92 protein-coding genes, 1 other RNA gene, 1 pseudogene and 1 other annotated feature (1 of these 95 cut by a window edge) are annotated in these 88,644 nt (G+C 52.3%); of the genes and pseudogenes, 21 read left to right on the top strand and 73 right to left on the bottom strand.

Annotated features, from left to right (window positions below; genetic code table 11):
* Nucleotides 1-512, top strand: a 512-nt coding sequence (locus tag RT52_RS14170) for an MFS transporter (protein ID WP_034818025.1), incomplete at its 5' end; no start/stop codon positions are given.
* A gap of 376 nt (nucleotides 513-888) precedes the next feature.
* Here the strand turns inward: RT52_RS14170 and RT52_RS14165 are convergent.
* Together RT52_RS14165 and RT52_RS14160 are read right to left on the bottom strand one after the other, a co-directional pair.
* Nucleotides 889-2,205, bottom strand: a complete 1,317-nt coding sequence (locus tag RT52_RS14165; protein WP_034805711.1) for a PhoH family protein — start codon at nucleotides 2,203-2,205, stop codon at nucleotides 889-891.
* A gap of 32 nt (nucleotides 2,206-2,237) precedes the next feature.
* On the bottom strand, nucleotides 2,238-2,687 hold the full coding sequence (locus RT52_RS14160; RefSeq protein ID WP_034818024.1) for a PNPOx family protein: 450 nt from the start codon (nucleotides 2,685-2,687) through the stop codon (nucleotides 2,238-2,240).
* Between the two features lie 109 nt (nucleotides 2,688-2,796).
* Here RT52_RS14160 and RT52_RS14155 point away from each other — a divergent pair, with 109 nt between their 5' ends.
* Nucleotides 2,797-2,997, top strand: a complete 201-nt coding sequence (locus RT52_RS14155) for a YlaI family protein (protein ID WP_024369989.1) — start codon at nucleotides 2,797-2,799, stop codon at nucleotides 2,995-2,997.
* A 39-nt stretch (nucleotides 2,998-3,036) separates the two neighbouring features.
* Here the strand turns inward: RT52_RS14155 and RT52_RS14150 are convergent, their stop codons facing one another.
* Both RT52_RS14150 and typA read right to left on the bottom strand, forming a co-directional pair.
* Nucleotides 3,037-3,381 carry a YlaH-like family protein gene (locus tag RT52_RS14150; RefSeq protein ID WP_235193430.1) on the bottom strand — a complete coding sequence of 115 codons (345 nt, stop codon included), beginning with the start codon at nucleotides 3,379-3,381 and terminating at the stop codon, nucleotides 3,037-3,039.
* Nucleotides 3,382-3,462: 81 nt separating this feature from the next.
* Entirely contained in the window at nucleotides 3,463-5,307 is a 1,845-nt protein-coding gene (gene typA, locus RT52_RS14145; RefSeq protein ID WP_034818023.1) for a translational GTPase TypA, read from the bottom strand.
* A gap of 163 nt (nucleotides 5,308-5,470) precedes the next feature.
* Here typA and RT52_RS16425 point away from each other — a divergent pair, with 163 nt between their 5' ends.
* Entirely contained in the window at nucleotides 5,471-5,647 is a 177-nt protein-coding gene (locus tag RT52_RS16425) for a DUF5325 family protein (RefSeq protein WP_034807540.1), read from the top strand.
* 39 nt (nucleotides 5,648-5,686) lie between these two features.
* Here RT52_RS16425 and RT52_RS14135 read toward each other — a convergent pair whose 3' ends face one another.
* The 3 genes from RT52_RS14135 to RT52_RS14125 form a co-directional block, all read right to left on the bottom strand.
* Complete coding sequence (locus RT52_RS14135) at nucleotides 5,687-6,940, bottom strand: inositol monophosphatase family protein (RefSeq protein ID WP_034818022.1); 1,254 nt, start codon at nucleotides 6,938-6,940, stop codon at nucleotides 5,687-5,689.
* Nucleotides 6,941-7,018: 78 nt separating this feature from the next.
* Complete coding sequence (locus tag RT52_RS14130; RefSeq protein WP_015881266.1) at nucleotides 7,019-7,207, bottom strand: hypothetical protein; 189 nt, start codon at nucleotides 7,205-7,207, stop codon at nucleotides 7,019-7,021.
* Between the two features lie 245 nt (nucleotides 7,208-7,452).
* Entirely contained in the window at nucleotides 7,453-7,719 is a 267-nt protein-coding gene (locus tag RT52_RS14125; protein WP_034807542.1) for a UPF0223 family protein, read from the bottom strand.
* A gap of 183 nt (nucleotides 7,720-7,902) precedes the next feature.
* Here RT52_RS14125 and RT52_RS14120 point away from each other — a divergent pair, with 183 nt between their 5' ends.
* The gene (locus tag RT52_RS14120) at nucleotides 7,903-9,384 is read left to right on the top strand and encodes an aminotransferase class I/II-fold pyridoxal phosphate-dependent enzyme (RefSeq protein WP_034807544.1); all 1,482 of its coding nucleotides are present in this window, start codon (nucleotides 7,903-7,905) and stop codon (nucleotides 9,382-9,384) included.
* 106 nt (nucleotides 9,385-9,490) lie between these two features.
* Here RT52_RS14120 and RT52_RS14115 read toward each other — a convergent pair whose 3' ends face one another.
* Entirely contained in the window at nucleotides 9,491-9,808 is a 318-nt protein-coding gene (locus tag RT52_RS14115; protein ID WP_034807546.1) for a DUF3055 domain-containing protein, read from the bottom strand.
* Between the two features lie 76 nt (nucleotides 9,809-9,884).
* On the opposite strand from RT52_RS14115, the gene aac(6') reads away from it, so the two are divergent.
* A complete protein-coding gene (gene aac(6') / locus RT52_RS14110; protein WP_034818021.1) occupies nucleotides 9,885-10,331 on the top strand; it encodes an aminoglycoside 6'-N-acetyltransferase in 447 nt (148 codons plus the stop codon).
* 17 nt (nucleotides 10,332-10,348) lie between these two features.
* On the opposite strand, the gene lpdA is transcribed toward aac(6'), so the two are convergent.
* The 4 genes from lpdA to pdhA form a co-directional block, all read right to left on the bottom strand.
* Complete coding sequence (gene lpdA, locus RT52_RS14105; protein WP_034808641.1) at nucleotides 10,349-11,761, bottom strand: dihydrolipoyl dehydrogenase; 1,413 nt, start codon at nucleotides 11,759-11,761, stop codon at nucleotides 10,349-10,351.
* A 4-nt stretch (nucleotides 11,762-11,765) separates the two neighbouring features.
* Nucleotides 11,766-13,061 (bottom strand): dihydrolipoamide acetyltransferase family protein, encoded by a 1,296-nt coding sequence (locus RT52_RS14100; protein WP_034808640.1) that lies wholly within the window; start codon nucleotides 13,059-13,061, stop codon nucleotides 11,766-11,768.
* Between the two features lie 76 nt (nucleotides 13,062-13,137).
* Complete coding sequence (locus tag RT52_RS14095) at nucleotides 13,138-14,115, bottom strand: alpha-ketoacid dehydrogenase subunit beta (RefSeq protein ID WP_034808639.1); 978 nt, start codon at nucleotides 14,113-14,115, stop codon at nucleotides 13,138-13,140.
* 3 nt (nucleotides 14,116-14,118) lie between these two features.
* Nucleotides 14,119-15,204, bottom strand: a complete 1,086-nt coding sequence (gene pdhA / locus RT52_RS14090) for a pyruvate dehydrogenase (acetyl-transferring) E1 component subunit alpha (RefSeq protein WP_034808637.1) — start codon at nucleotides 15,202-15,204, stop codon at nucleotides 14,119-14,121.
* 330 nt (nucleotides 15,205-15,534) lie between these two features.
* Here pdhA and def point away from each other — a divergent pair, with 330 nt between their 5' ends.
* Together def and RT52_RS14080 are read left to right on the top strand one after the other, a co-directional pair.
* Nucleotides 15,535-16,074 (top strand): peptide deformylase, encoded by a 540-nt coding sequence (def, locus tag RT52_RS14085; protein WP_034808635.1) that lies wholly within the window; start codon nucleotides 15,535-15,537, stop codon nucleotides 16,072-16,074.
* Nucleotide 16,075: 1 nt separating this feature from the next.
* Nucleotides 16,076-17,701 carry an alpha/beta hydrolase gene (locus RT52_RS14080; RefSeq protein ID WP_034818020.1) on the top strand — a complete coding sequence of 542 codons (1,626 nt, stop codon included), beginning with the start codon at nucleotides 16,076-16,078 and terminating at the stop codon, nucleotides 17,699-17,701.
* Between the two features lie 268 nt (nucleotides 17,702-17,969).
* On the opposite strand, the gene RT52_RS14075 is transcribed toward RT52_RS14080, so the two are convergent.
* Both RT52_RS14075 and rnjA read right to left on the bottom strand, forming a co-directional pair.
* Nucleotides 17,970-19,427, bottom strand: coding sequence for a phospholipase D family protein (locus RT52_RS14075; protein ID WP_034818019.1), 1,458 nt, complete (start codon nucleotides 19,425-19,427; stop codon nucleotides 17,970-17,972).
* Between the two features lie 62 nt (nucleotides 19,428-19,489).
* Nucleotides 19,490-21,157: a ribonuclease J1 gene (gene rnjA / locus RT52_RS14070; RefSeq protein WP_034807611.1), complete on the bottom strand. Its 1,668-nt coding sequence runs from the start codon at nucleotides 21,155-21,157 to the stop codon at nucleotides 19,490-19,492.
* Between the two features lie 216 nt (nucleotides 21,158-21,373).
* On the opposite strand from rnjA, the gene RT52_RS14065 reads away from it, so the two are divergent.
* On the top strand, nucleotides 21,374-22,150 hold the full coding sequence (locus RT52_RS14065; protein WP_034818018.1) for a Cof-type HAD-IIB family hydrolase: 777 nt from the start codon (nucleotides 21,374-21,376) through the stop codon (nucleotides 22,148-22,150).
* Nucleotides 22,151-22,180: 30 nt separating this feature from the next.
* Here RT52_RS14065 and RT52_RS14060 read toward each other — a convergent pair whose 3' ends face one another.
* From RT52_RS14060 to RT52_RS14040, 5 genes are all read right to left on the bottom strand, one after another.
* Nucleotides 22,181-22,843, bottom strand: a complete 663-nt coding sequence (locus RT52_RS14060) for a potassium channel family protein (protein WP_034818017.1) — start codon at nucleotides 22,841-22,843, stop codon at nucleotides 22,181-22,183.
* Between the two features lie 107 nt (nucleotides 22,844-22,950).
* A complete protein-coding gene (locus RT52_RS14055; protein WP_034818016.1) occupies nucleotides 22,951-23,982 on the bottom strand; it encodes a cytochrome d ubiquinol oxidase subunit II in 1,032 nt (343 codons plus the stop codon).
* Between the two features lie 14 nt (nucleotides 23,983-23,996).
* Nucleotides 23,997-25,385, bottom strand: coding sequence for a cytochrome ubiquinol oxidase subunit I (locus RT52_RS14050; RefSeq protein ID WP_034818015.1), 1,389 nt, complete (start codon nucleotides 25,383-25,385; stop codon nucleotides 23,997-23,999).
* A gap of 306 nt (nucleotides 25,386-25,691) precedes the next feature.
* Nucleotides 25,692-26,813 carry an N-acetyldiaminopimelate deacetylase gene (locus tag RT52_RS14045; RefSeq protein ID WP_034818014.1) on the bottom strand — a complete coding sequence of 374 codons (1,122 nt, stop codon included), beginning with the start codon at nucleotides 26,811-26,813 and terminating at the stop codon, nucleotides 25,692-25,694.
* Nucleotides 26,810-27,688: a LysR family transcriptional regulator gene (locus tag RT52_RS14040; protein WP_034818013.1), complete on the bottom strand. Its 879-nt coding sequence runs from the start codon at nucleotides 27,686-27,688 to the stop codon at nucleotides 26,810-26,812. The genes RT52_RS14045 and RT52_RS14040 overlap by 4 nt, the downstream gene beginning before the upstream one ends.
* A 109-nt stretch (nucleotides 27,689-27,797) precedes the next feature.
* Here RT52_RS14040 and RT52_RS14035 point away from each other — a divergent pair, with 109 nt between their 5' ends.
* Nucleotides 27,798-28,184, top strand: a complete 387-nt coding sequence (locus RT52_RS14035; protein WP_034818012.1) for a disulfide bond formation protein B — start codon at nucleotides 27,798-27,800, stop codon at nucleotides 28,182-28,184.
* Nucleotides 28,185-28,231: 47 nt separating this feature from the next.
* On the opposite strand, the gene nadE is transcribed toward RT52_RS14035, so the two are convergent.
* From nadE to RT52_RS13995, 8 genes are all read right to left on the bottom strand, one after another.
* A complete protein-coding gene (gene nadE / locus RT52_RS14030) occupies nucleotides 28,232-29,044 on the bottom strand; it encodes an ammonia-dependent NAD(+) synthetase (RefSeq protein ID WP_034807626.1) in 813 nt (270 codons plus the stop codon).
* Nucleotides 29,045-29,166: 122 nt separating this feature from the next.
* Entirely contained in the window at nucleotides 29,167-29,982 is an 816-nt protein-coding gene (locus RT52_RS14025; protein ID WP_034818011.1) for a BsuPI-related putative proteinase inhibitor, read from the bottom strand.
* A gap of 100 nt (nucleotides 29,983-30,082) precedes the next feature.
* The gene (locus RT52_RS14020) at nucleotides 30,083-30,277 is read right to left on the bottom strand and encodes a hypothetical protein (RefSeq protein ID WP_034818010.1); all 195 of its coding nucleotides are present in this window, start codon (nucleotides 30,275-30,277) and stop codon (nucleotides 30,083-30,085) included.
* A 241-nt stretch (nucleotides 30,278-30,518) separates the two neighbouring features.
* A complete protein-coding gene (locus RT52_RS14015) occupies nucleotides 30,519-31,610 on the bottom strand; it encodes a virulence factor (protein WP_034807637.1) in 1,092 nt (363 codons plus the stop codon).
* Between the two features lie 72 nt (nucleotides 31,611-31,682).
* A complete protein-coding gene (locus RT52_RS14010; RefSeq protein WP_034809525.1) occupies nucleotides 31,683-31,922 on the bottom strand; it encodes a hypothetical protein in 240 nt (79 codons plus the stop codon).
* Between the two features lie 68 nt (nucleotides 31,923-31,990).
* Nucleotides 31,991-32,551 carry an NADPH-dependent FMN reductase gene (locus tag RT52_RS14005; RefSeq protein WP_034818009.1) on the bottom strand — a complete coding sequence of 187 codons (561 nt, stop codon included), beginning with the start codon at nucleotides 32,549-32,551 and terminating at the stop codon, nucleotides 31,991-31,993.
* Nucleotides 32,538-33,254, bottom strand: a complete 717-nt coding sequence (locus tag RT52_RS14000; protein ID WP_051690377.1) for an alpha/beta fold hydrolase — start codon at nucleotides 33,252-33,254, stop codon at nucleotides 32,538-32,540. Before RT52_RS14000 ends, RT52_RS14005 begins: the two co-directional genes overlap by 14 nt.
* Nucleotides 33,251-33,823 carry a GNAT family N-acetyltransferase gene (locus tag RT52_RS13995; RefSeq protein ID WP_034809529.1) on the bottom strand — a complete coding sequence of 191 codons (573 nt, stop codon included), beginning with the start codon at nucleotides 33,821-33,823 and terminating at the stop codon, nucleotides 33,251-33,253. Before RT52_RS13995 ends, RT52_RS14000 begins: the two co-directional genes overlap by 4 nt.
* A gap of 141 nt (nucleotides 33,824-33,964) precedes the next feature.
* Between RT52_RS13995 and RT52_RS13990 the strand changes: the two genes are divergently transcribed.
* Together RT52_RS13990 and RT52_RS13985 are read left to right on the top strand one after the other, a co-directional pair.
* Entirely contained in the window at nucleotides 33,965-34,696 is a 732-nt protein-coding gene (locus tag RT52_RS13990; protein WP_034809531.1) for a hypothetical protein, read from the top strand.
* Between the two features lie 333 nt (nucleotides 34,697-35,029).
* Complete coding sequence (locus RT52_RS13985; RefSeq protein ID WP_245175556.1) at nucleotides 35,030-35,257, top strand: FHA domain-containing protein; 228 nt, start codon at nucleotides 35,030-35,032, stop codon at nucleotides 35,255-35,257.
* 44 nt (nucleotides 35,258-35,301) lie between these two features.
* Here RT52_RS13985 and RT52_RS13980 read toward each other — a convergent pair.
* From RT52_RS13980 to RT52_RS13950, 7 genes and pseudogenes are all read right to left on the bottom strand, one after another.
* A pseudogene (locus tag RT52_RS13980) lies at nucleotides 35,302-36,563 on the bottom strand (PTS ascorbate transporter subunit IIC).
* Between the two features lie 34 nt (nucleotides 36,564-36,597).
* Nucleotides 36,598-36,864 carry a PTS sugar transporter subunit IIB gene (locus RT52_RS13975; RefSeq protein ID WP_034809562.1) on the bottom strand — a complete coding sequence of 89 codons (267 nt, stop codon included), beginning with the start codon at nucleotides 36,862-36,864 and terminating at the stop codon, nucleotides 36,598-36,600.
* A gap of 3 nt (nucleotides 36,865-36,867) precedes the next feature.
* Nucleotides 36,868-38,886, bottom strand: a complete 2,019-nt coding sequence (locus RT52_RS13970) for a BglG family transcription antiterminator (protein ID WP_034818008.1) — start codon at nucleotides 38,884-38,886, stop codon at nucleotides 36,868-36,870.
* 148 nt (nucleotides 38,887-39,034) lie between these two features.
* Nucleotides 39,035-39,229 carry a hypothetical protein gene (locus RT52_RS13965; RefSeq protein ID WP_034818007.1) on the bottom strand — a complete coding sequence of 65 codons (195 nt, stop codon included), beginning with the start codon at nucleotides 39,227-39,229 and terminating at the stop codon, nucleotides 39,035-39,037.
* 1 nt (nucleotide 39,230) lies between these two features.
* Nucleotides 39,231-39,755: a hypothetical protein gene (locus tag RT52_RS13960; RefSeq protein ID WP_034809567.1), complete on the bottom strand. Its 525-nt coding sequence runs from the start codon at nucleotides 39,753-39,755 to the stop codon at nucleotides 39,231-39,233.
* Entirely contained in the window at nucleotides 39,752-40,339 is a 588-nt protein-coding gene (locus tag RT52_RS13955; RefSeq protein WP_034809568.1) for a phosphatase PAP2 family protein, read from the bottom strand. The genes RT52_RS13960 and RT52_RS13955 overlap by 4 nt, the downstream gene beginning before the upstream one ends.
* The gene (locus RT52_RS13950; protein WP_034818033.1) at nucleotides 40,339-40,884 is read right to left on the bottom strand and encodes a phosphatidylglycerophosphatase A family protein; all 546 of its coding nucleotides are present in this window, start codon (nucleotides 40,882-40,884) and stop codon (nucleotides 40,339-40,341) included. Before RT52_RS13950 ends, RT52_RS13955 begins: the two co-directional genes overlap by 1 nt.
* Nucleotides 40,885-41,060: 176 nt before the next feature.
* Here RT52_RS13950 and RT52_RS13945 point away from each other — a divergent pair, with 176 nt between their 5' ends.
* Complete coding sequence (locus RT52_RS13945) at nucleotides 41,061-41,570, top strand: YjcG family protein (RefSeq protein ID WP_034818006.1); 510 nt, start codon at nucleotides 41,061-41,063, stop codon at nucleotides 41,568-41,570.
* Nucleotides 41,571-41,572: 2 nt separating this feature from the next.
* Here RT52_RS13945 and RT52_RS13940 read toward each other — a convergent pair whose 3' ends face one another.
* Nucleotides 41,573-41,761 carry a hypothetical protein gene (locus tag RT52_RS13940; protein WP_034809572.1) on the bottom strand — a complete coding sequence of 63 codons (189 nt, stop codon included), beginning with the start codon at nucleotides 41,759-41,761 and terminating at the stop codon, nucleotides 41,573-41,575.
* 84 nt (nucleotides 41,762-41,845) lie between these two features.
* Nucleotides 41,846-42,619: an enoyl-ACP reductase FabI gene (fabI, locus tag RT52_RS13935; protein ID WP_034809575.1), complete on the bottom strand. Its 774-nt coding sequence runs from the start codon at nucleotides 42,617-42,619 to the stop codon at nucleotides 41,846-41,848.
* Nucleotides 42,620-42,768: 149 nt separating this feature from the next.
* On the opposite strand from fabI, the gene RT52_RS13930 reads away from it, so the two are divergent.
* Nucleotides 42,769-43,935, top strand: a complete 1,167-nt coding sequence (locus RT52_RS13930) for an FtsW/RodA/SpoVE family cell cycle protein (protein WP_034818005.1) — start codon at nucleotides 42,769-42,771, stop codon at nucleotides 43,933-43,935.
* A gap of 37 nt (nucleotides 43,936-43,972) precedes the next feature.
* Here RT52_RS13930 and RT52_RS13925 read toward each other — a convergent pair whose 3' ends face one another.
* From RT52_RS13925 to yjbM, 3 genes are read right to left on the bottom strand one after another with little or no spacing between them, the layout of a single operon-like run.
* Complete coding sequence (locus RT52_RS13925) at nucleotides 43,973-44,842, bottom strand: RluA family pseudouridine synthase (protein ID WP_051622737.1); 870 nt, start codon at nucleotides 44,840-44,842, stop codon at nucleotides 43,973-43,975.
* A 3-nt stretch (nucleotides 44,843-44,845) separates the two neighbouring features.
* Nucleotides 44,846-45,643 carry an NAD kinase gene (locus tag RT52_RS13920; RefSeq protein ID WP_034809580.1) on the bottom strand — a complete coding sequence of 266 codons (798 nt, stop codon included), beginning with the start codon at nucleotides 45,641-45,643 and terminating at the stop codon, nucleotides 44,846-44,848.
* Nucleotides 45,644-45,655: 12 nt separating this feature from the next.
* Nucleotides 45,656-46,300 (bottom strand): GTP diphosphokinase, encoded by a 645-nt coding sequence (gene yjbM / locus RT52_RS13915; RefSeq protein ID WP_034809583.1) that lies wholly within the window; start codon nucleotides 46,298-46,300, stop codon nucleotides 45,656-45,658.
* Nucleotides 46,301-46,408: 108 nt separating this feature from the next.
* Between yjbM and RT52_RS13910 the strand changes: the two genes are divergently transcribed.
* Nucleotides 46,409-46,990: a CYTH domain-containing protein gene (locus tag RT52_RS13910; protein WP_034818004.1), complete on the top strand. Its 582-nt coding sequence runs from the start codon at nucleotides 46,409-46,411 to the stop codon at nucleotides 46,988-46,990.
* Between the two features lie 322 nt (nucleotides 46,991-47,312).
* Entirely contained in the window at nucleotides 47,313-47,855 is a 543-nt protein-coding gene (locus RT52_RS13905; RefSeq protein WP_245175555.1) for a DsbA family protein, read from the top strand.
* Nucleotides 47,856-48,071: 216 nt separating this feature from the next.
* On the opposite strand, the gene pepF is transcribed toward RT52_RS13905, so the two are convergent.
* The 3 genes from pepF to cls are packed head-to-tail and all read right to left on the bottom strand — an operon-like array spanning nucleotide 48,072 to nucleotide 52,477.
* On the bottom strand, nucleotides 48,072-49,874 hold the full coding sequence (gene pepF / locus RT52_RS13900) for an oligoendopeptidase F (RefSeq protein ID WP_034818003.1): 1,803 nt from the start codon (nucleotides 49,872-49,874) through the stop codon (nucleotides 48,072-48,074).
* Nucleotides 49,875-49,891: 17 nt separating this feature from the next.
* Nucleotides 49,892-50,953: a competence protein CoiA gene (locus tag RT52_RS13895; RefSeq protein ID WP_034809593.1), complete on the bottom strand. Its 1,062-nt coding sequence runs from the start codon at nucleotides 50,951-50,953 to the stop codon at nucleotides 49,892-49,894.
* A gap of 12 nt (nucleotides 50,954-50,965) precedes the next feature.
* Nucleotides 50,966-52,477 carry a cardiolipin synthase gene (gene cls, locus RT52_RS13890; protein WP_034818002.1) on the bottom strand — a complete coding sequence of 504 codons (1,512 nt, stop codon included), beginning with the start codon at nucleotides 52,475-52,477 and terminating at the stop codon, nucleotides 50,966-50,968.
* Nucleotides 52,478-52,560: 83 nt separating this feature from the next.
* Between cls and RT52_RS13885 the strand changes: the two genes are divergently transcribed.
* Nucleotides 52,561-53,283 carry an SDR family NAD(P)-dependent oxidoreductase gene (locus RT52_RS13885; protein WP_034818001.1) on the top strand — a complete coding sequence of 241 codons (723 nt, stop codon included), beginning with the start codon at nucleotides 52,561-52,563 and terminating at the stop codon, nucleotides 53,281-53,283.
* 27 nt (nucleotides 53,284-53,310) lie between these two features.
* Here the strand turns inward: RT52_RS13885 and RT52_RS13880 are convergent, their stop codons facing one another.
* The 4 genes from RT52_RS13880 to RT52_RS16495 form a co-directional block, all read right to left on the bottom strand.
* The gene (locus RT52_RS13880) at nucleotides 53,311-54,546 is read right to left on the bottom strand and encodes a DUF2254 domain-containing protein (RefSeq protein ID WP_034818000.1); all 1,236 of its coding nucleotides are present in this window, start codon (nucleotides 54,544-54,546) and stop codon (nucleotides 53,311-53,313) included.
* 65 nt (nucleotides 54,547-54,611) lie between these two features.
* Entirely contained in the window at nucleotides 54,612-55,268 is a 657-nt protein-coding gene (gene mecA, locus RT52_RS13875) for an adaptor protein MecA (RefSeq protein ID WP_034809600.1), read from the bottom strand.
* 180 nt (nucleotides 55,269-55,448) lie between these two features.
* Nucleotides 55,449-55,847 (bottom strand): transcriptional regulator SpxA, encoded by a 399-nt coding sequence (gene spxA, locus RT52_RS13870; protein WP_015881217.1) that lies wholly within the window; start codon nucleotides 55,845-55,847, stop codon nucleotides 55,449-55,451.
* A gap of 180 nt (nucleotides 55,848-56,027) precedes the next feature.
* The gene (locus RT52_RS16495) at nucleotides 56,028-56,165 is read right to left on the bottom strand and encodes a hypothetical protein (protein ID WP_167331259.1); all 138 of its coding nucleotides are present in this window, start codon (nucleotides 56,163-56,165) and stop codon (nucleotides 56,028-56,030) included.
* A gap of 220 nt (nucleotides 56,166-56,385) precedes the next feature.
* Here RT52_RS16495 and RT52_RS13865 point away from each other — a divergent pair, with 220 nt between their 5' ends.
* Complete coding sequence (locus tag RT52_RS13865) at nucleotides 56,386-56,919, top strand: HD domain-containing protein (protein ID WP_200871125.1); 534 nt, start codon at nucleotides 56,386-56,388, stop codon at nucleotides 56,917-56,919.
* A gap of 71 nt (nucleotides 56,920-56,990) precedes the next feature.
* Here the strand turns inward: RT52_RS13865 and RT52_RS13860 are convergent, their stop codons facing one another.
* The 5 genes from RT52_RS13860 to RT52_RS13840 all read right to left on the bottom strand — a co-directional run bounded on the left by RT52_RS13860 (nucleotide 56,991) and on the right by RT52_RS13840 (nucleotide 62,910).
* Nucleotides 56,991-57,941 carry an ABC transporter ATP-binding protein gene (locus RT52_RS13860; RefSeq protein ID WP_034817999.1) on the bottom strand — a complete coding sequence of 317 codons (951 nt, stop codon included), beginning with the start codon at nucleotides 57,939-57,941 and terminating at the stop codon, nucleotides 56,991-56,993.
* Nucleotides 57,941-59,014, bottom strand: a complete 1,074-nt coding sequence (locus tag RT52_RS13855; protein ID WP_034809605.1) for an ABC transporter ATP-binding protein — start codon at nucleotides 59,012-59,014, stop codon at nucleotides 57,941-57,943. Before RT52_RS13855 ends, RT52_RS13860 begins: the two co-directional genes overlap by 1 nt.
* Nucleotides 59,015-59,037: 23 nt before the next feature.
* Nucleotides 59,038-60,063 carry an oligopeptide ABC transporter permease gene (opp3C, locus tag RT52_RS13850; RefSeq protein WP_034817998.1) on the bottom strand — a complete coding sequence of 342 codons (1,026 nt, stop codon included), beginning with the start codon at nucleotides 60,061-60,063 and terminating at the stop codon, nucleotides 59,038-59,040.
* The gene (opp3b, locus tag RT52_RS13845) at nucleotides 60,063-60,989 is read right to left on the bottom strand and encodes an oligopeptide ABC transporter permease (protein WP_034817997.1); all 927 of its coding nucleotides are present in this window, start codon (nucleotides 60,987-60,989) and stop codon (nucleotides 60,063-60,065) included. Before opp3b ends, opp3C begins: the two co-directional genes overlap by 1 nt.
* Before the next feature lie 304 nt (nucleotides 60,990-61,293).
* Nucleotides 61,294-62,910, bottom strand: coding sequence for a peptide ABC transporter substrate-binding protein (locus RT52_RS13840; RefSeq protein ID WP_034817996.1), 1,617 nt, complete (start codon nucleotides 62,908-62,910; stop codon nucleotides 61,294-61,296).
* Between the two features lie 271 nt (nucleotides 62,911-63,181).
* Between RT52_RS13840 and RT52_RS13835 the strand changes: the two genes are divergently transcribed.
* Entirely contained in the window at nucleotides 63,182-63,550 is a 369-nt protein-coding gene (locus RT52_RS13835; RefSeq protein WP_034809609.1) for a DUF3899 domain-containing protein, read from the top strand.
* A 46-nt stretch (nucleotides 63,551-63,596) separates the two neighbouring features.
* Nucleotides 63,597-63,805 (top strand) — a binding site (T-box leader).
* A gap of 47 nt (nucleotides 63,806-63,852) precedes the next feature.
* Nucleotides 63,853-64,851, top strand: a complete 999-nt coding sequence (gene trpS, locus RT52_RS13830; protein WP_034817995.1) for a tryptophan--tRNA ligase — start codon at nucleotides 63,853-63,855, stop codon at nucleotides 64,849-64,851.
* Between the two features lie 90 nt (nucleotides 64,852-64,941).
* On the opposite strand, the gene RT52_RS13825 is transcribed toward trpS, so the two are convergent.
* The 15 genes from RT52_RS13825 to RT52_RS13755 all read right to left on the bottom strand — a co-directional run bounded on the left by RT52_RS13825 (nucleotide 64,942) and on the right by RT52_RS13755 (nucleotide 81,535).
* On the bottom strand, nucleotides 64,942-66,606 hold the full coding sequence (locus RT52_RS13825; protein ID WP_034817994.1) for a peptide ABC transporter substrate-binding protein: 1,665 nt from the start codon (nucleotides 66,604-66,606) through the stop codon (nucleotides 64,942-64,944).
* A gap of 206 nt (nucleotides 66,607-66,812) precedes the next feature.
* Nucleotides 66,813-68,345, bottom strand: coding sequence for a peptide ABC transporter substrate-binding protein (locus tag RT52_RS13820; RefSeq protein WP_034817993.1), 1,533 nt, complete (start codon nucleotides 68,343-68,345; stop codon nucleotides 66,813-66,815).
* Nucleotides 68,346-68,411: 66 nt separating this feature from the next.
* Complete coding sequence (fabF, locus tag RT52_RS13815) at nucleotides 68,412-69,644, bottom strand: beta-ketoacyl-ACP synthase II (protein WP_034817992.1); 1,233 nt, start codon at nucleotides 69,642-69,644, stop codon at nucleotides 68,412-68,414.
* A complete protein-coding gene (locus RT52_RS13810) occupies nucleotides 69,641-70,600 on the bottom strand; it encodes a beta-ketoacyl-ACP synthase III (RefSeq protein WP_034817991.1) in 960 nt (319 codons plus the stop codon). The genes fabF and RT52_RS13810 overlap by 4 nt, the downstream gene beginning before the upstream one ends.
* A gap of 75 nt (nucleotides 70,601-70,675) precedes the next feature.
* Entirely contained in the window at nucleotides 70,676-71,380 is a 705-nt protein-coding gene (mtnN, locus tag RT52_RS13805) for a 5'-methylthioadenosine/S-adenosylhomocysteine nucleosidase (RefSeq protein ID WP_034817990.1), read from the bottom strand.
* 54 nt (nucleotides 71,381-71,434) lie between these two features.
* On the bottom strand, nucleotides 71,435-71,908 hold the full coding sequence (gene greA, locus RT52_RS13800; protein ID WP_034817989.1) for a transcription elongation factor GreA: 474 nt from the start codon (nucleotides 71,906-71,908) through the stop codon (nucleotides 71,435-71,437).
* A 66-nt stretch (nucleotides 71,909-71,974) separates the two neighbouring features.
* On the bottom strand, nucleotides 71,975-72,610 hold the full coding sequence (gene udk, locus RT52_RS13795; protein ID WP_034817988.1) for a uridine kinase: 636 nt from the start codon (nucleotides 72,608-72,610) through the stop codon (nucleotides 71,975-71,977).
* Between the two features lie 16 nt (nucleotides 72,611-72,626).
* Entirely contained in the window at nucleotides 72,627-73,268 is a 642-nt protein-coding gene (locus tag RT52_RS13790) for an O-methyltransferase (protein ID WP_034817987.1), read from the bottom strand.
* A 65-nt stretch (nucleotides 73,269-73,333) separates the two neighbouring features.
* Nucleotides 73,334-74,476 (bottom strand): endolytic transglycosylase MltG, encoded by a 1,143-nt coding sequence (mltG, locus tag RT52_RS13785; RefSeq protein WP_034817986.1) that lies wholly within the window; start codon nucleotides 74,474-74,476, stop codon nucleotides 73,334-73,336.
* 70 nt (nucleotides 74,477-74,546) lie between these two features.
* Complete coding sequence (locus RT52_RS13780; RefSeq protein WP_024369916.1) at nucleotides 74,547-74,843, bottom strand: DUF1292 domain-containing protein; 297 nt, start codon at nucleotides 74,841-74,843, stop codon at nucleotides 74,547-74,549.
* 13 nt (nucleotides 74,844-74,856) lie between these two features.
* Nucleotides 74,857-75,279 carry a Holliday junction resolvase RuvX gene (ruvX, locus tag RT52_RS13775; RefSeq protein WP_034817985.1) on the bottom strand — a complete coding sequence of 141 codons (423 nt, stop codon included), beginning with the start codon at nucleotides 75,277-75,279 and terminating at the stop codon, nucleotides 74,857-74,859.
* A gap of 1 nt (nucleotide 75,280) precedes the next feature.
* Nucleotides 75,281-75,547, bottom strand: a complete 267-nt coding sequence (locus RT52_RS13770; protein WP_024369914.1) for an IreB family regulatory phosphoprotein — start codon at nucleotides 75,545-75,547, stop codon at nucleotides 75,281-75,283.
* Between the two features lie 37 nt (nucleotides 75,548-75,584).
* Nucleotides 75,585-78,224: an alanine--tRNA ligase gene (gene alaS, locus RT52_RS13765; RefSeq protein WP_034817984.1), complete on the bottom strand. Its 2,640-nt coding sequence runs from the start codon at nucleotides 78,222-78,224 to the stop codon at nucleotides 75,585-75,587.
* A gap of 310 nt (nucleotides 78,225-78,534) precedes the next feature.
* Nucleotides 78,535-80,745, bottom strand: coding sequence for an SF1B family DNA helicase RecD2 (gene recD2, locus RT52_RS13760; protein ID WP_209325647.1), 2,211 nt, complete (start codon nucleotides 80,743-80,745; stop codon nucleotides 78,535-78,537).
* A 67-nt stretch (nucleotides 80,746-80,812) separates the two neighbouring features.
* Nucleotides 80,813-81,535, bottom strand: coding sequence for a membrane protein (locus RT52_RS13755; RefSeq protein ID WP_034817983.1), 723 nt, complete (start codon nucleotides 81,533-81,535; stop codon nucleotides 80,813-80,815).
* 119 nt (nucleotides 81,536-81,654) lie between these two features.
* Here RT52_RS13755 and RT52_RS13750 point away from each other — a divergent pair, with 119 nt between their 5' ends.
* Nucleotides 81,655-82,203 (top strand): VOC family protein, encoded by a 549-nt coding sequence (locus tag RT52_RS13750; protein ID WP_034809622.1) that lies wholly within the window; start codon nucleotides 81,655-81,657, stop codon nucleotides 82,201-82,203.
* 53 nt (nucleotides 82,204-82,256) lie between these two features.
* Here the strand turns inward: RT52_RS13750 and RT52_RS13745 are convergent, their stop codons facing one another.
* From RT52_RS13745 to cymR, 4 genes are read right to left on the bottom strand one after another with little or no spacing between them, the layout of a single operon-like run.
* Nucleotides 82,257-82,916 (bottom strand): tetratricopeptide repeat protein, encoded by a 660-nt coding sequence (locus tag RT52_RS13745; protein ID WP_034817982.1) that lies wholly within the window; start codon nucleotides 82,914-82,916, stop codon nucleotides 82,257-82,259.
* A 10-nt stretch (nucleotides 82,917-82,926) separates the two neighbouring features.
* Nucleotides 82,927-84,048, bottom strand: coding sequence for a tRNA 2-thiouridine(34) synthase MnmA (gene mnmA, locus RT52_RS13740; protein ID WP_034817981.1), 1,122 nt, complete (start codon nucleotides 84,046-84,048; stop codon nucleotides 82,927-82,929).
* Nucleotides 84,045-85,184, bottom strand: a complete 1,140-nt coding sequence (locus RT52_RS13735) for a cysteine desulfurase family protein (RefSeq protein WP_034817980.1) — start codon at nucleotides 85,182-85,184, stop codon at nucleotides 84,045-84,047. The genes mnmA and RT52_RS13735 overlap by 4 nt, the downstream gene beginning before the upstream one ends.
* A gap of 16 nt (nucleotides 85,185-85,200) precedes the next feature.
* Complete coding sequence (gene cymR, locus RT52_RS13730) at nucleotides 85,201-85,608, bottom strand: cysteine metabolism transcriptional regulator CymR (protein ID WP_034817979.1); 408 nt, start codon at nucleotides 85,606-85,608, stop codon at nucleotides 85,201-85,203.
* A gap of 60 nt (nucleotides 85,609-85,668) precedes the next feature.
* On the opposite strand from cymR, the gene RT52_RS13725 reads away from it, so the two are divergent.
* Nucleotides 85,669-86,976 carry a replication-associated recombination protein A gene (locus RT52_RS13725; protein WP_034809637.1) on the top strand — a complete coding sequence of 436 codons (1,308 nt, stop codon included), beginning with the start codon at nucleotides 85,669-85,671 and terminating at the stop codon, nucleotides 86,974-86,976.
* A gap of 24 nt (nucleotides 86,977-87,000) precedes the next feature.
* Here the strand turns inward: RT52_RS13725 and RT52_RS13720 are convergent, their stop codons facing one another.
* The 3 genes from RT52_RS13720 to RT52_RS13715 all read right to left on the bottom strand — a co-directional run.
* Nucleotides 87,001-87,768 (bottom strand): tRNA threonylcarbamoyladenosine dehydratase, encoded by a 768-nt coding sequence (locus tag RT52_RS13720; RefSeq protein ID WP_034817978.1) that lies wholly within the window; start codon nucleotides 87,766-87,768, stop codon nucleotides 87,001-87,003.
* A 94-nt stretch (nucleotides 87,769-87,862) separates the two neighbouring features.
* A non-coding RNA gene (gene ssrS, locus RT52_RS16250) (6S RNA) lies at nucleotides 87,863-88,049 on the bottom strand.
* Nucleotides 88,050-88,123: 74 nt separating this feature from the next.
* A protein-coding gene (locus RT52_RS13715; protein ID WP_034817977.1) for a DASH family cryptochrome crosses the window boundary here: on the bottom strand, nucleotides 88,124-88,644 show its end. The gene runs 694 nt beyond the window's last position; 521 of the gene's 1,215 nt are visible here — the last part of the coding sequence; the start codon falls outside the window, past its right edge; its stop codon occupies nucleotides 88,124-88,126.

The following is an 88,644-nucleotide window of genomic DNA, read 5'->3' as shown; positions in this document are numbered from 1 at the left end:
CGATCGGTCCGTTGTTGACGCTATACGTCCGCGAGTTGAACCCATACACGACGTCGCTCGCATTTCTTGCTGGAATCGTCGCCTCGGCCCCGGGAGTCGCCGCCCTGATTTCGGCGCCGCGGCTCGGCCAATGGTCGGACCGATTCGGCGCGGAACGCATCTTGTTTTGGGCGCTCATCGTCTATAGCGCGCTCCTCATCCCACAGGCGTTCGTCACATCGACAACACAGCTCGTCTTCTTGCGCTTCGGTCTCGGGTTCGCGACAGCGGCGCTCCTGCCGTCCGTACAGTCGTTGCTGCGGCAACATACGCCGAGCTTCGCCACAGGTCGAATCTTCTCATACAATCAGTCCGCCCAGTTTATGGGGAACTTGCTCGGTCCGTTGTTCGGATCTCAAATCGTCGTCCATTTTGGATTTTCGGCTTTGTTCGTCGTCACCGGGCTCATCATGTTGATGAACGCATTTTTAGAGAAATCAAACGTTCGTTCACTTGTTGCAAAGCCAAAATAAAACGCCGAACGTTAACTCGGCGCAGGATGTTGACGAACCAAATCGCCCCTTGCGATTTGATTCGTCTTTTTTGTGTTCAACGAGTTCAATCTACTCACCCCGACACGGAATGGATGACGTACGATGTCGACGTTCGTTTCGGCTATCATGGCGACAGAAATAGAAAAACGGCCGTCAGATGGCGACCGTTTGAGTTGCTCGTCCGACGGCGCCCCGACTCCTGCAGGAGAGCAATCCGACGGAGACCCAGCAGCGACGCGAGTCGCAATGCGGCTCCGGGATTGCCTGCGGAAAGCGTGGACGCCGGAAGGACGAGCGATTCGATTGATGTTAGTCAACAAGCTGAAAACGCCGAGCGCGCGCTCGGCGTTTTTTGTTATAGCAAGTCGGCGGCCAACCGGGCGAGCGACGAACGCTCCCCTTTGACGAGTTGGACGTGACCGAACACGTTTTGTCCTTTGAATCGTTCGACCGCATACGTCAACCCGTTCGAATACTCATCCAAGTACGGATGGTCGATTTGATACGGATCGCCGACGAGGACGATTTTCGAGTTTTCGCCGACACGGGTTAAAATCGTCTTAATCTCATGCTTCGTCAAGTTCTGCGCCTCATCGATGATGATGAACTGGTCCGGCATGCTGCGTCCGCGAATATACGTGAGCGCCTCGAGTTGAATCGATTTGATGCCGGCCAAGATATTGCCGAGTTCGTCTTTTGAATTGGCGTTGAATAAAAATTCCAAGTTATCATAAATCGGTTGCATCCACGGACGGAGTTTCTCTTCCATCTCGCCCGGTAGATACCCGATATCGTTCCCCATCGGGACGACCGGCCGCGCGACGACGAGCTTGTTGAAGCGATGTTCGTCCTCGACGAGGGAGAGGCCCGCCGCGAGCGCGAGCAACGTCTTCCCGGTCCCGGCTTTACCGAGCAGCGTGACGAACGGGATGTCATCACGGAGTAGTAAATCGAGTGCCATCCGTTGTTGGACGTTACGCGGGTGGATGCCCCAAACATGGTCGGCATCGAGCGATAAAGGCCGGATGATCGGTTGCAACGCGTCGACGACGGCGAGAACGCTCGCTTTCGAGACGTTGCTTTTCAAGACGACGAACGAGTTCGGATACAGCTGATTTTTCGAAATGGCCGACACAGGCAATTGACGCACTTTATAGAATTCGTCGATGAGCGTTTGGTCGACCTCAAATTCGCGGTACCCGGCATACAGGTTCGTCGTATCGACGATATGGTCCGTCAAATAGTCCTCGGCTTCGATGCCGATGGCGTCCGCTTTGACACGGACGAGTATATCTTTCGACACGACCACGACTTTTCGGTTCGGGTCGTGCTCGTATTGTTTCATAAGTCCTAATGCGACGGTCAAGATCCGGTTGTCATTCGTCATGACGTCGAACGGAAAATCGACCGAATGTTCATGGCCGATCTCGACGAACAACCGGCCTCCGTTTTCGAGCGGCACCCCGTCGTGCAGTTTCGCGGTCGTCCGAAGTTGGTCGAGGACACGCGCCGTCTCTCGGGCGTTGCGACCGACCTCATCCATGTTTCGCTTCTTCCCATCGAGTTCCTCTAAGACGATCGCCGGGATGACGACATCGTGCTCATCAAATTGAAATAAAGAGAGTGGATCGTGTAAGAGTACGTTCGTATCGAGCACATATGTTTTTTTCATAGACTTTGCCGCCCCTCGCAAATTGTTGGTGATCAGGAGTTCAAGCTTTCCTTGACTTCACGGTCCAACTTTTCTGCTGCTTCCACATCGTACGTCTTGATGATTTCCGGTTGCCCGAACATGGCGCCGTAAAACGAGATGTTTCGAACTTCCTCGATCCGCCCTTCGAAAAAGCGAAGGTGTAGCGCCGGAACGATACTAGGTTCAAACTCCGCGACCGGAGATAACGTCGCGTTGTACGCCGAGCCGTCTTCGATAAAGACGAGGCTCGCTGTTCTCTCTTGCTGTAATAGCGTGATTAAATGTGAGTTTTTCGTCAGGGCGAACCGAATCGTCTGTCGCGTCGGGGCTTGCACCCAACTGATGGCATGTGTCGTCGGCCATCGCTTCGCTTCGTCGAACGCGACTAATATCGATAACGGCATGTCGTTCAACGCACCCTGTTGCGCGTCAGACAACTCAAACATCGCTTTACTTGCCATACACTCCCCTCCTCCACGGGTATATGAATTGCTTTCGCCCTTACCTCATTCATTCCCTGCTTTTCTATTGTGAAATCATGCTATAATCAAGAAAGAGGAAGGTGAGACCATGCGCGTAAAGTGCTCTCTTTGTGATAAAGTCGAAACGATTGACTCGTGGTCGTTTGAAGCGAAACGGCTTCGCAACAAACCCGCCAAAACGTATATGTGCCAAACGTGCCAAGAACGTATTTCCGAACGAACGGCAGAGCGGAATGCGACCGGTCACTTCAACTTATATCCGTCGTTCCGCCAAAAGCGGAGATGGTAATCAAAAATGACGCCCCGCATAGTGCGGGACGTCATTTTTTTAGTGGGATTCGATCCCTTGGCGGCGGTTCCACCAAAGGCGTCCTCGATAAATCGCCAAGACGATCGCCATGACGAGAAGCACTTCGGGAATCGGCCACGTGAAGAAGACGAGCGCCATCGTACCGGCACCGAGTGACAAGAGAATGTAGACGACGAGTGATTTCCACCACGTCAACTGTTTGGCAAAACCTAGTTTGAACACGAGAATCGTAAGTAAGATGACCGTGATAATCAACGCGTTAAACCCGACCGAAAAGTCGTTCGCGTCACTGCCGACGCCGAGGAGCGAGGCAATCCACGGCACATCGATTTGTGTGATGTCCATCGTTTGAGAAGCTTTCAAGCTGATAATCCCCCTTTACTTCATACACATCCATTCTACACTATCCAAAACAAAAGGGAACGCCGAGGCGCTCCCATTTCATTATTCTTTACCAAGTTTACGACGCTTGTCAGCTTTCTCGCGTTCGTTCTTGTTCAAGACTTTCTTACGGAGACGAATTGACTCCGGCGTGATTTCGCAGTACTCGTCGTCGTTCAAGAATGTGAGCGACTCTTCGAGTGAGAAGACGCGTGGACGCTTCAAGACTTGTGTCGAGTCTTTTGATGACGCACGCATGTTCGTTAACTGCTTCCCTTTGACGGCGTTGATGGCGAGGTCGACGTCACGGTTACATTCACCGATGATCATTCCCTCGTACACATCCGTACCTGGCTCGATGAAGATCGTTCCACGGTCTTCAAGCGCACCGATTGAGTAAGCCGTCGACTTACCAGGTTCGATACAAACCATGACACCGCTACGGCGGCCGCCGATGTCAGCAGAGATGAACGGACGGTACTCTTCGAACGTGTGGTTCAAGATTCCGTATCCGCGTGTCGCAGACAAGAACTCGTTACGGTATCCGATGAGACCACGTGACGGAACGATGAATTCCATACGCGTCTGACCGTTGTCGTTCGTGTTCATGTTCGCAAGTTCACCTTTACGGAGACCGATCGACTCCATGACTGAACCTGTATACTCTTCTGGCACGTCGATGATGACGCGCTCGAACGGCTCGATTTTCGAACCATCTTCGTCTTCACGGATGATAACTTGTGGTTTCGAAACTTGAAGCTCATAGCCTTCACGACGCATGTTCTCGATCAAGATTCCGAGGTGAAGTTCACCGCGTCCTGAAACGATCCATTGGTCAGGTGAGTCTGTGTTTTCGACACGGAGTGAAACGTCCGTCTCGAGTTGTTTCATCAAACGCTCTTCGATTTTACGTGCTGTCACGAAATCGCCTTCGCGTCCTGCGAACGGTGAGTTGTTTGTCATGAAGCGCATTTGAAGCGTCGGCTCATCGATGCGGAGGAGCGGAAGCGGCTCTTCTTTTCCGACCGGTGTGACCGTCTCCCCGACGTTGATGTCTTCCATCCCGGCGATGGCAATCAAGTCACCGGCTTTCGCTTCGTCGATTTCAACGCGCTTGAGGCCGAAGTAACCGAACAATTTCGTTACACGAAGTTGCTTGATTGAACCGTCTGTTTTGCAAAGTGACACAGACTCGCCGACTTTGATTTTTCCACGGAAGACGCGACCGACACCGATCCGGCCGAGGTAGTTATCGTAGTCGAGCATCGTGACTTGGAACTGAAGCGGCTCATCCGAGTTGTCGATTGGCGCTGGCGTGTTCTCAAGGATTGTGTCGAGCACGTACGTGATTGTATCTTCTTGCTTCTCTGGATCAGGATCGAACGAACTTGAACCGCTGACTGCAGACGTATAGACGACAGGGAATTCAAGTTGATCTTCATCTGCTCCAAGGTCAATCAACAAGTCGACAACTTCGTCGACGACGTCGAGTGGACGTACCATCGGCTTGTCAATCTTGTTGACGACGACGATTGGACGGAGACCTTGGTCGAGTGCTTTCTTCAATACGAAACGCGTTTGCGGCATGCAGCCTTCACGCGCGTCGACGACGAGGATAACGCCGTCAACCATACGCATGATTCGCTCAACTTCTCCACCGAAATCGGCGTGACCTGGCGTATCTACGATGTTGATGCGTGTGTCTTTATAATCGATTGCCGTGTTTTTCGCGAGAATCGTGATTCCGCGCTCACGTTCGATATCGTTCGAGTCCATGGCGCGCTCAGCGACCATTTCATTTGTCCGGAATGTCCCAGACTGTTTCAACAATTCATCGACTAGCGTTGTTTTACCGTGGTCAACGTGGGCGATGATGGCTACGTTCCGAAGGTTTGTTCTTACGTTCATGTAGTTAGTCCTCTCTTATTTAAAAAAGTTTCATCTTTTATTCAACTTTAAGAGTATAGCACACGTCCCACTACCTTTGTCGAGTGTTATCGACTGTTACCGTTTCCATTTATCATCTTTTTTGCATACAATAGAGGAGATTAGACAATAAGGGGGAATCTCCATGCAAAAGCTGTTCGTGCTCATCGCCATCGCCGTCGTTGCCGGGTTTGTCGGTATCGGGGTCGGCGTCGCCGAAAGAAGTGCCGCCATCATCATCGGTAGCCTCGCGTTAAGCGCGGTCGCCACGTATTTCGGAATCAACTTACGCCGTCGCGTCCTCTCGAACCAACAATCATGACAAAAGCCCGGGTACAGTCGATGCCCGGGCTTTTCCAATTCATAAATCTCGCGTCAAACAGATTCGGTCGAGAAGTGGGAGACCGTCTTCTTCAATCGCCGCGTACCCATGGTTCGGGAAGTAATCGCGTTCGACCGATTCGAAACGAAAACCGGCTTGTTGATAGAAACGGAGCTGGACGACACTCGAGTTGCCCGTGCAGACGAGCATCCGCTTCGCACCGCTCCCCTTCGATCGCCGAATCGCATCTTGGAGCAATCGTTGGCCAATCGTCTGATTTTGGCGTTCCGGCTTGACGGCGATGTTGACGAGCTCAATCAACTCGTCGCTGCGCCGAACGAGCATGTATGCCCCGACGAGTTCGCCTCCGAGCATCGCGACATACGTCTCCCCCGCTTTGAACTGTTCTTGAATCATCGCTTCCTGCGGGTTTGCCAAAAGCAGTAACGTCTCGACATCTTTGTAAGACGCCTGTGGCTGAATCTCTAAGTCAGGCCGTACTTCCGGCGTCGCGCCTTTGGCGATGACGTAATGCTTGACGACATCGTTGACGAACGTCTCGCTTCCGGCGAGGACCGACGTCTTGCCATCGTAACGAATCGGCTCCCCATATAAGGAAGCGACCCGTCCACCTACTTCCTCGACAAGCAACTTACCGGCCGCATAATCCCAGGGCATGTTGCGCATTGTGATATAGCCGTCGACGCGACCTGCCGCAAGCCACGCCAGTTCGAGCGAGGCGGCACCGTGCGCACGTGTCCCGACTGAATCTTTGACGATCGGCGCCAACACTTCCGGTGCGATTTGTCGGTTCGGCGTCACCCACGTCGCGTTCATGCTGAGGAATGCATCTCTTACGTAATGCTCTCTGATGGCAGGCAAGATCCTACCGTTTAACGTCGCCCCCTGATTTCGACGCGCGACGAACAGTTCGTCCGCCATCACATCGTAGACGAACCCATATTCGACGACCTCGTCAATCATGATAGCGACCGAGATGGCGAACATCCGCTTTTGATGGATAAAGTTCAGCGTGCCGTCAATCGGGTCGACGAACCAAACCGTCCCCGTCAAGTCGGCCGGTCCGGTTGAGATGCCCTCTTCGCCTACAATATGATGGTTCGGATAGGCGTCTTGGATCCGGTCGACAATCAGCTGTTCGACGGCCCGGTCGATCTCCGTTACCAAGTCGCCTTTCCCTGTCTTCCGCTCAATCTCGTACCGCTCGTCAATCTGTTGCCGAATATATTCCCCCGCTTGCTTGATTAAGTCGATTGCAAACCATTCCAACATGTATATCACCTCTATCTGCATTGTACCAAACAAAAACCAGTATCCGCTTGGAATACTGGTTGAATGGGTGGTTGTGGGTCAGGCTTCGAGACGCAAAAGTTCTTGGCGGTATTTCTCTAACCGATGCTTGCTAGCCTGGACAGTGGCATCATCTTGTGACGCCATTGCATCGAAGAGCGTTGCCAATTCATAATCAATCTCTAAGCGCAGCACCGGAATCCGTTTTTCTGCGTCTTTTCTTTTGAATGCCTCGATCACTTGTTTCATGAGATGCCACACTCCTTTAGTTGGGCTACAAGTTACGGTTTAGTGAGTTGAATTGAGTATATCAGATGAGATTCAAAAAAGAAAGAGAATTGTCTGACTATTTTGAATTTTTTATCTTAGAGAGTATATTCCCACTTCAACCGGTCCTAAACCTGATTTAACTGTTAGTGATATGTACCCTATTTCTGCAGGAATTAACAAAAAAAGCATGAGAAAACGGTTGCGTCTCCTCACACTTTCTACACTCACACTTTTAAAATCTTCGTATTTGATTTTAATGCCGCTTGGACCGTACGATAGGTGGAGTATCCGGTCTGTTCATCGTGGACGGCACTCAATTGTTTTTCCTCGGACTTCGACGTCACGATTCGTTTGAACGTCCGATACGCGTCTAAAAATGCCTCCCGTTCGACGCCACCTTCGTTCGCGAGTGCGACTTGGTTATAGAACTCGACGACGTCGATTAACTCCTCGGTCGTCCAGTCCGGATTGATTGGATAGTTGATTTGCATATTGTTCACCTCGTCACTCATTGTATCAACAAAAAAAACTATTGCAAGTTGGGTTGGAAATCTCTATAGTTTTTTTGTTGCATCATTTTTACTGATATTTCTTAAACGCCAATTGGGGAAAGACATATAGTTTGATTTATTGACCGACCTCACCTACAAACTGATTCCAAGGAGGGCTCACTATTGAAATTGAAAGCTGCCACACAGCTCGAGACACCGCTTTTTGACACGTTGCTCAAACACGTCGACACGAATCCAATCGCATTCCACATTCCTGGCCATAAAGGCGGAAAAGGAATGGATCCTGCGTTTCGCGACTTCATCGGCGAGAACGCACTCAAAATCGATTTAATCAACATCGCACCGCTCGATGACTTGCATCACCCGAAAGCAGCTATCGCTGAAGCGGAACGACTTGCCGCCGACGCGTTCCGTGCCGACGAGACATTCTTCTCGGTGCAAGGGACGTCAAGCGCCATCATGGCGATGATCATGGGTGTCGTCGGACCGAACGAAAAGATTATCGTCCCGCGCAACGTGCATAAGTCTGTCATGTCGGCGCTCGTTTTGACAGGAGCCCACCCGGTCTTCATCCATCCGGAGTTTGACGAGACGTACGGCATCGCCCACGGCATCACGGCGAGCGCTGTCGAACGTGCGCTCGAGTTGCACCCGGACACGAAAGCCGTCCTCGTCATCAACCCGACATACTTCGGGGTGGCCGGTGACTTAGAGCGCATCGTCGCGGTCGCGCACGCTCAGGACGTGCCTGTCCTCGTCGATGAGGCGCACGGCGTCCACTTGCCGTTCCATGACGAATTGCCGCTCTCGGCCATGCAAGCTGGGGCTGACGTCGCGGCGACGAGCGTGCATAAGCTCGGCGGTTCGATGACGGGAAGCTCAATTTTGAACGTCCGTCGGGGCCTCGTCTCACCTGAGCGAATTCACGCGATGTTGTCGATGATCACGACGACATCGACGTCTTATTTGTTGCTCGCCTCGCTCGACGCGGCCCGGCGACAACTCGCGACGAAAGGTGAGGCGATGAACAACCGTGCCCTCTCGCTCGCTCGTACAGCGCGTTCGGCCATCAATAACATGCCGCACCTATCCGTATACGGCCACGCCGAACTGCATTCTGAGTCGACGTACGCCCTTGACGAGACGAAAGTGCTCGTCTCGGTCAGAGAGCTCGGAATCACCGGCTTCGAGATTGAGAAGTATTTACGTGAGAAGCATCAGATTGAAGTCGAGATGTCCGATTTATTGAACGTCCTCTTCATCGTGACGAGCGCGGACGACGAATCGACGATCCAAGCATTGATTGACGCGATGCGCGACGTCGTTTCGGTGTATAACACGTCTGACAACGATTCGTTGTCCATCATGCTCCCGGAGATTCCACCGCTCGCGCTCAGCCCGCGTGACGCGTTCTACGAAGAGACGGAGACGATTCCGCTCGAGAACGCCGTCGGGCGCATCTCGGCCGAGTTTATCATGGTCTACCCGCCGGGAATCCCAATCATCATCCCGGGCGAGCTCATCACCGCATCGACGCTCGAGTATATCATGGCGAACATCGAGGCAGGCCTTCCGGTCCAAGGACTCGAGGACGAGTCGCTGCAAATGATTAAAGTGATTCAACAGACGAAAGCCATCCGTTAACACGAAAGCGCACCGGTCGATTGACCGGTGCGCTTTGTTGTCATCAAAAGAAAAGGTGGCTTATGATGATCGAATTGCTTCCCCTTCACCCATTATAAGAAAACGCTTACATTTTTTCAAGAGAAGATTCTTCCGAGTCTATTTCTTTTTCTTCTAAACATAACCGCAAAAACTCAGCGACATGATCCGTATCTCGTAATGCAATCCCGAGCATCGGGTACAACTGTCTCGGCTCTTCTAATGCATGTTGATCGAGAAGCGCGGACTGGCCGGTCTGCATGCAGACGACGAGTACCTTGCCCATGAATTGATGCGTATAGACGAAACCGAAATCGTAGCGGGCCCTCTCCGTCTCGATGCCCGTGAAACGGACGCGGCTCGTCTCAGAGACCGTATATAAGAGTTCTTCATCGAACGCCATCATGGAGTCCCTCCTTTCTAACATCTCTATATATTTTTCCTTTATACTTGATGTATGAAACCTAAAAGGAGGTGGCGCGATGCAGATCAAAAAGGCGACGTCACGTGACGTACACACCCTAGTCCGTTTGATGCATCAGCTTTGGCCGGATGCGCCAGTCGCCGAGCTGTCGGCCGAAGTCCGACTTGGCCTTCGTTCCGACAAGATGCATTACTTCCTCGCCATCACGGAGGAACCGATCGGATTTTGCCAACTGAGCTTTCGATATGACTACGTCCCTGGAGCCACGGAAGAACCGACGGCATTCATCGAAGGGATTTACGTCATCGGTCCGGAACGAGGCAACGACGTGGCGACGCAACTGATCGAGACGGCTACAAAGTTTGCCCGCTCGAACGGTTGCTATGAGCTCGCCTCGGATACCGAGATTGACAATACAGGTAGCCAACAGTTTCACAAGCGTCTCGGCTTTGAAGAGGTCGAGCGGACGGTCCATTACATTAAAAAAATCTCTCGCTACGAATAGCGAGAGATTTTTTGTCGTTACTTGACGACGTGGATTGGCATACCGATTGCGATTTCTGCAGCTTCCATTGCCATCTCACCGAGTGATGGGTGAGCGTGGATTGTAAGTGCGATATCTTCAGCCGTCATACCTGCTTCGATGGCGAGGCCGAGCTCGGCGATCATATCAGAAGCGCCTGTACCCGCGATTTGAGCACCGATCAAGAGACCGTCCTCTTTACGCGTGATGAGCTTCATGAAGCCGTCTGGCTCGTCGAGAGCGAGGGCACGACCGTTTGCAGCGAATGGGAATTTCGACACTGTGATGTCGAGTCCTTCTTCTTTTGCGAGCGGCTCTGTGTAACCGACTGTCGCGAGCTCAGGGTCAGTGAAGACGACCGCTGGGATTGCTGAGTAGTCGAGGTACGCAGGCTTGCCTGCAGCTGCTTCTGCCGCGATTTTCGCTTCATACGAAGCTTTGTGCGCGAGCGGTGGTCCCGGTACGATGTCACCGATCGCGTAGATGTTTTCATTCGACGTCTTGCACTGGTCGTCGATTTCGATGATGCCGCGGTCGCTGACTTTCACTTCCGCGTTCTCAAGACCGATATCACCAGTGTTTGGACGACGGCCGACTGTGACGAGGACGTAGTCCGCTTCCACAGATTGCTCTTCGCCGTTCACTTCAAACTTAACGGTTACGCCGTCTTCTGTCTCTTCGACGCCTTTTGCAAGCGCGTTCGTGTGAATCGTGACGTTCCCTTTTTGTTTGAGCTTCTTCTTGACGATTTGCGTCATTTGCGGCTCGAAGCCAGACAAGATGTCGCTAGCGCCTTCAACGACGACGACTTCTGTATCGAAGTTCGCGTACGCTGTTCCAAGCTCCATACCGATGTATCCGCCGCCGATGACGACGAGCTTTTTCGGTACTTCTGGAAGCGCCAATGCGCCAGTTGAAGAAAGGACGCGTTTTGACCATTTGAACGATGGAATCTCGATTGGTGTCGAACCAGTCGCGATGATCGCTTTTTTGAACTTGTAAGGAGTCGAGCTGTCTTCTGTGATGACACGGACTGTGTCTTCAGATGCGAAGAACGCTTCCCCTTGAACGATTTCAATCTTGTTGCCTTTCAAGAGGCCTTTAACGCCGCCAGTCAACTTGTTGACGACCGACTGTTTCCAGTCTTGGACTTTCGTGAAGTCGACAGCAACGTTATCCGACGTGATCCCCATTGATGAGTGACCTTTCGCGTGCTGGAAGTTGTGACCAGCCGTGATTAACGCTTTTGACGGGATACATCCGACGTTCAAGCAGACGCCGCCGAAGTTACCTTTCTCGACGATCGTCACTTTGAGGCCGAGTTGCGCGCCACGGATGGCTGCGACGTATCCGCCAGGACCGGCACCGATGACGATTAAATCAGTTTCTTGTGCGAATTCTCCTACTACCATGTTCTTATCCCTCCATCATTAGAAGTGCTGGATCTTGAAGCAAACGTTTCACCATGTTGAGTGCGTTTTGAGCAGTCGCACCGTCGATGAGGCGGTGGTCAAAGCTGAATGAAAGCGCGAGCACTGGTGCTGCAACGATTTCGCCGTCTTTGACGACAGCTTTTTCAGCGATGCGGCCGATACCGAGAATCGCAACTTCTGGGTGGTTGATGACAGGTGTGAACCATTGTCCACCAGCAGAACCGATGTTCGTGATTGTGATCGATCCGCCTTTCATGTCGTCCCCAGCGAGTTTACCTTCACGTGCTTTACCGGCAAGCTCATTGATGTTTGTAGCGAGTGCATAGATTGATTTACGGTCTGCTTCTTTGACGACAGGAACGACGAGGCCGTTGTCCGTGTCAGCAGCGATACCGATGTTGTAGTAGTTTTTGTAGACGATTTCTTCGTTCACATCGTCGATTGATGCGTTGATCGCTGGGTAAGCTTTCGCTGCAGCTGTCAATGCTTTCACAACGAACGGCAAGTACGTGAGTTTCACGCCTTGGTCAGCCGCGACTTGTTTGAACTCTTTACGGAGTGCGACGAGTTTCGTGACGTCGACTTCGTCCATGAGTGTAACGTGTGGCGCTGTGTGTTTCGAGTTGACCATCGCTTTCGAGATCGCTTTACGGATTCCACGGATCTTCTCACGCGTTTCGAGTTCAGGTGTAGCTGACTCGTAAGGCTTGATTTCCGTTTTCGCTGCCGCTGCCGGAGCTACAGATTCTGTTTTCTCTGTTGTAGCTTCTGCTGCTGGTGCTTCACCGTTAGCGAACGCATCGATGTCTTCTTTCAAGACGCGACCGTTATCGCCTGAACCTTTGACTTCACGGATGTCGACGCCTTTTTCGCGAGCGTACTTGCGAATCGAAGGCATCGCGATGACGCGCTCCGACTTGTGAAGTTGAACTTCACGCGGGCCGTCTTCTTTCACGTCAGCTTGAACTGTCTCTTCAGTCTTCTCTTCAGCTTTTGGCTGTTCAGGAGCTGCTTCCTCTTCGCCTGCTGGCGCGTCACCTTCGATGTCGAACGTGATGAGGACGTCACCGACGACGGCAACTGTTCCTTCAGAGACTTTGACTTCTTTGACTGTTCCATCAACTGGAGCTGGGATTTCAACGACAGCCTTGTCGTTTTGTACTTCGAGGAGGATATCATCCTCTTTTACTGTGTCCCCGTCTTTTACGAACCACTTGACGATTTCACCTTCGTGAATTCCTTCACCGATGTCTGGTAATTTAAATTCAAATACTGCCACTGGTTTTTCCTCCCATCAAATAATCATGTAAACACGACGAGGGAGACAATTCTCCCTCATCGCCAAATGAACACGATCAGAAGTTGATAACTTCCTTAACTTTTGCAACGACATCTTTATGGTCAGGTAACCATGCGTCTTCTCCTTGTGCGAAGGCGAAAACTGTGTCAGGTGCAGTCACACGAAGCACTGGTGCTTCGAGGTGAAGAATTGCGCGTTCTTGAATTTCAGTTACAACGTTTGCCGCGATACCTGCTTGACGCTGTGCCTCTTGAACGACGATCGCACGGCCAGTCTTTTTAACAGACTCGACGATTGTATCGATATCAAGCGGGCTCACTGTCATGAGGTCGATGACTTCTACGTTGATGTTTTCTTTTTCGAGTTCTTCCGCTGCTTTGAGTGACGTGTGGACCATCGCACCGTATGTGATGATTGAAACGTCAGTCCCTTCACGCTTCACGTCTGCTTTTCCAAGCTCGATCGTGTATTCGCCTTCAGGTACTTCGCCACGGAATGAACGGTAAAGCTTCATGTGCTCGAGGAAAACGACAGGGTCGTTGTCGCGGATTGACGCGATCAAGAGTCCTTTTGCATCGTACGGAGTCGACGGGATGACGACTTTAAGACCAGGTGTCTGAGCCATCAAGCCTTCGAGGCTATCCGCATGAAGTTCAGGTGTTTTTACACCGCCACCGAATGGTGAACGGATTGTGATTGGCTGGCTGTAAGCGCCGCCTGAACGGTAACGCATCCGTGCCATTTGAGCTGCGATTGAGTCAAATACTTCGAATACGAAACCGAAGAATTGAACTTCCATGATTGGACGGAAACCAGTGAGACCGAGACCGATGGCAAGACCACCGATACCAGACTCAGCAAGCGGCGTGTCGAAGACGCGGTCTTCGCCGAGCTCGTCTTGGAGGCCTTCTGTCGCACGGAATACCCCACCGTTTTTACCAACGTCTTCTCCGAAAAGAAGTACTTTCTCGTCGCGCTTCATTTCAACGCGCATCGCATCAGTAATCGCTTGGATCATTGTCATTTGAGCCATAACTTACTTCGACTCCTTTGCAGTATATTCTTCGAGCTGCTCTTTCAAGTTAGCAGGAAGTTCTTCGAACATGTTGTTGATGAAGTCCGAAACTTTTTGTTTTGGTTCTTTGTCAGCGAGGCTGATTGCTTCTTTCACGTCAGCTTTCGCTTGCTCGATCACTTCGTTCTCCATGTCTTCGTTCCAAAGCTTTTTGCCTTCGAGGAAGAGACGGAAGCGTACGAGTGGATCTTTTTCTTGATACTCTGTGTCGAGTTCTTTCGTACGGTAACGTGTTGGGTCATCCCCAGCGAGCGTATGTGGTCCGTAGCGGTATGTGAGTGCTTCGATGAGCGTCGGCGTTCCGTCAAGTGCGTCTTTACGCGCTTGTTGCGTTGCGGCGAGGACAGCGAGAACGTCCATTCCGTCAACTTGGATTCCGTTGATGCCCGCTGCGACAGCTTTTTGCGCGATCGTTTTAGCTGCAGTTTGCTTCTCGACAGGAGTCGAGATCGCGAAGCGGTTGTTTTGAACGACGAAGATGGCTGGTGATTTGAATGCACCTGCAAAGTTCAAACCTTCGTAGAAGTCACCTTGTGATGAACCACCGTCACCCGTGTAAGTAATGGCGACGTTTGTGTTGCCGTTGCGTTTGAGGCCCATGGCCACGCCCGCTGCTTGGATGATTTGTGCGCCGATGATGATTTGTGGCATCAAGACGTTGACGTCTTCAGGGATGCGGTTCCCTGCAACGTGTCCACGTGAGAACAAGAACGCTTGATAAAGCGGAAGTCCGTGGAATACGAGTTGTGGGATATCACGGTAGCCTGGAAGGATCCAGTCTTGTTTGTCGAGCGCGTATTGCGTCCCGATCATCGTTGCTTCTTGACCTGCCACTGGCGCGTAGAAGCCTAGGCGACCTTGACGGTTAAGTGAGATTGCACGTTGGTCCCAGATTCGAGTATAGACCATGCGGCGCATAAGCTCCTGAAGTTGCTCGTCCGTTACGTCGGGCATAGCGTCTTGGTTGACGACTTCGCCCTTCTCGTCGAGAATACGGAACGTTTGGAAGTTTTCTTCCACGTTTTGAAGTACCTGAACGTTGTTCATTCGTTTCACCTCATCCTTTCAACTATGAGACAATTGTCTTTTTTGTGATCAAACACTACCTCAAATCTTAAGTGTATCTGTCCAAAAAAGCAATCTGTATTAACGTGATACAGGAAAGTAATTCTGTTCCTGCCGTTTCTTAGACAGTATAAAACGGGTTGTTATAATAACGCAAAAAATATGCTTACCTTATAAAAACGCTTACATGAACACATCTTTTCACTCATTTCGCCTCTGTATCATTTTCGTTTCACCTTCTGTACCATCTCGAGGATTTCCCCATTAAATATGATATAATGAGGCATATCGAAATTGGAAAGGAAGTTGTACATGTTAACGATGAAAGATGTGATTCGTGAAGGGGACGACCGACTTCGCCTTCGCTCGACAGAAGTCCCAATCCCTCCTACGGCTGAAGATTTGGAGCTTCTTGACGAGATGGAGACGTTCCTCGTCAATAGCCAGGACCCGGAGATTAGCGAAAAATATGAGCTTCGCGGAGGCGTCGGGATTGCGGCACCGCAACTCGGCGTCAATCGCCGCTTCTTCACCGTCCTGTTGCAAGAGGAAGACGAGACGTTCAAGCTGTCCATTTTCAACCCAAGGATTACGAGCCACTCGGTGGAGCAGACGTACTTGAACGGCGGTGAAGGGTGCTTGTCTGTCGACCGTGTCGTCAACGGAAATGTGCCGCGCCATCGCCGTATCACCCTCGAAGGGTTCGATCGTGACGGCAACCCAATCAAATTGCGCCTTCGTGGCATGCGGGCCATCGTCTGCCAACACGAGCTCGACCACTTAGACGGCGTCATGTTCTACGACCGCATCAACCCGACCAATCCGCTTGAGACTTATGGTGAGCCAATCTGAGGTGACGAACGTGAAAAAAAAGGCGCTGTTGTTAGTATTCCCATTTTTATTTCTTTTAATCGGTGGATGTGTCCGCATCGAATATGACGCCACTGTTCATTATGATCAATCGGTCACGCTCGAGACGACGTATGCGTTTCGCGACCACCCCGTCATGAAGCTGCTCAATTTGCGGCTCGATTGGGATACATGGAAGCAACAAGCGAACGATAACGGTTACGCGACACGTGACTACTCGAGCGAAGACGATTACGAGGGCATGGTGCTTAAGAAGACGTTCGACAATGTCGATGAGTTACAAAACATTAAAGAAGAATGGAAGACCGGTCCAGCCGGTATCCTCGTCCCGCCTGACATGGAGTTCGATGTGCAAAAAGAAGAAGGCATTTGGTTCGACTCCTATGTGCTCAACACGAACCTGGATTTACGTCTGGACCGAATCGAGCTACCAGGCCTCAACTTGAGCGGCTCACCGAAACAGCTCGCCGAGCGCTATGTCCGTCAAGCCGATATTCGTTTCAACTTAACCGTACCGACGGGTGTGTTTGTTGAAGACGGCACCGGGCTCGACCTCCGTTCGATGAAGCATGTCGAATGGCAAGTGTACGGAGGCCGACAAAACAATATGACGCTCGTCGCCCATGTGCCGAACGTGAAGGCGTGGATCATCACGGTCGTCGCTTTCGTCGTCGTTAGCCTCGCCAGTTTCTTCATTTGGCGGAAATATCGACAGAACGCCGGCGACCCGAACAAAACGTCCATTCGCTCGCGTCTACTCGGTGTGCTCATCGTCGTCTTGGCACTCTCCATCATCATCGTGACCGTCCGGGAAGAGTTGACGACCGAACGGAAAGCCGAGGCGGTGCGCCAAGCGGCCCAGACCGACGAGTTCATCCCGACGTTCGCCGTCCATGGTCTGCTCGGGACGGACCGGACGTTCCTGCGCTTCTCCCAGTTCATGGAGCAGCGTGGCCTCGCCAAGGATGGCGCCCTCTGTACCGTTTCGACAGAGAGCGAGGTCGACTGCGTCATCAACGACTATAGCTCGAACCGTCCGATCGTCCGCATCGAATACGAAGACGCCGAGGCTTCGCTGAACAATCAGACGAAATGGTTGAACGCGGCGATTGAGACGTATAAGGCCGAACGCAACAAGTCGTTCGAGCGAATGTATTTGATCGGCCATAGTATGGGCGGCGTCGCGGCCGCGAACTATATCTTGAACCAAGACAAGTACTTGATTGATAAATTCGTCTCGTTCGACAGCCCGTTCGCCGGCACTCGCCTCGCCAACTTCGGTCTATCGGCAAGCAACTTCGGCGTCAACACAGGGAGTGCCGCCATCCGGGACTTGTCCCCAACATCGGACGGACTTGTGGCGTTCCAGTCGAAGCTCGAGACGTGGCCGCGTTCCGTTCAAGTGTTGTCGTTCGCCGGGCGCGGTGGGGAGTTCAATTTGATCGAGCCCTCGAGCTCCCTCCTCCTCGAAGACTATACGAACAACATCACGACGGAGACCGTCCCGTACGACCACTTCTCGCTCCATCGGAAGACGGACGTGCTCCGCGATACGGGACGATTCCTGTACGAGTATACGAACGAGTTCAACCCGGTCGAAACAAACTGACGAAAGCCCGCCTTCGTGAATGTTTCTCTACCTCTCGTTTAAAAAAGGAACGGGGTACGAAAGAGGGATGGAGGCGTGGACCGACCGATGGCACGGCGAGACTTCTAGGGGAATAGCAAGCATTGGGAGACCCAGCAGCGTTAAGCGATGCGGCTCCCTGCTTGCCCCCAGAAAAGCGAGCTGTGCCTAGTCGGGCAAATAAAAAAACTGCAGACAATGTTTTGTCTACAGTCTGAACCCGCCCTCTTCACGAAGGCGGGTTTCTTTGTTAGTACGTCATCGTCCACGTCAGTTTTTGCAACCAGTAAATCAAATACTTACCAATTGGCAAGTCCGTTTGAATCTCTTCGTACGCGAGCGTATACGTTCCTTCTTCATTGTTCCACAACCGTTTGAAGTAGCCGTCGACTTCGTTCATAAACTCCGTCTCGGTCGTCGCGACGACTTCGACATCGGCTTCTAAATTGTAGTCGTTCATGTTACGCGCCGTATAGTTCCCAGAACCGATGACGACGACTTGTCGTTCCCCTTCCACATACAACAGTTTCGGATGATACTGTTCGTCACCGACTTCGTACCACCGAATCTCGATTTGATCAGGGTTGACCGTGTTCAGTTCGGCTGTCACCGGCAAGTTCGGTAGACCCGACTTGTCCCGCCCAAACGCATTCGTGTTCGGGTCGAGGATCAGTTTGACGAAGACGCCCCGCTCTGCGGCCCGGTGAATGGCATGGATGATGTCTCGGTCAGCCAAATAGAACATGCCGACCCAAATCGTCTCCCCCGCTTTCGCCTGATCCATCCCGTCGATGACCGCCTCTTCAATCTTCGACTCGGTCACGTATCGGATTTGCATCGGTCCGTCCGAGTCTTCCTCCCGAAGGTTCGCTAACTTCTCTTCATCCGGGAACCTCGCCTCGTCCCCTTTCGAGAATCGGGCAATCGCCTCTTCCCCTTCTAAAATATCAGCGAGGATTGGACCGTCAAGGCGGACCCCGACGTTCGAATGATACCCGCTCGCGTCATGCGGATTCGCCGACAAGACAAACCCTTCGTTCTCGGTCACCATGACTTTCCGATGGTTCGCCTTCACGTTCAACAGTCGTAAATAGGACCGGATGGTGATGTCCGGTGCCGACTTTGCCATCGGGTTCGGGAGCCAGCCGTTCTGGCTATCCCCAAACCATTGGAAAGCCATCCGATACACAGTGGAATACAGGATGTTTGGATCGCGAAGGGCATCTAAATTTGTATAGACGATTTCAGCGCCCGCCTCCTCCAATAAGTCGAGATGATCGGCAGGATGCCCGTTATACGTCGTGTTGATTTCATCGGTGATGACGACGACGTTCAAATCCGGATACGCCTCCATCTGCTCGAGGAGCGCCGCCGTCAAACGAGCCGTGATCGTCGGATATTGTCGATCTTCATTTGAATAAGGATTAAATAAGAAAAAGTCCATGACGACATACTCGCGCGCCTCACGAATCGATCGTTCGACGTCTTGAAAAATCTCCATTTCGTTCACTTCCGTGTCCTCGCCTTGGTACGTCAAGTCAAACAGGAAATCGATTTGGTCGTCTGAAATCGCGACCGGTTCTGACGCCCGTGATACGCCTTCTGGTAACGGCTTGACTTGGTGATAAATCATCGTAATAAGGAAGAGGACGAGTAGCACGGCAACGCCCCACTTCACCCATCCACGTCTCCTCTTTTTCTCTGCCATCTGCACCCGCTCCTTATTGTTCGGTTCAAAAAACGGGCCGTAGTCTCCTACAGCCCGTTCGATCATACTTCCATAATAATCGGAAGAACCATTGGGTGTCTTCTCGTTTTTTGTGCCAAATATGGTGTAAGCGTATCGGAAACGAGTTGTTTCAACTCTGACCATTTCATCTGCTTGTTCGACAAACCTTGTTCGACCGTCTTCTTCAACAGACGCTCACCGTCACGAATCAAGCTACCCGACTCACGCATGTAGACGAAACCGCGCGAGATGATGTCTGGCCCGGAGACGAGTTTGCGTGTCTTGCCGTCAATGCTGATGACGACGACGACGAGCCCGTCCTCTGAGAGGATGCGACGGTCGCGCAAGACGATGTTGCCGATATCCCCGATGCCGTTCCCGTCGATATAAACGGCGTTCGCGGAAATCTTGCCGGTTACGGCTGCCGAGTCGGCGTCGACCGCGAGCACTTCCCCGTTATCCATGACGAAACTGTTCTCTTTCGGGATCCCGACCGATTCAGCGAGTTCGGCGTGTTTCTTCAACATTCGATACTCGCCGTGAATCGGCATGAAGAATTTCGGGTTGAGCAATCGAATCATGAGCAACTGCTCTTGTTGTGAGCCGTGACCTGACGTATGGATGTTCGTCAACTTACCATAGACGACGTCCGCGCCCGCTTTATACAGCTGGTCAATCGTTTTCCCGACCGAGATAGCGTTACCTGGGATCGGTGACGACGAGAAGATGACCGTGTCACCTGGGATGATGGACACTTGGCGGTGCGTCCCGTTCGCGATTCGGCTAAGGGCTGCCATCGGCTCCCCTTGTGAACCGGTACAAAGAATCGCCACTTCGTTCGGGTCATAGTTGCGCATTTGGTTCGCCTCGATGATCATGCCTTTCGGGACGTTGATGAATCCGAGCTCTTGCCCGATCGTCATGACCTTCTCCATCGAACGGCCGAAGATGAGCAAGTGACGTCCTGTCTCGGCGCATGCGTCGATGACTTGTTGCAGGCGATAGATGTTCGAAGCGAACGTCGCGAAAATGATGCGTCCTTCCGCTTTGCGGAACGTCTCACTGATCGTGCCGCCGACGACACGTTCACTCATCGTGAACCCTTCGACTTCCGCGTTCGTCGAGTCGGATAAGAGACAAAGGACGCCCTCTTTCCCGATTTCCGCCATCTTGGCGAGGTCGGCCGGTTCACCGACTGGCGTGAAGTCGAACTTGAAATCGCCCGTATGAACGATGTTCCCTTGCGGCGTCTTGACGACGACACCGAGCGAGTTCGGAATCGAGTGGGTCGTCCGGAAGAACGAGATGCTCGTCTTACGGAATTTGACAATCGCATCCTCGTCAATCTCGTGGAGTTCTGCTTCGCGAAGCAATCCGTGCTCTTCAAGCTTCACTTTGATGAGGCCAAGCGCGAGCTTCGTCGCATAAATCGGCAGTTTCACTTGCTTCAAGAGAAACGGGATGCCGCCGATATGGTCTTCGTGTCCATGGGTGATGAATACCCCTTTGACTTTATCTTTGTTTTTAATCAGATAAGTGTAATCCGGAATGACGTAGTCGATTCCAAGCAAATCGTCCTCCGGGAACATGATACCGGCATCGATGACGATAATCTCGTCTTGGAATTGAACGACGTACGTGTTCTTCCCGATTTCACCGAGTCCGCCTAGTGCGAACACGGCCGTTTGGTGGTTCTTTACAAACTTCATTTAATCTCTCCTTACTAAAATAGTTGATTTCATCTATGTGAAACATAAGTGATTCTCGCAGTATGGTTACGTTCCGTAAGATTCTTTCTTCATTATAGCTCATATTGTGTCAATATTTCACTAATGACGTCAGATTGAGGGTTGTTTCGCGATTTCATGTTATGCTTTTGAGTATAGCAAGACCATTATCAGACAGAGAAAGCATGGTGAATGAACATGGAAGATCAGAAAGTTGTCTTTTTCGACATTGACGGGACCCTTCTTCACGACGGGACGTACATCCCGCCCTCGACCATCCGCGCAATCAAACAGTTACAGGTGAACGGTGTCGAGACGTTCATCGCGACAGGCCGTGGACCGGCGATGTTATCGAACATTCCCGAGCAAGTCGGAATCAATAGCTTCGTCTGCTACAACGGGCAAATCGTCGTGCATGACGGAGAAGTCGTCTATCGGAACACGTTGCCGACGAGCGCGTTGACGCGTTTGACCAGTCATGCCGATTCAAATGATCATACGCTCGTCTATCTCGGTCAGCATCGAGGCGGGGCGACCCGGCGAAACGATACCATCGTCGAGCAATCACTCGGCGAGCTCGACATGCCGATTCCTTCGTTTGCGCCGAACTTCCATAAAGAACAAGACGTCTACCAGACGCTCCTATACTGCACACCCGAAGATGAGCACCATTACGTGAACGCCTACGAAGAGTTCGACTTCATCCGCTGGCACCCGCACGCGATGGACGTCATCAATCGCGGGGCGAGCAAGGCCGACGGCATTCGTCACTTCATCGAAGCGAACGGCTACCGGCTCGAGAACACGTATGCGTTCGGTGATGCGCTGAACGATTTAGCGATGCTCCAATACGTCGGAACTGGCATCGCGATGGGCAACGGACGCGTCGAGGCGAAAGAGGCGGCCGATTACGTGACGAAGTCCATCCTCGACGACGGGATTGAATACGGCTTGAAGAAAATGAATTTGATTTAACACAAAACGAGAGGCGCGCGCCTCTCGTTTTTATCTGGACCGAAGTGTACGTTCGAGTCGGTCGAGGTCGGTATCTTTTCCGATGATGATTAGAATGTCTTCCGGCAAAATCATCTCGTCTGCTTGCGGCGAGATGAGGACGTCGTCGTCACGGCGAATCGCCACGATGTTGACGCCGTATTTGGCGCGGAGGTCCAAGTCGATGAGCGACTTGTTCGACAGCTTCTCGCCGGCCTTGATCTCCACGATCGAATGTTCGTTCGAGAGCTCCAAATAATCCAAAATGCTTTGGCTCATCAACCCATTGGCGATTCGGACGCCCATGTCACGTTCCGGATGGACGATATTGTCGGCCCCGATGCGGCGCAACACTTTCTCATGGTAGTCGTTCGTCGCTTTTACCGTGATGATTTGAACGCCGAGCTCTTTCAAGATGAGCGTCGTCAAAATCGACGCTTGGATATTCTCCCCAATCGCCACGATGACATGCTCGAAGTTACGAATTCCGAGACTCTTCAATACGTTCTCGTCTGTCGTATCGGCGATGACCGCGTGCGTGGCCAATCCCATAAATTCGTTGACGCGTTCTTCGTCCGCATCGATGGCGAGGACATCGTATCCGTTCGCCGACAACTCACGAACGATCGACCCGCCAAAACGTCCTAACCCGATGACTGCAAATTCACCTGTCATGATTCATACATCCCTTTCCAACCGCGCATTCTGTTCTCGATTCTTCGTTCAGTGTAACCGATTCACTAAAAAAAAACTATATAAAAAAAGACCGGGAAGACCCGGTCTTACGCTTTGCCGCTCGAACGTTTGCCACGCACGTAATCGTTGTCGAACAAGAACAGTCGAAGCAACAAATATAGTGCCGGAACGAGGAGTAACAAACCTAGAATGAAGACGACGACGAGCGCGATGGCCATCGACTCGTTGACGACGCTTCCGTTGATATCAATATACGGATACAAGATATACGGCAAATGCGTATATCCGTAGCCGAACCAGGCCATGAAGAACTGACCCATGACCATGAGGAACGCGATTCCGTAGTTCCGCTTCAAATAGACGAGCGCGACCGCTGCGACGAAGAAGATGAAACTTACCGCGAACCACCACCAGTTGCCCGCCAAAATCCGCTCATAGTGCCAAGCCGCTTGTGACTTGAGACCAAAGAAGACAAGGCCCGAGGCGATGATGGTCGGAACACTCCAGAACAGCGCCCATTTCCGGACGAGCCCCATCGCTGTCTTGTCCCCGGCTTTATCCGCATAGAACAAGAGGAACATCGCACTGATGTAGAGCACCGAGACGATGGCGAGCGTGACGACCGTCCACGAGTAGAAGTTCGTGAACAACTTCATGCCGTCGAAAAAGACGCCAGCCTCCGTCTCGTTGATGAACCCGCCTTGACTGACTGTGAGGACAGTCGACATCGAGGCCGGAATCAACAAACCGGTCGCCCCATACAAGAACATATAGAGCGTGCTCTCTTTTGAACCGTAGTTCGCGAACGCGTAAAAGCTACCGCGAATCGCCAAAAGAATCAACACGACCGAGGCCGGGATGAGGAGTGCCGTCCCGTAGTAGTAGGCCGTATCCGGGAAGAACCCGACGATCCCGACGAAGAAGAAGACAAAAAACACGTTCGTCACTTCCCACGTCGGCGATAAATACCGTGCAATCAGACGGTTGACCATATGGTCTCGCTTCGTGTACTTGCTATAGAAAGCGAAGAAGCCAGCACCGAAATCAATCGATGCGACAATGAGATAACCGTACAAGAACGTCCATAAGACGGCAATCCCTAATTCTTGAATCTCCATGTCATACCCTCCGATCACACTTCATCGGCAAACATCGCTTCACCGCGATGTTCCGATTGTTTTAGTTCTTTCCCAACTGGGTTGTCCTTGAACAGACGCGTCAAGACGAGCACCGTGACCACGCCAAGAACCGCATAGAGGATCGCGAAAGCGACAAGCATCCAACCAACGTTCGCCGACGTCGTCGCCGCTTCACTCGTGCGCATAAGTTCATACAGCGCCCAAGGCTGACGACCGAATTCGGCGAAGAACCAACCAAATTCGATGGCCATCATCGCGAGCGGACCACCGGCTGCGATGGCGATGAGCATCGGTTTACTGAATTGATTCAAGCGTTTAATATACCGTCCGAGCACGAACAGGAACGAAATGAGTGCCAAGAGCATCCCAATCCCGACCATCGCATCGAACAGATAGTGAACAAAGAGCGGCGGTTGGTCCTCTTGCGCGAACTCGTTCAATCCCGTCACTTCATAGTCCGGGACACCACCGGCTAAAATCGAGAGCGCATACGGAATCTTGATGGCCCCGCGCACTTCGTATCCACCTTGTCCGTCATCTTCGAGCCAGCCCCCTAAAATGAGCTCGGCCTCAGACGACGTCTCAAAGTGCCATTCCGCAGCCGCCAATTTGTCCGGCTGATACTTCGCCAAATATTTACCAGAGAAGTCACCGACGAGCGCTGTCGCAATCGCGAAGATCAACGCGACCGTCATCGTCAAGCGAAGCCCGCGCTTATGGTAGGCGATCGTCGCTTGGTCGAGCTGGTTGCGATGGCTACGGAGAAGTTGCACCGCAGCGATTGCCGCCAAAATGAACGCAGACGTCAAAATGGCCGACGTGAGCACGTGCGACATCTTCGTCGGCATGGCCGGACTGAACATCGCCTCAATCGGACTCACGTTCGCAAGTCGTCCGTCGATGATATCAAACCCGACCGGTTGGTTCATGAAACTGTTCACCGTTGTAATGAAGAAACCGGAGAACAATGCCCCGACCGCGACGGGAATCCCGACGAGCATATGATGCCATGGGTTTTTAAAGCGGTCCCACGTGTACAAATAAATACCGAGGAAGATGGCTTCAAAGAAGAACGCGAACGTCTCCATGAATAGCGGGAGCGCAATCGTCTGACCGGCCACGCGCATCAAGTTCGGCCACAATAGGGATAATTGCAGCCCGATGGCCGTCCCTGTGACAACACCGACCGCTACGGTCACGACATACCCTCGTGACCACCGTCGGGCCATGAGTGTGTATTTTGGATCTTTCTTTTTAATCCCTAAAAATTCAGCCAATAAAATTAAAAGTGGAACCCCGACGCCGAGTGTGGCAAAAATCACGTGGAAGCCCAGCGTGAGTGCCGTTAACGCTCGACTCATCAGGACAGGATCTTGAAACATCTATTGATACCCTCCTATCTCTCTCTATCGCTTCAAACCGTTGCCTGAAACGCCAAATCAATGATGATTTCCATTGGATAACCTTATCATAAAGATTTTATATGGCGCTGTAATGTCTCAATGCTCAAGTTCGCAAAATGTTCACATTTGAGCAATCTTAACAAAATCGTCGCTTTACAATCATAATGAATTCCCGCTTTCTGCATATCGAAAGCATGATTTCACACATTTCCAACAAAAAAGACGAACCGATCGTCTTAGCGAAATGGTTCGTCTTTCTCGATATATGAATGGGGTTCAAGGCGATTATAAAATCGTGACCGTCCGGAAATAGTGGTCGAACAAGTCGATGGCGACATCGATGGCCCGCTCATCTGGGTTGAGCGTCGATTGATGCAACCCGGACCCCATGTCGTTCACACCGAGCCATACCATAAACCCGGGAACTTGTTTGAGCATGTACCCGAAATCTTCTCCCGTCATGGCCGGCACGCACGTCTTGTACGAATAGCCAATCTCCTCGACCGCCTCTTCGAACTGATACAAGTAACGCTCGTCGTTGACGACCTCGTGATACCGGTTGCCGAACTCGAGGTCGATGTGAACGTTATACGTCATCTCGACACCGGCGATGATTTGACGGATACGTCGTTCGAGGACGACCATCTCTTTGTCCGACAGCGCCCGAATCGTCCCATCGAGTTTCGCTGTGTCGGCGATAATATTCTCTTTCGTACCGGCCACGACTTTACCGATGCTGACGACGGCACTGCCCATCGGGTCGATGTTGCGCGAGACGACCGTCTGTAATTGCATGATGAGCGCCGCTTGCACGATGACCGCGTCGATGCCGGCATGCGGGAACGCCCCGTGCCCGCCTTTTCCGTGAATCGTCATGTGAAGCTCACGTGCGCTCGCAAACAACACGCCTGGACGCGAAGCGACCATGCCGACCGGGTACTCCGGAGCGACGTGAAGTCCAAACATCGCATCAGGGCGGAAATGATAAAACAGCTCTGACATCGCCATCGGCTCGGCACCGCCCGGCCCTTCCTCGGCCGGTTGGAAGAAGATGACGAGGTTATGGTCGAGCGGTTCCTCGACCGAGCGTTTAATGAGACCGAGCGCGATCGCCATGTGCACGTCATGGCCACACGCATGCATCATCCCTTCATGGAGCGAGGCGAACTCGAGACCGGTCTCTTCCGTGATTGGCAGACCGTCCATATCGGCCCGATAACCGATCGTCTTGTCGCCGACAAGTCCGTCGACACGGACGAACAGGCCGGTGCGCCAATGCGAGATGTGCACCCGCGGCGACTCGAGCGAGCGAATCAACTGCTCGAGCGTCGCTTGCGTCTTGAACTCTTCATACCCTCGTTCTGGAATCAAATGTAACTGCCTTCTTGCTTCAATCGCCCAACTCATTCCACACTCTCCTTCGTCATTTCTTCAACAACTTCCCAAAACGCCCGCACTTGTGCCAATTCAAGCATCGACTCGGTCGACAGCATCCACGTGTCCCGCACGAGCGGTGTCCCGTTCGACGACGTGAGCGGGATCTTATGAATCGACTCGACATCCCGAATCGTCGACTCGGGCAAAATCGCAAAGCCAATCCCATGGAGCGCCATCTGTTTACACGTCTCGATTTGGTCGACGACGAGCGTCGTCATCGGCGGGCTCGAGAACCGTTCTTGCCACCATTCGAGTATCTCTTGATAATACGTCGAGTCGCTCTTGAACTGGATGAACGAACGCTCGTTATTCTTCAACTGTTTTAAATCCGTCATCTTCAAATCGACGAGGTGGAGCGAATCCGAGAACAAACGCATCTTCTCGCCTCGCCAATCCGGATTGCCACGGATGATGCCGATATGAAAATTTTCTTCTAACATATAGCGCATCATCTCGCTCGACCAACCGGTCACCAACTTGACACGGACCGATGGATAGCGCTCAACGAAACGCTTCAAGACGCGCGGCAACCAATACTGCCCCATAATCGAGGCGACGGCAATCTTTAACGTACCATACACCTCACCTTGCTTCGCCGTCAACTCTCCGCGAAGCTCCTGCTCTTCGCTATACATCTTTTTGGCAAAGTCGATAATCTTCTCACCGTCCGGGGTGAGGGCGAGTCCGCGGGTCGAGCGGACAAAAATTTTCTTTCCCCACTGATGCTCGATCGTGACGAGCCGTTGACTGAGCGCCGGTTGCGACACGAAAAGTCGTTCTGCGGCTTTACGCATATTCAATTCCTCGGCGAGGACGATTAACACTTCCACTTCTGATACTTGCATGACGTCACCTATTTCTCTATCGTTTCGAAACCTGTATACTGGATACGTTATTGCTTCACTGTATCATATCATGTTTAATCAATTTTTTGAGTTGTCAGGAGGAACAATGATGCAACGTCACCATTTTGCCTTTATCGTCGCCACGATTGCGACGCTCGGCAGTCTTTACTTTTCTGAAGTCATGCTTTACTTGCCGTGCAAGTTATGTTGGTTCCAACGCATATTTATGTATCCGCTCGCGATTTATTATATGACCATCATGTTCACGAACCGTTCCGTCAACCGATTGTTCGTCGGCCTCATGGCGGGAACGGGATGGGCCATCGCCCTCTATCATGTCATCCTCGAGCGTATCCCGAACGGAGATGCGTTTTGCAGCAATGATTGCCTCATTCGCTGGGTCAACTATTTCGGATTCGTCACGATTCCGCTCATGAGCCTAATCGCCTTCACACTCATCTTGCTCATTCAGTTCGTCCCGTTTCGTAAGCGATAATTCAGGAAAAGAAGCGTTGGCCCTGTGGGGCCGACGCTTCTTTTCAATCACTGCCACCACTCGTCATAGAGCGAGGCCGGCATATGGTGCTTGTGACGTGCCCGCTTGAAAATCGTCTCGATCCGCTCTTTGATGGCCGCATCGACGTCTTTCCCTTCGAGATAGTCGTCGAGTTCATCATAGGTCATGCCGAGTGCGACTTCGTCCGGGAGACCCGGTTTGTCGTCTTCTAGGTCGGCTGTCGGCACTTTGTAAATCAAGCTCTCGTGTGCCTCGAGCTCGTGCAACAGCGCTTTGCCTTGCCGTTTGTTCAGCCCCGTGAGCGGTGTCAAATCACAGGCGCCGTCGCCATGTTTCGTATAAAAGCCCGTCACGTACTCGGCCGCATGGTCGGTACCGACGACGAGCGCCCCGAACGTCGCCGCGATGTCGTATTGAACTTTCATCCGTTCGCGCGCTTTCGTGTTCCCTTTATGGAAATCACCGAGTTCAAATCCGGTCGCCTGTTGGAACGAGGCGACCGAGGCGTCGACGGCCGGTTTGATATTGACCGTGAACACATTGTCCGGACGGATGAACTCGATGGCCCGTTGCGCATCGTCTTCGTCATGTTGCTCGCCATATGGGAGACGTACCGCATAGAACGTATAATCGCCGCCGTCCTGACGTAGTTCTTCCATCGCGAGCTGACAAAGTTTTCCGGCAAGCGTCGAATCTTGGCCTCCCGAGATGCCGAGCACGAGGCCTTTCGCTCCGGCCCGTCTGACGTAAGCCTTTAAAAAGTCGATTCGTCGGCGCACTTCCTCAGCCGGGTCGATGTTCGGTACTACGTGTGTGGATTCGATAATATGTTGTTGCATCAATGGTTTCCTCCCTCATCATCAGTTCGTTTGTCTCATTGTCTGACAATGAAACCTTATCGTCAACTTCTTTCATTCCCATATCAAAAAGACGGAAACCTCGGTTCCCGTCTCATGATTCGCTATTGGATGCGGAACGCTGTGACGTCTCCGCCAATCGGAAGCAATTCAAGGAATAGCGATTGACCTTCTGTCGGCTCTTCATCTAAAAGGGCGCCGAACACGAAATCTCCTGTCGAAGCTTGCGCCGCACCTTCTGCGTACACCATATGTCCGTCCGAAATGCTCCACTCGAACTCTTCGACGTCCGTAAACCCTGAGACCTCGATCAACGTGCCGTTACGTTTGATTGTCACGTCACGGAAATCACCATCCGTTTGCGGACCCTCGGTCGTCTCCGTGCCCGACTCTTCGGCCGCTTCTTCGGTCGCTTCTTCACTCGACTCCTCAGCAGGGGCTTCAGTCGCCTCGACCGTGAACCGCGTTTGGTCGGTCACCGCCATTTCCGGAGCGCCTTCGACTTGCCCGAGACCGACAAAGTCGGCCGTGTAGTCCCCTGTCGCTAGGTCGAGCGGGAACGTCTCGTCGAACACTTTCGTTTCGCCGGCTTCCCACGTCTCTTCAATGATCGATTCCGTGAACATGTACTCGCTACCGTAATCGAATACCGTCGTCTCCCCGTTCATGACCATCAATTGGAAACGTTGCGACGAGTTGAACGTCACGTTCACCGGCACGTCGTTCGGGTTCGTCATCGACACACGGACGACCAACTGCTTCGCGGCCGCATCGTAATTCGCATCCGTCTCAAGCGTCAACAAGGCAGGTGGTGTCGACGTGTTCCCGTCCACATCACTCGCATTCTCTTCTTCTTTCCCACACGCTGCCACGACGATGAGCAATGCCGCGACCGCGACGAGCAACCAAGTTTTCTTCACGTATCCCACTCTCCTCTGAAAAATAAAAAAACGTCTATAGCACTAGTGTATACGTTCGTGCAGACGTTTGTAATCTATTTCCTAATATTATTTACCTTTTTTATGAAACTTGAAGCGTTTCAGCGTATTGTTGTAAACCAATCATGAACAACGAGTCAGCGACGTCGATGTCTGAACGAACTTGTGCAGAGATCGAGAACGTCTCACTATGGATTGACTCAAAGATGACGGTGATGATGCCATCGACCACTTCCTTATAGGCTACGAGTTCGGGTGTTTCTGCAAAAAGCATCATGAGTATGGCTCCTTTTTCGATATGAGATATACTCAGTGTAGCAACGTTTCAAAAAAAATAACGTCTTATCGTTCGACAGGTCGAACGACCTAGTCGACAACGTGTCGAATGTATGGAATGAATTGTTAACCGTTTTCAATTAGAGACTTCTTTCCTATAGAAAAAGAGAGGAAGAACGCAATTCGTCCCCCTCCCTTTGCCTATTCTTGTAAAAGATGACGAAACTTTGTTGTCGAATGATTTATTTCGCACGATTCGAAATTTGTTGCCATACCGTCCCGAGTGCCGTCTCGCCGCTCGTGATCCGCTCTTTCGCCAAACGCGCTTGGAGCGCCACTTCGAACTCGGCGTCGTCCTCAGCGATTCTCAACGCCGGTACGGCTTGTTCGTCACCACAATCGAACAAGAAGCGGGCCGCTCGCCAGCGGACGAGCTTGCTCTTATCTTTCAACGCTTCAATCATCGAAGGTTGCGATTGCGGGAGCGCCCAGTCGGACACGGTGTCCCCTGCTGTACGACGCACGATCGGCGATGAGTCGACGAGTGCCTGTTCGATATACGTGACGTACTCTTCCCGGTTCGTTTCAAACATCCCAATCATGACGACCGCTTGACGGCGAATCGCCATCACGTTATCCTCGAGCGCACGTCGGAAATAGACGATATTATCCGGGACAATCTCGAGTTCGTCTAGAAACGCCAATCGCTCTTTCCAGTTATCGGATTGCAAACGGTTCGCATTCGCCTCGTAGTCGGCCTCACGTCCGAACGCGCGCGCGACGATTCGCGTCACGCGGTCTTGCGGGTACGCCGCCTCGAGTTCCTCCAAGACGACGTCCGCCACGTCTCCCAATTCACCATAGCGCGGTGCCTGTTCGACCCAGCGCCGGTCTTGAATCACATTTTTCACTTGTGCCTGCACATCAATCGCCGCATCGACGAAACGTTTCGATAGGCCGACTCGCTTCTCTTCGTCCCCTTTGACGAGCTTGATTTGCATCGGCACGTCTAAAATGAACTGGATCGACACATGTACCGGCTCGTAATCCGCTGCCATCCGAGCGGCGGACACTTCTGGCACGTCTTCACCGAAGGCGCGACGAATCTCGTTCATGACGTCGTGCCAGTCATGCTTCGGATGCCGCTCGACTGCCAAAAAGTCCGAGACGGCATAGACCGACTTGACGCCGCGCAGGGCAACGATATCTGAAATGACGTCCGGGACGTCCGTGCTCGCCTTGTCATACGTGACACCTCTACCTGTGAACGCTGGCTCGACGATAATTTTCAGATTGTTCGGGCTCGGCGTCGGTTCGATTGCTATCAGTTTCATTGTCATCACCTCACCCTCAATCGTGACGAAAACGACAAAAAAACGCAAGCGAGTCGCTTGCGTTTGTGAACGTTAGAATAGGGCGATGAACTGTTGGAGTGAATACGTTTCGCCTTCGGCAGTGAACGTATCGTCTTCGGCGATTGGCTCGAGGAAGAACGTTTTCTCGCCATCAGCTTTCACATAGCCAAAGATGTGACCCGTCTGATAGAACATCTCCACAATCGTCACTCGTCCGAACGTCATCCCGTCATTGATGACTGCCCGGTCCTCTAACTCGCCGCCGTTGTACAGTTCAATATACGTTTCCATGTTGTAGTCGCTCCCTTTGTGTTTGTTTTCACAATTCATTTCTATCAAACAAATGAAGGGAGTTCAAGTTAAGATTTTGCGTGACGCTTCCAAAAATCAATCCAATTGTAATACTCAGATAACACTTTTTGAATTTGAACAATCGACTTCTCATCATGCAATCCATCAGTACCAATCTTTTCTTTACAATGCGTAATGAAAATTTCGTTTCCTGGTAAAACGTTTGCCTTATTTGTGGCAAATACTTGACGGAGGTGGATTTGGCAACGGGCCGTCCCGAGGATGCCCGGCGAGGCGCCGGCAATCATAACCGGTTTACCGCCGAGCGGTGAACCCGGTTCGAGCGAGAGCCAGTCGATCGCATTTTTCAGCACGCCAGGGATGCTATGGTTATATTCGGGCGTGACGACGAGAAACCCGTCCGCTTCACGCACTGCTCGTTTGAATGCGATGACCGCTTCCGGTTCATCCGGATCGATTAAGTCATCGTTATATAGCGGCAGTTCGATCGAGTGAATCGAAATGTCGAATCGACCGCGTGCAAGTTCGATAATCGAGTGCAAGAGCGCCGTGTTGTATGATGCTTTACGTAGGCTGCCCGATACTGCGACGAGTTTAAACGGTTCCATGGAATTCCTCCTTAAGCCAAGCGTTGATGAGTCGTGCCTCTTCTTCTGGTGCTTCCATCATCCCCATATGACTGACGGGAAGTTTGCGGCAAGTATGACGTTCGGCACCGAGGAACGCCCGCGCCTCATCCATGTTCGGGTCTTTCTTTCCATATAAGAATAGGCCCGGCAAGCCCGTATGGCGCACCGTATCGGTCTCATCGGCCCGGTCTCGGATGGCGAGTTGGGCCGAGATGATGCCTTCCTTCGACATCTTGTAGCCGATCTGTTTCGCTCGTTCGATAAGCGCTTCAGCGGAATCCTTTGCGAACACGCTCGGAATCATCGTGTCGATAAACGGAACGACCCCTTCTTCAACGACGCGCTCGATTGCTTGATTGCGCTTTTCCCTTGCCTCGTCCGTATCCGAAGCGGCGGTCGAATGAATCAAACCGAAGCCCGACAATTCGTCCGGATACCGGCGCAGCAAGTTCGTCGTGATATAGCCACCGAACGAGTGGCCGAGCACGACCGGGCGCGCGATGTCCCGCAATCGAATTTCTTCGATCACCCAATCCGCAAACGCATCCATCGTCTCCGGTCCGCCAACTTGTCCGTTATGGCCCGGCAACGTCAACGCATACACCTCCGCCTCAAGGAGCGGCTCGAGCGCATCGAAATAATCCGGCGATCCACATAACCCGTGCAACAATACGACGTTCATCCTCGTTCCCCCCTCATCACCCACTCGTCTCGTAACAACCGGTACATCGTCAAATCCATGAATCGTCCATGACTATACGCATAGTCATGGAGCAACCCTTCTTCGGTGAAGCCAAGTTTTTGAACCAATCGATTCGACCCGTCATTCTCCGGGGCGACGAGTGCCGAGATGCGATGAAACTTGAACTCGTTGAACCCGTGGTTGATGACGGCCGTCGCCGCCTCGTGCGCCACACCCTGGCGCCAATGACTCTTCGCGACTTCAAAGCCAATCTCGGCCCGGTAATATTGCGGGGTCCAATTATGGAAGCCAATCGTCCCGACCAGCTCGTCGGTCACACGGTCGCAAATGGCCCAACGGATCGCTTTGCCTTGCTGGAACTGGTCTTTGAAATAGGCGATGACGTTCTTTGCTTCATAGACGGCAAGGAGCGGGTCGGACCCGTAGTATCGCATGACGTCCTCGGTCGACAAAATCGTATAGAGCGCCCGGGCATCACGAGGTTCAAGCTCTCTCAGCGTGAAGCGATTCGTAGCGAGCTCCGGAAAACTTTTCTTTAACCCCCACATAATGAACCCGCCTTTCTTTATCCTTTTTTCAATTATAGCTTGTTTTCCTCCAAAATCGTCAGTTCAACCCTCTCGAACATGGCGTACCGGAAATGGATTTGCTAAAATTAAGGAAAGCGACTTCGAACTGAGGGGATAAACATGTCAAAACAGTTATTCTACATGAAACAAGACCGGGAATTACAACGTTTCACACTGCACGGCGTAACGTTGAGCGATGTCGCCGAGGCGCTCTCGCTCGCTCGCCCGATGATTATCTGCCGAACGGACGTCAAAGGGATGCGCCAATCGACGCGGACCCGTTTCCGTTATATCGAGGCGCATGAACTCGCCACGTTTTCATCACGATATTTAAACAATCAGACGACGTTCACCGCCATCGACTTTCCGGACTATCATGTGCTCGAATCGTTATCGGACCACGAGATTGCCGAGATTCTGTTTTTAAGCCATATGGAACGAGGGTTGAAAACGCCGTTTCTTCACTCGATTCAAAACGAGATTGCTTTCTTCAACGAAGCGAACGATCGACATAGTAGCCTATACATAAGAGATTGGGCCTCGATCAATCGTTTTCTTCAAAGCGTGCTTCAGAGCAAACTCGACCGTGACATCCGAAACATCAGCTTCGTCCCGATTCCGCTCCAAGTCATCGATGAATTGCTCACCCTTGCCCCGCAAGGGTTGATTATCGACTTCGACCATACGAAACGGAGCTTGTTCAATCGCTATATCACCATTTCCTTCTACGTGGCGGGCCGTTACGAGGACATGTCGGTGTTAGAAGAAGACTTCGACGCGAAGAAAGAATCGATTGCGCTCAAAGGCCAATTGACGTATCGACGCCGCACATGGGAAATCGAGCGGTTTTAAGTTCATCGATGTACCGAACAGACAAGAGCCTTCATGTTTTAGGTTCTTTTTTGTTATTGCGGGCAGGCAAAATCTACTTGAAACCGCATCGGGCCGGCGCATAAATACTATTTTTAAATTTTGATAACAAATTGTCTAAATTTTTCGTTAAATTGACTCTTTTCTTTTTGGGACAGGGCGTTATACTAGGAATAACCTTCTCGAGGAAGCGAAGGCAATATAGAGAAAGCGAGGTGAAAATCTATTCATCACGCAGATGGATAGATACACGAAATGGAACAACTGAAAGTACAGGGAATCTCTTCGTTCACCAAGTTTGCGACGAATGGAAAAATGCTGAAATTAAAAGATGCCATTGCCGGCGAGCAACGAATTTCGCTCCAAGAAGCGACCGATATTCAAGTCTCGATGCTCGACGAGGACCATTCGCGCTTCACTATATTCGGTCAGACGAACCCGCTCGTGGAACTGACCTTGCCTCACCACTCTTGTGACGTGCTCCATGCCTGGTTACTGCACAAGCTGAAACGACAAAAAATCAAATTGGCCTCGAACGCCTGACGAAAAGCCGTCCCCTTTGAAAGGGACGGCTTTTCTCATGCGCCTCACGTGAAGAGCGAGACGAACCAGCTGATTAGAATCCCGACGAGCGCGAAGTCGGAGTCGCCGAACGTCGTACTCTCGAACCCGAGATTTCCGAGGAGCGGCAACAATAGTGCTGGCAAGAAGGAAATCAATAACCCGTTCGCAAACGCACCGAGCAAGGCACACGCCGTCCGCCGGTCGCGTTCCCGAACACCCCGGCCGTTGCCCCAGTGAAGAAGTGTGGCACTAGACCTGGGACGATGACCGCGAGCCCGAAGAGCGGCAAGAAGAACATCGCAATCAATCCGGCCGTGAAGCTCGCCAAGAAGCCGATGATGACGGCGTTCGGTGCGAACGGGAAGACCGTCGGACAATCGAGCGCCGGTTTGGCGTTTGGTACCATCTTGTCGGCAATCCCTTTGAACGCAGGCACGATTTCCGCGATCAACATCCGGACACCCGCGAGGACGATATAGACACCCGCCGCAAACGTGATTGCTTGAATGACCGAGAAGACGATATAGTTCGATCCGCCTGAAAGTTCACTTTCAATGAACGCCGGACCGGCGAACAAGGCGACGACGATGAACAAGAGCGTCATCGTCAAGGAGACGGCGACTGACGTATCGCGAAGGAAACCAAGCTGTTTCGGTACTTTAATCTGTTCCGTTGAATGCTCTTTGTTCCCGGCATATTTCCCGATCGTCCCAGAGACGAAATACCCAAGTGAACCGAAGTGTCCGACCGCAAAGTCGTCCGATCCCGTGATTTGACGGACGAACGGTTGCAAGAGCGCCGGGAAGAGCACCATACACAATCCGAGTAGCACCGAGCCGACGGCGACGAGCATGACGCCTTCAAGTCCCGATACCGAAAGAATCGCAGCGAGCAAGCTCGCCATGAAGAGCGTATGGTGACCCGTCAAGAAAATATACTTGAACGGGGTGAAACGAGCCAAGACGATGTTCATAATCATCCCGAACACCATGATCATCGCCGTCTCGACACCGAACGCGTCTTGAGCGACGGCGACGATCGCCTCGTTGTTCGGGATGACCCCGCGAATACTGAACGCCTCATCGAACATCCGTCCAAAGATGTCGAGCGCGGCGATAATGACACCGGCCCCGGCCCCGATGATGACGAATCCCATGATCGTCTTCAACGTCCCTGAAACGACGGACGCGACGTCTTTCTTTTGAAGCATGAGGCCGATCAGCGCAAACAACCCGACCAGAATCGCTGGTGTTCCCAATATATCTCGCATTATCAAATCAAGCATACGTTGTTCCCCCTTACCGTCCCGAAATAATCACTTACAGCTTGTCGCTCAAGTGAGCTTTGATCTGTTCGATATCCATCACGTTCTCGAGTGCGACGATTGTCCGCGTCCCGTCATCTAACGTCGTGATGATGTCTTTTGCGCCGAGGTAAATATCCGCCGGTTCCGTCCGAGCCGTGGCGATGTCCGTGTGCGACACTTCCGCTTCTTTCCCCATCTGTTCGAGCGCTTTTTTCACGTTCAACTCCATGATGAAACTTGATCCTAACCCGTTCCCGCATACTACTAAAATCTTTTTCATGATTTATTCCTCCTCCGAATATTTAGTGATGACTTGTAACATTTGTTCAATCGATTCGGCGTGTAATACTTCTGACAAATCGGTACCGTTACCGAGCAGCTCTGTCAGTTGTGCTAGCGCTTTTAAATGTGTCGTCTGATCGATCGCCGCGAGGACGAAGAAGAGACGGACGGGCTTGTCGGTCGGAAAGACGACCGGTTCTGTCAGTTTTAAGACGCTCATGCCGAGCTCGCGGACCCCGTCTTCAGGACGAGCGTGCGGAATGGCCACGTCCGGCATCAACACGATATACGGGCCATGCTGTTCCACGTTGTCAATCATCGTCTCAACATAACGCGTCTCAATCGCGCCGGTTACTTCAAGCGGCCGGGCCGCGAGGCGGATCGCCTCTTGCCAATCACTTGCACGTTCCATCAACTGCACGTTGTCGTGCGTAATCAATTCATTTAACACTGGTTGTTCCCCCTCTGACCTCATCGGGTTTTGATTCGGATTGAGCAACGCCCGAAGCTCTCGTCTCAGTTGCCGTTCATTCGTAACCGTCGCGTGCTTCTCAATCACGTGCATCACGTCATCGAGTTGGAGCGGAACCTCTTGTACGTTGTGAAAGAAGCGCTTTCCGATTTCTCGCTTCAAGGCGACTTGTTCGAGCCGTGTCGGCAACGTCGGGACGAGCATGACGTGTGCGACCCGTTGCACGTCACGCGGGAGCGGCACCGTCGTGAAGACGATGTCGACAAGTGGCGCGAACCGCTCCACGTCACGCTGTGAAATCGGTGGCAAGAACACGAACTCCGGGAACTGGTTTTTCAGGATATGATCGAGCATATGCGAGACGCTCACCCCGCTCGGACAGACGACGATGGCCTTCATCTTGTCATCTAAGTGCTGTCCTTGACGATGGAGATGCGCCGCGAAGTGAAGCGTATAGTACATCACTTCGTGTTTCGGAATCACCTTGTCGATTCGTTTCCGAAACGGCTCGAGCGACTTGTCGACGAGCACGTTCAAGACTTGATGTTCTTTCATCACATAGCGCTCAAGCTCCCGAGGCGCCTCGAGGCCGGTGTACACACGCTGGAGCGTGGCCTTCGAATGAAGGACGAGCTTCTCACATAACGCCTCACGTTCGATGATGAACGTACAGCTCAACGCCTCGAACCGTTCGATGACTTCCATCATGACGAGCGACAAATCTTGCTGGACGTTCGCGTCCATCTCCTCTTCTATTTTTGGCCCGCTCTTGACGAGCATGTCGAGCGTGACCCATAAATGAGGCACTTGGTTAAAATGTTCTCGTAGCGATTCATCCGTGTTCTCGAACAATATCACGTCTTCCTCGTCATGCGCTTCCGTCCGGGCGAGTCGGCTACCGAGCAACAAAAAGTAAGCGAGCTTCTCGCGATGGCTTTCGACAAAACGAAACTGGTGTAGCTGTTCATACGACTCAATCTGTTTGATTAAACGGTCGCGGTCGGTCTGCCACGTGTCGATGACGGCACTAATCAACCGCTCTTTCGTCGACAGCTCGACCAAACGTTCGACCGCCCGATACAAGTAGAGGGCAATCGTCTGCGGATGTCCGTTGATGTGATAACCAGTACGCCGCGTATAGGCGAAGTCGAGCCCGAACTGGGCGGCACTCGCCTTGACGGCGTTCAAACTCTCTTGCACCGTGAACTTCGAGACGTCGAGCAGCTGTTGATAATGGACGCCCGACAAAAACTCGTCTGTCGTCAACGTGTAAAAGATGATTAACAGTTCGCGTTCATCTTCAGAGAAGAGTAGCTCGGCCCGTTCGACCTGCTCCTGAATGCGTGGGTCGTCGAGCAGTCGAATCGACGTCCCTTCCATCTCTAGACGTGGCAAATCGCGATCGCTCAGCCACTGCTGAATCCGTTCCAATTCATATTCAATCGTCCGTTTTGAATACGGCAACATCAACGTGAGCAATGGTAACGTCACGTCGTTCTCATGCATGAGAACTTGGATAATCCGTTTGCTTTTTTCATTTAGTAACATAGTAGAGGCCTCCTACACCTTCAGTATACGAGAGAAATCAGCCCTTTATGTAAGCGTTTACGACAGGATTTCCGGGCCGACCCTTCAAAAATTCTGTCTGACCGCTAGCGGACAGAAAAAGGCGAGGGATTCCCCTCGCCTCATCGATTCATTCCGCCGCCGGTGCTTGTTCGTTTCGTCGGTAAATCGTCACACCACCATGTTTCGCTTCCCCAACGACGTGAAACAACCACCCTTTCTCGACCAATAAGGAACGCACCGTCAAAAAGTCCTCTTTCGGGACGGTCACTTCCCCGATTTCACCGTCAAGCAGACGTTGCATCTGTGTTTCCCACTCGTTCATCTCACGCTCCCCTTTCCACTTCGGCATTGGCCCAAGCGAATAATCGTTGCCCGGTCGTGACGACGTCCCCGGGTACATATACGTCTTCCGGCACGCGAGACACAGCAGTCAAATCCAACCGGCTTGCCAAGACGATCTCGTCATCAAGCATTTCTTTCAAGTATTGAAGCGCAAACCCTAGAACGTCTTCGTCCGTCGTCTTCCGACTCATCGCGAGCGCTTTTTCGTATGCCGCATCCGACTCGTTCGCTCTCAACAGCACACGTCCCCCTTGAAGCAAAGCGAAAGGCGGCAATGCGTCGACATGGAACACTTCATACGCCTTATACGCGGTCTCGTCGCATGACAACAGCGGGATGAACGCGTTAGCCGCCGTCCATTTTTTCAACTGGAACAACGTCCGCATCGGGGTGAACGAACGGGCCCTGGTCTGGTCTTTCTCCACTAAAATCGTCGGGACGGCTGCCTGATCGGCTGTCAGTTGATCCATGAACAACCAACTCTCGACTTCTGTCACAAGTATCAATTCTGTTTCCTCCTCAACCACCACTCGGAGACGACGATGACGACGATTGCCACGAACCAGCCTCCGAGGACGTCACTAAAGTAATGAACGTTTAATACGACTCGGCTAAATGAGACGAAGACGACGAGCGTCATCGCCAACAAGACGAGTACGGACGAACGATTCGCCCGATAGAGCGAATAGGCAATCAACCCGTAGAGGGCGAGCGACCCTGAAGCGTGTCCGCTTGGGAAGCTATACGTCGTCGCATCGAGAGCGGCGTCGATGAGCGGACGTTCGATGCCATAGACGAGCTTTAGCAATTGCGTCAATAGGAGCGTGCCGATGACGACGATCGGCAAGCGGAATGCCTCGCCTCGATTGCCGCGCCATAGCCAGAACAACATCCCGACGAACGAGAGCCCGATCAAGACGCGCACGCTTCCGAGCTCCGTAATATAGGCGAACGTCGGCCCGGCGAGCGGCGCAAGCCGTTCATAGACGAACGTATCGATTGGTGCGGCCGCCCCTAGAACGACAATCACCGAGACGAGGGCATAGCCCAGCGTCCCGGCGAAGAGGAGCAGTTTAGCTCGACGATCCATCAATATAATCCTTTTCGTTCGCGCATCTCGTCTTCTCCGAAATCGGTCATGTCACGCAAGCGGTGCGCGAGTCGACCAGAGGCGTTCGCGGCAATCGCGCCGACGAGGTCGTCCATGAACGTATGGACTTGACCATCCTCCATCTTCGTGTCGAGCTGCTTGATGATTCCGATTTTCGCTTTATCTAAGTAACCGAACGTCGTGACCGCAATCGAACCGTACGTGTTGACGGCCCCGATCGCGATTGTCTCGTCGACCCCGAACAAACCTTCGTCCGATGCGACGATGGACAAGAGCGGCTCCGACAACTGACCGCGCTCGGCCAAGATGTCGAGTTCAGATCCGACGAGGATGGCATGCTGCAGTTCGCGTTTATCGAGCACGGCCTCGACCGAGTCCATGCAATCTTTTAACGTCAAGTGTGGCGAATAAGGCGCCTGCATCTGATAGACGATTTCACCGATTGATTCAATCGATACGCCTCGTTCAATCAAACGGGCCCGTGCGGCCTCGCGGACGTCTCGTGAGTGCGGTACATTTTTCATAATTAGGCGGGCGCTCGTCCCGCTCCACATCCTTTCCTCTCGAGGACATGATACGTCCTCATCGTACTTCCATTCCATTATACTGAAAAATCGAAAAAAAGACTAAGCCCGCTTTGACTTCCCTCCATAAATCGTTCATCATAAATGGGAAGACCACTATTAAAGGGGGAACTGGAATGAAGATTGGGGTAGTCTTATTTCCATCAAAACAAGTTCAAGATTTCGCCAACTCGTATCGGAAGCGTTACGATACAAAGTACGCGCTCATCTCACCACACGTGACGGTTAAAGAGCGTACGGAAGTAGACGAAGCCGACTTGCCGAGAGTGCTCGAATATTTGCAGCAAGTCGCCGACGAGACGAAGCCGATCCAATTGAAGATTGATGGTGTCCGCTCGTTCGCACCGACGAATAACGTCCTCTACTTAAAAGTGTTACCGACACGCGAATTGGCGACGCTCCAACAAAAATTACATGAAGGCGTCCTCAATCAGCCGCCGAAATACGAGTTCCTGCCGCATATCACAATCGGTCAAGACTTGGCCGATGCCGAGCTGTTCGATGTGCTCGAGCGTATGCGGATGGAACAAGTCCATTTCGAAGAGACGATCACACGGATGGCCGTCATGTATGAGCTTGAAAACGAAACGTGGAACGTCTATGAGACGTTCCGGTTCCGCGGATAATATTAGACGCTCCGGTCGATGAGACGACCGGGGCTTTTCTGTTGTTCGGCTTCTAACCATTCTTCTTGCCGAGGCCGAATCCGCTGTACCCGCTTGATGCGCGTCACCGGTTCGATGCTTGCCCGTTCAGTTGGTTGGACTTGGCGATTCCCGTATTGTACGACTGTGAAATCAATCTGATAAGGACCCATGACTTCCCCTCCCTCACAGGTCCTTACCCGAAACCGTTCCACGATAATACAAAAAAGGGCGCATTGCCGCACCCTTTCCCAAACTTATAAAATATGGTAGCCGCTATCGACGTGGATGACTTCTCCCGTCACGCCGCTGCCCATGCTAGACAAGAGGAACAATGCGGTCGATGCCACTTCTTCTGCCGAGACGTTGCGACGAAGTGGTGCCTTCTGCTCAAGTTCAGACAAGATGCTGTTGAAGTCACCGACGCCTTTTGCCGAAAGCGTGCGAATCGGACCAGCTGAAATGGCGTTGACGCGGACGCCTTGAGGGCCGTATTCGTTCGCCAAGTATGTGACGCTCGAGTCGAGCGCGGCTTTCGCGACGCCCATCAAGTTGTAGTTCGGCACGACGCGTTCTCCACCGAGATACGTAAGCGTGATGACCGCGGCGTCAGCGGCGAAATATGGTTTCGCTGCTTTGACGACAGCCGTCAAGCTGTAAGCCGAGATATCGAGCGCTTGGGCGAACTGCCCGCGCGTCATCTCAGAGAATTCACCCCGGAGCGCCTCTTTGTCCGCGAACGCGATCGAGTGCGCGATTCCTTGAATCTCGCCCGCTTGTTCATGGATCGTTTTGAACGTCGTGTCAATCGCTTCGTCATTCGTCACATCACACTCGAGCAGGAGCGCGTCTCCTTTAAGTTCAGCTGCGAGTGACTCGAGTCCCGACTTGAACCGTTCCGCGGCATACGTGAGCACGAGCTTCGCTCCGGCTTCGTCTAGCGTTTTGGCAATCGCCCAGGCGATTGAACGTTTATTGGCGATCCCCATGACGACGTATGTCTTGTTCGTTAACGTTGGATAGATTGACATTGTAAACTCCCCTTTTTTAGTACCTGGTGATAATATCTGTTATAAGATTACAGAACGGTGTCTGTTTTGTCAACCGACTCAGAACGTATTGCGATTTTTTTTAGTTAATGTAAGATAAAATACGTATAGAAAGGGTGACACGACTCCACATGAACCGCATTCAATCTTATTTTAAAAGTTTGGACACGACGCTATTGACCATCGTCTTCTTTTTGATGGTGATTAGCCTCGGAGCCATCTACACGGCCCAGCCGATGTTGCCAACTCGACTTCAACATATCAATTTCGCCTTAGAGCAGGGGATTCGCTACGTAATCGGATTTGTAGCCATGTTCGCTATTATGACAATTGAATATGAGCAACTTCGTAAAATTCATTGGTATCTTTATTCCTTCGGTCTGTTACTACTTGCCGGTCTGATTCCGTTACGTGACACGACACTTGTTCCAAACATCAATGGAGCATATGGCTGGTATAATGTTCCCGGATTTAGTTTTCAACCTGCTGAGTTTATGAAGCTGTTTCTTCTCATCTCAATGGCAACACTCGTCTATGAACACAATAAACGTTATGGATCGTCACAGCACGACACGTGGTTGCTCATCAAGCTTGTCCTCGTCGCATTACCGCCACTTGGGCTAATCGTGACACAACCTGATTTAGGGACAGGACTTGTTCTGATTACGATGCTCGGTGCAATCATCATCGTTTCTGGAATCGGCTGGAAATGGCTACTTGGCCTATTTAGTGCAGCAGCCGCAACAATCGGCGGCTTTATGTATCTATTCTTCTTTCATTTCGAAGTGTTGCAAAAAATCTTTCCTGGACATGCACTCAATCGTTTTCAGGCCTGGATTTATCCGTATGAGTATTCGGACGATTTAGCATTCCAGCTCATCAAATCACTTCAAGCAATCGGGTCAGGACAAATGTTTGGCGCGGGATACGGCCAAGGCCTCGTGTTTTTGCCAGAATCACAGACCGACTTTATCTTTGCCGTCATTGCCGAGCATTATGGTTTTGTTGGGGCCTCTATTGTGATCATCGCCTTCTTCTTGTTCTTGTATCGCATGATTCATATCGCCCTCGAGGCAAGTAGTCCATTTGGCAGCTATATCGTCACCGCCGTCATCGCGATGTTCACATTCCAAATCTTCCAAAACATCGGCATGACAATCGGCGTGTTACCAATCACCGGACTCACCTTACCTTTCATTAGTTACGGCGGAACAGGAATCATCATGAATATGATTGCAATTGGCCTCGTCATGAACGTTGCCTCGAAATCAAAAACGTATATGTTTGACGACGATTGACCAACAGCCCCGGACGCTCATTGCGCCGGGGCTGTTTTTATATGAGGAGCTGTCGAAAGTCCTCTGGTATCGGAGCTGTCACGGTCAGCAGTTCGTCCGTCAGCGGATGATGGAACGTGGCATCGAGGCTGTGGAGCGCATGCCGCGGAAGTCGCGTGTTGCCCCCGTACATCGTGTCCCCGATTAACGGATACCCGAGGTGCCGCAGATGCACTCGGATTTGATGTGTTCGTCCGGTCTCAAGCTGAATCGTCAAGGCGGATACGTCCCCGTGCGAGACGGTCTGTCGAACGTGGGTCACCGCACGCTGCCCGTCCGGTGTGACGACCCGTTCCATGATGGAATGTTCGGCTCGACCGATCGGAGCGTCAATCGTCTGCGGCTCGATTTCCCCTTCGATGAGCGCCGTGTACGTCCGGGTCAAACCGCCTTGTTTTTGCAACTCGCTAAAACGGTGGTGAACGTACGCGTACTTCGCGAACAAGACGACACCGCTCGTGTCCCGGTCGAGTCGATTGATGACGTGAATCGCCGAATCGAGCTGAATCGCTTGATAATAGCCGAGCACGGCGTTCGCGAGCGTATCGATTGGATGAAGCCGTGACGGGATCGTCGCGATTCCTGCCGGTTTATCGACGGCTAGCATCCATTCATCCTCATATAAGACTGTAAGCGGACGGCTTGAACGCACCATCGTCTCGGACGGCTGTTCGGAAGGGAAATGAACCGTCACTTCGTCACCGACCGATACCGTGTAGCGGACGGTCTTTGGCTCTCCGTTCACGAGGATGAGCCCCGCTTGCTTCACTTGGGCCAGCATCTTCCGCGAGATGCCGCAATCTATCATTAAAAAATCGCGAAGCAAGGCACTTGTCCCTACGACGCGACGCAACGTCAATCCATACATCGGTTACTTTCCTTCCTCGATAAACGATTCACGCACCCGCCGCCAAAACGGGAACGGCCGGAAGCGCGCGAACGTCACTTTTTCTTTCGCGACCGCACAGCGGAGCGAGCGCACGTTTGACCATGACCCTGCCTCTTGATGGTCAAACGCGAGCTCGAATTCCGTCTTCGTATGCGGCGCGATCTTCACTTGGTGGTGTTTCGGCAACAACAGCGGCGAGCCGATCGTGCGATAGACGAGATTGTTGATCGACGCCATCTCGGTCACTTGAATCGCCTCGATTGACGGGTGAACGATCGCCCCGCCGAGCGCCTTGTTATAGGCCGTCGAGCCGGAAGGCGTCGAGATACAGAGCCCATCCCCGCGGAACGTCTCGAAATAATCGTCGCGAATCGACAAGTCACAGACGAGCGTCCGCTTATAGTTTTTAATCGTACATTCGTTCATGGCAAGATGGCGCTCTGTCGTTCCGTCCTCATAATCAATGAGCACCTCGACGAGCGGATACGATACCGGTTCGAACGCTTCGCTCGTAATCATATCCGTCAACTCGTCAAGTTCATCCGGTTGCCAGTCCGCATAAAAACCGAGATGTCCCGTATGAATCCCGACAAGGAGCACGTCATCGAGCCGGTCGCTGTATTCATGGAACGCTTGGAGCATCGTCCCGTCACCCCCGACGGAGACGACGATACGCGGCGCGATTGATTCCGTATGGCCGGCTGTCGTCAATTTATCCGTCAACTCACGTGCGATTTCTGCGGATCGCGCGTCTCCCCTTGATACAATCGCAAACTGCATGGTCTATGCCCCCTAGTCTTGGTCCGTCTGGACGTTCATTTCTTTGTCGCGGAACACTTGCTGCGCGTCTTGAATCTCGACGCGGAGCTGACTCATCTCGGCATCGAGCAAGAAGGCCGCCTCGGCCGCTCGGCGCAGCCGTTCTTGCACTTCTTTAGGCATATCCCCGTCATACTTATAGTTAAGTGAATGTTCAATCGTCGCCCAGAAGTTCATCGCGAGCGTCCGCACTTGGACTTCGACGAGCGTCGGGAATTCACCGTGAATCGTCTGGACCGGGTACTCGATGATGATATGGTAAGACCGGTAGCCCGACTCTTTTTGATGTGTGATGTAGTTTCGTTCCTCGACGATTTTGAAATCTGTCCGATGATGGAGCAACTCGAGGACATGAACGATGTCATCGACGAATTGGCACATAATCCGTAGACCCGCGATATCTTGCATCTCGGTCGCCAAGTTTTCGTAAGAAATTTGCTTTCGCTTCGCCTTCTCGAGGATACTTCCCATCGGTTTGACCCGTCCCGTCACGAACTCAATCGGGGAATGGTCATTTTGGGCGTTGAACTGCTTCCGAATCGCTTTAAACTTCACTTTCAGCTCTTCGACTGCGATTTGGTAAGGCACTAAAAATTGATCCCAATCCATCGGTTGCATAGGCTGTCACCACTTTCGTTCGTTTCGGAAAATCATGCTTTTTTCCGTATGTATCCGATAGTATGGTATCATAAACCAACAATTGTTCATAGAATGGAGCGACAACTTATGACCCAAGAAGTGGAAATTGAATTTAAATCGATGCTGACGAAAGAAGAATATGAGACGCTTCTCAGCGAGTACCGTCTCGCCGATCACATCAAGTGGCAAGCGAACGACTACTTCGACACGGCAACGTTTGAGCTTAAGAAACACGGCGCGGCGCTACGGATCCGCGAAACGAAAAAAGGACAAGTGTTGACGTTGAAGCAACCACACAATGTCGGCCTGCTCGAGACACATGCGGTCATCACCGAAGAGGAAGCCGAGAACTTGTTCAAATACGGTATCATCCGCGATGAGCAAATGCTTGCCGCGCTCGCCTCGTTTGACTTGACCGGACCGCTCGAACATCTCGGTCGCCTCGAGACGCGCCGGGCTGAAAAAGAGACGCCAGATGGCCTGCTCGTCCTTGACGAAAGTCATTATTTGGAGAAACGGGATTATGAAATAGAATTTGAAGTGACCGACGAGACAGCGGGCCGCATCGCTTTTGAACGGCTGTTGGCCGGACACGACATCCCGCTTCGTCCAGCAAAAAATAAAATCGTCCGATTCATGGAAGAAAAAATGAGCCGGAGTGAAGGTTGAGCAGATACGTTGCCAACCTTTTTTTTTCGTTGCTACAATGAGCATACGATATATTTGATTTTTGTTTACGAGAGGAGGCGACACAATGGAACTAGAACAATGTAATGAGTCATCCTGTTCACTGGAAGAAACTCCTATTCAAGTCACATATAAACCATTAGAGTTATTCTATTTCGTGGACATATCGGACCCGGACGGTCTTCATGTGATGACACTCATTAAAAAGCTCGAGCTCGAATACGGACATATGATTCGTTTTCGGATGGTCTCGACAGTTCCAAGTTGTGTTGGCGGATGTCAAGAAGAGGTTCGCCTTCTCACGATGATTAAGGCTATGGAATTGCAAGGGAAGCGTCATGCGATGCGGTTTTTACGTCATCTGCATATTAACGACATCTTTTTGAATAACGAAGCGAATGAGACGGAACTTTGGGAGATTGCACGGTCGTTCACCGGGTACGGGCTCGACCTCGACGAGTTGGCAGCGGATATCCAGTCCAACCAATTGCTCAGCGCACTCGCCGTCGATCATCAAATTTTGAAAGATTGGGAGATTGAGTCGTTACCGGCCTTGACGTTCGTCACACGCGACGAAGCGCTCAAGATTGAAGGCGTCTATCCGTACGACGTCTATCAGGCAGTCATGGCCGAGCTGCTCGGCTACGTGCCGAACCGAGAGACGGACTGGACGGTCGAGAAAGTGCTCAGCCACTACGACGCGTCAACAATCACCGAGCTCGCGTTCATTCTGGAGCTAGACAAGCCAATCATCGAACGAGAACTGAAAAAACTGTCGCTCCAACAGCGTTGCCGCCCCGTACCAGGGTGTAGCGGTGAAGCATGGGCGACAAAAAAACAAGGATAACAAAAAGCCCACGGCCGGGGAGCCGTGGGCTTTTGACGTCTCAAGCGGGGACAAGAGACATCGGACTCGACACCTGGGGAAGGCATCGAGATGGGAGAAAGTTTACGGTCAATAAAGGGGTTTGTGATTGATTTCACACTTATAATATACCGAGCATCCTTTCGGTTGACAAGCTGTTTGTGCATGATGTCACATAATGTTCACGCGTCGTGACGATTATGCGAACAGGAGCGACTCCATCTCATCGAGGACGGCTTCGAACTGGTCGAGCGCGGCGAGAACCGGAGCTTTCGTCGTCATGTCAACGCCTGCTGCTTTCAATACTTCAATCGGATAGTCACTCGACCCTGCTTTCAGGAAGCGATCGATGTAACGGCGGACGGCCGGCTCCCCTTCTTCCATGATCTGTTGTGACAAAGCGGCCGACGCCGAGATGCCCGTCGCATACTGATAGACGTAATAGTTGTAATAGAAGTGCGGGATACGGGCCCATTCGTAAGCGATTTCTTCATCGATGACGATGTCTTCTCCGAAGTACCGCTTGTTCAGCTCCAAATACGTCTCGTTCAAGTATTCAGGTGTGAGCGAGACGCCGTCTTGGGCCGCACGGTGAATCAAATGTTCGAACTCGGCGAACATCGTCTGCCGGAACAACGTCCCGCGGAACGTCTCGAGCTGGTTGTTCAGAAGATAGAGCCGCTCCGCCTTATCCGTCCGTGTCTTCAACAAATGATCGTTCAACAGTGCCTCGTTCGTCGTCGACGCGACTTCCGCGACGAAAATCGAATAGTCGCCATACGGATACGGTTGTGACGCCCGCGTATAGTGGCTATGGACCGAGTGGCCGAACTCATGGGCGAGCGTGAACAAGTTGTTGACGTTGTCTTGCCAGTTCATCAAGATGAACGGCTGTGTGTCGTACGCTCCAGAAGAGTAGGCACCACTTCGCTTCCCACGCGTCTCACGGACATCGACCCAACGCGAATCAAGACCGTCTTTGACGATTTGGACGTACTCGTCGCCGAGTGGGGCCAACCCGTCGACCATCAATTGCTTCGCTTCTTCATACGAGATGGTCATCTCGACGTCTTGAACGAGCGGTGTATACAAGTCATACATATGAAGTTCATCTACGCCGAGGGCACGTTTTCGCAGTGCGACGTAGCGATGGAGCAAGTCAAGCCGCTCGTTCACGGCCTCGACGAGTCCGTCATACACCGTCTCCGGGATCGCATTGTGATGCAAGGCCGCCTGACGGGCACTTTCAAACTTGCGGACCGTCGCGTAGAAGTTATCTTTTTTCACGCTGCCTGAAAGCGTCGAGGCGAACGTGTTCAAATATTGTTTGTACGTCCCGTACATCGCTTTGAACGCCGTCTCCCGGACGTCGCGGTTGCTCGACTCGAGGAACGTGATATAGCGGCCGTGCGTCAGTTCGACGTCTTCCCCTTTTTCGTTCTTCACTTTCGGGAACTTGAGATCGGCGTTGTTCAACATCCCAAACGTAGAACTCGATTGCCCGAGCACGTCGCCTGCCTGGGCGAGGAGCGACTCTTCAGCTTCCGTTAACACGTGCGGCCGCTCTTGCGCCAACTCGTCGAAGGCGTGACGATAAACCGTCAGCTTTTCGTGTTGCGCCATGAACGATTCGATACGGCTCTCGTCGATCGCGAGCAACTCCGGTGTCATGAAAGCGAGTTGGGCCGACACTTGGGCAGCGAGTGATCCGGCGCGGTCGTTCAACGCCTGATAATGGCTGTTCGCCGTGTCCTCATCGTAGCGCATGTGCGCGTATGTATAGAGCTTATGAAGCTGGCGTGATAAGTCGTCACGTAAGCTGAGCGCGGCGAATAGCGTCTCCGCGTCCTCACCAAGCTTTCCTTTGTATGCCATCAAGTTCGGCACGTTTCCTTTGAGCGCCTCGAAATCGGCTTCCCAGGCTTGGTCATCGGCATAGATTGACTCTAGGCTCCATGTCTCCTCGACCGGAACTTGTTGTCGTGTAAGTACGTCTGACATATGTCCACTTCCTTTTCTTAGGTTATATACGATTTCGCCATGAATCGCTGAAACCCTTGAAACATTCGACGGTCATACTGAAGGGCGTCCTCGAGCGTCTTCGGGACCGTCCAGAGCCGCACCTCGCATGGCACGTCAAATACGTTCAAGAGCTGTTTCCATTGTACTTCAAAAGCTTGGACAAAGTCGCTCGTCGGGGTCACCCCGAACTGGCGACACGTCTTCACGACACTCCATGAGATTGAATCTGCCGGATGCATCCGGCGATTCAAGTACAGCACGACTTGAAAGTCGAGCGGATGGATGTGCACGCCCCAAAACACTGGCATCGGCAAATAGCACATCGTCGGCAACAGCGACGGCAACACGCCGAGCGGGTACAAGCGATTCAATATGAGACGGCGATAGTCTTTCGTCGGATAAGGCGGGGTCATGCGACGACGGCGCACGAGCTGGCCCCACGCGTGGGCGTCGAAGCGAAAGAACGGTTCAAACGGTGACACTGTCAAATCGTCGACTTTCACCCAACGGCCTTGTCCATATCGGAGTGAAGTCGGAAAACCGACAAAGCGATAAAGCGAACCATCGACAGGAATGAACAAGGCGTGACATCTCGCCAGCTCGGCACGCATCCACGGGGTAAATCGAGGGATTGGGTCAGGACGGACTCCGCTCGACAACCAGACGACCGGATGGCCTAGCGCCTCATAGTGGGCGGTCCGTTCGTGGTACGTCTCCACATCGAGCGGTGAGGCTTGAATCTCGATGACGATCGACGACCCACCCTTTGACGCGACGAGGTCGGCCCGACGTCCGTCGAGCAAAACTTCTTGGTCGACGTGATAGCCGCGCCGTTGCAACCATTGCCGGACGTCCCATTTGTCCCGTTGATGCCCCGTCGACTCCCCGCGCCCGCACGCATGCCGGTGAGCGAAGTGCAACCGTCGCTTTGTTCCTTGCTTCAACAGGACCGGGCCTTGGCAATCCGGGCACGAAAAAGGGGCAAACGTCTCAAGTTGCTTCCGGTTCAATGAACGGGTATCGACATAGTCCCCTGTCCGACCGATCGCAAATCGCATGACGTTTCCCCCTCATAATAGTGGTGAGAACATTCGAGCCAACGACTCGACTAACTTGATGAGAAATGGACGTTCCGAGAACACGGCCAAATCCAATTCGTGTGAGCCTTCAAAGTCTTTGTATAAGTCTTGTTTCAGTTGATGCACCGAGTTCGTGTTGTAGAGGAGCGCGTTCACTTCGAAGTTCAAATGGAAGCTGCGGAAGTCCATGTTCGCCGTCCCAATCGTCGCGAGCCCGTCATCGACGACGATGACTTTCGAATGCATGAACCCTTCCTCGTATAAATAAATTTTGACGCCGGCGCTGAGCAACTCCTCGTAATAGGAGCGGCTCGCGTAAAAGACGATCTTATGGTCAGGATAACTCGGCAAGACGATTCGGACATCGACCCCTGATAGCGAGGCCGTCTTGAGCGCGCTCATGATATCCTCGTCCGGGATGAGGTACGGGGATGAGATATAAACCGACTTCTTCGCCGCGTTAATCAACGCGAAGTAGATCGACTTCATCGTCTCATATGGCTCATCCGGTCCGCTCGCCACGATTTGAACCCCCCCGCTTGCACTCCGGACCGTCTCGAGCGGCTCGAGATAAAACGGTGTGAACAGTCGCTCACCCGTCATATAATACCAGTCTTGGAGAAAGATGAGCTGAAGCTCCGACACCCCTTCCCCCCTGACGTATAGGTGGGTGTCCCGCCAAAAGCCGAACTTCGTATGCTCCCCCAGATATTCGTCGCCGACGTTCAGACCGCCTGTGAACGCTTCTGTGCCATCGATGACGACAATCTTTCGGTGGTTCCGGTAATTCGTCTTGCTCGAGACGAGCGGCAAGACGACGGGGAAGAACGCTTTGACCTGAACGCCGGCCTGACGCAACTCATCAAAGAAGGCCCCGCTCGTATGAATCGAGCCGACGGCGTCATATAAGAACCGCACCTCGACCCCGGCGCGCGCCTTATCCATCAAGATGCGTTGGATTTCCCGAGAAATACGATCTTCCCGGAAAATATAATACTCCAGATGGATATGCCGTGTCGCCCCACGCAACGCCGGCAACAGCTTCGAGAACTTCTCTTGCCCGTTCGTCAAGATTTGCGTATACGTATTCGACGAAACCGGCAATTGGTTTAAAGATGACGTCAAATGCATGAGCTTCTCATAGTCGTCATGCGGGAACATGAGCGATGGCGAGTGCGTCATCGCCTTTTGCCGGTAAGCGAGGTACGTCTCTTCATCGAGCATCGCCTTCTCTTTGAACATGCGCTTGCGGCGATAGTTTTGGCCGAAGACGAAATAAGCGAACAAGCCGACGACGGGAAACCCGATCATCACGATTGCCCAGATGAGCGTCCGTTGCGGATTTCGGTTTTCGAGCAAAATGACGAGCAAGATGCTGAACGTCGTCAAGAAGACGAGAATCGAGAATAGGCCGATGACTTGTGAGCTCCAGTAATACGATAATACGGCAATGAGCCCTGCGAGCAAAATGAGGGATAAAAGAACTTGTATGCGTCGCAACATATTATAACCTGACCCCGTTTCTGTCATGTATTATCATTAATTATACAACGTAACGACATCTTTTAGAGGGGAGCGAATCAATTATGGGTACATTTCTCATCACAGGGGCAACGAGCGGCATCGGTCGGGCCGTCACGCTACGGTTAGCTGAGGAAGGGCACGACGTTTACGGCATCGGACGAGACGAGGGACGCGGTGCGGACATCGAGGCCGCCTCGCCGCGCATCACGTTCATAAAGTGCGACCTTTCAAAAGACGAAGAGCTCGAGGCGGTGATGGACCGACTGAAAGCGATGGACGTCACGTTAGACGGACTATTCAATAATGCCGCCACGTTCGGACGGCCGGGGACACCGGAACGTCTGCCCTCGTCAGCGTTCGACGACGTGTTCGAGTTGAATCTGCTCGCGGCGAACCGGCTCATCCAACTGGCTGTTCCGTTGCTAACGAACGGGGCGAGCGTCGTCAATAACGCGGCAATCGTCGGGCACGTCAAATTTCCGCCGATGCTCGGGCCATACGCCGCATCGAAAGCGGCACTCATCGCCTTGACGAAGACGTTCGCCCATCGCATGAAAGGAAAAGTCCGCTTCAATGCCGTCTGCTTCGGCCCCGTCGACACACCGCTCAGCCATAAGCTATATGGCGGCGAGGCGAAGTTCCACGAGGCGATGTCGCATCATTTCCGGGGGAACGCAGCCAAGCCCGAGGAAGTCGCGCCGGTCGTCACGTTCTTATTGTCCGACTTGTCGAGCTACGTGAACGGCCAAGCGATCACGATTGACGGCGGCTATAGCCTATCTTAAATGGAAAAGCGACCACACGGGTCGCTTTTATGCTGTCTTTACCTTTTTCGCCTGCATCAATTTGTTCTCTAAAAAGGCGCGTTCTCGTTCTTGCAAGTCGTCCCAATCAATGACGTCCTCAAAGTAGCCTAGGATGCCCTCGTATGCCTCGAACGAGGACGGATGCGCCTCGAGCCGGGCGATCCGGATTGCTTCAAATACCGAGCCGATGACGAATATATCATGGCTTGCATACGTTTTAATCGGGGCGAACGCCTCGAACATTGTCGTCTCAAGGCTTTTCCGTTTGACGTGCCAATCCGATGAGCGGTTCGAGAACAGAAAGTCGCCTTCAGGCATCCGACTCAGTTCCCGTAAGATGTCGCCGATGTAATGGATGGCATGGATGGCCGTGTTCGGGTCGTTGATTCCCGGGGAAATTCCTTTTAGCGCAATCTCGCTCAGCTTCTCGATCGCGAAGGCCGGGTCTTGAATCGACGACCGCACTTCCCCGATTTGAAACGGTTCGATGTCCGCGTCGACCTCCTCACTCCAATAACCGAGTAAGTCCCCTTTGGCGACGAAGTCTCCGACGGCCACGACCGATTCAAAATGACAGGAATCCGACTCTTGTTTCTCGCTTGCGAACAGTTGGACATAGCCGGTACGCGGTGCATACACCGCATGCCCTTCGAACGGATGGACCGGGCGCTTCGGCACGATTTGGACTTCGTCTTTTTCGAGCGCGTCTTGTTGACTTTTGATGACGGAGAGTGCTTCCCGGTGTAGCGCCGACAAGAGGCGTTCGGCTTGAATGGAGACGCTAATCGTTTGAATAAATTTGACGAACGCCCAAATCGACCCGACGACGAGGAGGACGCTCACACCTGAGGCGAGCACAGCGTCATCATCTGCCGTCCGAATCAAAAACAAGTTCGTGATGCCGTACACGGTCGTCAGGATGAATAAGCCGAGCGTATGTTTCGCCGCAGCGTTCGTTAAGAAGTTGTTCACCGTCCGTGGCGAGAACTGTGACGAATACGTCGTGAGGACGACGAGAATCGTCGAGAAACTGAACGTCATCATCGTCATCAGGCTCGTGAAGGATGAGGACAATACGGTCGCCGCTGAATCTTTCTCCAAATATAGCACTTCCGGCAAAATCTCACGGAAGAACCCTCCAAAATATTGCGTCAAAAACGTCAACACGACGCCGCCGAACCCGTACAAGAACGGGATGAACCAAGCGCTGTCTGCTAACATCAACTGTATTCGTTTGAGCATCTCGTCACCTCATCTAATATGTATGCTAAAAAAATCGCCTGTCCGCAAGAACAGGCGATTTCAGTTTAAAAGTAGTGGCGTATTTTTCCGAAGACGTCGCCATCGAGGATAAGTTTGCCGTACTCTTCTAGCATCGCGAGTGTTTGCGTACTGAACGACAAGTACTCCGCGAGTAGACTCAAGGCATTCTCTTCTTCTTCTGGTTCCATTTCATCCGGGAAATCGATCCACAAGTAATAGCGGTTATCGTAATGGAAAAGTTTCAACGTTACGTTATGAAGTGTATCGCCGACTCGTTTACTGAGGGCAATCATCGATTCGAAATCATTCGTTTCCATCGCGAGTGGAGCCCACGCCTCCGTCTCAGCGTCAAGTTCATCGAGTTCACTCAATTGGTCGAGGACAGATTGTTGATCCCGGGCTTCGTCAATGGCTGAGCGAAGGAGCGAACCGAGTTCCGAATCATCTTCGGCATCAATCACATTCTTCGCGATTGTGACGGTCACTTCGAGACCTTTCTCAAAAGCTTGTACTTGTATCCATAGTGGACCATCAAACGAGATATCTTCCCGTTCGTGCGCCTCGTCCATCATTTGCCAGAACAGCTGCTCACCACGTTCACGGTTGTACCAGATTTCATCCCGGGCGAAACCGCGTTTCTCGATATCGACATAGGTGATGAAAAATTTGACGGTGTTGTCATTGATGCGCTCAATTTTCACGATTGTCCACTCCCTTCTCACCTCACTCCTACTTCGTACGTCAAGGAGGAGAGGGGAAATTGTCTTGTAATAATAGTACCCTCTTTTCAATGTGTCAATCTTATGATGATGGGGTTGTTACCACTATTTTATCGGAAAAACGGGATAATAAAAAGCACACTGCTTAGACAGTATGCTTCCTCATTCGTTGACAAGCCGTTGGGCTTCTTGAAGTTGGAACGTCCGGACCTTGCGCGGCAAGAAGCGACGAATCTCATCTTCGTTGTACCCGACTTGTAAACGTTTTTCATCAATCAAAATCGGACGGCGTAACAGCCCTGGATACTCTTGAATCAAATCGTAAAGTTGCTGGAGTGAGAGCGCGTCGACCGATACGTCAATTTTAGAGAAAACTTTTGAGCGGGTCGAAATGATTTCATCGGTCCCGTCTTCTGTCATACGTAAAATTTGTTTAATCTCGTTAAGTGAGAGCGGCTCTGAAAATATATTCCGTTCCGTGAAGGGGATATCATGTTCTTCGAGCCAAGCTCGCGCTTTACGGCACGATGTGCAGCTCGGAGACGTATAAAGTGTGACCATGTTCGTTCCTCCCTGATCAAATGTTCGTTCATCTTTTTCAAGTGACTCTATCTGTATACCCAAAAATGCGTTCACTTAATTATAATAATTCTTATTTATTCAAACATCAATGATATTCTTTCTCATTGAGGTAAGAAAAGAGGACGCATCTGTGAGAAAGATGCGACCTTGATCGACGTTCTAGGAAGCCGGTATCCGAGAAACCGGTTGTGACACCGTTTCTTTGCCAGGCTTCACTTGCAAGTCTTTCAATTTTTTCTTCAATACTTCTTTCAATAACTTTTTCTTTTGTTGCAACACTTTGTCACGCTCTTTCATGGTCTCTCACCCCCATCGCCATAAGGAAAAACCGACCATTACCGAATCTAAAAATCTTGAAATCGCACTAAATCTACACTTAAATTATAGCATATCTACATGAATAATGTTGCACATTCTCCAATTAAATTTATATTTCACACGTTACAAATTTGCTTTTCCTTTTCAATTCCCGTATAGTTAATAGAAATAACCTTTGAAATCACCAAGGAGGAGAGCGATCATGAGAATCACGTTAGAAACGATTATGCAGCACCCCGTCACCCAAAAATATTTGACGCGATCAGGCTTAAAACACGCGGTCGACGTCTGTGAGCGCGCTCTCGAATTGGCGACGCGACGAGGGCTTGACACGGATTTGGCGACGAAGGCCGCCCTACTTCACGATATCGGTCACTACGAGTGGTATACAGAAGGCAAGTGGAATTATGATTTGTATCGTCAAAACGACATCCATGCCATTAAAGGGGCGGAACGCGCCCATAAGCTGTTGATTCGACTCGGCGAGAACCCTGCCCGAGCCAAAGAAATCTCGGTCATGATTTTACTTCACACCGATTCGTATTTACCACCGAGCCGCATTCAGCGTACGCCGCTTCAGCAGCTCGTGCATGACGCCGATACGTTCGTCGAACAGCCAGGCGGATTGCATCACTATGAGACGATGGAAATCGAAGATGCGCTCAGCCGCGTCCGCGCCATCGATTCAGTCGTCGACCGGCTCTCGAACTTACCGCGCATCTCAAACGCCTGACACCCCGGAACGTTCCGGCGGTGTTTTTTGCGCAAAAAACACCCTGAACCGTGAAGTTCAGGGTGAATCGATTATACGAATTGCGCTTTATACGCTTCGTATTCTGCATCTGTCAACGAGACAAAATGTCCTGGCTCGACTTCGCGGAGCGGTGGGATGCTTGAATCTTCATCCGAACGTCCGACGGCACCGAGTGACTTCGACTCGTAAATGATCCGTTTACGCGTCCGCTCGTGCTCTGGGTCCGGAAGCGGGATCGCAGAGAGGAGTGACTTCGTATACGCGTGAATCGGGTTTTCATAAAGTCGATCTGCCGGCGCGAGCTCGACGATATGACCTTGATACATAACGCCGATGCGGTCCGAGATGTACTTGACCATCGACAAGTCGTGAGCGATGAACAAGTACGTGAGATCGCGGTCACGTTGCAATTCTTTCATCAAGTTGACGACCTGAGCTTGAATCGATACGTCGAGTGCCGAGATCGGCTCATCGGCGATGATGAAGTCTGGCTCAACGGCGAGCGCGCGGGCAATCCCGATCCGCTGGCGTTGTCCGCCAGAGAATTCGTGCGGGTAACGGCTCGCGTGTTCTTTTGTGAGACCGACCGTCTCGAGAAGGTCGTAGACGCGGTTCATCCGGTCTTCTTTCGTCTTCGCGAGGCCGTGGATGTCAATCCCTTCGGCGATGATGTCCGCGACCGTCATCCGCGGGTTGAGCGAGGCGTAGGGATCTTGGAAGATCATCTGCATCGCTCGGTTGAATTTCAACTTTTCCGCTTTTGATTTCTTGTCGTGGACGTTCTCGCCTTTGAAGATTACGTCTCCGTCTGTCGCATCGTAAAGACCGATAATCGTACGTCCAGTCGTCGACTTCCCACAACCAGACTCACCTACGAGACCGAGTACCTCACCTTTATAAATATCAAACGAGATGCCGTCGACCGCTTTGACGACGCGGCCTCGTCCGATTTTAAAGTGCTGCTTTAAGTCCCGTACTTCTAATAATTTTTCACGTTCCATTATTCAGCACCACCTTTCCCAATCGATTTCGCGAACGCGCTATCCGGACGATATTTGAGCGCGAGATCGATGATTGCCGATGGCGGCGTGACTTGCGGCGCTTGCGGGTGCAACAACCAGGTTGCTGCGTAGTGCGTGTCGCTAATTTGGAACATCGGTGGCTCTTTCTCAAAATCAATCTTCATCGCGTAAGGGTTACGCGGCGCGAACGCATCGCCTTTCGGCGGGTTCAACAAGTTCGGCGGTGTACCCGGGATAGCCGGGAGCGCCTGGTTCGGGTCATCCGTCGGACGCGGCATCGAGCCGAGCAGTCCCCATGCATACGGGTGGCGTGGCTCATAGAAGATCTCATCGACCGTCCCTTTTTCCACGATTTTCCCAGCGTACATGACGGCAACACGGTCAGCCATGTTCGCGACGACACCGAGGTCGTGCGTGATGAAGATAATCGCTGTGCCGGTCTTTTGTTGAATGTCTTTCAACAACTCAAGGATTTGGGCTTGAATCGTCACGTCAAGTGCCGTCGTCGGCTCATCGGCGATCAACACCTTCGGGTTACAGGCTAGCGCGATGGCGATGACGATCCGCTGACGCATCCCACCAGATAATTGGTGCGGATACTGTTTGAGACGAGCTTCAGGGTTCGGGATGCCGACGAGTGTGAGCAATTCGAGCGCACGCTTCTTCGCATCTTCTCCTCTGAGTCCTTGGTGTTGCTTCAAACCTTCAGCGATTTGTTTATAAATTGTCATCGTTGGGTTGAGCGACGTCATCGGATCTTGGAAAATCATCGCGATGTCGCGACCACGAATTTTAAGCATTTCTTTTTCCGAAAGTTTCGCCAAGTCTTTTCCATCAAACAAAATCTCTCCGTTTGTGATCTCACCTGGCGGGTTCGGGATGAGACGCATAATCGCTTTTGATGTGACGGATTTACCAGAACCCGACTCTCCAACGATTGCGAGCGTCTCGCCTTTTTTCAAATCAAACGATACATTGCGAACGGCTTGAACCGTTCCAGCATACGTATGGAACGAGACCGCTAAGTCTCGGACAGATAAAATCGTTTCCATGCACGAGTCCCCCTCTTTCTGAATTATTTACGCATTTTCGGGTCGAACGCATCACGCAAGCCGTCGGCGAGCAAGTTGAAGCTGACCATGAGCAAGACGATGATGGTCGATGGTACGACGAGAAGGTACGGGAATGTCCGTAGCTCTTTGTACCCATCGTTAATCAACGTACCAAGTGACGCTTGCGGCGGTTGAAGTCCGATCCCGATGAAGCTGAGGAACGCCTCGAAGAAGATGGCGGCAGGAATCGTAAACATGAGCGTGATGATAATCGCACCGAGCGTGTTCGGGATCAAGTGTTTGAAAATCAAACGGTTACTTGAGGCACCGAGTGTACGCGCAGCCAAAACAAACTCTTGGTTTTTCAGTTTCAAAATCTGTCCACGGACGAGTCGACTCATCCCGATCCAGCCGGTGATCGTCATCGCCAAGATGATGGTGAACACCCCAGGGTCAAAGATCAAAATGAACAAGATAATCAAGATCAAGTTCGGTACACCTGTCAAAATCTCAACGATCCGTTGCATGATGTTATCGACACGGCCACCGAAGTAAGCCGAGACCCCACCATACGCCACACCGATAATCGTATCGATGATGGCAGCGACGAGACCGATGAAGAGTGAGATGCGCGTCCCTTCCCATACACGTGACCAAAGATCACGGCCGAGATAGTCCGTTCCGAACCAATAGTTTTCTTCGACGTTCTTTTGTTCATAGAAGTTGATATCGCGGCCACCTAACGTCGCCATCCCGTCGAATCCGGCCCATTCAAGTCCTGTGACTTTTGGCGGAAGTTTCGCTTGCGCGATGTTTTGTGAATACGCGTCACGGCCCGACATCATCGGCCCGAACAAGGCGAGCAATACTAAAATCAAAATAATTGAAAGCGAGAGGATGGCGGCTTTGTTTTTCTTTAGGCGCATCCATGCATCTTGCCAGAAGTTCAAACTTTTCCCTGCAATCCGTTCTGCGAGCTGTTCGTTCATTTCAACCGGTTGGAACATGTCTTGGTCGAACTGCTCGTAATTCTTTTTATTTTCAATCATCAGTTATCCCCCCCAAGACGAATACGTGGGTCAACAACTCCGTAGAGCAAGTCGACGAGCAAAATAATTAAGATGAAGATCGCCGAGAAGAAGAGGGTCGTACCCATGATGACCGAATAGTCATTCAACGTAATCGACGTAACAAACAACTCACCGAGTCCAGGAACTGAGAAGATCCGCTCGATGACAAACGTACCCGTCAACAAGGCGGCCGTCATCGGTCCGAGGATCGTGATCGCCGGGATAATCGCGTTACGCACCATGTGCTTCCACACGATCGCATTTCCCGTCAACCCTTTCGCTTTCGCGAGCGTGACGTAGTCTTGTCCGGTGACTTCAAGCATCTCTGTCCGGACGAAACGGGCAATCGAAGCCGTTACACCGAGCGACAACGAGATTGTTGGTAAAATCGTATGGGCAGGCGTGTCCCAGAAAGCGACAGGCAAAATGCCCCATTTTACACCTACATAGTACTGTAGGAGGGCTGCAAAGACGAACGATGGGACAGAAATCCCGATTACAGATACAAACATCGCACCATAGTCCGCAATCGTGTTATGACGAATCGCTGCCAAAATACCAAGTAAGAGCCCACCAAGTGTTCCAAGAATCAACGCTTGGAGACCGAGTTGTGCCGATGGTCCGATCCGTTCCATGATCAAGTCCGTCACTGGCCGGTTGGCCGTACGGAACGACACGCCGAGGTCACCTTGTACAAGGTTCCCCATGTACGTCGCATAACGAACTGGAAGCGGATCGTTAAGTCCGTAACGATCGTTTAAGATTTGGATTTGCGTTTCCGTCAGCTTTTCCTGGTTTTGATACGGTGACCCTGGTAACAGGTCCATCAGGAAAAATGTGAACGTCGCAATCAAGAAGAACGTGATGAGGCCGTAAGTCAGCCGCTGCAAAAGATAACGTCCCATAAATAAAAACCCCCTGTTTTTCTAAATATATGTCTATGCTTGCACCAACAGCATCACTATGACATATTTCCCTATTCTTGAATTCACAAAATGAAAGGAATTTTCTGAAAGAATAGGTCAAACGTCATCTCAAGGCTCTTAGTACAGCACATGAAAACCCAAAATATCAAACTTTGTGAAGTATTCTGAATTTTCACTGTTACTACATTATACTTTACCAACAAAACATTTGAATAGTATTTTCTCTCAATTCCGATTTTTTTTTAGAAAACGGGGGACATGCGTTTGCATGCCCCCACGTTCTTTAATTGATGTCGACGTATTTGTACTGATAGTCAGCACCGAATAGTTGACGGTTGAAGTTTTCAACGTTTGGACGAATCAAGTACGCGACGCCGGCTTGATAAATCGGCATGATCGCTTGGTCTTGCTCGATCAAGAGTTGTTCTGCTTCTTTGAACTTGTCGTAACGTGCATCGATTGACGTTTCAGCTGATGCTTCGTCGATGAGACGGTCGTAATCGGCTGAGCTGTAGTTGATGTCGTTTTGACCGTTGTTCGACGTGAAGATGCCGAGGTTTGTAAGCGGATCTTGGTAATCAGGTCCCCAAAGGGCGAATGACATCTGGTAGTCCCCGCTCGCTTCGCGCTCCAACTTGTTGTTGAACGGCTGTTGCGCGATTGTGACCGTCACGCCTGGCAAGTTCGTCTCGATTTGGTCTTTCATGTACTCCGAGATCTGTTTTGAAACTTCTGAGTCGAATGAAAGCAGTTCAATCGTCATCTCTTCGCCGCCAGTCGCTTCTTCCCAAAGTGATGCCGCTTCGTCTGTATTCGTTTCGAAGTATTGAAGCCCTTCCGTGTAATCCGTGCCGTCTTCATATTTGATGAAGTCTTTCGGGATGAACGACGTCGTGGCAATCGAACCGTTGTTCAAGAGCTGGTCGATGATTCCGGCCGGATCAACAGCACGCGCGACCGCTTTACGGGCGTTCACATCAGCGAATACTTCGTCCTCGTGGTTGAACTTGAAGTAGCCGACTGCCGAACGGAGTCCCGTGTTGAAGTCTTCACTGTCTTGGAAAGCCGCGACTTGTTCAGAAGCGAGGCCAGCGTAATCGACTTCCCCTGCTTCGTACAAGTTGACGACCGTTGATGTCTCTTTGACGACACGGACGTCGACCTTGTCGAGCGCGACGTTGGCGTTATCCCAATACGTATCGTTTTTCGTTAAAACGTAACCTTGTTCACGGTTCCATTCAGACCATGTGAACGGACCGTTGTAAAGGAGGTTGTCGACGTTCGTCGCGAAGTTTTCACCTTGTTCAGTCGCGAACGTTTCGTTGATCGGCGTGAACGTACCGAACGACGTGAGCGAGATGAACGATGGGTCTGGACGCTCAAGTGTGACTTCAAGCGTCTTCTCATCGATTGCTTGCACACCGAGATCTTCTTTTGGAAGGTCGCCCGCGTTAATCGCCTCTGCATTTTTAATCGTGTTCATGATGTAGGCGTACTGTGACCCTGTCTCCGGGTCGACGGCGCGCTGCCATGCGTAAACGAAGTCGTTCGCTGTGACCGGCTCACCGTTTGACCACTCCGCATCGCGGAGCGTGAACGTGTAAACTGTCTCGTCTTCATTCAATTCCGGCTCGCCTGCTGCCATCGCTGGTACGGCTTGACCGTCTTTGTCTAAGCGGTAGAGGCCCTCCATCGTGTTGGCGATCAAATTGAATGCGACCGCATCCGTTGCCAAGGCCGGGTCGGCCGTCGTGATGTCAGACGTATCCGTCAAACGAAGTACTTTTTCTCCGTTCGAAGACGAACCGCCGTCAGAGTCTCCGCCAGTCGAGCAGGCGGCGAGTACTGAACCGAGTACCAAGATGAGCGTCATCATGAGCAAAATCGATTTTTTCTTCATCGTAATTGTCCCCTTTCAGAATCTATGTAGTTAGCGTATCGCCGGATGCAACATCTTACTTTTTCTTTAATTTTCTGAATATTTCATAAAGTATCCGACGAAAGAACGTTAGGGCTATTGTAAAAAATTTTTAATCTAACTGTCAACTAATTGATGAACCATAATATTTTTCTGAACTTCACTCTCGCCATAACGTCACATCAACAGGTATCATAGAGCCATGTAGGGTGAAGTCGTGTTCGACGCTTCACGTTGAAAGGAGTTTGACACATTGAAAAAGTTTAGAGCGATATTAATCGTTTTGGGAATTGTCACAATTGGCTATACGATTTGGTCGTACGCATCGTATTATCGACCGGAGACGTTTTTGTTCCACATCAGTGGCGGGCTGTTCGTCGGTGGGATGATCGTCTTCGCGATCGGCATGTTCTCTGAGATGGGGGCATCCGGTTTATTCGACGGGTTCATGTACGGGTTCAAACGAAATCGTCGGGCCAAACTGAAAGAAATCGACCCTGACTATGAGGAAGACGAGGAAGTGACACCAGAAGAACGGACCGAGCGGAAACAGAGCGCCCGACGTTGGATCTTGGTCGGGATCGCCGCCGTCATCTTGTCGTATGTCCTATCGTTCGTTTGACCTTCCCGTCTTTTCAACCTTATGCTAAACTGAAGACAGCATCTAGAAAAACATGATGAAGAAGACAAGTAAATCGAGCCCCCTTCCCCCAGAGAGTCTACGTTGCTGCGAGTAGATGGAAGCGATTCGGTTGAATGGACTTTGGAATGGTTCGCCTGAAATTTGAGTATGGCGAGACGGCTCACGCCCGTTAACGCGTTCAAGTGGCATGGAAGCATGCAAATTTGGGTGGCACCGCGGTTATTCGTCCCGATTTTTCGGGCGGGAGACCGCGGTTTTTTATATTCTTTGGAGGTGCAATCATGGCAAAAATCTTTTCAGGCATTAAACCGACCGGCGTCGTCACGCTCGGTAACTACTTAGGGGCGATGAAACAGTTCGTCGATCTTCAAGACGAGCATGACGCATTTTACTGCGTCGTCGATCTTCACTCCATCACCGTCCCGCTTGACCGTCTCGAATTGATGGACAACACACGAAAACTCGCAGCGCTCTATCTCGCGTGCGGGCTCGACCCGGAGAAAGCGACGATTTTCGTTCAATCGGAAGTGAAAGCGCACGCCCAGCTCGGCTGGATGTTGACGTGTATTTCTGGCATGGGCGAACTCGGACGGATGACGCAATATAAAGACAAATCGCAAGGCGGCGATAACGTCGGAGCGGGGCTCTTCATCTATCCGACACTCATGGCAGCGGACATCCTCCTGTACGGGACCGAGCTCGTCCCGGTCGGCGATGATCAAAAGCAACATGTCGAGCTGACGCGCGATTTGGCGGAGCGGTTCAATAAACGCTACTATGAGACGTTCACGATTCCGGAGCCGCTCATTCAAAAAGAAGGCGCCCGCATCATGAGCTTGACGAATCCGGTGAAGAAGATGTCAAAGTCTGATGCGAACGCAAAAGGCTATATCTCGATGCTCGATGAGCCGAACGTCATCCGTAAAAAAATCAAGAGTGCCGTGACCGATTCGAGCGGTGTCATTAGTTTCGACCGCGAGAATAAGCCGGGCATCTCGAACTTGCTCGAGATTTACTCGCTCGCAACAGACACGCCGATCGATGAACTCGTCGAAAAGTATAAAGACTCGAACTACGGCACGTTCAAACAAGACGTCGCCGAAGCGGTCGTGTCGTTGCTCGAACCGATTCAAGCCCGCTATTATGAGCTCGTTGATTCAGCCGAACTCGACGCCATCTTGGATGCCGGCCGTGAGAAAGCCGAAGCCGTCGCCAACAAGAACCTCGCGAAAATCGAGAAAGCGATGGGGCTCAGCCGCAAACGCGCCAAAGTGAAGTAACCAAAACCGTCACCAACATCATGGTGACGGTTATTTTCATGCATAAAAAAGAGAGGCAGGCGTCCCTGTCTCTCTTTTGAAAACGTTTGATTATTCTTTGCCTTCGATCGATGCCCACTTGTACGAGTAGTCAGCGCCGAACGCGTGTTCAACGATGTCTTTCACGTATGGCTTCGTGAGGCGAGCCGATCCACGTTGGTAAACTGGTGAGATTGCGCTCTCTTCAAGAACGATTTTCTCTGCTGCCGCGAGGTCAGCCCAACGCTGTTCAGCATCTGTGCTTGATTTCGCAGATTCGATGAGTGCATCGAACTCTTCGTTCGACCATTTACCACGGTTGTATGGTCCGTCAGTGACGAAGAGGTCAACGAACGTCATTGGATCCTGGTAGTCAGGTCCCCAACCAGCGAATGACATTTCGAAATCGCCAGCGCTTTCAAGTTCAAGTTTGTTATTGAACGGCTGTTGCTTGATTGTAACAGTCATACCTTCGAGGTTCTTCTCGAGCTCACCTTTGATGAACTCACCGATTTGCTTCGCAACTTCTGAGTCATAGTTCAAGAACTCAAGTTCAACTGTGTCTGTACCGAGTTCTTCAAGACCAGCTTCCCAAAGTTGTTGTGCTTCTTCCACGTTGTAGCCACCGATGTCTCCGTTGATGTCGCGGAAGTCGTTGCCGTCAGGACCTGTTACGAAGTCTTTCGGTACGAGATAGTTTGCAGGAATCGATCCGTTCGCGAGGAGCGTCTCTGAGATAGCTGCTTTATCGTATGCGCGATCGATCGCGTTACGGATGTTTTGGTTGTCAAGCGCTTCTACAGCCGAGTTGAATTGGAGGTAGAAGAGTGTAGGTTCGACGACAGTTGAGAAGTCTTCGCTGTCTTGGAACTGGGCAACGAGCTCAGAAGTCAAGCCAGTGCGGTCAACGTCACCGTTCTCGTACAAGTTAACGCCCGTTTGGACTTCTTTTACGACGCGGAAGTTGATTTCCTCAAGTTTGACTGCTTCAGCATCCCAATACTCTTCGTTTTTAACCATTTTCCAGCCTTGCTCGCGCTCCCAACTTTCGAGTTTGAACGGTCCGTTGTAGATTGTCGTCTCGACAGACGTACCGAGGTTCTCACCTTGCTCTTGGTCGAACGACTCAAGTTTAGGCATGAATACGCCGAAGCTTGTGAGGCCGAGGAAGTAGTCAGCCGGAGCTGTCAATTTAACTTCAAGTGTTTGCTCGTCGACAGCTGTGACACCGACAGCGTCACGCTCGCCTTCGCCTGTGTTATACGCTTCAGCGCCTTCGATGACTGACATTACGTAAGCATATTGTGACCCGTTGTCTGGGTTAAGCACTTCTTTCCAACCGTATTCGAAGTCGTTTGCCGTTACAGGCTCTCCGTTTGACCAAGTTGCGCCTTCACGGATTTTGAACGTGTACGTCAAACCATCTTCAGAAATGTCGACGTCTTCAGCCATACCCGGTGTTGGATCGTCGTTCTCATCCATGCGGTAAAGACCTTCCATAACGTTGTTCAATACGTTAAACGATACTGAGTCAGTAGCGAGCGTCGGGTTAAGTGAAGGAATATCTGAACCTTCGAGCAAGTTGAGGACTTGCGCTTCATCCGGCGTACCTTCTGAACCAGATCCGTTTGAACCTGTGTCCGTTGTTGTGTCGTCCCCACCCGAGCAAGCTGCTAGAAACGCACTCGAGATGAGCGTTACTGACGTTGCTAAAGCAAAACCTTTTTTCTTATTCATTGCGATGACCCCCTGATTTTTATCGGTTTAACAGAATGAACGATGGTAGAAAATTCAGTCATTTTACTGCTTTACAAAATTTGCTACCAAAATCCCGTTGAAGCAATAATACAATATTCTGATAATTTTGCAAAGTGTTTATTTTGATTTTTCTAAAAAATTTTTACCATAGTCGAAAAGCCCGCCTAGAATAGCGGGCTTTTGGCTCATTTTTTATATACTTTCGAAAAATGTAGGACGTACGAAGGACCGATGACTGGAAAACCGATTTCCTCATATTGGTCATCGACGGCATACGTTCTTCCAGCTTGATAGATTGGAATAACGACGGCTTGTTCAAGCAAGTGTCGTTCGGCTTGACGATACGCTTCGTCGCGTGCTTGTTTCGACTCGGTCGCCTGCGCTTCTGTCATCAGTCGGTCGAACGTGTCGTCTGCATAGCCGCTCGAATTTAACACGTTGTCCGTCTCGAACTGGGTTAAATAAGCACGGAGCGACGGATAATCTGGCTGCCACCCGGATAACGAAATCGCATAGTCCCCTGCGACTTCTTTCCTAACTTTCTCGCCGAGCGGAAGTTCGACGATGTTGACGATGAGCTCATCGAGTTGCTCAAGATTTTGTTTGATGGACTGGGCAATTTGTCTTGCTTCATCATCGACGAAACTGAGAAGCTCAATCTCAATCGTTTCTTGCTGCAACCGTTCCTTCACGGACTCGAACGTCTCGGCCGCTTCTCCATCAACGGTCGTGTTCGCTTCCGTCTCATCGATGACGAGCAAGCGTTCAGTCGTTCGTTCGGCCCGGGCGAGTTTCGGTGAAATCGCCTCCCGATCGACGGCGAGAGCAAGGCTCCGTCTAAATTCCACATCGTCGAACGGATACTCTTCGACGTTTGGCTTCAAATAGAAGATGCCGCTACGCGGGATGTCGACGAGTTTCCCTTCCCATGACTCGAGATCGGCCTCATCGGTTCCATACGGGACAGGATGCATCCCGTTCGTTTCAGTCGCGAGCGCCGTTTCCGTTCGGACGACGACGCGTTCGATCGTGACGTCCTCTGCCGCGTGATAGTTCTCATTTTTCACGAGCGTCACTTGTGCCGCGTCCATCGACTCGATATGGAACGGGCCATTGCCGTCAAGCGCAGTCCATTCACCAATCGCCGGCTGTGGCAAGAAGGCCGGCATGGCGAGTATTTCCTCGAACCCTTCCATCGGTCGCTCGAGAGTCACTTCAAGTGTCGAATCATCGATCGCCGTCACGCCGAGCGTCTCCGGCTCTGCCGTGCCGAGGCTGACCGCTTTCCCGTTCACGACATCTTCTAAGAAGAAACTGAACGGCGAATTCGTGTCGTCATCGGCAAGCGTCCGAAAATGATTGACGAACGTCTCGGCCGTGATAGTTTCCCCGTTTAACGTCTGACTCGTTTTCAGTTTAAACGTATACACCGAACCGTCGTCTGAACGTGTCATCTCTTCCACGAGTCCCGGTTCGACTGTTCCATCTTTCCCGAAGCGATACAATCCTTCATATAAATGCGATAAAATCGTCTGTGAACTCGGGTCGATCGCGAGCAACACGTTCGGTTGCTCTGGAAGCGTCTCGCCATAAATCGTCACGATTTGTTCTTCAGGCGGTGCTAGTTCTCGTGCCGCGTCTTGCCGTCCGTTCCATACAATGAAAAAAAGGATAAGGACTGAAGCTAACAAGGCGGCACCGATGAAAAGTCGTTTCATCACGCATTCTCCTCTCTGTTAGTCCAACCCTTATACCCTAACCGTTTCTGTAACAATTTTCTAGTATTAGTCTGTCACTTTTGCGAACGCGAGCGTCGCGTTATGGCCCCCGAAGCCAAGTGAGTTGCTGAGTGCATACTGGATGTCAAGTTCCCGATTTCCTTCTCGAACGTAGTCGAGGTCACAATCTGGTGCTGGTGAGGCACAGTTGATCGTTGGGTGAATCTTGCCTTCGTGAATCGATAGCGCGGTGATGACGGCTTCGACACCGCCGGCCCCACCGAGCAAATGTCCAATCATCGATTTCGACGAGTTGACCGCGAGCTTGTCGGCGTGTTCCCCGAACACATTCCGAATCGCTTTCGTTTCGAGCATGTCGTTGAGTGGTGTGCTCGTGCCATGGGCGTTGATGTATTGAACGTCTTCAGGGCGAATGCCCGCATCACGCAATGCCTCACTCATCGCTTTCGAACCGCCCTCGGCTTCCGGTGACGGAGCCGTGATATGGTAAGCGTCCGAGCTCATGCCGTAACCGACAACTTCCGCATAAATCTTCGCACCACGTGCTTTCGCGTGCTCATATTCCTCGAGAACGAGTACGCCAGCACCTTCACCCATGATGAAGCCATCACGGTTTTCATCGAACGGACGGCACGCCGTCTGTGGATCCGGATTCGTCGAGAGGGCTTTGTTCGCACAGAATCCTGCGAACGAGAGCGGTGTGATCGGCGCTTCGGCACCACCGGCAAACATCGCGAGGGCATCCCCACGCTGGATGACGCGGAACGCTTCTCCGATTGAGTTCGTTCCAGAGGCACATGCCGTGACCGAACAGTTGCTCGGTCCTTTTGCTCCGAGATAGATTGAGACTTGGCCGCTCGCCATATTTGGAATCATCATCGGGATGAAGAACGGGCTGATCCGACGTGGTCCGCGCTCGTGCAGGACGGCCGCTTGCTTGTCGATCGTCTCGACTCCACCGATCCCGCTTCCAATCCACGTTCCAACTTGGTTCGGAATCGACGCCACGTCGAGTCCGCTATCCTTATGGGCAGCGTCAGCGGCTAATAACGAGTATTGAATGAACGAGTCCATTTTGCGAATCTCTTTTGGTTCCACCAAATGACTGATGTCACACGATTTGACTTCGGCCCCGACTTTCGCCGGATATTGGTCGATATCGATTTTTGTCAACGTGTCAACGGCGTTATCCCCATTTAATAACCGTTCCCACATCTCGTTAACGTCGTTGCCTAGCGGTGATACAACACCTAACCCTGTAATGACTACTCGTTTCATGTCCTAATCTCCTCCGTGATGTTTGCTTTATTCCAAGTTAAACAGCTCGCTCCCCAAGTGAGCCCGGCACCGAAGCCGGCGATGACGACCGTCTGACCGGCCTGAACCTTTCCACTCTTTACCGCTTCGGCAAGTGCGAGCGGGATTGAGGCGGCCGACGTGTTCGCATGGTCTTGAATTGTGACGACGACCTTCTCTTCAGCTAGCCCTAACCGCTCGATCGCCGCCTCGATGATGCGGCGGTTCGCTTGGTGCGGGACGAGCACGTCCATATCTTGAATCGTCTTGCCGGCCTGTTCGAGCGCCTCGACGACGATGTCTGGCATTTTACGGACGGCGAACTTGAACACTTCGCGACCGTTCATAACAATTTTGCCTTCGTCGTTCTCATATAAATACTTCCCACCCGTCCCGTCGCTGCCGAGAATGATGGAGTCGACCGAGGCGACCTCGTCCTCGCCTAAGACGACGGCACCGGCCCCGTCTCCGAACAAGACGGCCGTCGATCGATCGTCCCAATCGATGAGATTGCCCATCTTCTCGGCTCCGATGACGAGAGTCTTTTTAAAGCCTTTTGATGCCATCAAGCTCTTCGCCGTATCGAGTGCAAAGATGAATCCGCTACAAGCGGCGCTCACGTCGAATGCGACGGCGCCCTTAGCGCCAAGGTTTGCTTGGACGAGACAGGCGGTCGCCGGGAAGGACGGTGCAGTCGCGGTCGCGCAGACGATGGCGTCGATGTCTTCAATGGATACGCCCGCGCTCTTAAGTGCACGTTTCGCTGCGTGGGTGGCCATGTCGGCTACCGTCAAATCCGAATCGGCCAAGTGTCTCGCTTCAATCCCCGTCCGGGTCCGAATCCATTCGTCGCTCGTATCCATTCGTTTTTCCAAATCGACGTTCGTGACACGGTTCGTCGGAAGGAACGAACCGATGCCGATGATTCCAATGTTCATAATGATGACCCCTATTCTTAGTATCTGGTACTAATATAAGGGAATAAAAAAGGGATGTCAACGCATCCCTCTCAATTATTCGCTTTGACCGAGTCGTTTCGTCACGGCCATGACCATTTTCGCAGAGTTAATCGAAGCCGTTTCTAAAAATTCATCAAACGACAAGTTCGCTTCCTCGTCAGCACTATCCGAGATCGAACGCGTGACGACGAACGGGACACCGAATTGATAACACGTCTGGGCGATCGGGGCAGCTTCCATCTCGACGGCGGCAACACCGTCAAAATGCCCGAGAATCTCAGCGACACGTTTCGAATCGTTGATGAACGAATCCCCTGTCACGATGAGTCCGGTATGTACGTTCACGTCCGGTAAGTTTTCAATGACTTCTTTACAGACGTCCATGAGTCGTGCATCCGCCGGATACGCTGCTGGCATGCCCGGGACTTGTCCGTACTCGTAACCAAACGCAGTCACGTCGACATCGTGATGACGCACTTCGGTTGAGACGACGACATCCCCGACTTTCATTCCCTTTTTAAATCCACCAGCTGAACCGGTGTTAATGACCACGTCCGGCTTAAACTTATCAATCAACAACGTCGTACCAATCGCGGCATTCACTTTTCCGATGCCTGACTTTAAGATGACGACCTCGACATTACCAAGGTACCCTTCATAAAAGTGGTAGTTCGCAATCTCTGTATCCGTACGCTCTGTCAACTCGTTACGAAGCAAGTTCACTTCTTCTTCCATCGCACCAATAATTCCGATTTTCATACTGATTCCTCCTCAGAAAGAGAGCGACGTCCGGATGGATGTCGCTCGTTTGGATTACTTGATTTCTTTGATTTCGACGACCATGTCGCCACCTGGTGTTTGTACGTTCACGACGTCGCCGACCGTACGGCCAAGGAGCGCTTTCGCGATTGGTGATTCGTTCGAGATTTTCCCAGTGAACGGGTCTGCCTCGGCTCCACCGACGATTGTGTATGTCTCATCTTCGTTGTCTTCTTGGATGAAGAACGTTACCGTTTTCCCGATAGCAACCATCGAGTTGTCTGCCGCATCGTCTTGAATGATGACCGCGTTACGGAGCATCTCTTCAAGTTGCGCGATTCGACCTTCGACCATCGCTTGTTCTTCTTTTGCAGCGTCGTACTCAGCGTTCTCCGACAAATCGCCGAAGTCACGTGCGATTTTAATATTTTCAACGACTTCTTTACGGCGTACCGTCTTCAGTTCGTTCAATTCATTCTCGATTTTCGCTTTTCCGTCTAACGTCATGTAATGTTGTTTTTCAGCCATTTCTGTCACTCCTTCATTGTCTCCTAGTATATTACAGCTAGGCATAAATTGAAAACGATTTATTTATTAAGCGCGATTACGCTCGGTGAGTACCCATCGAATCTTCGTCACGAGTAGATCGATGGCGACAAAGTTCTCCCCGCCTTCTGGGACGATGATATCCGCATAACGCTTCGTCGGCTCACAAAACTGTAAGTGCATCGGGCGGACGACATTTGTATACTGGGCGACGACCGAGTCAATCGAGCGCCCCCGCTCATTCAAGTCGCGTTGCATCCGGCGTAAGATACGGACATCGGCATCAGTATCGACGAACACTTTAATATCCATCAAATCACGAAGACGTTCATCCTCAAGCGCCAAGATCCCTTCGACGATCACGACGTCGACCGGTTCGATCAAAATCGTCTTGTCCGAGCGCGTGTGGGCCGCATAGTCATAAACCGGCTTCTCGATGGCCTGATGTTCTTGTAACTGTTGAATGTGTTCAATCAATAAATCGTTGTCGAAAGCGAACGGATGATCATAGTTCGTCTTATACCGTTCCTCCATCGTCATCTCCGATTGATCCTTATAGTATGCGTCTTGCTCGATCATGACGACCGATTGTCCTTTGAACGCATCCACGAGCGCGCGGGCAACGGTCGTTTTTCCTGATCCGGTCCCCCCGGCCACGCCGATAATGACGGGTTTATGTTGCATCAAAGTTGAATCCTCCTCATCGTAATTTACGACTGATTGCTAGGCCATCACCAAGGGGCAAAATTGCAGTATGATAATCGGTCCGTGCCATCAATTGCTCAGTAAACTCTTTCACAAGGCGGACGAGCCTGCGACGGCGCCGGTCAAGCACCGACACGTCTTCGAGCAGAACATCCCCTCGCAAAAATAAATTATCGCTGTAAATCGTACCACCAATCGGTACTAAAGCGCCATACCCATCGAAAAACTTTTGATACTGTCCTTTTGCCGCGTCGATGAACACGGCGTCGAACGGGCCTTCGACCGAACCAATCAACTCGACGGCATCTCCATGGATCACCGTGATTCGGTCTTTCACATTAGAACGCTCGATGAACGACAACGCCTCCTCATGGCGACGCGCGTTCCGTTCGATTGTGACGATTTCAGCCTCGGGCAACAATTCCGCCATCCGAATGGCAGAATAGCCGATGGCCGTCCCGACTTCAAGAATTCGGGCTGGTCGTTGCATCGCAAGGAGCGACAACAACACTTCAGACCCGGTCAAGTCCATGATCGGCACATGGTGGATGCGGGCGAATTCCTCCATCTCCGCTAAGAGCGGCGACCGAGGCGTGACCAACTGTTCCACATAGCCTTCATAGGATGCATGTTCCACTTTCTGACACCTCTACCTCTCTATTCATTCAAACGACCGGAAGCGAATGCTTCCGGTCGTTGCCATCAATTGTTGTTTGCTGCTTCAAACGCTTCCCATTCTGGACGGTATTGGTTGACGTTTTGTTGATGTTCCTCGTACGTCACTTCGAACAATACTTCGCCGTTCGGGAATCCTTCACGAGGCGGCCGTGCATAGAAGTAGAAGTTTTCCGTGTCGTTCGGATTCAGCGTCGCGGCGAACGCGTCACGGCTGACCGATGCGATTGGACCGATCGGGATGCCGGCGTATTTGTACGTGTTGTACAGCGAATCGTTTTGAAGGTCGTTAAACGATGTGAAGATTGACGTTTCGCCTGTCCCATACCAAACGGTCGGATCCGACTGAAGTCGCATCCCGTCCGCTAGACGGTTTTCAAACACACCGGCAATCTCTTGACGGTCCTCCGTCGAAACGGCTTCTTTCTCGACGACCGACGCGAGGGCGAGCGTCTCATGGAACGTCCGTCCCGCTGCTTCAAGCGCCGCTTTGTTCTCGTTATAGAGCTGTTCGGTCGGTTTCAACATCTCATCGATGATTTGCGTGAGCGTGACCCCTTTATCGAACTCATACGTCGCTGGGAACAAATAGCCTTCTAAAGGATGATAGATGCCATCCGCTAATACTTCGTCAGTCAACATTTCGTGTTCCGCGACAAGTGATGCGATATACTCTTTATCGCTCAGCTGAGCTGAAATCTCTTCTTCCGGAATTTCGGCGACGCTCGCCAGCCGTTTGATGACTTGGTCGATTGTGAACCCTTCTGGAATGGTCAATTTGATATCTGGAACGACGATCACTTTGCCGGTCTTCAGCGTTGCAATCATCTCGTCAAGCGACTGTGACGGGGATAACGTATACGTCCCCGCTTGGAACGATGATTCATTTTTAAACCGTGTGTAAAGACGGAAAATCGTGCTATTCCTCACAAGTCCGTTCTCTTCGAGTAGTTCGCCAATGTACCCTGAGCCTGCACCGAGTGGCACCTCGACTTCGACCATCTCAGTCGATGACGGGTCCACGGGCTCAAGTGACCGTTTTACGAATGCGTACGAGACAGCAGCACCGGTGGCGATGACAAGAAGAAAGACAGCAAGGATAATCACCGTGATGCGACGAACGATCCGGCTTCGTGCACGCTTCTCATCTGACATCGATGGATAGTTCATGCATATTCTCCCCTGTTCTTCTTTTATGAAGATGGGCGACGAGGGTTCCCCCTAGCCGCCCGTCCACGTATTAGTCTAAACCGACTTCGTCATTAACGATGTCGAATGCTTCCATCACTTCTTCGAAGTCATCATCGTCTTCGACGAGCTTCAAGATGAACTCACCATCTTCAAGTTCTTCGATTTCAAACGCGTATACTTCGATTGTATCTTCATCTTCTGTCTCCGGGTTACCGACCGGCTCGAGAACGACAAACGTCTTCTTCGAACGATCGCTCGTCATCCGGAAAATTTCTGCAAACAAATGCTCGTCTCCATTTTCATCTGGAATACGGTACATTTCTTCTTCACGACGGATTTCTGCCATGAGTAATTCCTCCTTATTTCCCTGAACGATCCAGGTAATTTTGTAAAATCATGACCGCTGCCATCTTATCGATGACCGCTTTTCTCTTTTTGCGGCTGACGTCTGCCGAAATGAGCATCCGTTCCGCTTGCATCGTCGTCAGGCGCTCATCGACGAGAATCGTCGGTAAGCCCGTCGCCTCGGTAAGGGCAGCGGCAAACGCCTCTGACGCCTCGCCTCGTGGCCCGATCGTCCCATTCATGTTCTTCGGGAGACCGACAACGACTTCTTTCACATCGTACTGCTCGATGATGGGCCGGAGCACCCGGACGGCTTCGTCAAAGTCCGGTTCAGTCCAATAGACCGTCTCCACACCTTGCGCCGTCCAGCCCATGAGGTCGCTCACGGCGACCCCAATCGTCTTCGATCCGACATCGAGCCCCATGACTCGCTTCATATTAATCCTCTCTACGATCGTTCAAATACGATTTGACCAGCTCTTCGAGCAGTTCATCTCGTTCGATTTTGCGAATTAAGTTTCGCGCATCGTTATGACGTGGGATGTAGGCAGGGTCACCTGACAACAAATATCCGACGATTTGATTGATCGGTTGGTAGCCTTTTTCCTCGAGGGCTTTATACACGGTGATCAGTGTTTCCCGCGTGTTGGCTCGATTATCATCTTCTGGAAAATTGAATTGCATCGTGCGATCCATTTGGCTCACAAGAATCCACCTCTTTCCGTTTGCACTTCACATTCTATTATGCCAGTGATTCGACGTAATGTGAAGCAAACTTCAATGCTTCATCGAGTTTTGTCGCATCCCGGCCTCCGGCTTGTGCCATATCCGGTCGACCGCCGCCGCCGCCGCCGCAACGTGTCGCGACTTCTTTAATCAGTTTCCCTGCGTGGAAGCCACGTTCGTTCAAGTCTTTCGTCACACCGGCGACGAGGTTGACTTTATCCCCATTCGCTGAGCCGAGGATGATGACAGCTGAACCGAGTTTCCCTTTCAACTCATCGACCATGCCGCGGAGTGCGTCCATATCTTGCCCGTCGACGCGTTTGGCAATCAACTGGACCCCTTGGATCGTTTCAAGTGCATCTGTGAGTGACGCGGCTTCGATGTTCGCAAGTTTTGCTTTCAGCGACTCGTTCGCCCGTTCCACGTCTTTCAACTCGGCTTGGAGCGCCTGGACACGTGACGGCACTTCAAGCGGTTTTGTCTTAAGCAGTTTTGCTGCCGACTCGAGCGTCTCGATTTGCTGGTTCATCACTTCGTATGCACCCGCTCCTGTAACGGCCTCAATCCGTCGCGTACCAGCGCCGATGCCTGACTCCGACAAGATTTTGAACAGTCCGATTTCTGCAGTATTGCCGACATGACAGCCACCGCAAAGCTCTACCGAATCTCCGGCCGCAACGACGCGGACAACGTCCCCGTACTTCTCCCCGAAGAGCGCCATCGCGCCTTTCGCTTTCGCGTCAGCGATGTTCATCTCTTCGATGTCAACACCAATCGATGCCCAAATGCGTTCGTTCACTTGACGTTCAATCGTCTGAAGCTCTTCTGCCGTCACTTGACCGAAGTGCGAGAAGTCAAAGCGGAGTCGGTCCGCCGTCACGAGTGATCCGGCTTGATTGACGTGCTCACCGAGCGTATCTTTCAATGCACGATGCAACAAGTGTGTCGCTGTGTGGTTTTTAATAATCGCTTGGCGTGCGTCTTTGTCTACCGTTGCCGTCACCGCGACTTCCGCCTTAGCGATGCCCGACGTGACCGTGACCGTATGCAAGTTTTGACCGTTCGGTGCTTTTGAGACGTCTTTGACGTGAAGGACGAAGTCCGACCCGACAATTTGACCTTTATCCCCGATTTGACCGCCGCTCTCTGCGTAAAATGGCGTCTGGTCGAGAATGACTTGTGCTTCTTCTCCGGCCGCGACGACATCGACGAGTTCTCCGTCATGAATCAAGCTGACGATCTTCGCCTCTGTGCCGAGATTCGTGTAACCGATAAACGAAGAATCGAGCGTGATATCGGCGAGTACACCCGATTGGATTTGCATCGACTCGACATCGGCTCGCGCCATACGGGCACGCTCACGCTGTGCGTTCATCGCCTGTTTAAAACCGTCCTCATCAACGGAGAGGTTATGGTCTTCCGCGTATTCAATCGTCAACTCGAGCGGGAAGCCGTACGTGTCGTAAAGACGGAACGCGTCTTCACCGCTAATGACGTTCGAACCTGCCGCTTTTTGCGCTTTCGCGACTTCATTCAAGATGGCAAGACCGTCATGAAGCGTCTCGTGGAACCGTTCTTCTTCGTTTTTGACGACTTTCTTGATGAAGTCTTTCTTCTCACGGACCTCAGGGTAGAAGTCGACCATGATGTCCCCAACGACGTCGACGAGCTCGTACATGAACGGACGCTCGATTCCGAGCATCTTCGCGTAACGAACGGCACGACGGAGGAGACGACGGAGCACGTAGCCACGGCCTTCGTTCGATGGAAGCGCACCATCCCCGATCGCGAACGATACGGTCCGGATATGGTCGGCTATGACTTTGAACGCCACGTCTTTACTGCTGTCAGCACGATACGTCTCGCCGCTGATTTTCTCTGTCTCGCGAATAATCGGCATAAACAGGTCTGTGTCGAAGTTCGTCGGCACGTCTTGCATGACGCAAGCCATTCGCTCAAGACCCATCCCCGTATCAATGTTTTTCCGTGGGAGCTCGGTATAGTTGCCATGCCCGTCATGGTTAAACTGACTGAAGACGATGTTCCAAATTTCAAGGTAGCGCTCGTTCTCGCCGCCTGGGTAGAGTTCCGGGTCGGTCGGGTCGTCACCGAACGAAGGGCCGCGGTCGAAGAAGATCTCCGTGTTCGGGCCAGACGGGCCTTCCCCGATTTCCCAGAAGTTGTCTTCGAGCGGGATGATGCGGTCTGCCGGTACACCTAAGCTTAACCAAATTTGTTTAGACTCGGCATCGTCCGGGTGAATCGTCACAGACAGACGGTCCGGGTCGAGCCCGTACCACTCGTCGCTCGTGAGGAGCTCCCAACCCCATTTGATGGCGTCTTCACGGAAGTACTCCCCGACCGAGAAGTTTCCGAGCATCTCAAAGAACGTATGGTGACGTGCCGTCTTCCCGACGTTCTCGATGTCGTTCGTGCGAATCGACTTCTGTGCGTTGACGATACGCGGATTGGCTGGAATGACGCGACCATCGAAGTATTTTTTAAGCGTCGCGACGCCCGAGTTGATCCAAAGCAGCGTCGGATCCTCTACCGGTACGAGCGAAGCGCTCGGTTCGACCGAATGTCCTTTTGATTTGAAGAAATCTAAATACATTTGGCGAATCTGTGCGCCAGTTAATGGTTTGAGCGGTTTCATTAACAATTCCTCCTTATTCTGAACGAAACGAAAAAAAAGCGATGTCCATCCCTATGGAAAGGGACGAAAGCATCGCTTCGTGGTACCACCCTCGTTCGCACGGCAAAGCCGTGCCTCGAACATCCGATAACGTGGATGAGGCGCCCAGGATGAGTGGGGACTCCAGACTAGCTTCGGTCGGCCGACCCCCATCTTCTCGCAGCCTAGGAAGATGTCTCTGATGAGGCGGTGACGACGTACTCGGTTCTTTCATCGTCTTTAATCGTTTCAGTTTTTCTATTCGTCATTATCACACGTGTTCAAGCGTTCGTCAAGACTTGCCGCCGAGCCGCTCGACAAGCTTTGTTCGACGCACCGGCTCTTCTTCCCGTGTCGCCGCCTCGAGTGCGCGAACGTCGCCGAACAAGAGCAAACTCTTCTTCGCGCGCGTGACGGCCGTGTAAATCAAGTTACGCGACGAACGGAACCCGCCGTTGAAGAACACGGGCATGAGGACGATCGGGAACTCGGATCCTTGCGATTTATGAATCGTGATGGCGTAGGCGTGGGTGAACTGGTCCCATTCGCTCCGATTGTACTCGACTTCGATTTGGTCGAAGCGGATGTAAATCTTATCGACCTTGTCGACGTTCTCTTTCGCATAAAAGATGTTTGTGATTTCCCCGATGTCCCCATTATAGACGTTCTCCTCGGCGTTATTGACGAGCTGGAGCACTTTGTCCCCGTTCCGATACGTCCGGTTCCCGTGCTTCACTTCCCTCGCCGCCGACTTCGGATTGAACACGTTTTGAAGCGCTTCGTTCAGTCCATCGATGCCGCAGACGCCACGATACGTCGGCGCGAGAATCTGGATATCAAACGGCGAATAGCCTTTTCGGAGTGCAGCCCCGGCCATCTGACAGATCGCTTGGAGCGCCGTCTCTTGGTTCGCCGTATAGAAGCGCCGGTCCGGGAGCGCCGCCAGTAAGTCGTCTGGCATCTTTTTCGCGTTGAGCGCATGCGCCAAACGGAGGATGCTCGATTCGGACGCCTGCCGATGGACGACATCGAGACGGACGACCGGGATGCCGTCGGTCGACATCAAATCGGCGAGCACTTGACCAGGCCCGACCGAAGGGAGTTGGTCGCGGTCACCGACGAAAAGAATCTTCATCCCGTTCGGCACGGCCCGGAGCAGGCTCCGGAACAAGAAGATGTCAATCATCGACGCCTCGTCGACGATGAGCACTTTCCCGACGAGCGGGTTCGTGTCATCGACTTGGAACGAACTGCCATCGAACTTTAACAACCGGTGAATCGTCGAAGCCGGGAGCCCGGTCGATTCACTGAGCCGTTTCGCGGCCCGTCCGGTCGGTGCGGCGAGGACGAACGGGAACGGCTGGTTCGGTACCGGTTCAAGTTTCCAGTCGAAGACGTCGCTCAGCGCGTGAATAATCCCGCGCACGACCGTCGTCTTCCCCGTTCCCGGTCCGCCGGTAAGCACCATAAGCGGTGATTTCAACGCGAGCTCGATTGCCTCGCGCTGTTGTTTCGCGTACTCGATGGAGAACATCTCCTCGACGCGACCGACGGCATCGAAAATTGTCGCCATATCGACGTCTTCTGTCGTCGAGGTCGACATGATGCGGGCAAGTTCTTCGGCCGCCTTTCGTTCGGCCCGATAGACGCGCGGATGGTAGACGACCCCATCTTCAACGATGATGCGTTCGTCTTGGGCGAGCGTCTCGAGCGCGGATACGAGCGCATCGCCCGGGTCCCCCCCGATGATGCGCGGCATCTCACGGTGGAGCTGTTCAGACGTGACGAACAAGTGCCCGTTCCCTTGCTCGAGCTCGAGCACGTACAAGACGGCGGCGGCGATCCGCTCCGGATGGATGCCTTGAATGCCAAAATGTGCCGCGATGGCGTCGGCCGTCTTGAAACCAATCCCTGGCACATCGTACATGAGCGCATAAGGGTTCTTCTCAATCGTCTCCATCGCCCGACCTTCATATTCTTTATGAATCTTCGAGGCGAGCCGTGGCGTCACATCGAACGGGGCCAAGAACAACAGCAATTGGTCGACGCCATACAAGACGTTCAACCGTTCCGTGATGACACGGGCTTGTTTCTCTTTCAATCCGTCGACGTTCGAGAGGACGCTCGGATGTTTGACGATTTGGTCGATGCAGTCGTCACCGAGCGTGTCGGCGATCTTTTGCGCCGTCTTTTGCCCGATGCCCGGGAACGAACCGTTCGTCAAAAAGCGGACGGCCGCTCGTTTCGTCATCGGGACGACGCGGCGAATCCAATCCGCCTTCATCTGTTTACCGAACCGTGGATGATCGACGAGACGGCCGTGCGCCTTATACGTCTCGCCCTTCTCGATTCCGACACCGACCCCGGCGATGACCATCTCGGTCTCGTCGGTCTCAAAGTTTTTTTCTTTTATACGTACAAGCGCGATCGTGTGCGCTTCTTCTTCCGATTGAAACAGGACGCGGATGACTTTTCCTGTCAACTCGTAAGGTGCTGCCATCATGTGAGCCACCCCCAGCTAGTTTTCCATCCCCCATTATAGCCCGATTCGGAAGAGGAGAACAAATCGCCTAACTAAACAAGTTCAGGATTTGCTCAAGCTGATTGAGATTGACCCGTTCGAGGAGGCGGATCAACTGGTCGATGTCGACCCGATTCAACAGCCGCTCGAGCTGGTCAACGTCGACCGTACTGAAGAGCCGTTCGAGTTGGGCCACATCGACTCGTTCGAGCAACCGTTCGAACCGTTCCAGTTCGCCTGTATTGACGTAGCCTTGTAAGCGTTCGAGCAGCTCGGTCCGCTCGACCCAGAACAGCTTTTCAAGCGAAGGGCGTTGAATGAGCAGGACGAGCCCGCTCGCCGCGACGTGAATCCCCCAGTTCAAGACGACGTGTCCGAGCCGCAACGTTTGGCCGATGAACGGGATGAGTGGAATAAACGAAATTTGCAAGACGAGTAGCCCGAGTTGGAGATATGCGTTCGGGACAATCCACGCGATGATGGCGAGCGCGAGCGGGACCGTCCAGCCGATGCCGACGACACCGAGTGATTGTCGAAACGACCGATTCGTCGAGAGTAACCAATGCATAAGGAGTCCGATGACGAAAAACGTCGCAAACAAAATGAGAAGTGTCGCCGTCGCCCGTTCCGATTCGATGATGACGCGATAGAACACGTTATTCGTCCATTCTCCGGCCGCCAATCGGTTATCAATCGCGGTGAACATGCGCCCGAGCATGAACCATTCGACGACAAAAAATAAGATAACGCTTAGTAGACTGATGATTCGCATGATGTCTCTCCTCCCTATTGTTCCTTGTCCATTTCCCGAACGCATAGGTGGTTACGCACGTTTTTCGTTGAATCAAACGGGGAACTGTTCGAGTGAACCTTATGAAGGAGGAATGACGCATGACGAAACGGATTCCAATCACCGGACTATGTGAACTCGTATTAGAAGTGACAGACATGGCGGAGGCGGTCGACTTTTGGCACGGCAAACTCGGTCTTCCGGTCGTCGAACAGTGGGTCGGGGACGACGCAGAGCCGAGCGAGGCACAAGAACATGCAGACGAGCCTTGGGCGACGTGGTTATATGTCGGCGGTAACACGCGTCTCGGGCTATGGTTAAAGCGCGACTTCACGGAAGAAGAAGATGCGAACCGACGCCAAGACGTGACCGAATGGGAGACGCTGTATGACGAAGGGGGCTCCCACGTCCACTGCGCGTTTTACGTGCCGATGGACTCGTTTGACCAAGCGCTCGACGTGTTAAACGATTCCGGTATCCCGACGAAATTACGGACGTGGGACGAAGACGAGACCGTCAACGGGAAAGAACGCTCCGCTTACTTCAAAGATCCGAGCAAAAACGTCATCGAGCTGTATACGAAAAATATGGACGAGGCGTATGAGAAGTTCGGCGGGGAGCCGGTGAAAATCACGACGAAGCAATTATGAATCCATAAAGAAAAAAGCCTTTGCGATTTTTTCGCAAAGGCTTTTTTAAGCATTCAATTCCCGAGCAACTCGTCCATTTTCGCTTTCGCGTCATACGCGAGCGCATGGTCCGGTTGCAATTCGAGCACACGTTCGAGCTCGGCGTACGTCTTGTCTTGTTCACCGAGGAACGCATAGGCGATTGCCAAGTTGTAGCGCGCGTCCGTGTGGCTCGCGTCGAGGTCGAGCGTGTGCTCGAGCGCCTCGACGGCCAAATCGAGCTGTTCGTTCTGTGCGAGCGCGAGCCCGTACTGGAACGAAATCTCGACGTCTTCTGGCGACTGTGCTTGCGCTTCCTTCAGACGTGGCAAGGCGCGGACGAAGTCGCCCATCGCCTTGTACGTCAAACCGAGCATGAAGTGCAGGTCCGCGTCGTTCATCCCGGCAAGGAGCGCCTGGCGAAGTGACGACTCGGCCAAGTCGAGCTGCTCGAGCTCATAGGCGAGTGCGCCTTTCGCGTAGTGGGCCGCGCCGAACGCGTTGTCGAGTTCGAGCGCCTTGTCGTAAAAGACGACGGCCCGCTCGTGGTCCCCGATCGCTTGAAGGAGCGTCCCCATGTTGACGTAACCGGTCGGGTCCGCGGGGGCGGCTTCAATCGCAGCGTTGAACTGCTTCGCCGCTTGTTCAAACTCGCCTTGCTGCATCGCTTGGATGCCTAATTCGTTTGCGTTCATCGTCATCACCTCATCCGATATAGTCGAGTCGTTTTCCAGATCGATACGCTTCATCAATCGTCGCACCGCCGAGGCAGATATCGCCGTCATAGAAGACGACGGCCTGGCCTGGCGTGATGGCGCGTTGCGGCTCGTCGAACTTGACGAGCACTTCGCCGTTCTCGAGCGGCGCGATCGTCACCGGTACGTCTTGTTGACGGTAGCGGAACTTCGCCGTCGCCCGGAACTCCGTTGCTGAAACGGTACCCGTCCACGACAGTTTCGAGGCGAGGAGCGCGTCTGAATAGAGCGCGTCGTGATGGAACCCTTGGCCGACGTACAAAATGTTCTCCTCGACGTTCTTGCCGACGACGAACCACGGGTCCCCGTCGCCACCGATGCCGAGACCATGGCGTTGACCGAGCGTGTAATACATGAGCCCGTCGTGCCGCCCTTTGACGACACCGTCGAGCGTCTGCATTTCGCCTGGTTGTGACGGCAAATACTCCGAGAGGAACTCTTTGAAGTTCCGCTCGCCGATGAAGCAGATGCCCGTCGAGTCTTTCTTCTTCGCCGTCGCGAGGCCCGCCTCTTCGGCGATGACGCGGACGTCTTTCTTGTCCATATGCCCGATTGGGAACATCGTCCGTGCGAGCTGGTCTTGGGACAACTGGTTCAAGAAGTAGGTTTGGTCTTTATTGTCGTCTTTTCCGCGCAAGAGACGGTGTTCACCGTCGACATAGTCGACGCGTGCATAATGGCCCGTCGCGACGAAGTCGGCACCGAGACGGAGTGCATGGTCCAGGAACGCCTTGAACTTGATTTCCTTGTTACACATGACGTCCGGGTTCGGTGTCCGGCCAAGACGATACTCGGCCAAGAAATATTCGAACACGCGGTCCCAATATTCTTTCTCGAAATTGACCGCATAATACGGGATTCCGATTTGGTTCGCCACGGCGATGACGTCTTCATAGTCTTCGGTTGCCGTACACACACCGTTTTCGTCCGTGTCGTCCCAGTTTTTCATAAAGATTCCGATGACGTTGTACCCTTGCTCTTTTAAAAGATGGGCCGTCACCGATGAATCGACGCCGCCTGACATCCCGACGACGACCGTCGTCTCTCCAGGGGCTTTCGTTCGTAAATTCATTTCCTCACTCCGTTCGTGAATGTCGAGACGACATCAGCAAGCCGTTCCGCGAGTTGCTCCACGTCGTGCATCGTATTGCCTTGTCCGAAACTGATCCGGACCGATTGTTTCGTCCGCTCCGACGCGCCGAACATGGCCGTCAAGACGTGCGATGGTTCAATCGACCCGGCCGTGCAGGCGCTTCCGCTCGAGATGGCGACGCCGCGCATGTCCATCATGATCAGGAACGGTTCGAGGTCGATGCCCGGTAGGTACAAGTTGACGATATGCGGCAGACGGTTCGCACCGTTCACCTCATAGTCCACCCCGAGAAGGTCGAGACGCTGAAGCAACGTCTCGGCCAACTGATGATACTCGGCCACCCGCTCTGAACGCTCGGCCATGATGAGCGCTGCTGCTGTTTTGAATCCGACGGCACCCGGAACGTTTTCCGTGCCGGCTCGACGTTTCCGTTCTTGTTGGCCACCAAAAGAACGCGTCGCTAATTTTACACCTGTTTTCATAAAAAGAAAACCGATACCTTTCGGCCCGTTGATTTTATGGGCCGAGGCCGACAATAAATCGACACCGAGCGCCTTGACGTCAATCGTTTCCGTCCCGAGTGCTTGGACAGCGTCGGTATGGAAGAGCGCTTGGTGGTCGCGTAGCACCTCACCGATTTCCGCGATCGGTTGAATCGTGCCGACCTCATTGTTCCCATACATGACGGAGACGAGAATCGTCTCGTCCCGTAGCGCCGCCCGAACCGCCTCGACCGAGACAGCACCCGTCGAATCGACGTCGAGATACGTCACGTCGAACCCATCGTGCTCAAGCTGTTCCATCGCATGGAGGACGGCGTGATGCTCGACTTTCGTCGTGACGAGATGCTTCCCTTTATGCGCATTCGCCTCGGCCGCACCGAACAACGCATAGTTGTCCGACTCGGTCCCACCCGACGTGAACACGATCTCGTTCGGCGTCGCCCCGATGAAACGGGCGAGCGTGCGGCGTGACTCGTCGAGCGCGGCCCGGGCCGTCCGTCCGATCCCATGGATGCTCGACGGGTTGCCGTATTGTTCTAGAAAGTATGGCGTCATCGCCTCGAGCACTTCAGGACGCATCGGGGTCGTGGCGGCGTGATCAAAGTAATTCATTTTTTTCACCTCGTCCTTAAATGTAAAACATGTAGCCGTTCGTGTCTTCTTCGGCCAGATCGGCGAGCGTCGTCTCGTCGAGAACGGTCTCAATCGCCACTTTGATTTTATCCCACAGTTTGCGTTTGACGGCATCGTCCGCTTCTGAGTCTTCGACGATTGTGAGCGGTCCTTCGAGCAAACGGATAATCTCACCGGCCGTGATCTCTTCTGCCGGCTTGACGAGCTGGTAGCCGCCATAAGCGCCGCGCACGCTCTTGACGAGTCCGCCGTTACGGAGCGGTCCAATCAATTGCTCCAAATAATGCTCGGGCAGCTCGTGGCGGGCTGCGATCTTCTTCAAACTGAGCGGTTTATTGTCAGTCTCACGGGCGAGCGCAATCATAATCGTCAACCCGTAGCGACCTTTTGTAGATATTTTCATCTTCATGTCTCCTTCTGTTATACTGTTCGAACAAACGTTTGTCGAAAGGAAAGTGTGCGTATGAGTGATTTATTCCAGCAATCCAATAGCGGCCCGCTCGCCAATCGGATGCGCCCCGAAACGTTAGACGAAGTCATCGGTCAGCGGCACATCATCGGCGAAGGCAAGTTGCTACGTCGCGCCATCGAGGCCGACCGGCTCGGCACGATTATCCTCTATGGACCACCGGGCACCGGCAAGACGACGCTCGCCCGTGTCATCTCGAACTATACGAAAGCGACGTTCGTCCAATTGAACGCCGTCACTGCGAAACTCGATGAACTGAGAAGTGTCATCCGTGAAGCCGAATCGCGCTTTGACTTTGAGAATGAACGGACGATCCTCTTCCTCGACGAAATTCATCGATTCAACAAGTTGCAACAAGACGCCCTGCTCCCGGCACTTGAGGCCGGGAAGCTCGTCTTGATCGGAGCGACGACCGAAAACCCGAGTTTTGAAGTGAACGCGGCGTTACTTTCCCGCGCGACGGTGTTTCGGCTCGAACCGCCCGGACCAGACGAACTGCGCGTCGTCCTCGAACGTGCGCTCGTCGACAAGCGAGGGTTTGGCAACTATACGGTCAAGATGGACGATGCGGCTGTTGACCATTATATCAAAATGGCGGACGGTGACTACCGTGTCCTCTTGAACGGGCTCGAACTCGCCGTCTTGACGACACCCGAGGTCGATGGGGTGATTCACATCACGCTCGACGTCGCCGAAGAGTCGGTGCAACAAAAAGCGATCAAATACGATAAGACGGGCGACCGCCATTATGACGTCATCTCGGCATTCATCAAATCGATTCGCGGCTCCGACCCGGACGCCGCCCTCTATTGGCTCGCCGTCATGATCGAGGCCGGTGAGTCACCGCGCTTCATTTTACGGCGCCTCTACGTCCATGCGGCCGAAGACATTGGCATGAGCGACCCGAACGCGTTGTTGATCGTCGATGCGGCCGCCCGGGCGAGCGAGTATGTCGGCTTCCCGGAAGCACGGATCCCAATCGCCGAGGCCGTCCTCTACTTGGCGACGGCACCGAAGTCGAACGCCGTCATCACCGCGATCGACAAGGCGCTCCATCACGTGCGGACGATTGAAGGCGGGCCAGTCCCCGTTCACTTACGGGACGCGCACAGCCCCGGGGCCCGTGAACTCGGGAACGGTGCCGGCTATAAATATCCGCATGACGAGAAGGACGGCTACGTGCCACAAAACTACTGGCCCGAAAACTTGGCCCGGAAACGTCCGAAATATTATACGCCGACACCCCGCGGCTTCGAACAGCAAGTGCAAAAGCGGCTCGACTATTGGGAAAAACGACGCTGACTCATCTGAGCCGGCGCCGTTTTTTTATTTCTGGATGCGGTTGATCTCGACACCCGCTGTCTCGAGCATTTCATTGATAACATAACCGGCTGCGACGAGCCCTGCGACCGATGGCACGAACGCGTTCGAGCTCGGTGGCATCTTCGCCTTACGAATCGGCGCGTCCTTCTTCCCGACGACTTCGTTCACGTCTTCCCGCGTGACAATCGGCGACTCGTCCGAAAAGACGACCGGCACGCCTTTATGGATTCGTTCTTTCCGGAGACGGGTCCGGACCATCTTCGCGATCGGGTCGTACGTCGTGTCTTTAATGTCGACGACCTTGATTCGCGTCGGGTCCATCTTGTTGGCCATGCCCATACTTGAGATGACCGGGATGCCGCGGCGTTTACATTCGACGATCAAGTGAATCTTATAGATGATTGTGTCCGATGCATCGATGACGAAATCGAGGTCTTGTGCGAAGAACTCTTCGAACGTCTCTTCAGTATAGAACATCTTTAGTTTGACGAGCTCAAGCTCGGGATTGATGTCGAGGAGTCGTGTCCCCATCGCTTCGACTTTCGGTTGTCCGACCGTCGAGAGGAGCGCGTGGATTTGACGGTTGACGTTCGTGATGTCGATGTCGTCCTTATCGACGAGCACGATACGACCGACGCCGCTCCGGGCGAGTGCTTCGGCTGCGAACGAGCCGACACCGCCGATGCCGAGGATGGCGACCGTCTTTCCTTTTAATGTGTCTAAACCTTCTTGCCCGATGGCCAATTCATTTCGTGAAAACTGGTGTAACATACTCTTCCTCCAAATTAATTCTATTTTCTCACACTATTTTACTCGGAATTACAAACAAAAAAAAGACGTCTAGCGACGTTTTAATAAAAAATCGATGGGGCCCGGAGTGCCGTGACGATGCCCTGCTTTTGAACCTGCTTAAGCAGGTGGGTGACCTAGCGTCCCCTTCACAAGTCCTCCTGCACGTGATGAGGCAGTTGATCCGGATGGCAGTTCGGTCTCCCGTATTCAAAGTGTTGGCTCAAAATAACGAAGGCGGCTCTCGTACACCTCAGGTATCCCATCTGTTGATTTAACTATAGCTTGTCTGTAAAAAGAAGTCAATCAGAAACCACGACTTCTCGTGACAGTTTCGTCATAACCACGTGTTACGAAACGCACCGTTCGGGTCGTACGTTTCTTGTTGGCGCGCGATATTGAAGCGGCGGTCGCGCGAGTCGTTACCGACGCCCGCCTGATACGCCCAGTTCCCATAATTGCTCGCCACGTCGTAGTCAATGAGCCGCGATTCGAAATACGCCGCCCCGTAACGCCAATCTTGTCCGAGCTCTTTCGCAAAGTAGCTCGCGACGATTTGACGCCCTCGGTTTGACATCCATCCGGTCGCGTTCAGCTCACGCATGAAACTATCGACGAAGTCGACGCCTGTCTCTCCTCGTTGCCAGCGGGTGATCACGTCTTCCTCGACGCGCCACGACTTTTCCTTCGAGCGGATGCCTTGGGCCTGGAAAAGCCGCTTACCCTGTTCGAGGGCCACCCATTGGAAGAACTCGCGCCAAAGCAACTCAAAATAAAGCCAATACGTCGACTCGTTCGCCCCGTGCGACGCCTCGTGTCGCTCGAGCTCATGCAGGACACGACGTGGCGACAGCGACC

Origin of the sequence: Exiguobacterium alkaliphilum 12/1 (assembly GCF_000714435.1) — a bacterium.
Taxonomy (GTDB): domain Bacteria; phylum Bacillota; class Bacilli; order Exiguobacteriales; family Exiguobacteriaceae; genus Exiguobacterium; species Exiguobacterium alkaliphilum.
This window is presented reverse-complemented; position numbering and strand designations above follow the sequence as displayed.

Coding starts and splice junctions, on each gene's coding strand:
- opp3b (WP_034817997.1), bottom strand. CDS start 60,989: ATGGGACGTTATCTTTTGCAGCGGCTGACTTACGGCCTCATCACGTTC.
- RT52_RS13965 (WP_034818007.1), bottom strand. CDS start 39,229: ATGAACGAGTGGGAAACACAGATGCAACGTCTGCTTGACGGTGAAATC.
- RT52_RS14065 (WP_034818018.1), top strand. CDS start 21,374: ATGGAAGATCAGAAAGTTGTCTTTTTCGACATTGACGGGACCCTTCTT.
- RT52_RS13970 (WP_034818008.1), bottom strand. CDS start 38,886: ATGTTACTAAATGAAAAAAGCAAACGGATTATCCAAGTTCTCATGCAT.
- pepF (WP_034818003.1), bottom strand. CDS start 49,874: ATGTCAGACGTACTTACACGACAACAAGTTCCGGTCGAGGAGACATGG.
- cls (WP_034818002.1), bottom strand. CDS start 52,477: ATGTTGCGACGCATACAAGTTCTTTTATCCCTCATTTTGCTCGCAGGG.
- alaS (WP_034817984.1), bottom strand. CDS start 78,224: ATGAAACCGCTCAAACCATTAACTGGCGCACAGATTCGCCAAATGTAT.
- RT52_RS13720 (WP_034817978.1), bottom strand. CDS start 87,768: ATGTTACACCAGTTTTCACGAAATGAATTGGCCATCGGGCAAGAAGGT.
- RT52_RS13750 (WP_034809622.1), top strand. CDS start 81,655: ATGACGAAACGGATTCCAATCACCGGACTATGTGAACTCGTATTAGAA.
- RT52_RS14040 (WP_034818013.1), bottom strand. CDS start 27,688: ATGCAAGTATCAGAAGTGGAAGTGTTAATCGTCCTCGCCGAGGAATTG.
- ruvX (WP_034817985.1), bottom strand. CDS start 75,279: ATGAAGCGAGTCATGGGGCTCGATGTCGGATCGAAGACGATTGGGGTC.
- RT52_RS14075 (WP_034818019.1), bottom strand. CDS start 19,427: ATGGCAGAGAAAAAGAGGAGACGTGGATGGGTGAAGTGGGGCGTTGCC.
- RT52_RS13755 (WP_034817983.1), bottom strand. CDS start 81,535: ATGCGAATCATCAGTCTACTAAGCGTTATCTTATTTTTTGTCGTCGAA.
- RT52_RS13745 (WP_034817982.1), bottom strand. CDS start 82,916: ATGAACGCAAACGAATTAGGCATCCAAGCGATGCAGCAAGGCGAGTTT.
- RT52_RS14015 (WP_034807637.1), bottom strand. CDS start 31,610: ATGAAACTGATAGCAATCGAACCGACGCCGAGCCCGAACAATCTGAAA.
- RT52_RS14000 (WP_051690377.1), bottom strand. CDS start 33,254: ATGAACGTCGTATTGTTGCACGGGTTATGTGGATCGCCGGATTATTTC.
- RT52_RS13945 (WP_034818006.1), top strand. CDS start 41,061: ATGAAGATTGGGGTAGTCTTATTTCCATCAAAACAAGTTCAAGATTTC.
- RT52_RS13910 (WP_034818004.1), top strand. CDS start 46,409: ATGACCCAAGAAGTGGAAATTGAATTTAAATCGATGCTGACGAAAGAA.
- RT52_RS13920 (WP_034809580.1), bottom strand. CDS start 45,643: ATGCAGTTTGCGATTGTATCAAGGGGAGACGCGCGATCCGCAGAAATC.
- RT52_RS13820 (WP_034817993.1), bottom strand. CDS start 68,345: ATGAAACGACTTTTCATCGGTGCCGCCTTGTTAGCTTCAGTCCTTATC.
- RT52_RS14005 (WP_034818009.1), bottom strand. CDS start 32,551: ATGGAACCGTTTAAACTCGTCGCAGTATCGGGCAGCCTACGTAAAGCA.
- lpdA (WP_034808641.1), bottom strand. CDS start 11,761: ATGGTAGTAGGAGAATTCGCACAAGAAACTGATTTAATCGTCATCGGT.
- RT52_RS16495 (WP_167331259.1), bottom strand. CDS start 56,165: ATGAAAGAGCGTGACAAAGTGTTGCAACAAAAGAAAAAGTTATTGAAA.
- RT52_RS13925 (WP_051622737.1), bottom strand. CDS start 44,842: ATGTATGGATTGACGTTGCGTCGCGTCGTAGGGACAAGTGCCTTGCTT.
- nadE (WP_034807626.1), bottom strand. CDS start 29,044: ATGCAACAACATATTATCGAATCCACACACGTAGTACCGAACATCGAC.
- RT52_RS13885 (WP_034818001.1), top strand. CDS start 52,561: ATGGGTACATTTCTCATCACAGGGGCAACGAGCGGCATCGGTCGGGCC.
- RT52_RS14160 (WP_034818024.1), bottom strand. CDS start 2,687: ATGGCAAGTAAAGCGATGTTTGAGTTGTCTGACGCGCAACAGGGTGCG.
- def (WP_034808635.1), top strand. CDS start 15,535: ATGTTAACGATGAAAGATGTGATTCGTGAAGGGGACGACCGACTTCGC.
- RT52_RS13905 (WP_245175555.1), top strand. CDS start 47,313: ATGATTAAGGCTATGGAATTGCAAGGGAAGCGTCATGCGATGCGGTTT.
- opp3C (WP_034817998.1), bottom strand. CDS start 60,063: ATGATTGAAAATAAAAAGAATTACGAGCAGTTCGACCAAGACATGTTC.
- RT52_RS13880 (WP_034818000.1), bottom strand. CDS start 54,546: ATGCTCAAACGAATACAGTTGATGTTAGCAGACAGCGCTTGGTTCATC.
- rnjA (WP_034807611.1), bottom strand. CDS start 21,157: ATGAAGTTTGTAAAGAACCACCAAACGGCCGTGTTCGCACTAGGCGGA.
- RT52_RS14155 (WP_024369989.1), top strand. CDS start 2,797: ATGCGCGTAAAGTGCTCTCTTTGTGATAAAGTCGAAACGATTGACTCG.
- RT52_RS13955 (WP_034809568.1), bottom strand. CDS start 40,339: ATGGATCGTCGAGCTAAACTGCTCCTCTTCGCCGGGACGCTGGGCTAT.
- fabI (WP_034809575.1), bottom strand. CDS start 42,619: ATGTCAATCTATCCAACGTTAACGAACAAGACATACGTCGTCATGGGG.
- RT52_RS13990 (WP_034809531.1), top strand. CDS start 33,965: ATGTCAAAACAGTTATTCTACATGAAACAAGACCGGGAATTACAACGT.
- RT52_RS13940 (WP_034809572.1), bottom strand. CDS start 41,761: ATGGGTCCTTATCAGATTGATTTCACAGTCGTACAATACGGGAATCGC.
- udk (WP_034817988.1), bottom strand. CDS start 72,610: ATGCAACATAAACCCGTCATTATCGGCGTGGCCGGGGGGACCGGATCA.
- RT52_RS14045 (WP_034818014.1), bottom strand. CDS start 26,813: ATGAGTTGGGCGATTGAAGCAAGAAGGCAGTTACATTTGATTCCAGAA.
- typA (WP_034818023.1), bottom strand. CDS start 5,307: ATGAACGTAAGAACAAACCTTCGGAACGTAGCCATCATCGCCCACGTT.
- mtnN (WP_034817990.1), bottom strand. CDS start 71,380: ATGAAAATCGGAATTATTGGTGCGATGGAAGAAGAAGTGAACTTGCTT.
- yjbM (WP_034809583.1), bottom strand. CDS start 46,300: ATGCAACCGATGGATTGGGATCAATTTTTAGTGCCTTACCAAATCGCA.
- spxA (WP_015881217.1), bottom strand. CDS start 55,847: ATGGTCACACTTTATACGTCTCCGAGCTGCACATCGTGCCGTAAAGCG.
- cymR (WP_034817979.1), bottom strand. CDS start 85,608: ATGAAAATATCTACAAAAGGTCGCTACGGGTTGACGATTATGATTGCG.
- RT52_RS14130 (WP_015881266.1), bottom strand. CDS start 7,207: ATGAAACAAGTGATCGAGGCATTCAAAAGAAAAGACGCAGAAAAACGG.
- mnmA (WP_034817981.1), bottom strand. CDS start 84,048: ATGAATTTACGAACGAAAGCCCCTGGAGAGACGACGGTCGTCGTCGGG.
- fabF (WP_034817992.1), bottom strand. CDS start 69,644: ATGAAACGAGTAGTCATTACAGGGTTAGGTGTTGTATCACCGCTAGGC.
- RT52_RS13995 (WP_034809529.1), bottom strand. CDS start 33,823: ATGTGGGGGTTAAAGAAAAGTTTTCCGGAGCTCGCTACGAATCGCTTC.
- RT52_RS13975 (WP_034809562.1), bottom strand. CDS start 36,864: ATGAAAAAGATTTTAGTAGTATGCGGGAACGGGTTAGGATCAAGTTTC.
- greA (WP_034817989.1), bottom strand. CDS start 71,908: ATGGCTGAAAAACAACATTACATGACGTTAGACGGAAAAGCGAAAATC.
- pdhA (WP_034808637.1), bottom strand. CDS start 15,204: ATGAACAACGTTCAGGTACTTCAAAACGTGGAAGAAAACTTCCAAACG.
- RT52_RS13825 (WP_034817994.1), bottom strand. CDS start 66,606: ATGAATAAGAAAAAAGGTTTTGCTTTAGCAACGTCAGTAACGCTCATC.
- RT52_RS13840 (WP_034817996.1), bottom strand. CDS start 62,910: ATGAAGAAAAAATCGATTTTGCTCATGATGACGCTCATCTTGGTACTC.
- RT52_RS14060 (WP_034818017.1), bottom strand. CDS start 22,843: ATGACAGGTGAATTTGCAGTCATCGGGTTAGGACGTTTTGGCGGGTCG.
- RT52_RS13735 (WP_034817980.1), bottom strand. CDS start 85,184: ATGAATTACTTTGATCACGCCGCCACGACCCCGATGCGTCCTGAAGTG.
- RT52_RS14020 (WP_034818010.1), bottom strand. CDS start 30,277: ATGATGCTTTTTGCAGAAACACCCGAACTCGTAGCCTATAAGGAAGTG.
- RT52_RS14095 (WP_034808639.1), bottom strand. CDS start 14,115: ATGGCTCAAATGACAATGATCCAAGCGATTACTGATGCGATGCGCGTT.
- trpS (WP_034817995.1), top strand. CDS start 63,853: ATGGCAAAAATCTTTTCAGGCATTAAACCGACCGGCGTCGTCACGCTC.
- RT52_RS13780 (WP_024369916.1), bottom strand. CDS start 74,843: ATGGCAGAAATCCGTCGTGAAGAAGAAATGTACCGTATTCCAGATGAA.
- RT52_RS13855 (WP_034809605.1), bottom strand. CDS start 59,014: ATGGAAACGATTTTATCTGTCCGAGACTTAGCGGTCTCGTTCCATACG.
- RT52_RS13895 (WP_034809593.1), bottom strand. CDS start 50,953: ATGCGATTTGCGATCGGTCGGACAGGGGACTATGTCGATACCCGTTCA.
- RT52_RS14035 (WP_034818012.1), top strand. CDS start 27,798: ATGCAACGTCACCATTTTGCCTTTATCGTCGCCACGATTGCGACGCTC.
- RT52_RS13985 (WP_245175556.1), top strand. CDS start 35,030: ATGCTGAAATTAAAAGATGCCATTGCCGGCGAGCAACGAATTTCGCTC.
- mltG (WP_034817986.1), bottom strand. CDS start 74,476: ATGAACTATCCATCGATGTCAGATGAGAAGCGTGCACGAAGCCGGATC.
- RT52_RS14115 (WP_034807546.1), bottom strand. CDS start 9,808: ATGATGGCGTTCGATGAAGAACTCTTATATACGGTCTCTGAGACGAGC.
- RT52_RS13860 (WP_034817999.1), bottom strand. CDS start 57,941: ATGGAACGTGAAAAATTATTAGAAGTACGGGACTTAAAGCAGCACTTT.
- RT52_RS16425 (WP_034807540.1), top strand. CDS start 5,471: ATGCAAAAGCTGTTCGTGCTCATCGCCATCGCCGTCGTTGCCGGGTTT.
- RT52_RS14165 (WP_034805711.1), bottom strand. CDS start 2,205: ATGAAAAAAACATATGTGCTCGATACGAACGTACTCTTACACGATCCA.
- RT52_RS14135 (WP_034818022.1), bottom strand. CDS start 6,940: ATGTTGGAATGGTTTGCAATCGACTTAATCAAGCAAGCGGGGGAATAT.
- RT52_RS13950 (WP_034818033.1), bottom strand. CDS start 40,884: ATGAAAAATGTACCGCACTCACGAGACGTCCGCGAGGCCGCACGGGCC.
- RT52_RS14010 (WP_034809525.1), bottom strand. CDS start 31,922: ATGGAAACGTATATTGAACTGTACAACGGCGGCGAGTTAGAGGACCGG.
- RT52_RS14055 (WP_034818016.1), bottom strand. CDS start 23,982: ATGGAGATTCAAGAATTAGGGATTGCCGTCTTATGGACGTTCTTGTAC.
- RT52_RS13810 (WP_034817991.1), bottom strand. CDS start 70,600: ATGAACATTGGAATCATCGGCATCGGTTCGTTCCTTCCGACGAACCGT.
- RT52_RS14050 (WP_034818015.1), bottom strand. CDS start 25,385: ATGTTTCAAGATCCTGTCCTGATGAGTCGAGCGTTAACGGCACTCACG.
- RT52_RS13930 (WP_034818005.1), top strand. CDS start 42,769: ATGAACCGCATTCAATCTTATTTTAAAAGTTTGGACACGACGCTATTG.
- recD2 (WP_209325647.1), bottom strand. CDS start 80,745: ATGATGGCAGCACCTTACGAGTTGACAGGAAAAGTCATCCGCGTCCTG.
- RT52_RS14125 (WP_034807542.1), bottom strand. CDS start 7,719: ATGCAAATCAACTATCCAATCAATCCGGACTGGACGACCGAGGAGTTA.
- RT52_RS13725 (WP_034809637.1), top strand. CDS start 85,669: ATGAGTGATTTATTCCAGCAATCCAATAGCGGCCCGCTCGCCAATCGG.